This is a genomic window from Mesorhizobium sp. WSM4816 (genome assembly GCF_055811535.1).
Map to the genome: position 1 here is coordinate 56,414 of NZ_JBVVQR010000004.1, position 115,343 is coordinate 171,756.

Annotated in this window: 89 protein-coding genes, 1 tRNA gene, 3 pseudogenes and 1 riboswitch (2 of these 94 running past the window's edge); of the genes and pseudogenes, 51 read left to right on the forward strand and 42 right to left on the reverse strand. The window is 60.8% G+C overall.

The genetic code is table 11. The features are described 5' to 3' along the window. Positions 1-928, reverse strand: partial view of a zinc-dependent alcohol dehydrogenase gene (locus AC0L3H_RS06565; RefSeq protein WP_473584900.1) — the 5' portion only. The gene continues 248 nt to the left of window position 1, outside the view; 928 of the gene's 1,176 nt are visible here — the first part of the coding sequence; the start codon lies at positions 926-928; its stop codon lies off the left edge, out of view. A gap of 389 nt (positions 929-1,317) precedes the next feature. On the opposite strand from AC0L3H_RS06565, the gene AC0L3H_RS06570 reads away from it, so the two are divergent. Then, entirely contained in the window at positions 1,318-1,530 is a 213-nt protein-coding gene (locus tag AC0L3H_RS06570) for a hypothetical protein (protein WP_473584901.1), read from the forward strand. A 555-nt stretch (positions 1,531-2,085) separates the two neighbouring features. Beyond that, positions 2,086-5,490, forward strand: coding sequence for a DEAD/DEAH box helicase (locus AC0L3H_RS06575; protein WP_473584902.1), 3,405 nt, complete (start codon positions 2,086-2,088; stop codon positions 5,488-5,490). A 305-nt stretch (positions 5,491-5,795) separates the two neighbouring features. Here the strand turns inward: AC0L3H_RS06575 and AC0L3H_RS06580 are convergent, their stop codons facing one another. After that, positions 5,796-6,119 carry a hypothetical protein gene (locus AC0L3H_RS06580; RefSeq protein WP_473584903.1) on the reverse strand — a complete coding sequence of 108 codons (324 nt, stop codon included), beginning with the start codon at positions 6,117-6,119 and terminating at the stop codon, positions 5,796-5,798. On the opposite strand from AC0L3H_RS06580, the gene AC0L3H_RS06585 reads away from it, so the two are divergent. Further along, positions 6,118-6,873, forward strand: a complete 756-nt coding sequence (locus AC0L3H_RS06585) for a hypothetical protein (protein WP_473584904.1) — start codon at positions 6,118-6,120, stop codon at positions 6,871-6,873. The genes AC0L3H_RS06580 and AC0L3H_RS06585 overlap by 2 nt on opposite strands. An 805-nt stretch (positions 6,874-7,678) precedes the next feature. On the opposite strand, the pseudogene AC0L3H_RS06590 reads toward AC0L3H_RS06585, so the two are convergent. Both AC0L3H_RS06590 and AC0L3H_RS06595 read right to left on the reverse strand, forming a co-directional pair. After that, positions 7,679-7,816 (reverse strand): annotated as a pseudogene (locus tag AC0L3H_RS06590) (phenazine biosynthesis protein PhzF); the annotation flags it as partial. Between the two features lie 152 nt (positions 7,817-7,968). After that, positions 7,969-8,214, reverse strand: a pseudogene (locus tag AC0L3H_RS06595) (Tn3 family transposase); the annotation flags it as partial. A gap of 931 nt (positions 8,215-9,145) precedes the next feature. Between AC0L3H_RS06595 and AC0L3H_RS06600 the strand changes: the two are divergent. Continuing rightward, positions 9,146-9,526, forward strand: a complete 381-nt coding sequence (locus AC0L3H_RS06600; protein ID WP_473584905.1) for a hypothetical protein — start codon at positions 9,146-9,148, stop codon at positions 9,524-9,526. A gap of 382 nt (positions 9,527-9,908) precedes the next feature. Here AC0L3H_RS06600 and AC0L3H_RS06605 read toward each other — a convergent pair whose 3' ends face one another. Next, positions 9,909-10,724, reverse strand: coding sequence for a hypothetical protein (locus AC0L3H_RS06605; RefSeq protein ID WP_473584906.1), 816 nt, complete (start codon positions 10,722-10,724; stop codon positions 9,909-9,911). 629 nt (positions 10,725-11,353) lie between these two features. Here AC0L3H_RS06605 and AC0L3H_RS06610 point away from each other — a divergent pair. The 10 genes from AC0L3H_RS06610 (at position 11,354) to AC0L3H_RS06655 (ending at position 26,793) form a co-directional block, all read left to right on the forward strand. Continuing rightward, positions 11,354-12,418, forward strand: coding sequence for a sulfotransferase family protein (locus tag AC0L3H_RS06610; protein ID WP_473584907.1), 1,065 nt, complete (start codon positions 11,354-11,356; stop codon positions 12,416-12,418). Positions 12,419-12,506: 88 nt separating this feature from the next. Continuing rightward, positions 12,507-13,877 (forward strand): condensation domain-containing protein, encoded by a 1,371-nt coding sequence (locus AC0L3H_RS06615; protein ID WP_473584908.1) that lies wholly within the window; start codon positions 12,507-12,509, stop codon positions 13,875-13,877. Continuing rightward, the gene (locus AC0L3H_RS06620; RefSeq protein WP_473584909.1) at positions 13,870-15,354 is read left to right on the forward strand and encodes a GMC oxidoreductase; all 1,485 of its coding nucleotides are present in this window, start codon (positions 13,870-13,872) and stop codon (positions 15,352-15,354) included. The genes AC0L3H_RS06615 and AC0L3H_RS06620 overlap by 8 nt, the downstream gene beginning before the upstream one ends. A 15-nt stretch (positions 15,355-15,369) precedes the next feature. After that, positions 15,370-16,617 (forward strand): aminotransferase class III-fold pyridoxal phosphate-dependent enzyme, encoded by a 1,248-nt coding sequence (locus AC0L3H_RS06625; RefSeq protein WP_473584910.1) that lies wholly within the window; start codon positions 15,370-15,372, stop codon positions 16,615-16,617. After that, entirely contained in the window at positions 16,587-17,276 is a 690-nt protein-coding gene (locus tag AC0L3H_RS06630; RefSeq protein ID WP_473584911.1) for an HAD-IA family hydrolase, read from the forward strand. The genes AC0L3H_RS06625 and AC0L3H_RS06630 overlap by 31 nt, the downstream gene beginning before the upstream one ends. 33 nt (positions 17,277-17,309) lie before the next feature. Further along, entirely contained in the window at positions 17,310-18,749 is a 1,440-nt protein-coding gene (locus AC0L3H_RS06635; protein WP_473584912.1) for a glycosyltransferase, read from the forward strand. A gap of 668 nt (positions 18,750-19,417) precedes the next feature. Then, on the forward strand, positions 19,418-21,559 hold the full coding sequence (gene zorA, locus AC0L3H_RS06640) for an anti-phage ZorAB system protein ZorA (RefSeq protein WP_473584913.1): 2,142 nt from the start codon (positions 19,418-19,420) through the stop codon (positions 21,557-21,559). Positions 21,560-21,572: 13 nt separating this feature from the next. Next, positions 21,573-22,436, forward strand: coding sequence for an OmpA/MotB family protein (locus AC0L3H_RS06645; RefSeq protein ID WP_473584914.1), 864 nt, complete (start codon positions 21,573-21,575; stop codon positions 22,434-22,436). Continuing rightward, positions 22,426-23,844 (forward strand): EH signature domain-containing protein, encoded by a 1,419-nt coding sequence (locus tag AC0L3H_RS06650; protein WP_473584915.1) that lies wholly within the window; start codon positions 22,426-22,428, stop codon positions 23,842-23,844. The genes AC0L3H_RS06645 and AC0L3H_RS06650 overlap by 11 nt, the downstream gene beginning before the upstream one ends. Further along, positions 23,845-26,793, forward strand: a complete 2,949-nt coding sequence (locus AC0L3H_RS06655) for a DEAD/DEAH box helicase (protein ID WP_473584916.1) — start codon at positions 23,845-23,847, stop codon at positions 26,791-26,793. Here the strand turns inward: AC0L3H_RS06655 and AC0L3H_RS06660 are convergent. The 3 genes from AC0L3H_RS06660 to AC0L3H_RS06670 all read right to left on the reverse strand — a co-directional run bounded on the left by AC0L3H_RS06660 (position 26,790) and on the right by AC0L3H_RS06670 (position 35,114). Then, positions 26,790-28,613 carry a 3'-5' exonuclease gene (locus AC0L3H_RS06660; protein ID WP_473584917.1) on the reverse strand — a complete coding sequence of 608 codons (1,824 nt, stop codon included), beginning with the start codon at positions 28,611-28,613 and terminating at the stop codon, positions 26,790-26,792. The genes AC0L3H_RS06655 and AC0L3H_RS06660 overlap by 4 nt on opposite strands. Positions 28,614-29,175: 562 nt before the next feature. Beyond that, positions 29,176-32,505 (reverse strand): UvrD-helicase domain-containing protein, encoded by a 3,330-nt coding sequence (locus AC0L3H_RS06665; protein WP_473584918.1) that lies wholly within the window; start codon positions 32,503-32,505, stop codon positions 29,176-29,178. After that, positions 32,502-35,114, reverse strand: a complete 2,613-nt coding sequence (locus AC0L3H_RS06670; protein WP_473584919.1) for a PD-(D/E)XK nuclease family protein — start codon at positions 35,112-35,114, stop codon at positions 32,502-32,504. The genes AC0L3H_RS06665 and AC0L3H_RS06670 overlap by 4 nt, the downstream gene beginning before the upstream one ends. A 341-nt stretch (positions 35,115-35,455) precedes the next feature. Here AC0L3H_RS06670 and AC0L3H_RS06675 point away from each other — a divergent pair, with 341 nt between their 5' ends. The 10 genes from AC0L3H_RS06675 (at position 35,456) to AC0L3H_RS06720 (ending at position 48,944) form a co-directional block, all read left to right on the forward strand. Then, entirely contained in the window at positions 35,456-36,475 is a 1,020-nt protein-coding gene (locus tag AC0L3H_RS06675) for a hypothetical protein (protein ID WP_473584920.1), read from the forward strand. A 1-nt stretch (position 36,476) separates the two neighbouring features. Beyond that, positions 36,477-36,887 carry a hypothetical protein gene (locus AC0L3H_RS06680; RefSeq protein ID WP_473584921.1) on the forward strand — a complete coding sequence of 137 codons (411 nt, stop codon included), beginning with the start codon at positions 36,477-36,479 and terminating at the stop codon, positions 36,885-36,887. Between the two features lie 18 nt (positions 36,888-36,905). Continuing rightward, positions 36,906-38,390 carry a DEAD/DEAH box helicase gene (locus AC0L3H_RS06685; protein WP_473584922.1) on the forward strand — a complete coding sequence of 495 codons (1,485 nt, stop codon included), beginning with the start codon at positions 36,906-36,908 and terminating at the stop codon, positions 38,388-38,390. After that, the gene (locus AC0L3H_RS06690; RefSeq protein WP_473584923.1) at positions 38,387-39,406 is read left to right on the forward strand and encodes a hypothetical protein; all 1,020 of its coding nucleotides are present in this window, start codon (positions 38,387-38,389) and stop codon (positions 39,404-39,406) included. Before AC0L3H_RS06685 ends, AC0L3H_RS06690 begins: the two co-directional genes overlap by 4 nt. A gap of 47 nt (positions 39,407-39,453) precedes the next feature. Then, positions 39,454-40,548, forward strand: coding sequence for a DGQHR domain-containing protein (locus tag AC0L3H_RS06695; RefSeq protein ID WP_473584924.1), 1,095 nt, complete (start codon positions 39,454-39,456; stop codon positions 40,546-40,548). Further along, positions 40,541-42,175, forward strand: a complete 1,635-nt coding sequence (locus AC0L3H_RS06700; protein ID WP_473584925.1) for a radical SAM protein — start codon at positions 40,541-40,543, stop codon at positions 42,173-42,175. The genes AC0L3H_RS06695 and AC0L3H_RS06700 overlap by 8 nt, the downstream gene beginning before the upstream one ends. Next, a complete protein-coding gene (locus AC0L3H_RS06705; protein WP_473584926.1) occupies positions 42,172-43,752 on the forward strand; it encodes an ATP-binding protein in 1,581 nt (526 codons plus the stop codon). The genes AC0L3H_RS06700 and AC0L3H_RS06705 overlap by 4 nt, the downstream gene beginning before the upstream one ends. Positions 43,753-43,938: 186 nt before the next feature. Then, on the forward strand, positions 43,939-45,318 hold the full coding sequence (locus AC0L3H_RS06710) for a hypothetical protein (protein WP_473584927.1): 1,380 nt from the start codon (positions 43,939-43,941) through the stop codon (positions 45,316-45,318). A gap of 234 nt (positions 45,319-45,552) precedes the next feature. Beyond that, positions 45,553-47,340 carry a PIN-like domain-containing protein gene (locus tag AC0L3H_RS06715; RefSeq protein WP_473584928.1) on the forward strand — a complete coding sequence of 596 codons (1,788 nt, stop codon included), beginning with the start codon at positions 45,553-45,555 and terminating at the stop codon, positions 47,338-47,340. Further along, positions 47,337-48,944: an ATP-binding protein gene (locus AC0L3H_RS06720; protein WP_473584929.1), complete on the forward strand. Its 1,608-nt coding sequence runs from the start codon at positions 47,337-47,339 to the stop codon at positions 48,942-48,944. The genes AC0L3H_RS06715 and AC0L3H_RS06720 overlap by 4 nt, the downstream gene beginning before the upstream one ends. Before the next feature lie 145 nt (positions 48,945-49,089). Here the strand turns inward: AC0L3H_RS06720 and AC0L3H_RS06725 are convergent, their stop codons facing one another. From AC0L3H_RS06725 to AC0L3H_RS06745, 5 genes and pseudogenes are all read right to left on the reverse strand, one after another. Next, positions 49,090-49,413, reverse strand: a complete 324-nt coding sequence (locus tag AC0L3H_RS06725; RefSeq protein WP_473584930.1) for a helix-turn-helix domain-containing protein — start codon at positions 49,411-49,413, stop codon at positions 49,090-49,092. Beyond that, on the reverse strand, positions 49,362-49,907 hold the full coding sequence (locus tag AC0L3H_RS06730) for a DUF1612 domain-containing protein (protein ID WP_473584931.1): 546 nt from the start codon (positions 49,905-49,907) through the stop codon (positions 49,362-49,364). The genes AC0L3H_RS06725 and AC0L3H_RS06730 overlap by 52 nt, the downstream gene beginning before the upstream one ends. 685 nt (positions 49,908-50,592) lie before the next feature. Further along, positions 50,593-50,994, reverse strand: coding sequence for a hypothetical protein (locus AC0L3H_RS06735; protein ID WP_473584932.1), 402 nt, complete (start codon positions 50,992-50,994; stop codon positions 50,593-50,595). Further along, the gene (locus AC0L3H_RS06740) at positions 50,991-51,965 is read right to left on the reverse strand and encodes a hypothetical protein (RefSeq protein WP_473584933.1); all 975 of its coding nucleotides are present in this window, start codon (positions 51,963-51,965) and stop codon (positions 50,991-50,993) included. Before AC0L3H_RS06740 ends, AC0L3H_RS06735 begins: the two co-directional genes overlap by 4 nt. Positions 51,966-52,062: 97 nt before the next feature. Then, positions 52,063-52,768: pseudogene (locus AC0L3H_RS06745) on the reverse strand (SOS response-associated peptidase). An 83-nt stretch (positions 52,769-52,851) separates the two neighbouring features. Here AC0L3H_RS06745 and AC0L3H_RS06750 point away from each other — a divergent pair. After that, positions 52,852-53,826: a hypothetical protein gene (locus AC0L3H_RS06750; protein WP_473584934.1), complete on the forward strand. Its 975-nt coding sequence runs from the start codon at positions 52,852-52,854 to the stop codon at positions 53,824-53,826. 196 nt (positions 53,827-54,022) lie between these two features. Here AC0L3H_RS06750 and AC0L3H_RS06755 read toward each other — a convergent pair whose 3' ends face one another. The 3 genes from AC0L3H_RS06755 to AC0L3H_RS06765 form a co-directional block, all read right to left on the reverse strand. Then, entirely contained in the window at positions 54,023-54,649 is a 627-nt protein-coding gene (locus AC0L3H_RS06755) for a hypothetical protein (protein ID WP_473584935.1), read from the reverse strand. 152 nt (positions 54,650-54,801) lie between these two features. Next, on the reverse strand, positions 54,802-55,389 hold the full coding sequence (locus tag AC0L3H_RS06760; protein WP_473584936.1) for a hypothetical protein: 588 nt from the start codon (positions 55,387-55,389) through the stop codon (positions 54,802-54,804). A gap of 844 nt (positions 55,390-56,233) precedes the next feature. Next, a complete protein-coding gene (locus AC0L3H_RS06765) occupies positions 56,234-56,548 on the reverse strand; it encodes a hypothetical protein (RefSeq protein WP_473584937.1) in 315 nt (104 codons plus the stop codon). A 270-nt stretch (positions 56,549-56,818) separates the two neighbouring features. Here AC0L3H_RS06765 and AC0L3H_RS06770 point away from each other — a divergent pair, with 270 nt between their 5' ends. Together AC0L3H_RS06770 and AC0L3H_RS06775 are read left to right on the forward strand one after the other, a co-directional pair. Continuing rightward, positions 56,819-57,259, forward strand: a complete 441-nt coding sequence (locus AC0L3H_RS06770; RefSeq protein ID WP_473584938.1) for a hypothetical protein — start codon at positions 56,819-56,821, stop codon at positions 57,257-57,259. A 776-nt stretch (positions 57,260-58,035) separates the two neighbouring features. Next, positions 58,036-58,380, forward strand: coding sequence for a hypothetical protein (locus AC0L3H_RS06775; RefSeq protein WP_036263803.1), 345 nt, complete (start codon positions 58,036-58,038; stop codon positions 58,378-58,380). A 10-nt stretch (positions 58,381-58,390) separates the two neighbouring features. Here the strand turns inward: AC0L3H_RS06775 and ggt are convergent, their stop codons facing one another. The 3 genes from ggt to AC0L3H_RS06790 all read right to left on the reverse strand — a co-directional run bounded on the left by ggt (position 58,391) and on the right by AC0L3H_RS06790 (position 64,062). Further along, complete coding sequence (ggt, locus tag AC0L3H_RS06780) at positions 58,391-60,124, reverse strand: gamma-glutamyltransferase (protein WP_473584939.1); 1,734 nt, start codon at positions 60,122-60,124, stop codon at positions 58,391-58,393. Positions 60,125-60,488: 364 nt separating this feature from the next. Continuing rightward, a complete protein-coding gene (gene rhaI / locus AC0L3H_RS06785) occupies positions 60,489-61,781 on the reverse strand; it encodes an L-rhamnose catabolism isomerase (protein ID WP_473584940.1) in 1,293 nt (430 codons plus the stop codon). 178 nt (positions 61,782-61,959) lie between these two features. Further along, positions 61,960-64,062, reverse strand: coding sequence for a bifunctional rhamnulose-1-phosphate aldolase/short-chain dehydrogenase (locus AC0L3H_RS06790; protein ID WP_473584941.1), 2,103 nt, complete (start codon positions 64,060-64,062; stop codon positions 61,960-61,962). 213 nt (positions 64,063-64,275) lie between these two features. Between AC0L3H_RS06790 and AC0L3H_RS06795 the strand changes: the two genes are divergently transcribed. The 7 genes from AC0L3H_RS06795 to AC0L3H_RS06825 all read left to right on the forward strand — a co-directional run bounded on the left by AC0L3H_RS06795 (position 64,276) and on the right by AC0L3H_RS06825 (position 71,411). After that, positions 64,276-65,085, forward strand: coding sequence for a DeoR/GlpR family DNA-binding transcription regulator (locus tag AC0L3H_RS06795; RefSeq protein ID WP_128247541.1), 810 nt, complete (start codon positions 64,276-64,278; stop codon positions 65,083-65,085). 48 nt (positions 65,086-65,133) lie between these two features. Further along, positions 65,134-66,129 carry a rhamnose ABC transporter substrate-binding protein gene (rhaS, locus tag AC0L3H_RS06800; protein WP_473584942.1) on the forward strand — a complete coding sequence of 332 codons (996 nt, stop codon included), beginning with the start codon at positions 65,134-65,136 and terminating at the stop codon, positions 66,127-66,129. A gap of 84 nt (positions 66,130-66,213) precedes the next feature. Next, the gene (locus AC0L3H_RS06805; protein WP_473490458.1) at positions 66,214-67,755 is read left to right on the forward strand and encodes a sugar ABC transporter ATP-binding protein; all 1,542 of its coding nucleotides are present in this window, start codon (positions 66,214-66,216) and stop codon (positions 67,753-67,755) included. Then, positions 67,752-68,729 (forward strand): ABC transporter permease, encoded by a 978-nt coding sequence (locus tag AC0L3H_RS06810; protein WP_473584943.1) that lies wholly within the window; start codon positions 67,752-67,754, stop codon positions 68,727-68,729. The genes AC0L3H_RS06805 and AC0L3H_RS06810 overlap by 4 nt, the downstream gene beginning before the upstream one ends. Beyond that, positions 68,726-69,727 (forward strand): ABC transporter permease, encoded by a 1,002-nt coding sequence (locus AC0L3H_RS06815; RefSeq protein ID WP_473584944.1) that lies wholly within the window; start codon positions 68,726-68,728, stop codon positions 69,725-69,727. Before AC0L3H_RS06810 ends, AC0L3H_RS06815 begins: the two co-directional genes overlap by 4 nt. Next, positions 69,727-70,044, forward strand: coding sequence for an L-rhamnose mutarotase (gene rhaM / locus AC0L3H_RS06820; RefSeq protein WP_473584945.1), 318 nt, complete (start codon positions 69,727-69,729; stop codon positions 70,042-70,044). The genes AC0L3H_RS06815 and rhaM overlap by 1 nt, the downstream gene beginning before the upstream one ends. After that, the gene (locus AC0L3H_RS06825) at positions 70,041-71,411 is read left to right on the forward strand and encodes an FGGY-family carbohydrate kinase (RefSeq protein ID WP_473584946.1); all 1,371 of its coding nucleotides are present in this window, start codon (positions 70,041-70,043) and stop codon (positions 71,409-71,411) included. Before rhaM ends, AC0L3H_RS06825 begins: the two co-directional genes overlap by 4 nt. Here the strand turns inward: AC0L3H_RS06825 and AC0L3H_RS06830 are convergent, their stop codons facing one another. The 4 genes from AC0L3H_RS06830 to galE all read right to left on the reverse strand — a co-directional run bounded on the left by AC0L3H_RS06830 (position 71,412) and on the right by galE (position 75,670). Then, positions 71,412-72,065, reverse strand: a complete 654-nt coding sequence (locus tag AC0L3H_RS06830) for an arginase family protein (protein WP_473584947.1) — start codon at positions 72,063-72,065, stop codon at positions 71,412-71,414. Continuing rightward, positions 72,062-73,237 (reverse strand): alanine/ornithine racemase family PLP-dependent enzyme, encoded by a 1,176-nt coding sequence (locus AC0L3H_RS06835; RefSeq protein ID WP_473584948.1) that lies wholly within the window; start codon positions 73,235-73,237, stop codon positions 72,062-72,064. The genes AC0L3H_RS06830 and AC0L3H_RS06835 overlap by 4 nt, the downstream gene beginning before the upstream one ends. A gap of 74 nt (positions 73,238-73,311) precedes the next feature. Next, entirely contained in the window at positions 73,312-74,562 is a 1,251-nt protein-coding gene (locus AC0L3H_RS06840) for a D-amino acid dehydrogenase (RefSeq protein ID WP_473584949.1), read from the reverse strand. Between the two features lie 112 nt (positions 74,563-74,674). Further along, positions 74,675-75,670, reverse strand: a complete 996-nt coding sequence (gene galE, locus AC0L3H_RS06845) for a UDP-glucose 4-epimerase GalE (protein ID WP_287236274.1) — start codon at positions 75,668-75,670, stop codon at positions 74,675-74,677. Positions 75,671-75,951: 281 nt separating this feature from the next. Here galE and hemA point away from each other — a divergent pair, with 281 nt between their 5' ends. Next, on the forward strand, positions 75,952-77,229 hold the full coding sequence (gene hemA / locus AC0L3H_RS06850) for a 5-aminolevulinate synthase (RefSeq protein WP_077376755.1): 1,278 nt from the start codon (positions 75,952-75,954) through the stop codon (positions 77,227-77,229). A 137-nt stretch (positions 77,230-77,366) separates the two neighbouring features. Here hemA and AC0L3H_RS06855 read toward each other — a convergent pair whose 3' ends face one another. Both AC0L3H_RS06855 and mscL read right to left on the reverse strand, forming a co-directional pair. Beyond that, positions 77,367-78,533, reverse strand: coding sequence for a pyridoxal phosphate-dependent aminotransferase (locus tag AC0L3H_RS06855; protein WP_128185244.1), 1,167 nt, complete (start codon positions 78,531-78,533; stop codon positions 77,367-77,369). Between the two features lie 112 nt (positions 78,534-78,645). After that, entirely contained in the window at positions 78,646-79,068 is a 423-nt protein-coding gene (gene mscL, locus AC0L3H_RS06860) for a large conductance mechanosensitive channel protein MscL (protein ID WP_473584950.1), read from the reverse strand. 247 nt (positions 79,069-79,315) lie between these two features. Here mscL and AC0L3H_RS06865 point away from each other — a divergent pair, with 247 nt between their 5' ends. After that, positions 79,316-82,804 (forward strand): hybrid sensor histidine kinase/response regulator, encoded by a 3,489-nt coding sequence (locus tag AC0L3H_RS06865; RefSeq protein WP_473585053.1) that lies wholly within the window; start codon positions 79,316-79,318, stop codon positions 82,802-82,804. A gap of 9 nt (positions 82,805-82,813) precedes the next feature. Here AC0L3H_RS06865 and AC0L3H_RS06870 read toward each other — a convergent pair whose 3' ends face one another. Both AC0L3H_RS06870 and AC0L3H_RS06875 read right to left on the reverse strand, forming a co-directional pair. After that, positions 82,814-83,473 carry a response regulator transcription factor gene (locus AC0L3H_RS06870; RefSeq protein WP_287221996.1) on the reverse strand — a complete coding sequence of 220 codons (660 nt, stop codon included), beginning with the start codon at positions 83,471-83,473 and terminating at the stop codon, positions 82,814-82,816. 125 nt (positions 83,474-83,598) lie between these two features. Further along, the gene (locus tag AC0L3H_RS06875; RefSeq protein WP_091600237.1) at positions 83,599-84,036 is read right to left on the reverse strand and encodes a hypothetical protein; all 438 of its coding nucleotides are present in this window, start codon (positions 84,034-84,036) and stop codon (positions 83,599-83,601) included. A gap of 173 nt (positions 84,037-84,209) precedes the next feature. Between AC0L3H_RS06875 and AC0L3H_RS06880 the strand changes: the two genes are divergently transcribed. From AC0L3H_RS06880 to AC0L3H_RS06890, 3 genes are read left to right on the forward strand one after another with little or no spacing between them, the layout of a single operon-like run. Further along, positions 84,210-84,560: a DUF952 domain-containing protein gene (locus AC0L3H_RS06880; protein WP_473584951.1), complete on the forward strand. Its 351-nt coding sequence runs from the start codon at positions 84,210-84,212 to the stop codon at positions 84,558-84,560. Next, positions 84,557-85,633, forward strand: coding sequence for a quinone-dependent dihydroorotate dehydrogenase (locus tag AC0L3H_RS06885; RefSeq protein WP_473584952.1), 1,077 nt, complete (start codon positions 84,557-84,559; stop codon positions 85,631-85,633). Before AC0L3H_RS06880 ends, AC0L3H_RS06885 begins: the two co-directional genes overlap by 4 nt. Before the next feature lie 31 nt (positions 85,634-85,664). Next, a complete protein-coding gene (locus AC0L3H_RS06890; protein ID WP_473584953.1) occupies positions 85,665-86,567 on the forward strand; it encodes a histone deacetylase family protein in 903 nt (300 codons plus the stop codon). Between the two features lie 69 nt (positions 86,568-86,636). Here AC0L3H_RS06890 and AC0L3H_RS06895 read toward each other — a convergent pair whose 3' ends face one another. Continuing rightward, the gene (locus AC0L3H_RS06895) at positions 86,637-86,900 is read right to left on the reverse strand and encodes a DUF6460 domain-containing protein (protein ID WP_473584954.1); all 264 of its coding nucleotides are present in this window, start codon (positions 86,898-86,900) and stop codon (positions 86,637-86,639) included. A 265-nt stretch (positions 86,901-87,165) separates the two neighbouring features. Here AC0L3H_RS06895 and AC0L3H_RS06900 point away from each other — a divergent pair, with 265 nt between their 5' ends. The 4 genes from AC0L3H_RS06900 to AC0L3H_RS06915 all read left to right on the forward strand — a co-directional run bounded on the left by AC0L3H_RS06900 (position 87,166) and on the right by AC0L3H_RS06915 (position 90,501). Then, on the forward strand, positions 87,166-89,037 hold the full coding sequence (locus tag AC0L3H_RS06900) for an acyltransferase family protein (protein WP_473584955.1): 1,872 nt from the start codon (positions 87,166-87,168) through the stop codon (positions 89,035-89,037). A gap of 89 nt (positions 89,038-89,126) precedes the next feature. Next, positions 89,127-89,200: transfer RNA gene (locus tag AC0L3H_RS06905), tRNA-Gly, on the forward strand. Positions 89,201-89,372: 172 nt separating this feature from the next. Further along, positions 89,373-89,621 carry a DUF3606 domain-containing protein gene (locus AC0L3H_RS06910; protein WP_473490470.1) on the forward strand — a complete coding sequence of 83 codons (249 nt, stop codon included), beginning with the start codon at positions 89,373-89,375 and terminating at the stop codon, positions 89,619-89,621. A 181-nt stretch (positions 89,622-89,802) separates the two neighbouring features. Continuing rightward, on the forward strand, positions 89,803-90,501 hold the full coding sequence (locus AC0L3H_RS06915; RefSeq protein ID WP_091600261.1) for a Crp/Fnr family transcriptional regulator: 699 nt from the start codon (positions 89,803-89,805) through the stop codon (positions 90,499-90,501). 655 nt (positions 90,502-91,156) lie between these two features. Here the strand turns inward: AC0L3H_RS06915 and AC0L3H_RS06920 are convergent. Together AC0L3H_RS06920 and AC0L3H_RS06925 are read right to left on the reverse strand one after the other, a co-directional pair. Beyond that, positions 91,157-92,161, reverse strand: a complete 1,005-nt coding sequence (locus AC0L3H_RS06920) for a L,D-transpeptidase family protein (protein ID WP_473584956.1) — start codon at positions 92,159-92,161, stop codon at positions 91,157-91,159. A gap of 157 nt (positions 92,162-92,318) precedes the next feature. Further along, on the reverse strand, positions 92,319-93,308 hold the full coding sequence (locus AC0L3H_RS06925; RefSeq protein WP_473585054.1) for a LysR family transcriptional regulator: 990 nt from the start codon (positions 93,306-93,308) through the stop codon (positions 92,319-92,321). Positions 93,309-93,643: 335 nt separating this feature from the next. On the opposite strand from AC0L3H_RS06925, the gene chvE reads away from it, so the two are divergent. The 4 genes from chvE to araD1 all read left to right on the forward strand — a co-directional run bounded on the left by chvE (position 93,644) and on the right by araD1 (position 98,911). Continuing rightward, the gene (gene chvE / locus AC0L3H_RS06930) at positions 93,644-94,708 is read left to right on the forward strand and encodes a multiple monosaccharide ABC transporter substrate-binding protein (protein ID WP_473490473.1); all 1,065 of its coding nucleotides are present in this window, start codon (positions 93,644-93,646) and stop codon (positions 94,706-94,708) included. A 99-nt stretch (positions 94,709-94,807) separates the two neighbouring features. Then, positions 94,808-96,340, forward strand: a complete 1,533-nt coding sequence (mmsA, locus tag AC0L3H_RS06935; protein ID WP_473584957.1) for a multiple monosaccharide ABC transporter ATP-binding protein — start codon at positions 94,808-94,810, stop codon at positions 96,338-96,340. After that, the gene (gene mmsB / locus AC0L3H_RS06940; RefSeq protein ID WP_128169181.1) at positions 96,337-97,629 is read left to right on the forward strand and encodes a multiple monosaccharide ABC transporter permease; all 1,293 of its coding nucleotides are present in this window, start codon (positions 96,337-96,339) and stop codon (positions 97,627-97,629) included. Before mmsA ends, mmsB begins: the two co-directional genes overlap by 4 nt. 289 nt (positions 97,630-97,918) lie before the next feature. Beyond that, positions 97,919-98,911, forward strand: coding sequence for an AraD1 family protein (araD1, locus tag AC0L3H_RS06945; RefSeq protein ID WP_023802192.1), 993 nt, complete (start codon positions 97,919-97,921; stop codon positions 98,909-98,911). Positions 98,912-99,233: 322 nt separating this feature from the next. Here the strand turns inward: araD1 and AC0L3H_RS06950 are convergent, their stop codons facing one another. Both AC0L3H_RS06950 and AC0L3H_RS06955 read right to left on the reverse strand, forming a co-directional pair. After that, complete coding sequence (locus tag AC0L3H_RS06950; protein ID WP_023802191.1) at positions 99,234-100,007, reverse strand: ABC transporter substrate-binding protein; 774 nt, start codon at positions 100,005-100,007, stop codon at positions 99,234-99,236. A 93-nt stretch (positions 100,008-100,100) separates the two neighbouring features. Continuing rightward, a complete protein-coding gene (locus AC0L3H_RS06955; protein ID WP_473584958.1) occupies positions 100,101-101,195 on the reverse strand; it encodes a 2'-deoxycytidine 5'-triphosphate deaminase in 1,095 nt (364 codons plus the stop codon). A gap of 124 nt (positions 101,196-101,319) precedes the next feature. After that, positions 101,320-101,397, forward strand: a riboswitch (SAM riboswitch). A gap of 73 nt (positions 101,398-101,470) precedes the next feature. Between AC0L3H_RS06955 and AC0L3H_RS06960 the strand changes: the two genes are divergently transcribed. After that, positions 101,471-102,661 (forward strand): O-succinylhomoserine sulfhydrylase, encoded by a 1,191-nt coding sequence (locus AC0L3H_RS06960; protein WP_128177929.1) that lies wholly within the window; start codon positions 101,471-101,473, stop codon positions 102,659-102,661. A gap of 46 nt (positions 102,662-102,707) precedes the next feature. On the opposite strand, the gene AC0L3H_RS06965 is transcribed toward AC0L3H_RS06960, so the two are convergent. Continuing rightward, positions 102,708-103,862, reverse strand: coding sequence for a ceramide glucosyltransferase (locus tag AC0L3H_RS06965; protein ID WP_473490673.1), 1,155 nt, complete (start codon positions 103,860-103,862; stop codon positions 102,708-102,710). Between the two features lie 257 nt (positions 103,863-104,119). On the opposite strand from AC0L3H_RS06965, the gene apaG reads away from it, so the two are divergent. Beyond that, entirely contained in the window at positions 104,120-104,512 is a 393-nt protein-coding gene (gene apaG / locus AC0L3H_RS06970; RefSeq protein ID WP_473584959.1) for a Co2+/Mg2+ efflux protein ApaG, read from the forward strand. A gap of 80 nt (positions 104,513-104,592) precedes the next feature. Here the strand turns inward: apaG and AC0L3H_RS06975 are convergent, their stop codons facing one another. The 3 genes from AC0L3H_RS06975 to AC0L3H_RS06985 form a co-directional block, all read right to left on the reverse strand. Next, positions 104,593-105,603 carry an Hsp33 family molecular chaperone gene (locus AC0L3H_RS06975; RefSeq protein WP_167366584.1) on the reverse strand — a complete coding sequence of 337 codons (1,011 nt, stop codon included), beginning with the start codon at positions 105,601-105,603 and terminating at the stop codon, positions 104,593-104,595. 162 nt (positions 105,604-105,765) lie between these two features. Further along, positions 105,766-106,677: an ornithine carbamoyltransferase gene (argF, locus tag AC0L3H_RS06980; protein WP_473490477.1), complete on the reverse strand. Its 912-nt coding sequence runs from the start codon at positions 106,675-106,677 to the stop codon at positions 105,766-105,768. Positions 106,678-106,693: 16 nt separating this feature from the next. Then, entirely contained in the window at positions 106,694-107,893 is a 1,200-nt protein-coding gene (locus AC0L3H_RS06985; protein WP_287345646.1) for an aspartate aminotransferase family protein, read from the reverse strand. A gap of 355 nt (positions 107,894-108,248) precedes the next feature. On the opposite strand from AC0L3H_RS06985, the gene AC0L3H_RS06990 reads away from it, so the two are divergent. Continuing rightward, on the forward strand, positions 108,249-108,767 hold the full coding sequence (locus AC0L3H_RS06990) for a GcrA family cell cycle regulator (RefSeq protein ID WP_027155176.1): 519 nt from the start codon (positions 108,249-108,251) through the stop codon (positions 108,765-108,767). A 144-nt stretch (positions 108,768-108,911) separates the two neighbouring features. On the opposite strand, the gene AC0L3H_RS06995 is transcribed toward AC0L3H_RS06990, so the two are convergent. From AC0L3H_RS06995 to AC0L3H_RS07005, 3 genes are all read right to left on the reverse strand, one after another. Next, positions 108,912-109,919, reverse strand: coding sequence for a magnesium and cobalt transport protein CorA (locus tag AC0L3H_RS06995; protein WP_023802182.1), 1,008 nt, complete (start codon positions 109,917-109,919; stop codon positions 108,912-108,914). Between the two features lie 91 nt (positions 109,920-110,010). Further along, positions 110,011-110,736, reverse strand: coding sequence for a phosphate signaling complex protein PhoU (gene phoU, locus AC0L3H_RS07000; protein ID WP_023802181.1), 726 nt, complete (start codon positions 110,734-110,736; stop codon positions 110,011-110,013). A gap of 202 nt (positions 110,737-110,938) precedes the next feature. Next, complete coding sequence (locus AC0L3H_RS07005) at positions 110,939-112,210, reverse strand: sensor histidine kinase (RefSeq protein ID WP_473490478.1); 1,272 nt, start codon at positions 112,208-112,210, stop codon at positions 110,939-110,941. A 193-nt stretch (positions 112,211-112,403) separates the two neighbouring features. On the opposite strand from AC0L3H_RS07005, the gene ppk2 reads away from it, so the two are divergent. Continuing rightward, complete coding sequence (gene ppk2 / locus AC0L3H_RS07010) at positions 112,404-113,312, forward strand: polyphosphate kinase 2 (protein WP_473584960.1); 909 nt, start codon at positions 112,404-112,406, stop codon at positions 113,310-113,312. 70 nt (positions 113,313-113,382) lie between these two features. Here ppk2 and AC0L3H_RS07015 read toward each other — a convergent pair whose 3' ends face one another. From AC0L3H_RS07015 to AC0L3H_RS07025, 3 genes are all read right to left on the reverse strand, one after another. Further along, positions 113,383-114,129, reverse strand: a complete 747-nt coding sequence (locus tag AC0L3H_RS07015) for an enoyl-CoA hydratase-related protein (protein WP_084646899.1) — start codon at positions 114,127-114,129, stop codon at positions 113,383-113,385. Between the two features lie 15 nt (positions 114,130-114,144). Beyond that, positions 114,145-114,783 carry an acyl-homoserine-lactone synthase gene (locus AC0L3H_RS07020; protein WP_027155170.1) on the reverse strand — a complete coding sequence of 213 codons (639 nt, stop codon included), beginning with the start codon at positions 114,781-114,783 and terminating at the stop codon, positions 114,145-114,147. A 97-nt stretch (positions 114,784-114,880) separates the two neighbouring features. After that, on the reverse strand, positions 114,881-115,343 hold the 3' portion of the coding sequence (locus tag AC0L3H_RS07025) for a helix-turn-helix transcriptional regulator (RefSeq protein ID WP_023802176.1). It continues 272 nt past the right edge of the window; only the last 463 of its 735 coding nucleotides appear in the window; the start codon falls outside the window, past its right edge; it ends in the stop codon at positions 114,881-114,883.

Sequence of the window (115,343 nt, forward strand, 5' to 3'; positions counted from 1 at the left end):
CGATTGAGATGACGCCGGCTGGCCTGCAGACATAAATCATTTCACGCAGCACGTGGGGCCGATCATTTTCCATCAGCATCATCTGCTTCGCGCGGTCATAAACGGTGTCTGGTTGACGAAAGGACACGTGACTTTCCATCCCGATCGCGTCGATGCATTTGTCTGGCCCTTTGCTGCCTGTAAGCTCGTTCAGCCTTTCAACAACGCCCTCCTCCAGGAAGTTGATGGTGACCGCGCCGCCTGCTCCGGCCATGGATAGGCGTTCGGGCAGGCAATCTATGGCCACGACCTGGGTGGCACCGAGAAGAATGGCGCTGCGGATTGCCATCTGCCCCACCGGGCCACAGCCCCAAACCGCTACGGTATCGGACGGTTCGATCTCGCACTGAACAGCAGCCTGCCAGCCAGTTGGCAATATGTCGCCAAGGAAAAGGACCTGCTCATCGGAGAGCCCGACCGGTACCTTGATGTGCGTTGCATCGGCAAATGGCACGCGAACATACTCGGCTTGACCGCCCGGGTAACCGCCGGTCAGATGGGTATACCCAAACAGCCCGGCCGTCGTGTGACCGAACGCCTTGTCGGCGATATTCTTGTTGCGGTTGGTTCGTTCGCAGACCGAAAAGTTCTTGCGCTTGCACTGGTCACATTCCCCGCAAATGATGGTGAAGGGGACGACAATGCGGTCTCCCTTCCTAAGCGCGCTGTTTACCCCGGATCCAACTTCCACCACCTCACCCATCATTTCGTGGCCCATAATGTCGCCGGGCAGAATTGCCGGAATGAGGTTGTGATAGAGATGCAGGTCCGAGCCGCAGATCGCGCAGCTCGTCACCTTGACAATGGCGTCGCGCGGGTCCTCGATTTCGGGGTCGGTAACCTCGTCGCAACGTATGTCTTCTTTTCCATGCCAAACCAGCGCTCGCATGCGTAATCTCCCGTAGGCCCGGTTCGCGGCGTCTGAGAGCGATCTCGGCCGCTTTCCTTGAGGCTGCGAATTAGCTTGCCGAGGTCCAACCCCCAGGCAGCATCCATGTTCCCGCCTGCGTTAAAAAACTTAAGCCCGGCTTTTGAAGCAGGGGGAGATGGCGGTGTCGGGTCGTCGGTGGGCGCCCTGCCGGACATAGCCCAAGAACGTCAAAGAAGCGTCCGACAGTTCCCGGCTCAGCCGTGGGCGGCGGTGCATGGCGGCAAGTTTTTCTTTAAACAACCTATGGCCTTCGCGACCATTGGGACGACATCTTTAAATTCCGCCGCACCACCATTGTCCAGCTCGCGCCTGTGGAAGTCGATCTCGGCCACAGTGGTGCCATGGCCATGACGAAGGACCACAGCTTTGATTGGGACACTCCAGTCGACAAGGTCGGGGACGACTTCCGCCCCAATCTCGACCGTGTATCCGACAACGCCCCCCCGGGCGATTTCTTCGTTCATCGCGGCGGCCTGCGTCCGGCTGCGGACAACGAACTCGACGATCTCGGCTCCCAGCGCAAGCACATCGTCCTGTCGCGGCTGATCGGCGGGCGCTGATCTGGGCTTCGCTGTGGGTTCCGACAAGCGCAAGTTCGGGCGATGGGGCGATAGAGTGATAGAGTGATAGAGTGTAGGCGCAAGCCCTTGGGTCTATCGAGGGCGAAGGCTTCCAGACGTCCCGATCCGGGGCGAAGACTCGATGCGGATGCATGTCGCCAATGTTAGCGCCAACCTGTCTGATTGCTGATTTTGTGCCGGGATGCTTGGAGTCTAGCACGCCGACCGTGCGGGTGAGTTAGCAACCGTCTAATGATCGATGAGGCTGAGAACTTGCGGTCCATCTGATACCGAGTCATTTGGCCAAGCAATTGCAATACCGACCACAGATGCCTTAGCTGCTATCGACCAGCCGCTGCCTTCGCGGCTTGCTCAGGAAACCTCGCAATGCAACGGCATTGCTAGACAGTGCGGCACTCTATTCTCATGGCGCACGATCCGATCACACGCTGGGCAAGGCAACGGATTGCTGCTTTGCGACGTTGCTGAAAGCCGAACGTCGGTAACGCCGGGCGCGTCGCGGCCGTTTTTACCCCAGGATCGGGAAGGTGAGACGTGGATAGAGAGACCTCCAATGCCGAAAAGGCTGAGCAGCTCGAGCAATTTGATGGCGCGTCTGCGAAGCAGTGCGAACTTGCAACAGGAGAAGAAGCCGACACACCGCCAGCTGCCGCGGTAGCTGCGGCATTGATCAGCGCTATGGAAACCACTGAAAATAGGGACATGCTCCATATCGCGAGTTCCGAACGCAGTGCCGCTGACATCACACAGGCATTGCGCCACTTCCTCCCAAAAGCTGACATCCTGTGTTTGCCGCCGTGGGATTGCCTGCCATTCGACAGGGTATGGCCCACTCGCGCCACTATGGGGCAGCGGGTCAGCGTTGTTCATGCTGTTGCGGCCGCTCCGAAAGGACCCCGCATCACGGTTACTTCGGTCGAATCTGCCCTGCAGCGGGTACCGCCTCCCTCGGCAATCGGCCAGGGTTTCGCGACCCTGCAGATCGGACAGGAGGTGGACCCGAGGGCACTTCGTGTATTGGCTGAGAGAACTGGCTATGTTGTCGACGATCGGGTGGACGAACCAGGCGAGATGGCCGTCCGCAGCGATCTTATCGACGTTTTTCCTGCTGACCGTGACCGCCCTATTCGTGTTGTACTGGGCGCTGGCGGCGCCATCTCCGAACTTAAGACATATGACCCAATCACTCAACGAAGCGAGCGATCGCTGCATAGAGTCGTAATTGGCCCGGCGTCCGAGCTCATGTTGGAACCCGGCAACGAGTTCGACCCTGCAGCGATGCGCACGATCCCGATGGAGGAACGTCTAGTCTCGCTCTACTCCGATTTGCCGGCGCTCTTCGACGTAGCATCAACAGCTACCATCTGCTTCCTGGATGGATTGGAAGAAATCTCGCTCGCTCGCGTCTTGGACCTCATTGAGGAGGCGTGGCGCGGCAGGCGGCAAGTATCCGCGATGGGGCGGCCCGCGGCGAAACAATTTTATTTGTCGCGTGAGGAATGGGAAGACTCGCTACGGGATCGCCAGTGCTTGCGTCTTACGATCCCGGTTGGCCGAATTCCCAAATTCTTCCACCTGCCGCGAGCCGGGCACGAATTCGCCGAGTTCGCTCAGGCGCGCGCAAGCTCGGGGTTTAGTGTGGTGGTCACGGGCGAAGCTTCGGAACTGCGCCGAGCAGAGCGGCTGCTCGACCGTAAGTTCGGTCGCAAGATGGACCCGGTCGCCGATTGGCCGCAAATCCTCTCTGTCGAAAGAGGCTCTCTTCTCAAGGCGGAATTCGATCTCGCGGAGGGCTTTGTCGACGGGCCATCCCGAATTGCAGTCGTTGCAGCAGCGGACATATTCGGCCCGTCATCGACTGCAAACGCGGGCTCCGGTAACGGCATAGCCGAACCCGAACTGCGGCTCGGCGATCTGGTTGTCCATGAAGACCATGGCGTGGGCGTCCTTGCCGCGATCGAACAAATTGAAGTGGCTGGCCTGCAACAGGATGTCGTGAAGCTTGAATATCATGGTGGCGCTTCCTTGCTGGTTCCAGTGGAGGAGTTTGGCCGTATATGGCGCTATGGATCCGAACCAGATGCGATAGCCTTGGACCGACTAGATGGTGAAGGCTGGAAGAAGCGGCGCCAGTCTGTAGTCCGCGAGATCGAGAAGGTCGCCAAGCGGCTGGTCGCCATTGCGAAGGCCAGGTCCAGCCAGTCCGCCGAATTGATCAAGCCGCCGCGTGCCGACCTTGCTCGCTTCGCGGCGCGATTCCCTTACCCCGCGACCCCCGACCAAGCTGCGGCAATCCGAGCCGTGATGGATGACCTGTCCTCGGGCAAAACGATGAACCGGCTGGTCTGCGGGGACGTCGGCTTTGGAAAGACCGAGGTGGCGCTTCGGGCGTGTGCTGCGGCCGCGTTTTGTGGCAAGCAGGTTGCTATTGTTGCGCCCACCACGGTGCTCGCGCGTCAGCACTACGAGACGTTCCGCCGGCGTTTCGCAGGGTTCAACATCCAAGTTGCTCACCTATCCAGGGTGGTCGGATCGACAGAGACAAGGAAAGTGAAGGACGGTCTGAGAAGCGGCAACATTGCGGTCGTCGTCGGGACCCATGCTGTTGCGGCCAAAGGGGTGGCCTTTAGCGATCTCGGGCTGCTCGTAATCGACGAAGAGCATCGGTTCGGGGCCAAGCTGAAGCAATCACTGCGAGGGTTGGCGCCATGCCTCCACACTCTGACCATGAGCGCTACGCCGATACCCCGCACGCTTCAATTGACGATGGCGGGCGTGCAGGAAGTAAGCGTCCTGAACACACCACCTGCCAAGCGGCGTCCGGTTCGCACCATCTTGGCTCCTTTCGATGCCGGTTCGGCCAAGGCTGCTCTATTGCGCGAATACCGCCGCGGAGGACAAAGCTTCTTTGTCGTACCACGCATAGAGGACATCGAGACTGTCGTTGAACAACTGGGCAGGCTGGTTCCGCAGCTCTCGGTGAAGATCGCGCATGGCGAAATGAAAGGGCGTGAGCTGGACGAGATAGTTGTCCGGTTCGCCGCAGGCGAAGGCGACATTTTGTTGGCCACTGACATCATCGAAAGCGGACTTGATATACCGCGGGCAAACACCATTCTCGTTTGGCGGGCCGACCGTTTCGGACTTGCACAACTCCACCAGCTTCGGGGTCGTGTAGGCAGAGGAAGGGTGCAAGGCATTGCACTTCTCTTGACCGAGCCCGGCAGGGAATTGGCTGAAACCACAAGGTCCCGACTTTCGGCTCTTGTAGCTCTCGACCGGCTTGGCTCTGGCCTGGCCATCAGCCAAAGGGACCTAGACCTACGCGGCGCCGGCGATCTTTTCGGCGAAGAACAGGCGGGCCACGTCAAGCTCATCGGCGTCGGGCTCTATCATAGACTGCTCGAGCGTGCCTCATCGATTGCGCGAGGCGAGCCCGGCTCTGACATGCAACTTCCGGACATCAACTTGCAGGCCGGAGGGTCATTCCCAGAAAGCTATGTGCGGGAGCCAGCCATACGCCTCAGCCTGTATTCGCGACTGTTCCGCATGATCACGCATTCGGATCTCAATGCATTTGCCGACGAAGTGGAGGATCGCTTTGGAGCCATGCCGAGCGAAGTGGCTACCCTGCTGGAGGTAAGCCGACTGCGCATGGATGCGGCGGCGTTGGGCTTGAGGCAGGTCGACATAGGACCCGAAGCGATTGCGATCACCTTCCGCACAAAGCCCTCCGCCTCAGTCCGGCAGAATCTTATCGGGCTGGAGGGATTCGAATTTCGACGAGGCCGCTTGATCTGCAGGCCGTCAACCAAACCAGGCATCGCAAAACTCGAGGTTCTACGAAGCGTGATCGGTTCTATTCGCTCTGCACACCCGGCACGTGAGCTAAACGCCAGACCGATTGCTGGTCAAAGCACAACCAGCAATGGCCCCTAGCGGCCAAGGCTGCAAGAAGATTAGTTTGCCGGATTCGGTTGAAGTCCACGACGAGACCATCGCCGACCTCACGATCGGCGTCGACGTTCTCAAGCTCCCGGTCTGAAGTTGAAGGCAAGGCATGCTCGCACGTTGGTGCCAAATGCGTGTCCACACAGGGTCGAGTTTCCCCGTCGACTGCTTTCCCGGGGCAGGCATTCAGCGCAGCCTACCACACCCACAGCCACGTCAACCACGGTGATGTCTCTATCAGCCGGTCAGCGGACCTCGTTGCAGCACGGTTTTCAATTGCTTTGCAGCGGCTGTTAAAGCGTCGCGGTCAGCGGCCTGGCTCCGGAGACATCGGTTACCGTTGAAGGCATGGTGATGACCGGCATCGCGTCGCGTATCGTGCCCACAGCCTGGAATATCTGCTGTCCTAGCTGGAGAAAGGCCAGGGAGTTGGCGTTGAGCCGCTGAACGAGTGCGATTGAAGCAACAAATTGGCCGGTGGTGAAAAAACCGGCCACGAGCCGTTCAAGCTGTTGCGTCTCGATGGCATCTCCCATGATGGTGCGCATTGCGTCCGCCTCGCTGTCTTCGGCCGCAAACAGGTTGACCACGTGGATGTTGCTGTAGAGGTCGGTCATGGCGCCGACGACGAGGCTGCGCGCGCGGGCAGAGTGGCGGGACCGCACGGCAAAATATGGCACTGCCGCAACCGCAACTGTGACGTTCGCCACGATCCAAAAAAAGACCGGAAGCGCCAGCGGCCAGGACAGCGTGGCAAGCAGCGAAAGCGAACCGAGGCACGAGAAAATACGGTATGCTGGAAGACGCGACGACGATCTGCTGCTGCACGGCGGCGGCGAGTTGCGAAATGCGCGACGCCACCTGGCCGGCGAAGAGATCGTGGAAGAATGCAAGGTCCTGACGTTCGACCGCCTTGTAGCCATGCCATTGCATAGCCGCGGGCATGCATACGGACACTGCCTGGGAACCCAATGTCTTGGCGATGAACATCAGCAGCGGTTGCACGGGGAACATCAGCAGGCCGAGGAACGTGAGCATAGGCCAAGCTTCCTCAAGGAAAACCGCCGCACCGTTCGTGCTCACCCCGTCCACAATGATATACATGCCCCAGATCACCGCGAGGTTGATTCCCTCGACCGCCATCATGAAGACGGCGATGGCCGCCAAGGCGCCACGGAACATGCGTGCGAAATGCAGAAGCAGCGCAAACGGACCTGTTGCCGGCAAAGGCGCGTAGGGGATATCCAGCGGGCGGATAAGCGTCTCAAAGGGACGATAGATGAAATGCAAAGGCGACATGGCGGGTCAAACCGGCTGATCAGAAGAATGGGTGCGGCGCATCGGAGGAGTGCGAGAGCCCTCGCCCCCTGAACTGCCAAGCGCACGTTCCTCGTCCACACACAATGCGTTCCTGGCGCGCTTCGAGCGGACCACGCAAGGCTGAGGGGCGCACTTGAATGTACATGCGCGCTGCCACGTTCGAGAGCTGCATAGGGTGGCCCTCGTAGTGCTGGTGGACGGCTTGGCTGAAGGAGGCGCGATCTACGAGGAGGCGCCGCGGCTGGCTATAGCGGTCCAGCTCCCCAGGTGTGGCTGGGTTCATCGTCCTGTTCTGGCCGTCTCATTGCGGGCATCGAGCACGCTCCTGGTTGATTTCTCGGTCCTCCACGACGCCCTGCCGACGTCTCACTTACGAGATCAAAGCAATTTGCGTGCCGGATTTGCGCTCCGTTTCGTTCCACCGCTTGCTCGCCAGCCGGTGCCTGGCTGTAACGGCCAGCGGGTGGGGCTCCGACATTCTTGTTCAGTTTCGGACACAAAAAGGTCGCTATAGACACGCTCGGGAAGGCCGAATGGAACCTCGAGCATGTAATCGTCGCACCCGAGCCGAATTTCATCCTCACCGGCTCCCGACCAGGGCGCTTGCTGAAAAGAGCGCTTGCTGCGCCAGCCATGGGTTCGCGGTAACCGCCGCAACCTTTTTACTTCTGATATCGACCTGCTGGTTCACGGAGGAAGCCGATCCCGCGCGTCGCGCGATCGAGCGACTACCGATCATCTGCAGGGAAGGGACATTCCCTCAGACCTGATCTTTGCATCGGACACTACTCCATGACGGCGTTTAGGAGCCGGGGTCGCCAGGCTGTCGCTGAAGATCGACCACGTTGCGAAAGAGCGGCAGTTTCGCCAGATCGAACTCGTCGAAGGTCGGGCCGTCGTGCTTGCTCACCGCGCAACGCACCGGTCCGATATTCTCCTCCAGCACGAAGATGCCGGTCGCCTCGCCAGGGAGTTCAGCACCACTGCAAGCGGAATTCCGGTTTATAAAATTAAAAGGGATTCATGACCTTCACACTGATGCGATTCAGTTAAAATGGAGAATCCGAGCTACGCCATTTCTCGCAATAAACTGCCAAACCTGACCGAACGACTGCGTTCTCACTGTTAACTGCCAAGCGACACTTCGTGGATTTCGCGCCGGAAGGCTTCCGAGCCGAGATAGCGGTGAGAAAAATGGTCTTGATTGCCTTGCGAGTTGGGCCAGCGCCTTGTAGCTCGGGCGCTGCACGCTCGCCCGCGCAAAGCGGCGCAGGATCGATTCCGCATCGGCCGTGCGGTGCTGCAGGGCCGCCGCATATTTGATCAACTCGTCATACTGCTGCTCGAGAGGTTCCAGTCGATCGCCCGTGTCAGGATCGGCAGAAGGTTCGGGAGCTCGCGCGCCATTTTGGTGTCGGGCACCCCGCACTTCATCGGCAAGAGAACGGGCGACGGTTCCGGCCACGGTCGCCAACCATCTGGTGGCGCACCGCGACGGTCCGGCTCTTATGCTACGGCGAACTGGGGAGCACATGCGCCCTCTGCCATGACGCACGCATCCAGAAGGAAGAGGTGAGAGGTTACGCGAACGGGTGTGATGGAGTGGGAGGCGCATCGCGTCCGACCATCCGTGGAATCGGCAGCCTTGATTAACGTCTGCGACGTCTGACCAAGGCCATCCATGGCGGAGTGCTCTCGCTGAGGTTAAAGGCAGCCTCTTCGGCCTCGTACCGGGTCAGCCCGGTGAGCGGCCGACCGTATCTCTCGGCGGGAAGCCCTGTCAGGCTATCGATCACACACCACAGTCCTGATTCCGACGGCAGAATCTTGTAGCGCCTCATCGAGCCCCTCGCTTGCTAGAAGCACAGAGAACTCCCGCCTGACCGCAAAGTTCCGCAGTGCAGCATCAAAATGTTGCGACGCACTATGAGGGATGCAGTTCATATGACGGGCGGGGTCCTTTTGGCGCGCTGCCCGCCTGCCGGGTGCTGGTCTCCGGCCCGGCCGGCCTTGATAGGGCAGCTCGGGGCTTCGACGTCTCACGCAGCTCGGCGTTCCTGGACGAGTGGCGCCGCCATCTCGTGTATGCGCATTTGGACAAACCCTCCTGGCGATATCGCAAAGATGCTGGTGATGTGTCAGATAGATTACCTGCCCCACTTTCGCCATGTCGGCGAATAGCCGGAAGGCTTCCACGGCACGGAAGTCGTCGAACGTCTCCATGATGTCGTCGGTGATGAAGGGAACGGGAGTTCGAGATTGGGCGAACTCGTGGTAGCCGGGCAACCCTGAGCGCGAGATAGGAGTTGGGAGCGCGTCTCCTTTGACATTCCTGAGCCAGCTTGGAACTCCCATCAGCCCCGATGCCGATAAGGACTTCGGTGTCCTTGTCGGGCTGGGTCGCCAGACCACGATAGGCGCCCCGGCTGATCACCTGAAAAGCTGTCGAGGCGCGAAGCATCATCGAACTGCGATGCCTGTCGCGATAGAGGCGCAAGGCCTGCTCGGCTGCGACGATGCCGGCCCTGAGGCGGAAGTAGCTGAACGCCTTATCCTCGGTTTCCAGGAGAACCGTGCGCCTTTGCTCATCAAGAGCAGCTACGGCACTATCGCCATCGACGGCTTCCACCTCGTCGGACGCTTTGCTGTATGCCGTAAACAACTCTCGTACGCGCCGATCCTGATCCTCGAACCGGGGCCCTGAGTTCTACCTGCTCGGCCTCCAGCGCCGGCCGATCCGCGGCGTCAAGCATCGCTGCGACATCGCCCATGTCCTGGATTGATAGCGCCTCTCGGATTTCATGTTCGATGGTATTGCAACGCCGTCGCAAATCTCTCCTTTGCTCGATCATGCGCAGCTTTTTTCTACGTCCTGCAAGAAAGATACACCGAACAGCTGCGTCATTTCAGATTTGCGTCGCTCGCAAATCGCGATTTCCGCCTCCAGGTCCCGGATTTTGAGACTCTGATCCTAGAGAGCAAGCTGCTTGGCTTCGTGGCACATCGGTCGCCCTCAAGACTCTTGCAGGAGGTGTCCCTTAGAGCTGGTGCGAAAACGATCCGGTTGTCCACCGGGCGGATGGGAATCAGCGCGACACGGCTTCCAAGGCAGCGACCAAGTTTGCATGGATCCAACGCGCTTTCTCGTCGGCGGTCATGAAGCCGTCGAAGTACGAGGCATAGACGCAGAAGCTCAGGTCGATCATGTCGTTGCGCATCCTGTCCATCCGCTTGACAGGTTGGCTGCCGCTTCTGATCCAAAAAAGCAGGTGAATGACCAGGCCAAGCGCATATCGAAAGAGATAGGTTCGAGCGACGCGACTGTCTCCGAGGTTTTTCCATGGCAGGCGATAGGCATGTGCAAGGGTCTCCCATATTTGCATGGCAGCACCGTAAATGGTTTCCATCATCGCGGCCGGATATCGGCTGCTCGTCCTGATGATGCGGACTTCGGCCTTGGTGAACATCTGCGCTTCCATCTCAGGTAGAGATGCCGCTATTTCGACCGCGCCTTCGATCAGCTCTGGAAGCAGGCCGTTAGCAAAGTTCCAATGACCGTGCAGTTGCTCCAAGATGGCTGCGTCATCAATTGCCGGGCTTCTGATCATGGTGACCATCTCACGAATGATGTCGGCCGTTGCCTTGAACTGCATGCGCTCACGCACGTCCGGTTCCGTCGGGTCGAGGCGGACTATCTCGCCGTTGACCCGTAGCAGGATCAGTTGATCAGGGAAGTCGCCTACGATGGACAGGCCACGCTTGATGGCTTCCAGCGACTGTTGTTTGTAAATCTCGACCCAGGCGTAGTCGGCGAGCACCGCGAGGTTCTGCGGGCTCGCCTGAAGATAGGATCGCAATTCCTGCGATTGCAGCATGCTGCTGTCGATGACCAGAGATGGCAAATCGATCCCCCGCTGTCGCACAAATTTGCAACCTTCCTTGCATCAGTCAGACTCGGGCACCAGCTACAACGTGCTCGACGCAGTTTGCTGGCCAGCGCATCAAGCTCCTAATGACTGAGATGAGGCGGCGCTGTCCCAAGAATTGCGGCAGAACCCCCGGAGGGAAAGCTGCATTATGCGCCATTCAGGCACGTTCGGCGTCGTCCGATATCCGACAATGTCGGGTACGCAACGTAACAGAAACTGACCAATCAGATGTTTTTAAATGCTTTCTGCTTTGGCACGGTACATGCAAGGCCTATCCGCAAAACGAGTACGGACTGAGGAGAAATCTCCCATGGCAACGACTGGCGAAGGTTCCACCACCGATCTTACCCGCTTCAGAAAACGCTACCAAGATTATCGCTCAGGACGTCCCTCGATTCCATCGAAAAAGTACTCCGGAAAGATTCCCGTTTGGATATCGTGAGTGTGGATGCGATCGACGAAATGAAACCTGGGCATGAGATCTCGTGCGCGGGCTGTCTATCGGCGTTATCGGAACCCTGGTCGACATACAAAACTGTTAGAGTGGATGCTCCTCCCGACGACATCGCTATGGGCCAACGTATCTTCCAGGTCGCCGAATCATGACCTCTTCCAGGGAGCTCAAAAAGCCAACCGAGGTCTCTAACCCTGTCCTGCTCGGCGGCGAGAACCGCTCCGGCACCACTCTCCTCAGCGTCCTGCTCGACTCGCACCCCGACCTGGTCGTCGGCCCGGAGATCGATTTCACCGAACCCATTAACCTCGGCCCGCATATCCTCGCGGTGTGCGACCTGATGGACCTCCGCGACTCGCGGCTCGCCGGCACGACGAAGGACACTGTTGACCCTGAGTGGTACGACGGCGGGCACTTCGTTGTGCAGTGCGAGCGTTTCGGTCTCGACCGCGATAGTCTACGGAGCCTGGTGACCAGCCTGATGGCCAAGCGCGGTACCGATCTGTCCACCTTGGAGGACCGCTGCCTGCTCATCAACTCCATCGGCGAATTCCGGCGTGAACAGACGGGAGCCCGACGATGGGGCCTGAAGCTTCAGCGGAAGATCCAGGACATCGGCGCGTACGCCGCGATCTGGCCACAAGCTCACTTCATCCACATCATCCGCGACGGCCGCGACCTGACTGCCTCCCACTTCAAGAACGTCCCCGACTGGGGCTACCGGACTGTCGCGGAAGCAGCGCGCGGCTGGCTGGAGGTCGTCACCCGACCCCGCCGGGCTGCGCCCGACGGCCGCTATCTGGAAGTGCGGTATGAGGATCTGGTCACACGCCCCCGCGACACTGTCGAGCGGATGCTAGACCACCTCGGCTTGCCATGGGACGAGGTGGTTCTGCACCACGCGGAGCACGAGCACGCGTTGTTCGACAACCCCTGGGGCCATCCCGCAGCGGAGGCCGCGGCTAAGCCGCTATATACCGGGCGTAACGGACGCTACCTGCAGGACCTCACGCCCGGGGAGATCGAGGAATTCGAGCGGATCGCCGGGAAGGAATTGGAACACCTAGGCTACGACCTGTCGATGCTGGATCCGGGAGCGCAGGGTGACGCCGTCGGCACACGAAGCGCTCCGCAGACGCCTGCCCCGCAGCTTCTACCTGTTTCTCGCGGGCCCTCCTCGCCCGCACCCATCGTTTCCGCTCCTCGCAGATAAGGCGCGACATATCATGAAGTTCACTGACATACCATCACTCGGTCTGTCTCCGGGCAGTCTCACCGTCTGGCGGGCTTACGCTACGCTCATGTCCGACAGCACCTGGGCAGCCGACCTACGGCGGGCGTCTCACGTGCAGGAAGCACACATCACATACCAACTCGAGGCGGCCGGTGGGGGTCCCCTGCCACCGTCCTGGCTGGGCTGCGCCTTCGATCTGCCCGCCGAACTCGATGCGGACGCCTTCGCCACTGCGCTACGCGGCTGGACAAACCGCCACGAAACCCTGCGCAGTCAACTCACTCTGTCCCCTCGCTCCACACCGGGCGGCCGTCTGCAACGCATGACGCTACCGGCCGGAGCCGTGAGTATCCACCCCAGTGCGGCGCGGGACTTCACCGACGGCCGGAAGCTGGCGCGGTATCTGGAGGAACTGTTTGACAGCGAAACCGGCCCCCTCGGCTGGCCCGGATATATTTGTGCCACCATCAGCCGCCCAGAAGCGACCACCGTCTGTCTCGCCGCCGACCACACCCTGACGGACGGTTACTCCGTTCTCCTAACCGCTTATGAGATCCACACTCTGTACGCCGCAGGACTCGCCGCCGCCAACGGCAAGCCCGCCCCACTTTCCCTTCGCCCCCCGGCCAGTTACATCGATTTCGCGGAGGCGGAACGGACCGCCGCCGACGCGCTGACAGCGGACCACGTATCCATCGTCCAATGGCGGCAGTTCCTCACCGAAGCCGGCGGCCGCCTGCCGGAGTTCCCTGTACCGGTTAGCGACGTAAGCGGCAGCCCCGCCGCCCAGCCAGGGGGGTACACCGAGCTTCTCGAGGCATCCACCGCGCACGCCTTCGATCGAGTCTGCCGCGCGGCCGGGGGCGACTCCTTTTCCGGACTGCTCGCCTGCCTGGCCAAGGTCGGCCACGAAATCACCGGCTCGGGCGAATTCCGTACCATGGCCCCCTTCCATACCCGGACGGGTCCCTCGCAGTCCTCCATCGGCTGGTACGTAGGTATGGGCCCCATCAGCTTCCCTTTAAGCGCAACCGACTCCTTCGCTGAGGCGGTGCAATCCGCGGTCTCCGGCCTCGACGGAGTGAAGGACCTGGCCCAAGTACCCATACCCCGAGTTGAGGAGCTCCTCGGCCGACCCCTCCGCGATCCCTTCATGGTTTCGTACAGTGACCTTCGTCGCACCCCCGGTGCCCGCGACTGGAACACTTGGCGGATTGTCATCCTCCGCGGCCGCAGCACCCACCCGAACGACGTGTACCTCTGGATCATGCGGACCTACGACGGCCTCTTCGTCAACTACCGTCACCCTGCCACTGGCCCGGCAGGCATCGCGGTCCCCCACTACGTGGCCCGTATAAAGCACCTCCTGGCCTCCATCGCGAGCACCGCCCGCTGGCCGCCACCGCACACCCCAAAGGAGACTATTGCCCGTGACTGACATCAGACACATTGCAGCGGGCTCGTGTAATTACACAAACTTCGATGCGGTTATCGTCGGCTCCGGGCCATCTGGATCGATCGTCGCCCGAACACTTGCGGAAAAGGGCTGCCATGTGGCCGTCCTGGAATATGGAGGCCTGGTTTCCCCTGGCGCCATGCTCGGGCCTAATCAAGCGGCCTACGCCAAGGCACTCACTTCCAACGGCCCCGCCGATGGTAACCCTTGGACAGCGTGCTGCGTCGGCGGCGGGATGCGGTTCTACAACGCGATTACGTTCAGATACCGACAAGCAGATCTGTCAGCCTCCCAGTATCTTACGACTGACATGGAGATTGATTGGCCCATCACTCTCCAGGATCTTGAACCCTACTATTCGGAGATCGAGCATCTCCTGGAGATCAGTGGCGCGAACGGGTTTCCATCGTATCCAGCCAGTCCGCGTGGGTTGATGTTATCCAATGCAATGCAGGAACTCAGCGTAAGATCAAAGAGCATCCCCCTGGCAATCAGGCCGCCAGGGACCAACAAGGGATGCATCAATTGTTCGGCTTGCGATGAACTGGTGTGCCCTACGGATGCGAGAGCATCAGTGCTTGCAAGAAGCATTTTGGATGACTCCGCCCTGCCAGGAATGATCTCGGTTCTATACGGCTGTTTCGTCAACCGGATCGAAATGCGGAACGACGGTCGGGCTGAAGCCCTTGAGTGCTATGTGCCGCTCTCATCGGAACTGATCCGGATCCCAGTTGAAAGGGTCATCGTCTGCGCAAACGCGATACAATCAGCGGCATTGATGCTTCGGTCGAAGTGTGGGCATGCACCGAAGGGAATAGGAAACGAATCCGGCCTCGTTGGGCGGGGCCTCTCATTCAAGATTAACGGCTACTCCGTCGGCTATATGGAACCGGCCGACCGCGGCTCCGGTGCATTTGCTCCGCACTGGGGACCGCATGCGACGGTTTATACCGATGAGTTCTACGAGCATAACGACGTGCCAAGCAGATTTGGCGGCCTCATTTATGAAGCAAATTTGGCCTCGCCGGGTGAGAACGTTGGTCTCGTGCGCCTGCACTACATAGCCGGAGAAGAGCCATGGTCACACAATCGCATCATGCTTGACGAGGCCGTTGACCAGTACGGCATCCCTTACATCCGATTCCAATACCGAAACTCGGAAAATGATCGTGCGCGATTGAATTTTCTCGCCGACCGCGCGGATGACATTCTGCGCCACCTTGGCGCATTCCGCATCGAGCGAGAGCCATCTTTCCATGGAAAAGGCAGCTGCCACCTGCACGGCACGATGCACGCCGGCTGTGATCCTAGGACCTCGGTCGTAGACAGCGGCGGCCGGGTCCATGGGTTCACCAACATCCATGTCATGGATGGCTCAGTTATGAATTTCGCAGGGAACAGCAATCCGACACACACAATCATGGCCAACGCCAGACGAATGGCCATGTCACTCAAGTAAAAGGGTGCAATTTAGATGCTCGATCCTGGAGATATCGGACATTTGGCTGAATGGGAGCGTGACGCGCGGTCTTCCATCATATTCCGCTCCGCCAATGGCGCGGTTGCGGAGGATGTCAGCGGCAAGATCTATCTGGATATGACGTCCTGCAGTGGGGCTTCACCCTTGGGCAGCAATGACCCGGTGTTCAGGGCCAGGCTTGCGCAGGCGATGGAGCAAGAAACCGATATTCTGCCGTCGCCGGTGAGTGTGCAACGCCAGAGACTCGCCGGGAAAATCTCGGAAATGTTCCCGAACAATTCCAGAGTGTTCTTTCTGAGGACCGGGTCTTGTGCAACGGAAGCGGCGGTTCGAATCGCCCGGCACCGAACTGGCCGACCGGTCATCCTGACGGCGGGTTTCCACGGATGGCACGACATCTTTCAACAGCACCCCTGGTCGGACAATCCGCCGGCCAAGGATCAGCACATCCAGGATTTCCAATATGACCTCGATATCCTGGAGCAGCAGCTGATCGGGCAAGAGGGGAAAGTCGCGGGCGTTTTCGTCACGCCTGAGCCTTCGGTCTTTCCTCCGGAATTGCTCCAGGAAATCTCCAGGATGACAAGCCTGCATGGAGTATTGCTGATCGTTGATGAGGTTCTATGCGGACTTCGTTACGCCGAGGGTGGCTACTGCCGAAAACACGGTGTGAAGGCCGACCTCATCACATTGGCCAAGGGGATCGCACAAGGCATTGGCCTTTCCGCAGTCGTCGGCACCGCCGATGCCATGGTGGGAGCCGACAGGGCCTATCTGGGCAATACCTATCTGCGCGAGAACCGGGCCTTTGTGGCCGGCAACTTGACACAGGAAATCTTTGAAGAAGCAGAAATTGCGGCTCGCATGGCCGAGAGCGGCTTAGCGCTCAAGAGGCAGTTCCAGACCTCGTTCGAGCGTAGCGAAATACCTGCGCGCGTGCTCGGAAGCGATACCATGTTCAGAATCATTCTGCCCTCGCAAAAGCATGGAATGGTCTTCGCTCAGAGATGTCTGCAGCACGGTATCTACGCCGGCTACCCAGGGACATACATGAGCAATGCGTCCATGGACGGTGCATTTTTCGCAGCTTTGCAGCCGGCACTGGAGCGAGCACTCGCAGACTACCGCAAGGACGAGGACATGACTGCACAGGTCACTGACGCATCCATGGTCGAATACTGCGCGGAGGCGTTCCACACCACAGAGAGAGCATGTCTCTCCAACAAGCATCATTGGGCCTGATACGGGGAGAAGATCAAACGAAAACCGCAACCGTCAATGTTCAGCTCGAAGATTATGATCACGTAGCCTTCGATCTGGACGGAACCCTTGTAGATTCGAAGGCTGTGGTCGAAAGCGCACTCCGTCGATGGGCACGGGAGGAACGGATCTCTCCGGATTACGCAATGCGGATGTCGGCCGCCCGCCGGGACGTCGACCTGGTGGCGGCGATTACGCCCGGTCTCTCGCCAGAACGCGAAGCAGCTCGCATTGCGGATTATGAGATCCAAGCGATGCGACTGTTGCAACCGATCCAGGGCGCAGCAGAGTTCTATAGCTCGATCCCCGCCGAACGGAGATCTATTGTCACCTCTTCGGCAAGGGTTTCGGCCCTTGCCCGCCTCGAGGCGGCTGGACTCTCCTGCCCGAGGATCATGATTGCAGCCGAGGACGTCAGTCAGGGAAAGCCGCATCCGCAACCCTATCAAACGCTGTTGCGAATGCTGCGCATCACTCCCAAAAGATGCTTGGTTTTCGAGGATTCCCGCACCGGAATTGAAGCGGCGATCGCTGCAGGCTGCGACTGCGTAGGTGTCGGCCCCACTGCAAGGGGTCACCCTGACATCAGGGGCTGGATAGAGAACTTTTGCGAGGCTTCCTTTCTAACCGGGCCGCGCTGAACCTGCTTCCCAGACTGAAAGGAGGGTCACGAAATGAAAGTATCAACGAAACCCCGCACACCACTATTTGATGAGGTGCTGGTAGAAGGCTCGGTACTCGAGCATTACGAAGCGGAGCGAAATGACTATGACGAGCTTCTCGATGTACTATTTCGTTCGTCCAGCGCAATTCGTGACAAGATTGGCAGCCGTTGTATTTGGCACATAAATTCCACCGCGTTCGGCGGCGGGGTGGCCGAAATGCTTCCACACCACATATGCCTCCTTCGGGAACTTGGTTTTGATGCGCGTTGGCTCATTTTTAAACCGAAGGAAGAGCAATTTTTTCAGTTCACCAAAGGACTTCACAATTGTCTTCACGACGCCACCGTGGCAGGCTTGAATGATCTGCTGCCACATTATCTTGAGGCATCGAAGCAAGGCGCCGCGCAGTTGGAAAGGATCATCAGACCTGATGGCTTTCTGGTTATTCATGATCCGCAGCCACTTGGTGCAGCTGCGAAGTTCCTGGAATCTCACCCGCACCCGGCTATCTGGCGATGCCACATCGGCTATCCAAAGCGCACCTCGACTGTCGACGAAATCTGGGGGTTTCTCGGGGAATACCTCCGTCAATTCCAGCGCATTGTCCTGAGCGCCAAGGAATATGCCTTTGATACCGGTCTCCCCATAGATATCATCCAGCCATCGATCAGCCCATTCTCAAGCAAGAACCGTAACTATGAAGGGCCAGCAGGCCAGACGCTGGAGAATTCGGTTTCGTTCAATAGCCAAGAATTCGAGCCCATCCCATCCCTTGAGGACATTCTCGGCTCGCGGTATTTCCTGCATGTATCCAGGTGGGATGGACTGAAAGGTATTGACCGGATCATTGCCGCTTTCGATCGCTTTGTGAAAATGGCGCTCGACGAGGCGTACGATATACGCCTGGTGATCGCGGGACCGGATCCTTTGGATGTTGCCGACGATCCTGAAGGACGCGAGTATTTCGAGAAATGCGTCGTATCATGCTCTCAATTACCCAGGGAAGTGCGGCGGCGCGTGTATCTGGCCTGTATCTCGATGAAGGACCACGACGCAAATGCCGAAATTGTCGGCCGGCTGCAACAGAACGCCCATGGAGTATTTGCGCTCTCTCGCGAAGAGGGCTTCGGCCTGACAGCAACAGAGGCTCTGTTCCGAGGCAAACCCATCGTAGTGTCGTCCGCTTTTGGTCTGAAAAGGCAGGTCGTAAATGGACTGAATGGCGTTGTCCTCGACGAGCCGGACATCGAGGACAAAGCTGCAGAAATGATGCATCACCTTGCGACCGGTTATAGTGATTTCGAGGAGATGGCCAGAACCGCGCGCGAAAACTGCCTGCGCTCGAGTACGCAAATCTCGCAAATTCCAAAGTGGTATGACTCGATTCAATCGGCTCTATCCAGTTTTGAGGTGCAATACCGGGAACCGTTCAAACCAACGGTCATCTGAGCCAGGCGGCGGACGTCTCCGCGCCGAGGCCCCGGCGCCTCCGGGTTAGCGATGAGCGCATCATCCTCCCAACTGTCCCAGAGCTTTGTTGTCACTTGGCACTTAATTTAGAGGCAGCTTCGGGTCCCGGCCTGCCGTTGGGCGGCCGCGAAGGGAGGCGACCCCAGCACAGGTCGCCGTTGAGCTCCGCACTGCATCTTATGCGACTTTGACCTGTAGCAGCTAAGTTAAGATGTCCGGATCTGGCAATGCACGACTGTCGCTCCTCCTTGTGCGTTGCCAATCTCTCGCCTTCGACAGCACGGGAGATTGGCAGGTTGGGATCGGTTGTGGCCGAGCGACCGCTTCCTCGCACTCAGCGGAACTAGATGCGCGCGACGAGGTCTTGGGAGGTTTCCCGCATCCCTGTCGATGTGGCATCCAGGCTTACAGCTTATTACAGTATGTTCTGTGATATAGATGTCGCGCGGCCGGATCAGGCCGCCCACCTCGAACGACCTCTAAGAACGCGGCAAATAAGGCCAATTCTTAGGATAACACCCCTCGGAACCAAGTACATGGTCCCACAACCGGCCCGCTCCAGGTGTCGACATTAAGTTCGCCCCTGCGATTGCGTTAGACTAATACATCTGTAACTATTGGGCTGCGGCTTGGGGGTGTTCCAGTTCATGTACAGGATCTTTTGGTCATCTGCGTTTCGCTTCGCAGCCTTCTGGGCTATCGCGGTTGGGGTTGTCTACGTCGCCTCGTTGTGGCTGCCTTGGTTCGACCTGACACTGATCTCCACAGCATTTGAAGGCATTGCAAAGGGCATCGCGGCCGGCAATGACGAGATGGCTATTGCGACTGCGCGGGATCACGACTTCATCTATTCGCTCGCATTGCTCATTTTCTTTACTGGCGCGGGCCTGCTTGTCGCATTCTTCGTCATGCATACCCTCGCGGTCACCGTCTCGCTTTTGCGAGTGCGGCGGCTGCTGAGCAGCCGTGACAGCGCCGTTCGTTTTGCGCGTGACTATGAGGTCGAGATTCTACCTCGGTTGCTTCGCCATCGTTTGATCGGCGCCGCGTGGAAGGAGTTCGACGAAACGCTTCTGAAAGGCAAAGTTGAAGCTGGCGGTCCTATTCAAAATACGATCCGGCCACAAAGTTTCATCAACTACGGATTGGTCCGAGAAAAACTGCCCGGCTTGAAAGTGATCGGCAGCGTCTCCGGCTATTTCGTCGGCGTTGGCCTGTTGCTCACATTCATCGGGATCGTGTTGGCCCTCCACGAGGCCGCGAAAGGGGCGAGCAGCAACGATATCAACGTGATGAAGAATGCGATGTTCAATCTTCTGAGCGTTGCCTCATTCAAGTTCGCGACATCGATCGCGGGGCTTTTTACGTCGATCGTGTTTGCGCTCGGCTCAAGATTTCTGATCATCGGGGTAGAGGGGGCGCTGGCCAAATTCTGCGAGGTCGTCGAGCACCAGTTGCAATACACGGCTCCACAGTCGATCACCGCCGAAATGAACGAGGTCGGCAAGGAGCAACGAGATCAGTTGAAAGAGATCAACAGCGACCGCTACTTCAGCAAGCTCGCTGACGCGGTGGGTCCGCTGTTAGAAGGCGCAATGTCGCGTGCGATGACGCCGGTGAGCGCCAATATCGCCTCCGCGGTGGAGCAGCTGAAGTCGACCAGCCAAACCGGGCTCGCCGACATGACAAAAGACTTTGCGGCTGCGCTGCACGGCAATGCAGGTGCAGAGATGAAGGGGTTGCAGGAGGCGCTTCACGAAATCCAGGTCTCGCTCGTCGAGACGCACAAGGGATTGCGGGGCGGCGGCGAGGATTTTTCACGTCGACTTTCGGAGGCGGCCGAGAATCTCAATCGCCTTGTTGGAGAGGCGGGCGCCCGACTGGAAGGGAGCGCGGAACAGAGCCGGGCGGGCTTGGCCGATGTGGTCGCTGCATTCAAGCAAACGATGGACGCCGCCAACGCGCGTGTCGAAGCTGAACTCGGCAATGCGGCCGCCGGTGCGTCCGGCAAGGTGGAAGAGGCAATGGGCCGAGTGCTCGAGCGTCTGGAAAGCCAGGTCGGGTCGCTCATGAAGGGGCTGGGTGACTTCCAGGCCAGCACCGCTGACGGCGTCGAGCAAACGCGGGCGAAATTGCGCGAGACCCAGGACGGTATCGTTGCTTCGATGGCATCCGCGTCGTCGGAAGCGGCTGAAGCTCTCAAGGCCGGCATGGCGGATGCCTTCGGCCGCATTGCTTCTGAAATCGACCGCTTCCAGGCCGCGATGGGTCGAGGCGAGATCGCACTTTCCAATCAAGCGAGCGCAATTGGTGATGCAGCAGGTCAGACGCGAGCGGTGGCGGACGCGTTTGCCGAAACTGCGCAACACGTGCGCATAGCGGCGTCACCGCTGGTTCAGTCGGCCGATCGCATCGCACAGGCTACCAGTGAGATGAACGCGGCCGTGACGCGCACTGTGTCCAGCATGGAAGCCGCGAATTCAGCATCCGGTGTACTCTCGCAAACGCTCGCCGGGCAGATCGAACGGTTGACCGAGCTCTGGCAGGGATATCGCGCGCAGTTCGACAAGGTCGACCAGGATCTGGCGAAGGCGATTGCTGCGCTTTCCGACGCCACAACCGCGCAGTCAGAGCGGCTGGCAGGGTTTACGCGCGAGACCGACAAAAACCTTGGCGATGCGGTTTCGCGATTGGGGAAATTCGTATCCGACATCAGCGAGAGCACGACGGACCTAAGCGACAGCGTCGAAAAGCTCGTGGCCAATGTGCGCCCGATGGCCGCGGAGTGACAGGTGAGCGCCGATGAGTGACTTGAGTTTTCATCAGGCGGAAACTCACGCCGAGGAGGACGAGAACTATTTCATCTCGATGACCGACATGATGGTCGGCATCCTTTTCATCTTCATCATCTTGCTGATGGTGTTTGCACTCAATTTCAGGCAGCAGACGGAGACATCAGAAGATCATATCAGGAAGTTGGAGGCCGCCGCCGACGCCGCTCGATCGGTGACTGCAAAGCTCGAAGAAATCCAGAAGGACGTGCGCTCTGAGATTGATTCGATCAGTGCCACCGACCGTGTGCGGACCGCCTTGTTGGAGGAAATCCAGAGCAAGCTGAGGGAGCAAGGGCTGATCGTCACCATTGATCCAGTGAGCGGCGTCGTCAGGTTGGGTAACAATGCGATCAACTTTCCGCGCAGCAGCGCGGCATTGGACGCGACGGCATCGGAACGTGTTGTAATTTTGGCCAAAGTCCTTGCCGAGGTGCTGCCGAAGTATACCAGAATCGGTACAGAACTGCCGGCGCATCTTGAGACGGTGTTTGTAGAAGGACATACCGACAGTACAGGTGGCGACCCAAACAACTGGCCCCTGTCGACGGAAAGGGCCGTGAATACGTTTCGAGGTCTCACTGAGGCGGAGCCCCAGCTTAGAACGCTTATGAACCTTGCGGGTACGGAAGTGCTGTCGGTGGCTGGCTATTCCTCGACGCGGCCGATACGGGAATTCAGCGAAGAGGACGGGAGGCAGCGCAGAATCGACTTGCGCTTCGTCATGGACGCCAACAATCTTGACCGGCTACGTGACGTGCTTGAACTGACCGACACCATGCAGGACCAGATTCAGTTCCTGCAAAAGTCCCTGGACGACGTCGGTGTCCACTAACTTCAAGCTCGCATGCCTGGCGGCAGAGGCGGTTGGGAATCTGCCGCTTGCCCGGCTGCCTGAAGTCCCAACGACAGCCAAAGTATTTCAATCGCTCCAGGCATTGCCGGAGACCATACGCACACCAAGCGCCGTTGACCTGAACGTCATGGCGCGAGAAATCGCTGTTCGGCTCGCGTCCGGTGAGGAACTGTCGCGAAAACAGCTGCGAGAGGCGCCTTGGTGCCTGTGGAAAACGCGGCCGGCGCTGGCCGAGGATGCTGGACTTCTGGAGCGGCTGCTTCGCATCATCTCTGATGCCACGAGCGCGCGTCCATTCCGGACATTGGCCACCGCCTTCATGTCCGCCTACGGCGAGCAGCAGGCTGGGCGTGGTGCGGTAGCCGCTGTGCTCTCCAGCCTGGCGCGGAAGTGGAAAGGGGTTTGGGGATTTCTCCACAACGCCTATTCCATTTTCGATCTCGCAGATGGCCCACGACGGCTGGCGCTGGAGGTGCATGCCAGCAATCGCTCTCCGGCCGAAATCCTGAGCGAGGCCGGCCTTGGCGCGATGAACGCGGAAGGCGATTTCACAAAGGCTGTGGTTAATGCCCTCTTGATCGAGCTGGCCGAAGGCGCCGAACGAAGCCATCTGGTCAGGCTCGAAAAGGTCAAGCGATTCGCGCTTAAGGCCGATGGGCTTCCACTCTTCGAGGGCCAGAGATACCAGATCGTCGACGCTCTGTTGCGACCATTCGCGGACCGGTCTCCAGATGAGTCGACACAGGACGAGTATCTTCGCGTAATCGTGAAGGCCTTCGGTGATCCTCGGCTCGCACAGGGCAACTGGGTCGGACTACCGCATAAGGAAATTGTAACAGGCTGGCTGACCCGGCAGTCGCTGCGGCAATTCTTGGATGTGGTCGATGACACAACAATCGATCGGGATGCCAAGCGAATGTGGAAGTATCGCAGAGCTTTCTGGGAAGGCGTGTACGAATTTTATCGTCGCAACGGGTTCTCAGTTGAGGCTTGGGTGGCATTTGGGCCGAACGGCAAACGAGTGGCTCGCAACGCCTTCAAGAATGCAGAATTCGCTACGCTTCACACGGATGGGAAGAATGTTTATAGCGATCACGCCGTTCTCCTCTTTCGCGTGGGTGATTGCCTCGTTGCGGACTGGAACCATAACGGCAAATGCCACGTCTGGACCTCGGCGGGGCAACACGGCGCACCTAAGCTCTATGAACGCCAATACGGCTCAAACGACGTCCAGATTTACACTGGTCAGGGCCACCATGAGACTACAAAGGAACTCAGTTGGGGGCACGGGGGCTCCGAGAACCACTCGTGGCAGCGAAAGATAGCTGGAAGGTTAGGTTCGATCACCGGGATGCGCATTCCCGAATCGGCCTACAGGCTACAATAAATGTCCTTTGAGTTCGTTTGCGAGTCCGGCCCTGCCGAAAGCACGATAACGCTCGCAGAGCGACGCCTCTTGGGTAGACGGCTCGTCCCGGTTGATCGCTGGGGCGAAGCACCACAGGAGCTGCAATCCACGGTCCGGCAATTGGCTGCTCTGATCGATACAGGGTTGGCGGCGACGGATGGAATCTCACTGACGATACCCAACGAGGGGATGCTAGCATTGCCGGTCGCTGTGCTGATGCGCGCGGGACTACCTGAAGTCGCCGGCGTCGTGGTCCGCCTCGAATTGTCTGGCAGAGTGGAGTCGCCCGATGGTCATATCAGGATCCTCTGGGAGGACCCTCTATCTCGGCGACTCAACCCGAGGATTGAGGGCTTTATAATAGAGACTGCCAACGGTCGAGGGCGTCTGACTGGGTCAACCTATAGTCTGCTAAGGGCAGTCGACGCCTACAACAAGACCATTGGGCAGATCGATCGCATTCCGCATTGGCGCCCAGTGCAGGAATTGCTGGGAAACCTGACAGATGGGAGGGTGCAGGCTGACCGGCTTCTAACGAGCCTCCGTATTCATCAGGCGGGCGCGTTCGGCCTTGATGTACGCGAGGCTGTCGGGGGTCCGACTTTCGACCCACTCCTGATGGGCGTGAGCAAGCGCCGAAGCCTGCTGGATGACACTCCTGAGTCGGCGCAGGACAATTTGGAGGACGTTGACGCAGACCTTCGCGATAGCGAGAAGGATGCGCTCCTCAAGCCGCAGGACCATCTGGCGTTTGCAAAAGCCTTTCGCGCTGACAACCTGCCGACCAGGCCGGCCTATCCTCTTGGTCGCAACACATATCTCGTCCTGGAGCCCGACCTTCGGGAAGCGCTTGACGTCGTTAAGCGTATGAGGACCGCCAACGAAGCGGAGCGGCGCGATTTTCTGAAGAATCCGCGGACCTACCTCTGCAGCGCACTCCCAGAACTTGGCGAGATGGCCGGCACTATTTTTGTCGAGACCCACCAGTATTCGGAGCGGGTCCGGGGCTTGGGGCTATGGGAGAAACCCAAGCTGACATGGCTGGCGCGAAAAAGCAGCGGATGGCTGCCGGAGGGATTTGTGATCCGCATCGGCGAGACGTCTGTGGAGGTAGACGAGCAGGGAATTGACGACCTTGCGCTGGCGGCGGAACGAGCTTCAGAAGGCGACGCTTCGATGGTTTCGTTTCGCGGCGTGGACTATCCTAGGCCCGATGTGGAAACTGCGCTTGACGGCCTGCGCCGGCAATTCGACAAGGACAGCGCGCCATACGAAGCCGAGCCGGGCGATCGTCCTTCGGAGAACCCCGAAGACGATCATCAGGTGCTGCTGATTGATGATCATATCGAAGAGGCGAAGGACGCCCGCACACAGCAGCGCCGGATGGATCTGCCGCTGGTTTTTCCGTCCGATATGGTCTCCACCGCGCCGAAGGAGCATCAACAGCGTGGCTTCCAATGGCTCGTCAAGGCGTGGGCTGAAGGTTTCCCCGGTGTCCTGCTGGCCGATGATATGGGCCTCGGAAAAACGCTGCAGGCGCTTTCGTTCCTGACCTGGTTCAGGGCAAACCGCGCAGCAATCGCGGGATCGGTGCGGGACATTGCAGGTCCGATCCTTATCGTCGCCCCGACAGCCCTTCTTCGGAACTGGAGGAAGGAGGCGGACACGCATCTGATCGGCGATGCCCTCGGTGACTGCATCGAGGCATTTGGCTCCCGTCTAAAATTCTTAAAAAGACCAGCGGAACCTGATTGGACGCCTGAGGATGCACTCGACGTCCACACTCTGCGATCAGCCGATTGGATACTCACAACCTACGAGACGCTCGCTACATATCATCGGGCGTTCGCGCGCATTCCCTATTCGATCGTCATCTTCGACGAGATGCAGAAGATCAAAGCGCCCGACACAATCAACACCCATTCCGCCAAAACACTGAACGCCAATTTCGTTGTCGGGCTCACAGGTACGCCGATTGAGAATCGTATCGAAGACCTCTGGTGCATCATGGATCGTGTTTCGCCTGGCTACCTGGGTGGCCTGAAGGCTTTCTCGAAGACATATGGCGGCGAAGATACCGACGCTCTCAAAGACCTAAAGCAGAAGCTGGACCAATGGGTGGGAAAGCGACCTCCAGTAATGCTTCGTCGCATGAAGGCCGACCATCTGCCGGGCCTTCCCGACAGGGCCTTCGACCATCAGCCTTCCGAAATGCCGCGTCCGCAAGCCGAGGCATATGAAGCGGTCGTTCGTGCGGCGCAACAACAACGCGGCAATAAGAATGACATGCTGAAGACCATCCACGATCTGCGGGGCATATCGCTGCATCCGAACGGTGGCGGCGACATTGACGTCACACATCCTGTCGCCCGACGGGAATGGATCGAAGCATCGGCGCGGGTGACAAAGACCATGGAGATCCTCCGGCGAATTCAAGCGAACAACGAGAAGGCGCTGGTCTTCATCGAAGATCGTGCCGTGCAGGCGACGTTTGCGGCCGTCGTGGCCGAAGAATTCAACATGCCGTCGATACCCCCGATCATCAATGGAAGCCTCGACGGCGACAAGCGTCAGGCCGTTGTGGACCGGTTCCAAGCTTCAAAGCCAGGCTTCGGCCTGCTCATTTTGTCACCCAAGGCCGCTGGAATCGGGTTGACGATAACTGCGGCCAATCATGTCATCCATCTAAGCAGGTGGTGGAATCCAGCGGTGGAAGACCAGTGCAACGATCGGGCCTTCCGCATTGGCCAAGAGAAAGCCGTGACTGTACACCTGCCGATTGCGCGACATCCTGTGTTCGGTGACAGCTCCTTCGATGTCAAACTCAACGCATTACTGGAGCGGAAGCGCGCTCTGTCGCGCGACATGCTAGTGCCGCCGGTATGGGACGCCGATATCGACGACCTGTTCTCGGCCACTGTCGGCTAACTGTCCCGTCCTGCGAAGTCCTCGATAAACACGGACCCGGGCGCGATCGCCGAAATGACCAGTCGATCTCGTGCTCGGGTCGCAGCCACGTAGAACAACTGCCGTTCCGTGGCGATGACCTCGTCTAGCTCGAAATCGTCAGCCACGTCCGCCACCCGCTCTTCCAGAGGAAGAACGTTCTCGTCGCATGCCATCAACACCACGAGACGAAACTCCAGTCCCTTTGCCAGGTGCATCATTCCGACCAATGCGCTTGTGTCATCTTCATTGCGTTGATCAATGAAGGTCCGCATAGGAAGCCCCGCAACGCGCGCGGCCGACCGGGCTCGATCAAGCTGTTCTTCCGAGCGAACGAACAGACCAATTTCACTTGGCCTGAACCCGTCTGCCAACGCCGATTTCAAGAATTTTCCGATAGCCGCGATCTCCGTGGCTTCGTCTTTTTCGATCAAGACGATCGGTTCTGGTCCTTCGAAGACCGAGATCGTCCCGGCCCGCATGTCTTCGTTTCCGTCGACGTCGCGGACCTTGCCGGGCAGCAGGCGATCCGCAGCGCGGCGGATCTGATGCGAGGTGCGGTAGTTTACCTTCAGTGTCGCGGAGCGTCCGCGCACGTCGACACCGAGGCCTTTCCAGGAGAAGGGCTGCTGAAAGATGCGCTGGCCCAGATCACCGGCAAAGAAAAGTGCATCCGGCTTGTCCGGTGCAATGGCTGCAAGGAAACGAAGCTCGGCAACACCGAGGTCCTGCGCCTCATCCACGACGATGTGGCTGAAAGGCTTATTCTGTTGCCCGCCGAAATGCTCCGTCGTCGCCGCGAACACTCCGGCCTTCGTCATCAAGCCGCTGGCCGCAAGCCGCTGCCGCATCGGGCCGAACACGGTCCAGAGACGTTCGCGCTGCTTTGGGCCAAGCCTGTTCTTGCGGCCCATTCGGGGCACGGAAGCATATGCTTCCGCGTCGGAGATCTGCCAGGCATCGATGACGTGTGTCCACTCCGAATCGAGAAACTGCGGAGTGACTTCATGGACGCCGGCTTCGCCGGCCGCTTTCGCCAGCATGGACCGGACCACCTCCGCACCTGCCAGGCGAGGCTCCCTTCCGGTCGCCAGCGCCAGCAACTCCCTCGCGATTTCGTCGAACGAGGCGATCGCGACCCGTGGCGGCAATGTCGAGCCTTCGCCACAGAGCAGCCGCAGCTTGGCCGAAAGATTGCGCGCCAGCGGATCGGAAAAAGTGGTGAGCAGAACCTTGGCCTCAGGGTTCTCGCGCAGAATGCGGACAACCCGGTGCAGCGCGACCACGGTCTTGCCGGTGCCGGCGGAACCCGCGACCCGCGCCGGCCCGGAATAGTTGCGCTCGACGACACCACGCTGGCTCGGGTGGAGAAAGACGGCCCAACGTTCGAAAGGTGCATCCAGCGCCGCCTTGAGCTCCTCCAGACCGTCGAGCACACGGAAGCGGCGCAGCGTGTCGGGATGCGCAAGCGGATCGGCGACCGGCTCTGCGGCCTGAGTAAGCACGCCGGTCGCGGCGTAGTTCAGCAGGCCTTCCGCCGCCTCCTGCGGAAGGTATGATGCGAGAGCGTAGAACCGATCCTCGTCCGCGGCGCGCACGTCGGCCAGCCAATCGGAGGGCACGCCAATCGAAAGCAGCTCATCGTCGCTCAAACGGTTGAACAGCAACGGCGGCGCCCCCTTGCCTGGTGCCTCCGGCGGCAGCACCGCATGAGCTGCCGGACGTGGCACGACGATCTCGGTGACGAGCTCGCGCACCTCGCGAATCTGGATCGCACCCGTTGTCGGATGCGCGTCGATCACCTTTCGCTCAGCCCATTTGTAGGCGGCGTCGTGGTGGGCAACATGCATGAGCATCAGGCTGCCGCCTGTCCTATGGACGATGATCCGCACGTCGCGATTGACACGCACTGACCAGAAATTGGGATCGCGCGACTTGTCGATACGATGCATCTGCAGGCCAGGCCGATCCGGCTCGGTCAACAGCTCGTAGGCCGTCAGGCGTGCCTGCTTCTGCTCCTCGTTGGTAAGGCGAGCGAGCGCGGATTGGAATTCGGCGGAGAGAATGGTGGTCATGGTTGCCTTTGCGAAGGAGCCGCGATCTCACACTGATATCGCTCACGAGGCAAGCCGGCGGGCACCTTCGCTTCGCCGAAAATACACTACTGGCCCAGTCCGCTATCTCCGCCTTGGTTTTCACGCGATCTGGAGCCCCTTCACTGAACGCGTCGACCAGCGGAATAGGTTCAACTGCGGCCACGAACACTCCGGACAACGACAGAGCTGGTTGGCCGGGAATGTCGGCCTAGAGAAGCAATCGAGCCGGGAGGTCTGCCATTGCGTAAAATCCGTGAATTTGAAGACGTCACGCGTTCCAATCGGCGCGGCCACCACGCTCCACCCACCGCACCGTGCCAGGGGTCATATAGACCAACGCGCCGCGGCTCGCGCCGGTTGTTCTCAAGTAGTCCTCGAGTTGGCCCGCGTGAATTCCCATGTCCTCCTCCGACGGCGTGATATCACTTTTCCAATCAAGAACGACCGAGGCGCGGCCATCGTCCATAGCGACAGCGTCGATCCGGCCGGCAAGCGCTGTGGGCTCACTCGCATCGGCGAGCAGAGCGTAGATCGGCCATTCTGGAACGAGACGCGGTCGCAGGGCGGCGATCTGCGGGAGATGCAGAGTTCGCCAAGCGGTCGAGGCGATTTCCCCGACTTCGGGAAGACCGGCCTCGTCTTCGCGATCGACCACCAGCTCTGCAATAAGCTCCCGGGCGCGACTGGCGAACCCGTCAAGGTCTTCAGCAAGTTCGCCGGTCAGGACCTCCTCCATGAGCTTGTGCAGGACAAGGCCCCGGACACGTCCTGCGCCGATCGGCAGTTCCGTCTCCGGAGCGTCGCCGGAGTCCATCGCGATCGCCTCGATAATAGGAACGCGATCGGGATCCTGGTTGCTCGGCCGAAGCCACGTGAGCGGGACGGCGGCAGCGGCGATGGCTGCGCGCTCTGTCTCGAAGATGTCCCGCGTCTGTCCGTTTGGCAGATCGGCCGCGGCAAGACGCGGTGCCCGATCGAAATGCGATAGGTCTAGCAGCGGGAGGTCATGGTGCGCCAGGTCGACGATCCGCGCCCAGGACCTTTGCTCCGCCTGCGGCAGCTCCGGGACTACGAGGAGCTCCCGAGCGCGAGTGCATACGACATACCAAAGGCGCTCGCGTTCACGGGCAAGGCTTTCATCATCGGACGCGAGCGCCAGCAGAAGATCGGGCGGGACGACGTCGCCGATGACCCAGTGCAGCGTGTTATCGGACGCGCGATGCACGAACGGCTCGCGCGAGCGGAGCAAGGTGGCGGTGTTGACCGGAATCACCACCGGCCATTCCAGCCCCTTCGCGCTGTGGATGGTGATGATCTCGATGGCGTCGCCTTCGGCATCAACCCGGCCCTCGTTGGACGGAACCCCCTGACTCCAATCCCTGGTGATGTCACGGACGAAGCGCTTGAGACCGGTGACGCCATAAGGCCGCGCCCGTTCGAGAAAGGCTTCTACGTTCGCAGCCGCGCGGGCGCTGCGGTCACCTTCGCGCGCGGCAAGAATCGGTCGAACGGCCAGTTGCTCGGCTGCTTCGGCGAGCAGCAGCGCTGGTGTCGTCGCTCTCGATTTCCATCTCAGGTCTTGCAGGATCGAAAGTGTCCGACGCGCAATCGGATGCGTGACGTCGCTCAGCTCGGTCAACAACGAGAATCGCGGAACCGAGTGCAGACGATCGGGATTTTGGGGCAAGGCCGCGGTGATATCGAGAAGCTCTTCCTCGGTCAGCCCGACAAGCGGGCCTCGCAACAGCGCGCCGAAAGCCAGAGTGTCGCCGGCGTCGGCGAGCACGCGAGCCAGGGCGAGCATATCCTGCACCTCCTGACGTCGGAACAGGCCCTTGCCCGCCTGGGAAGCGATTGGCAGGCCGCGTTGTTCCAGCGCGCGTTCATAGCGCCAGAGTTCGGTGCCTGTCGGCGCAAGCAGGGCTATGCCGCCGGGACGGAGCGGAGCCATCGCGCCGTCTTCGTCGCGAACGTGCAGATTGCCGATGAGCCGCATGCAGAGTTCAGCGACGGCTTCTGCCTCGGCATCGCGGATGTGCTCTGACCGCGAATTGGGCGGCACGTCGACGGTGATCCTGGCCGCACACGGAAGGTCATGGGTGGGGGGATCGATGGTCGCCGTGAGCGCCACATAGCCAGGTTGCCCGACGCCAGAAAGTGGCGTCTCGAAACAGCGGTTGACATGGGTAAGGATGTCCGGTCGGGAGCGGAAATTTGCGGTGATCTGGATGATGTTGTCCGGCCACCGCCGTTCGATTGCGGCACGCGCCTGCGCATAAGATCCGACATCGGCGCCGCGGAACCGGTAAATGGCCTGTTTCGGATCGCCGACCATGAAGAGCGCCCCGGGCCTCAAGACGCTTTCCTGCCACTGCGGCGCGCGGTCTTCAGCCGCGATCAGGAACAGGATTTCGGACTGAATGGGATCGGTGTCTTGGAACTCGTCGACGAAGATATGCCGGTAGTGGGTTCCGAGAGCGCGCCGCACGGCATCATTATCGCGGACCAGGGTCCGCGCCCGCTCCAGAAGATCGTCGAAATCGAGGACGGCCGCGGCGCGCTTGAAGGCGGCGTAGTCATCAAGCACCTCGTCGAGTTCGGCGGAGAGGCTTGCGACAAGTGCCGTGGCGATGCGGCCGAGCACCACTCGGTAGCAGTGGTCGACCCGGTCGAAGTGTTGGCCGCATTCCTCGTTGAGCTGGCTGCCCAGATCCTTCCCGGCGGCCTTTTCCCAGGCCGATTTCCGTCTTGGCCTGATTAGATCGAACGTGTTCTTCCGCATGCAGGAAAGTCGAATCGGATGGGCGAGCGCCCAGAGCCGGGAAAAATCGGGCGGCGTCTCAAAGCTGCCGGCGTAAAAGTTTGCCAGCGTCTCGAGCTCGCCCACCAACTCGAGCGTTTTGGGCTCGACGGGTTGAGCGACTATCCAGCGCCGGAAATCCGCGACCGCTTCGACCAGGTCGATGTCCGGGCGGCCGGTGAGGTCGGCAGGCAGCGCCTGCGCATCACGATGCTTGAGACGAAAGCGCGCCAGTTCCTGAAGGGTGGAGACAACGCGGCGGGGGTCTTGGCGCGACAAGACTGCGATCGGATTGTTTGGGCGCTCCGGACTGTTGAGTCGCCGTCTGAGCCATTGCTCGAATATGGAGTCAAACGCAGCGGTGGCCTGGACCGCATCGAGCATCTGCGCGCCTGGATCAATATCAGCCTCGACCGCGTAGCTTGAGATGATGGTCTGGCAGAATGCGTGGATCGTTGCGGTCGTAAGTTCGTCGAGTTTGGCAGCGGCGGCTGACATTGCGTGCCGCTGAGCCGCGTCGAGGCCATTGGGCAGGGCTTCCCGCAATGGGGCCGGCACGCGTTCGGCCAGAAGTTCGTTGACGTAGCGATGGACGCGCACCGACAGCTCGCTGGCCGCCAGCTCAGTAAAAGTGATGGCCGCGATCTGACCGGGTCGGACGCCGCGCGCAAGCAGCATTGTCACGCGCCCCGCCATCAGGGCGGTCTTGCCGGTGCCAGCCGCCGCTTCGACGAGCAATGTCGAGTCAAGATCGGTCAGTGCCCGCCGGCGCGCGGACCTGTCTGCCAGTTGGATCATCGGCAACTCCAGACGCGCGCAAAATCGTCGAAGGCGCGGCTCAGCGCCGACTGTTTGATCTGAAAGTACGCTGTCGACGATGCCGGAAGCGCCAGCCGGAAGTCGTTCCAGTTCTCGCGCGCGTCCGGGCCGGGTAAGGCCCTGCCCTGCCGCAAAAGGACGCCGGCCGCCGTCACATGGTCTGCGATTTCCGCGATGGCCTGATCGACGTCGGGCAAATTGTAGACCCGAGGCTCGCCGCCGCCGAGGTAGATGAGGCGGGCGACGACGCGCGGATTGTCCGGCAGGAGTTGGCGCGCCGCCAGCGCATAGATGACCCGCTGGAGCTCGGCGCCGCCCCCGAGCACGATCTGATCGGCCCTCTTTGGCTCTGCACCCGTCTTGTAATCGGAGACGCGAACGGCGTTTCCTGTGGCGGTGATATCGAGCCGGTCGATGCTGCCCTTGACCCGAACCCTGGTTCCGGTGATTTCAACCGGCGCGGTCGGATCCCAAGGAAGATCGCCCGTCGTTGCAACTGCCTCGTCGGCACGGCCGAACGCCAGCTCGGTCCAGCTCCGGGTGCCCGGCTGAAACGTCTCATCAAGCGTCAAGGCTTTGAGCGCCAGTTGGGCAGCAGCGTCCACGGTGTGCCGCCACAGCAGCAACGGCGGCACGGATCGCTTTAGCGGCCACTCTGCACTGACCGTCGTCGCCGCCTCTGTCAGAGCGGCCTCGATCTCGTGCCGTGCGGCGCGGGAATAGCCCGGCCTTGGCTCGAGCGTATCGACAGTCCGCTTGAGGAGCTCATGCACGAGATCGCCATAGGCACGCGCATCGAGTGTCAGCGGCTGATCGTCTTCTGCCACCGACCGCCAGCCCAATGCATAGCGCCACACGAAGGCGAGCGGATAGCGGAGCATGAGACGCAGCGATGTCGCGGACTGAATCGCATCGATGGCGCGTGCGATGACTGGATGATCGGCCCTCGTCCGTCCATCATGGGCGGTGATCGCAGGATTTCGCCAGTCGCGCCAGCACGCGTCAGCCGCCGCCAGCGCCGGCGAGTTCGCGGCCTCATCCGGTCGGGCGAGCAGACGGTCGGCCTCGCTGAACGCGTGGTTCGGGATTCGTGCCCGCTTAAGCCCTTGAACACGGGCTCCTTGCGGCACGAGCGGACTGGCCGCGAGGAGGCCGCCCTGGGCGTTCCGGCGGCTTCTCGACAGGATACAGCCACCGGATGCCTCAGCAGTGATTACCTGGAACGCACGTCGGTCCTGCGCGGTGACAGGATCGGGATCGAGTATGCTACGGGACAAAACATGGCTTGGGATCAGCGGATCTTCCGCAGCGCGGCGCGGCCATGAGCGTGTGGTCATTCCAAGCAGACGAACCCATTGGCGAGGTGCCGCGGCGAGATGACTCGCCGGGCACCACACGGCACAGGCGCCAGGATCGCGGCCGTCGGGCAAGCGAAGCTCCTGCAATGAGAATTTCAGCGCCTCGGCAGGCGCCCGCCGCAGTGCCTCACTCCAAAGCACGCGAGCGGAGGTTCCCAGCAACATAGTGCCAGCCTGCTCGGCCGCGGCCGGGCCGTTGGCCAGCATTTCGAGAACGGTCGTCAGCATCGGCCTCGGATCAATGCCGTCAGATCGAACACGGCTCGCCTCGTCCAACGCCCGAAGCCATTGATCGAGTTCGAAGAGCGCGGCACCGGGTTGCACTCCAAGCGACCAATTCAGCGGCAAGTCTTGCAAGGCGCCTCTTCGGCCTGCGGCGTGACTGAAGAGCCGGTGCAGGCGATCTTGGCTGAGGCCGTTCAGCAGAACGTCGGCAAGTGCTCCGCAGGCCTGGCCTTCGCGCGAAGCAAGGCCCGGCACCCCGTGCGAGAAATGCAGCGGCAGATCGGCGTCCGCTGCCAGGGCGAGAAAGTGCTCGTCCCATTCCCCGGTTGAGGTGGCGCAAATCGCAATTTCTTCGGGTCTCGCCCGACCGGATGCGATGAGCTCGCGCATCCAGCGTAGCGCTTCCAGCACTTCAGCAGCGGGATTGGCGCAGGACACCATCTCCATGGCGACAGCTGTTGAGGGCTGGTCAATAGTGATCTCGCCCGGGAACCAGCTGACGTCCGTGGCGCCGGGACTGTGCCAGGAGAGAGGCACCGTCTGATTTAGAGCCTGAAGCAGAGGGTGCCAGACCGGGGCGACGCTGACGACGCGGTCAACCTCCACTGACCCTAGCACGGCCGCAGCATGGCCGAGGCGCTTTAGCGCGGCGTTGCGAAGGTCACGTGTCGTCAGCACGCCTCTGGGTAGGTTTGCGCGGACGCGCTGCTCGATCTCGGCAATATCCGCCAGTCGGGCGCTGCGATCGTCGCTTATCGACAGCGAAAGGTCGGCCTGCCAGATTTTGGCGAGCGTCTTTGCGACGGCACGAATCATACCTGGGAGCTGCCGGATACTTTCTAACTCGGAAAACCCTCCGGCTTCGAGTGCAGCCCGGATGGCTGGATCAAGGTCCTCGGATCGGGCGGGTTGCGTAAAGCCGCCGGCCAAGCGGGCAGCCAATTGCGGCATAGTGAGGATTTGCACGCCGGTTTCGCCGCGGCGCGCAGCCGCGATCCGGCGCATCCGGAAGGCGAGAGGGCCGTCGACGACGACAGTCCGGCGTTTCATAGACTGTCCCGAAGTTGCATATCGGCGGCTAAATCTCAGCTCGTTGTTTGTTCCAAGATATGACTACAACCGAAGGACAACAGCCAGCGGCATATTTGGTGAATGGTAGGCAGGCTACTTGATCTGCACTTCACTGCCGTCGCTCTCCCTCCCGATGGGGCGGCACATTGTTTTTCTTCAACTGGTGAGCAGCAGATGAGTCCCTTGGGCGTGAGCTTTCCCTTACGATACATAGACCCGCAACCATTGCCTGTATAGGATAGCTTAGTTAGAGAACGCTTCGGGGGGGAGCGCACATGACAAATTCTGGAAGTCACCAGCTCGTATCGGTCGAAGACATTGAGCTCGACCGCTCCAATCCACGCATTCGCAAGTTCCTGGAAATGTACGGCGATCAGCCGACGCCAGAGCAGATTTTCTTGGCCCTGGGTGCTGGAACCGACGACGACGGCGGCGCGTCAACGAGCACGACATTCGAGAAGCTCAAGCAATCGATTCTCACGAACGGTGGCATCATCCAGCCGATCATCCTGAATCAGCGCTCCGACGGCTCGCTCGTTTGCGTCGAGGGCAACACTCGTGTCGCCCTGTACAAGAGTTTTCTCCAGGACGGCGTGAAAGGCCAGTGGACCAAAATTCCCGCGCTCGTCCACGACCAGATTGATGAGATCGCCGTCCACGCAATCAGGCTGCAAGTCCACCTCGTCGGGCCGCGGCCGTGGGATCCTTATTCCAAGGCCAAGTATCTTTATGAACTCCGGACACAGGTTCACTTGCCGTTTGCCACTATCGTTGATTTTTGCGGCGGGCGGCAATCCGAAGTGACGGAGCACATCAACGCGTACACGGACATGGAGAAGTACTACCGACCGCTCGTCAACGATGACGGCAGTTTCGATACCACCCGCTTCAGCGGCTTCGTCGAACTCCAGAAAACTGGCGTGAAACAAGCCATCTCGGCGGCCGGTTACGATCTGAGTGACTTCGCAGGGTGGATACATGAAAACAAGCTCTTTCCGTTGCAGAAGGTCCGCGTACTGCCGCGAATCTTGCGCAATCAAAAAGCCCGCGAGATTTTTCTGAAACATGGTGCTCGCCAAGCCGAGGCTGTCCTCGAGAAGCCTGACCTAAACAAGACGCTCCTGGAGGCGGACCTCGGGCAGCTCGCGCGAGCACTCATTACCAAAATTGCTGCACTGCCCTGGGCCGATAGCCAAAGGCTGAAGGGTGATCCCAACGGCGAGGCATCGCGGGCCCTGGTCGAGGCAGAGGCTGAGCTGTCGCAGCTCGTCGTGTCATTAGGATTGAATACCTGAAATGGCAGAGTCTGCCACGCATGCGCGTTTGGTCCGGGCGATCCTCAGCTACCTCGAACTTGAATTTGGTCCAATCGGCGACCTCAGTGTCCGCGATGACTCGGTGTCGCCACTACGCTGCGAACGCCCGCCTCGCGTAGGGGGCTTCGTTCCAGACGTCTACGCGACCGACGTGCCAACCACCATCACCATCATTGGCGAGGCCAAGACCATTAGTGACCTGGAAAGGGAACGTTCGCGCGCACAGATAGGTGCCTTCCTGGCCCACCTTGCTCACATGCAAAACGGCGTTTTCGTGCTCAGTGTTCCTTTGGTTGCCGGGGCCACTGCTCGACGCATGGTCGCGTCCGCTCAACATTCACTTCCCCGTTCGGCGACGAGGATTGTCATCCTCGACGGCATGATTGGCTGAGTAGAAGAGGCCGGCCCAGTGGTGCTGATTGTTCAACGTGCTCCAAACCTCACTGCAAAGCTTGCGGCTTTCCCTCACCAGGTAGAAGCGCTTGAGGCCATTAAGGATTTTGAGTATGCGGCCATCTTTCACGAGCAGGGGCTCGGAAAGACCAAAATTGGCCTCGACCTCGTGCTCTCGTGGCTTAAGCGCGACGAGGTCGACTCGGTGCTGATCGTGACGAAGAAAGGCCTCGTCGAAAATTGGCGCAGCGAGATTGCTGCACATAGCCACGTAACGCCGCGCGTTCTTGGGCAGGACCGCAGCGCAAACTTTTACGCCTTCAATAGTCCAGCGCGTATCTATCTGACTCACTACGAGGCTGTTCAGTCGGAGCGACGGCGCTTATCACTATTCCAGAAAACTCGGCGTGTGGCAGTGCTGCTCGACGAGGCGCACAAAATCAAGAACCCCGAATCTGGAGTTGCCAAGGCTCTCCTGGACCTGGCCCCAGGTTTCTCGCGTCGGGTTATCATGACGGGCACGCCGATCGCCAACAGGCCCTACGACCTTTGGGCGCAGATTCGCTTTCTCGATGGGGGTCATGCGCTCGGCGATGAATTTGCCCCTTTCCGTCGCTCTCTCGACCTGTCCAATGACTTTGGTCACGATGCAAAAGGGGCAGCTCAGTTCGCAGACGCGCTCGAAGCAGTGTTCTCGAAGATAAAATCGTTTTCCATCCGCGAAACCAAAAAAACCGCTGGCCTTGCGCTTCCAGAAAAGCACATCGAAAATATCATCGTCGACTTAGAGCCTAGGCAGGCCGAAATCTACGCTCAGTTTCGGGAAGAACTCGCCGCAATCGTCGTGCGCGGTGGCCGGGCAATTCTTGACGACGCGGAGGGACTTCTTAAGCGTCTGTTGCGCCTCGTGCAGGTCGCCTCCAACCCGGCAATGGTTGATCAGTCCTATCACGCCGTGCCGGGCAAATTGCCTGCCCTAGAGAACCTCCTGTATGAGGCCTTCGATGCTGGCGAAAAGGCGATCGTATGGACGTCATTTATCGAGAATGCGGAGACCCTCGCGAGACACCTGGAGCACGCGGGAGCTACGCACGTGCATGGCGGGCTAACAATGCCGGTGCGCGAGGCCGCGCTCGCCGCGTTCAAGACTGATCCCGACTGCCGTGTGCTGGTTGCGACCCCGGGCGCTGCAAAGGAAGGCCTGACACTCACCGTTGCCAATCATGCGATTTTCTACGACCGCTCATTCAGCCTCGACGATTACCTGCAAGCGCAGGACCGCATCCACCGCATCTCACAGGACCGGCCCTGTTATGTGCGGAACCTCGTCGCCCGCCAGACAGTCGACGAATGGGTCGATGCCCTCCTCGCCGCCAAACATCTCGCCGCCCAACTCGGTGAGGGCGACATCACTCGAGCTGACTACGATCAACGCGCCGACTACGCCTTCGGCGAAATGGTGCGCGACGTGCTGCACCTCAACGGGGAGGATGGGCGATGAACGCTGCGCGGGCAAAGGTAGCAGCTTCGGATCGGGGCGAGACGCTGCTGATTCGCGGTGTGGAGGTGCCGGTCACCACCACAACAATCGAGCAGTCGCGTCTCAGCTTCTTCGTCGAAAATCCGCGAGTCTACTCGATCCTGCGCGCGGACGGAGTCGAACCGAGCCAAGCTGAGATTGAGCGGAAGCTGCTCGATATGGACCACGTGAAGGCGCTGATCCAGGACATCAAGCGAGACGGAGGGCTGACCGATCCCATAGTAGTGCGGGCCGGAAGCCTGGAGGTTCTAGAGGGCAACAGTCGGCTCGCGGCGTACCGAGCTTTAGGTCGACTGAATCCGATCAAGTGGGCACGCATGAAATGCCGAGTTCTGCCTCAGGATATCGACGAGAGCCTGATCTTCGCATTGCTCGGCCAGTATCACATCAAAGGCAAGAAGGATTGGGCACCGTTCGAGCAGGCTGGTTTCCTCTATCGACGTTCGAAGGCGCATGACATAGAATCGGACCAATTAGCGCTTGAGATCGGGCTTTCGAAACGCAAAATCGAGCACCTCATCACAACTTACCAATTCATGCTCGATCACGGCGAAGCAGATACCGCTCGGTGGAGCTATTATGACGAGTACTTGAAATCCTCAACCATCAAAAAGGTAAGACTGAAGGTAAGTGGGTTTGACGGTCTCATCGTCACGAAGATCAAATCCGGGGAGATAGCACGTGCGGTCGATGTCCGCGATCGCCTTCCGGTCATCTGCGACGCGCCGAAAGCGCTGCAGAAGTTCGTCAGTAGATCCTACGGTTTTGAGGATGCCCATGAGCATGCCGTCGAGGCTGGCGCAGACAGCGCTCCCTACAGAAGGCTCGCGAAGTTCCGCCAGTGGCTTGCCAAGCCGGAGGTGGAGGCTGCGCTCGGGCGGGCTCAAGGCGAGACGCGCAAGAAGATTGTCTTCGAGATCGACAAGCTAGCAGGCCGCGTGGAGGCTATCCGCGGCAAACTGCGGTCCAGGACCTGAGCAGAATCCGGCAGCCAAAGTAGTCACGGGCGAAATACGAATGCGCCTTGACCTGCAGTGTCACGCTTGCCAAAGTGCAGTCTCAGACTGCACTTTCTTGCGGAGTGATCAACCTGTCGGAACCGATCGTCATCACCTGCCTTCGTGGGCGCTCTGCCCATCGGCCGGTTCTGCTGGGCTTCGCCCCGGCCGATCTCCTATATCGGCTAAGCTTCCCGGACATTCTGGACGAGGATAGCGGTCGCGGGTACCAGCGTCCTTTCAACGAGCGGCATAGCCAGGATTTTCGGCGGTACATCAAGGAACCAAACAGCTCGACGATTCCTCTGACGCTGAACCTACGACCCTCGACTAAAAAAGACTGGACACTGGTCGAACAGCCAGGTGGCGGCGTGCGACTCGAAATCGCCGCGAACGCCGACAAGATCATGGCCCAAGTCGATTGCCAGCATCGCCTTGGGCACCTGAGCGATCTGCCGATTCCGTTGCCATTCATGTGCTTTATCGGCCTCTCGGAGCGAGAGGAGATGGAGATCTTCAGCGTCATCAACGGAAAGGCTAAGGGGCTCAGCACTAGTCTACTGGACTATCACGCGGCGCAGCTCGCTGAAGAGCTTGCAGAAGAGCGACCGGAATTGTTCATCGCACTGCAGCTCAACAGCACGGAGGGCTCACCATGGCAGCGACGACTCAACCTCGGCGGTAAGACGACGGCAGGCCTCAAGCGGATCGTGTCACTGCGCATGATGCAGCAGGCAATCCATGAATTTTTGAAAGCGACGCAGATCCTCTACTCGCAATCAACTGATGATACCGTCCGGGTTGTACTCGATTTCTGGCAAGCAGTAGTGATGGCATTGCCCAAGGAATGGGCCGATGCCCGTCATCACATGCTCACAAAGGGGATCGGTGTATACGCCTTGATGCGAATCGCCGCTGACATCTTCATAGAGTGTCGCGACAGCGGGCGGATTTGCGACAAGCGGGCATTCACCACTGCCTTGACCGACTTCGTCGGTGGGATCGACTGGTCAACCACGGGTCCACTCAAGGGTTTCGGCGGACAGGGCGGCGTTAAGGCCGCCGTCGAATTCATCCGTGATGCCCGCAAACGCGCTCGATACAAGGTGGTAAATGGCTAACAAGAACATCCTTCTGATCGAGCCCGGCTACAAGAATAAGTACCCGCCGCTCGGTCTGATGAAAATTGCCCAATATCACGGTCCGCGCGGCAAGCGGGATCGCGTCCGTTTCATCAAGGGTGAGGATCGCTCAGTTCTCGCCCATGCCTGGGACCGGATCTACATCACCACGCTGTTTTCTTTTGAGTATCCAAAGATCGCGCAAACGATCGACTTCGCGCTGGAAGTGGCGAACGGTCACGCCGACAAGATTTTTGTCGGCGGCATCGCCGCCTCGCTAATGCACGGAAGGTTTCTGGGAGAACGCCGCTGGCATGGCATACGGTTCATCAAGGGACTTTTGTCAGATCCGCCTGCCGTAGCGCTCGGGTTGGATGAGTTCTCCGAAGAGCTCTACGCCGATGACCATCAGGGGCGACCAATCGAGGATCTCGTTCCGGACTACGACATCCTTTCACAGGTCGACTACAAATATCCAGTCCACGACGCATATTTCGCCTACACGTCACGTGGCTGCATTCGAAAATGCCATTTCTGCGGCGTGCCAAAGCTGGAGGGCGCTCAGCGAGACACTGAGTCTCTGACTTCACTCGTCCGCGCGATTGACGAGCACTACGGTCCCAAAAAGGACTTGCTCTTGATGGACAACAACGTGGTGGCGTCCCCGCGTTTCAAGGACATCATTGCAGAGATCCGCGATCTCGGATTCACTCCGGGTGCAAAACTTCAGCGCGAAGGCATGCGCGTCCCCGTGCAGCGTCGAGTAGACTTCAACCAAGGCGTTGACGCACGCATCCTGTGCAAGGATCCGATGTTCCTGCGCGAGCTGGCGACGATCTGCCTCAAACCGCTGCGCATCGCGTTCGATCATCTCGGGGTTAGGAAGCCCTATGAGCAGGCAGTCCGCTACGCGGCCGAGTTCGGCCTAACCGAGCTTTCGAACTACATGCTTTACAACTTCCATGATGGGCCGGCTGACCTTTTCGAACGGATGCGTTTGAACGTAGCGCTTAACGAGGAGCTGGGTGTCCGAATCTGGTCATTTCCGATGCGCTACCAGCCGACCGACCGGCCAAACCGCGGCCACATTGGCGAAAAATGGTCACGCTACCAGCTCCGCTCTATGCAAATCATCTTGCAGGCGACACACGGCATCGTGAGCGGCGAGCCGACGTTTTTCAAACGGGCTTTTGGCGATACGTACGAAGAATATCAACGCATTCTCCTTATGCCGCACGATTTCATTTTCAATCGGGATTGGTCCGAGCGGTTTGACCCCGAGGAGCGGCTGGGCGAGTTTCGAGCGGAATTCGCCGCCCTCGACTCATACGAGCGGGCTGAACTCATAGAACTTCTGTCGTCTTGCGATCCCCGTGAGTTCGCTCTCCTCGCCGAACGAGCGACGACAACGGCATTGAAGCGGGTGCTTCGCTTCTACATCCCGCTGCCGAAGGAGGAGCTTTTTGCTATCTGGGCTAAGCAGAAGGAGCTGACCCGCGGCGAGACGACGGCCGATATGGGGCTCGCCGAGGACGAACGGGTCGAAGACGCCGGGCTCGAATATGAAGAGGAACCACCTCAGCCGCCGAACACACAGGCGAAGGCTCGAGAAAGGATCCCTGCATGACCACCATAAGTACAGCGAAGGTGAATCGCCGAAGTGAGAACGAGCTGAGTTTGGGCGAAGATAAGGTGACGATGGACGATATCGTGATCGGAAACGACGTGCTCGAACTGGTATCGAGCGCGATGTACGTCGATCCTATGACGGTCTACCGCGAGTATGTACAGAACGCCGCTGATGCCGTGGAACTCGCCCGACAGCAGGGCGCCTTGCGCAACGACGAGCCTGGGCGCGTCGATATCGCAATCGACCCTGCCACCCGAACCGTCCGGATCACTGACAATGGCAGCGGTGTCGCCTGGCCGGAATTCGCGCGTAAGCTGACAGCCCTTGGTGGGAGCGCGAAGCGGGGCACACCCGCGCGCGGCTTCCGTGGCGTAGGGCGCCTAGCCGGCCTCGGCTACGTGCAGGAACTTGTGTTCCGCTCTCGTGTCGCCGGAGAAGCGTTGGTATCTGAGTTGCGATGGGATTGTCGGCAACTGAAAGCGGCGCTCCGCAGCGCCGAAGCCGATAGCAGTGTCGCTGATCTTATTCAGAGCGTCGTCAGCTTGGGACGGGTTCAAGCTGGCGAATACCCGACCCGCTTCTTCGAGGTCGAGCTTAAGGGTGTTGTTCGCCTGCGAAGCGACCGTCTCATGAGCCCTACGGTGATCGCTGAGTATCTAGGCCAGGTGGCACCAGTACCCTTCGCGCCAGAATTCACGTTTGGCGAGAAGATTACCGCCGCGCTCCAAGGCTTAGTTAATCTGGGTGAGCTCGAAATACGTATCGACGGTATCGACGATCCTGTTTATCGACCACACCGGGACCGGTTCGTTCTCGACGAAAAGCAGAGCATCACCTTCGAGGGCCTAGAGGTGACCGAAGTCCCAGGCATCGACGGTGAGGTGGCAGCAGTCGCCTGGGTGCTGCATCACGACTACGAGGGTGCGATCCCCACCGGAATGCTAGTCAAGGGTCTGCGTCTTCGATCAGGAAATGTGCAGGTCGGCGATCATGCGCTCCTTGAAGAACTCTACCCCGAGCCACGGTTCAACGCGTGGTCCGTGGGCGAAGTGCATGTGATTGACAGGAGGATCGTGCCGAACGGTCGACGCGACCATTTCGAGCAAAACGCGCACTATCATAACCTGCTCAATCATCTGACTCCAACTGCTCGCAACATTGCCCGGCGGTGTCGCACAAGCTCGATCCGGCGCAAATGGCTGCGTGAGTTCGAACTTCACAGGGAGGCGGCGGCCGAGTCGATCGGCGTCATAGCGCAAGGCAGCGTCGGACGCTCCGAGCGACAGCGTCTGGCTCTATCCGTGGAACAGGCTGTGCTCAAGATGAGCAAGATATCCGGAATGGATCTGTTCGTCTCGGAAGGGATGGAGGCGGCGCAGGCTGTCATCGCGGAGCTGAAAATCGAGCTCGGCCGTGTAATGAACGACGAGGTCGAAATCTCTTCGCCTCTGATGCGCCTTCCCGAACCGCAACGAAGAACATATGAAGAATTTTTTGAACTTGTATATCAGTGCTCGGCAAACCGCGTCGCGGCGAAAGCCTTGATCGATAGGATTCTCATGCGGCTTACATGAGGAGTGTCGCCGGGGAGTGATAGGATCCAAGTACACGCTAGGCGGTCTCGTCGTGAGCCTGAAGGCGCCGAGTTCGTGGTTGCCCAGTTTGAAACGGCCAGCGCTCAAGCGGCGGTTGGGCCCTCAATTTGGCCAGATTCTCTCAGGGCAAACGAGTGATCGAGCGATAATATTTGTGGGGGATGAGTGGCAGAAAATCGTTTCAAGAACCGCTTGGCCGAAAGTCTCTCTGGACCGCGTGTATACTCGACAGATTTCCACCCAAGGAGTCTCGAAGGCGAGCGTACCGCAGAACATGACGCCCTGACGATCAGAAGTCTCAAGGTCAAGCTCCTCACGAAAGGAGTGGTCACAATCAACGGTGGCCACCTGTTGCATCCTGCAGCGATATCTCTCCTGCGACAGCATGAGGCGCTTCTTACGCAAGAACTGGTTCTGCCCGCCATCCGTGAAGACAAAGGTAGTTTCGAGGCCTATGTGCCTGACTATGAGGAATACTACCGGCAATGGGGCTGGTCGGAAAAGGAAATTGCCGCAGCGGTAGACTTTGTTGACCAAAGGGTGACTACGATACTCCCTTGGCGCGTCGAGCAGGCTCAGGATCAATACAGGGCGCGCTTAATCAATGGCCTCGAGGCACCAAAGGCTGCAGTAAGGAAAAGCCTAATCGGCCAAGGGTACAAGGATGCGAGCCTCGAGCAATTGGTCGACAGCATCAGCAAGGCCGACTTGTCTGAGGATAAAGCCATAGACCACCTCTTGGCCGCCCAGCCCTTGAATGTTCGGCCGATCCTCTCAAAATTTGCCAATGCTTGCTATCACGTCGTCGGAACGAACGTCGTGAACTGTGAGACGGGCTTGGATATCTCAGCCTTGGCGTATCACAAGCTGGGGGACATTTCAGGTGCAGAAGTCTATGAGCAACAAGATCTGCTGTCGGACACAAACATATTTTTGCGATGTTGCTTCGAAATTGCCATGCAGGCGATAAACGAGAGGGCTTTCCCAGCTACCGTCATCGACTCTATTCCCATCGACACGATCGCCAAAATCCGACTCAAACTGCAGGAGCAAGGCTTTCAGGATGCATACGATGAGGTACTTCGCACCTTCACGGACCGCATAGGGGGCTCGTCTGATCTCTCGACTCTGGAAGAGTGGGACCCGGAGCGGACCGTCGGACTGGTTAATGCCCTAGGCGGCCAGTTTCGCACATATTTCGAGGAAGAGGTGCCTGGATACCGAAAGGCGATCCAAGAGCGCCGCGAGGAGGCGGCAATCAAAGCCGGGGCGGAAACAGTGAAGGCAATTGGCGGCTTGCTTCCCGGAGTAGGGACTTTGATATCCATTGTGGATCTTGGCGCAGCGGGGTTGGGCGCTGCGACTGCGGCAAGTGACGCAATCAGTTATCGCGATCACGCAGTAGCCGATTCGGCTGCCCATAGAGAGCGTGACAAAAAGGTTGAAAAGGCACTTGAGGTTCTCAATCCATCAAACCACGCCAAAATTCTAACGGCGCTTCGTCAGTTGCGGGAGATATCTGCGGAGCTACAACGCCCCAATTAGGCATGCCGAGCTGCGAGTGTTGCTGACGAAATTTTATCATAGGCCGATAACGCTGAACGATCATTGTGGCCACACACGGTGTTTTTCCACAGGGGGAAGGGGGAGAATGCGTATTTACGTCGACACTTTCGAGGTCGCTTCGGAGGCGGCGGTTCTCAGTCGGTTTGAGACCGAAGATAGCGTTGCACGGATGTTCGCGGACGCTGCCGCTGACTCATCGAGACGAATTTAGGAATGCTGTTCCCCGATGTCAGCCCGTCCCGAGAGGAGGTGTTCGCGGCCTTGGCCGACGCTCTTGTGGGCGAGAGGACTCGCATTTATCTGGACGCCAGTCTGCTGATCCATACATACGAAATTAGCCTGGCCGCGCGCGACGAGTTGTTCGACGCCTTGGACGGATTCGGCGACCGCGTTAGGGTACCCATCTGGGCTGCGCGCGAGACATGGGATTTCATGCGCGGACGCATCTCGCGTCGGCCGCTCGAGGGGCCAGCAAGCCGCCTGCGCAAGGACTTGGATCGCTTTCGCGCAGAAGCGTTGCGGTACGTCGACGACGATACGGTCAACGACTTGAGCAAGGAAGATTATCAGAACCAGCTTGACGCCGCGCTCAAAGCGGTTCGCGACCTTTCGAACCGCGTGGCGAATTACGAACCCAAAGCGGATGTCACTACCGCGCGATTGATGCCGTTCATTGAGGAACGCCGGCTTAACTCGGACCTTATCCCAATTCTGGAGATGGTCGGTAAGACGGCCCAAGTCCGGGCAACCCATAACGTTCCCCCTGGATTCGGCGACAATCCGGGCACGGTTGAGGGCGAGCCAAGTGAGGACCGCCCCGTTTCTAAGCCCAAGGGCAAGCAGAAGAACCCAAATGGCGATCTCATCATATGGCTGGAGGCTCTTGCCGACTGCAGGATGACGGAAGCGGATCAACTAGTGGTCATCACTCGCGACACAAATAAGGGGGACTGGACTTATAAACCCGACAAAATAAAGGACGAGCAAGGCCGACCGCAACCAAACGCCGGGTTGGTGACGTTACCTTCACCGCTCCTAGTTCTTGAGGCGCTCCGTGACTGTCCAAAACTGAGCGGAGTGCACATCGTTTCACTGGAGATGCTAGCGCACGTTCTACAGCGGAATCTACGCATTCAGGTGCCAAGCTTAGCGGCGGCACTGCAATCGCAGGCTAGGGAGTCTGCCCCACATACGATTACCGCCGCTGAAAGCGAGATTCCGGCGAAAGCCGAAATAGAGGTCGCGGCCGAGCCGACCTTCGACTCTGCGGACATGATCTACGACTACCCCCAAAGTGACGATATCGACGGATTGTTGCAAACCCTAAGTTTGGAAGGCTGGGACGTGCAGAACGAGGCTGTCCGACAGATGGAGCCCCTACTGCGACGCGCCAACCGCGACCAGCTCGTGCAGATTGGTCGGGGACTAGTCGGAGCCGCCAATGACGGTGCCCTTGAACCCATTGAGTTGCTGGAACGGGTCTTCACTGACAGTGCTTTTAGCATCCCAATCCGCTCAAACATGCTCATCGGCATTCTGGCGGAGATCTTCGTGGCCGAGTACGGCGATCCGAAGAAGCCCATCGCACAGCCTGGGCTAATCGCGCTGATCTACGCACACGAGAATGACAAGGAACTTGCCGGTGCCTATGCATCGGTGCTCAGCCGGCTGGAACCCCAGCGCCGCACGTACCTTGGCCTGCCAACAGACCATGCTGATCCCATACCGCTGGAGGTCATTCTGGAGGGAAAGCGGCTGCGTGCCATGCAGGCCTTCGGAACATCGCTCCTCGAGGAAGATGCGCCGCCTTCGCGAGCTCTTCGCAGGTCCGGGCATGAGACCACGATAAGCACGGCCGATCTGATGGCGGAAATCTCGCGGGAGTTTGTGGTGCCCGCTTCGGTCCTGAGACCAGACATTATTCTGACTTCCCAACTGCAGATCCCCGAAAACATGGGCTATGTGCAATGGGGGCCTAACACCGGGGCTAACCTGCGATGAAAGCACAAAAAAAGGCCCTACCAGTCGCTCCTGAGGCGGATCCGATTCAGGTTGGCTCCTACTTTCTGGAGACGCTGACGACGGGAATGTACGAAAACCCGTTCCACTGCATACGCGAGTACGTGCAGAACGGCTATGATGCTATCAACGACGCAGTTCGTTTAGGGGTCCTGAGGCACGGCGAAGGGCGAGTGCTAATTAGCATCGGCGGCACGGCAAGGAACACCTCGCTTTCAGTGCGTGACAACGGTATCGGCATCCCGGCAACACGGGCCTACACAACGCTGGTATCTCTCGGATGGAGTTATAAGATACCCACTCAGCATGCCGGTTTTCGCGGCATAGGCCGTCTAGCCGGCATCGCCTACTGTACGACCCTGCGGTTCAAAACCAAACATAAGGGTGAAGATCAGGGCACCATCGTGGAGTACGATTGTGGACGCATCCGGGGCTTCCTCAAGCCAGGGGCGGAGCCGCAGGATGTTCGAAATGTCGTCCGCTCGTCGGTGAAGCACCGGCCATTCGATGAGGCATCTGACGAGCACTACACCGAAGTAGAAATGGTTGGGTTGACCAGCCTTGGATTGGAGTTTGTCGACGTCGACAAGCTGCATCCGTACCTTCGACAGGTCTGTCCAGTCGATTACGCCGACAGTTTCGATTACGCAGACCGAGTCCGCGCACTAGCGGCGGGCTATGGTGATACAATTGGGATTATCGACGTGGAAACGCGGCTAAAGCGCGAACGGGTTCCAATCCATAAGCCCTACAAGAACAGCGCAGCTGTCGGCGGTACGAAAAAGGCCAGCACGTCGACCCTTCATGACATCGAAACCTTCACCTCAAAGGAACTCGGTTGGTACGGCTGGATAGGCAAGTCGAATTTCGCCGGCGAAATCACAGATGACACCGTCGCGGGCGTGCGCTTCCGAATGAAGAATATCCAAATCGGTGACTCACTACTCATCGAGGAATTGGCCGAAGAGCTTACTACATCAGGGACCGAACGCAGACTCCAGCGGTGGGCTGTAGGCGAAGTTTTCATAACAAACACACAGGTCGTTCCGAACGCTCGCCGCGACGGCTTCGAAGACAATCAGGCATGGCGAGAAATCCGCAAAGACATCAAGCAGAAGGTGGCCAAGCGGGTTGTAAGACTGATCCGCTCGGCCTCAGATGCACGTTCGATCCTAAAGAAGGCCGCAGGCGCCTGTTCGGAACTTTCGCTCGCGATCAGCAGACAGAACGTCACGTCAGCTGAAAAGTCGAGGATCGAAGGTCTCGTTAGGCGGCAGATTGACATCTTGGGCTCTGACAAGGTGTTGACCGGCGCTGATCCAAAGGAGGTCAGCAGCCTTTTGTCAAAGTTCAAGGAGCTTCAGGAACAACTCGTCAAGGTACGTGCGGATCCGCCGCCGCCATCACCGCCAACACCGCCGCCTCAGGATGGCAAGGGGAATTTCAGCGCCGGCGGTGGCGAACCGCAAGGCGAACAGGAGGAACCCAGAATTTTGGACGTGGTGCTCGAAGTTCTCATCGAGGAGCTAGGCGAGGAGGAGGCTGAACGCCTGATCACGCTGATTGAAGTACGTTTAGCAGGCTAGCCAACGTACTGGCTGTAGTTGTGCACGTCATCAAACCGCAACACGCCACAATCGTCTGGCCAGCCCGTGTCGACACTGCCCAGAATGAGAGCCTCAGCGGTCGCAACGGATGCTGCGGACAGTACCGCCCGAGTCCCGGACATAACTATGCACCCCGTGCGATGCGGTATGACCAGCCCCATTCAGGCGCCAGATCCGAAAACCCGAGCTGGCCGCAGCACGGCCGAGATCGGTGGCGAGACAAGTACCGCCGCACGGACAGGAATATTAGAATCCCCCACGCCCGGTAGCGCCCCCTGCCGGTCACCTCGCGGATGCCGAGCTCGGCGACGAGGCCGAGCGCGGCGCGCTGGCTGATTTTCAGCTCGGCCGCGATCAATCCCGCCGACACTGCCGGCCTCGCCAGCGCCAGCTCGATCAGCGCCGGCAGGCTCGCGTTTTTTCGCCGGTTCCTGAGCCGGCGCTCCATCTGGCTTTTGGCCAGCTCAGCCGGTCGAGTTCCTTGAGTCCGGCCGACGCGGCTTCAGCAAGTGCGTCGAGGACGGCCAGCAGCCGAGTGGTTTTTTGCGCCCGCCGCCGTTCCCGCGGAACGACGCGCAGCCCGGCATGGAGGCAAAACAGATGGGAGCCGAGCTTGCCGCGCTGCCTGAGCAGTGCCGCGATCAGCAGCGGCCCGAGCCAATGCTGGTGCTGCAGCGGTTCGATGTCCTGCCACGCCTCCCAGGCGATCGCCGCTTGCATCACGGCCGGCATGTTTTCGCCGCGGAGCCGGTCGACCACGGCGAGCCAGTTGGTCAGCCGCAGGTCCTCGTCCCAGTCGAGGTCGCGGATCAGCGGCCCGAGGCTATTCGGCAAGGCCTCCCGGGCTGTCGGCCCGTGCCCTACTGTACCGACGTCCGAGCTGTCCGCCGCGCGCGGCGCCACATTTTCGCCGGCCAGCAGCCGGCTGGAGCGCGCCAGCACCGCGTTCGATCTCTGCCAGCTCTTCGCTCAGCGCGTCCGCCAGGTCGGTGTCTTCGGAAAGGCTTTCGTCGGCCTCCTCGTCCGCCCCACCGGCCGCCGTCGCGGCATCGGGTTCGGAGGCGGCCCGTCCCGAACTCGCCCCGTTGCGCCGCCCTGATCTTCGCGGCCGCGCAATGCCAAAATGCCAACGTGAGAAAGCGGCCAGTCCGGTGGGTGGAAAAGAATGCGGCGACGGGCGCGCAACACGGCGTGGGCCCGGGTGAGCTCGTAGGTCGCGCCTGCCCTTGATGCCGGTTGCGGGATTGTTCGTTCGATCTCGTCTCACGTTAATCGCCACCTTGCAAATCTGAGGACGGCCCGGCGAAAGATCGGAGGCTGTCCGCCGGGCCTAACCAGCTGGCAATTGGGTCGTTCGCCGGCTGGCGAATTATAAGCCAATTTCATGCATAATTGCTAATTTAGTAAAATGATCATGATCCGTTCCCCTAGCCGCTAGATTGCACGGACTTAGCGTCAACTCGGTGCGTAAGCGAGTGAGTGCCGGCGCTGGCCGGCTGGAGTTCATTCCTCCGATGATGCCGACCTTGGTGGCCAAGCCGCCCCAAGGAGACGGATGGACTCATGGGGTAAAATTCGACGACTACCGCTCTCTCTAACGCTCCATGCTGGAGTGAACACAAAAATGTCAATAGTGAATTGACTCCGCGAGGAATGAGTTCCTCTTTTTTGGCCATGCCCGATACTGGTGGAAGACGAAAGCGCGGGAGCGCATGGAGGGCTCAGCAATGCCCATGAGGTTGGTCAACTCGTGCTCGTCCGTTGCGGGCTGTGTAACGTCAAACGCTGGTATCAGCCGAGCGACCTCCGGGAAATCTTCGGGGATATCGAGGCCGAGTTGGTGGGGGGCAAAATGAGTTGCGTACGGTGCGGCAAGAACGAGTTTATCAATGCCGAGATACAAAGCCCATCGGCGCGAGAACGGCAGGGCATTAGGGTTAGACGGCTTGCCGAAATAAGGACGGTGCGACGCGTGGTCTGGAGGGATCAGGAGTGAGAGGCTTTCGACCTGCAAGGGAAAGAAAGTCAATGATCAAATGGCGTCCATGAAATGAGGTTGTCGCTCCTCCTTACCCCAGCGATCTCATCCAGCATGTCTATAAGCTGATCTGTCTTCTGTTTGTGTTCAAGGAACTGCCGCTTGCGGAATGCCTCGGTGAGAACCGGGGGCTTGCCGACAAAGAATAGCCTGTCTTGAGAATAAATCTGCGTGATATCGTTGATCCAATTTACGATCCACGGAGCCGCGCTAAAGGATGCACAATTCGGTGTTGAGCGCATAAAGCGCGGGGTGCAGAGGTAAACGCATAGGTGCGGCGTTAGAGGCACCAGCGCTCGGCCGTCTACTCTGTTGGCAAGCAATCCGCTGGTCAGCCAGTCAAGATGCCCATCGCCAAATATAAACGGCTTGAATGGTGAGTTAATTAGAACAAAATATTGATTGGATAAAAGCCCAGTGTCACAAAGTTTCTTTGCGATGCTGTAAGTCTGTTTCATATTGCCTTTTCCAACGTCTTCGTTGGGTGGCAATCCGACGAGCTCAGGGTAGCTTTCAAATCGAAATCTGCTGCCTGGGCTGCGGATTAGAAGGGAAAAGAGCACTAGCAGAAGACCGCGATGAACGTCTTCACCAAGGTCGTAGAAGCGGCACATGTCGCGCAGATTTCGATTACGCTTGAACAGCAAGGGGATCATCTTAACGAATTCACTCGGATTTCTTCCAAGTGGCTTTAAGGACAGCAGTTTTTCTACAACGTTGGGTGCCACGTCATCGGCACTCTGAAACTCGCCCTCAAAATTTGTCTCCCAAACGCTTCCCTTGAATGCAGTATGTCCGTGCGCCTTCTTTGCAATTTGACGATTTTTTGCCCGCTTCTTGCCAACTCTACCATCAGGCTCAATCCACCATACATCCCCGTTCTTGTCCGCCCAATATTTTTGAAGCCCAACCGGCCACCAGTGATGTTCACGAGATTTGGAGGAGGATGATCCAGCGGCCATTTTTTGCGATCTCAACGTACCCGGTCAGCCGATCCTAGACTACGGCTCTTCGTCAGTCTCGGGCACGGCTCACCTGAAGCCCTTCTGCGATCTTTGGCTAGAACAACGAACCTTGTCGATGGCGCTGCCGGAACCTTGATCTGCGTGGCGGGCTTCTCGACAATCACGAGGGCGTCATCCGGTGCGGTGCGCTGTAGCCGCTTTGCCTCCGACCACGGCGCATTGAGCCACGTTTCCGTTTCCTCTTGCGTGGTCAGTATCACCGGCATGGCCTTCTCGTGGATCGGCGCAATGAGGGCGTTGGGTTTGGTCGTCATGAAGCCATAGACCTCATGGTCGCCAGGGCCTTCCTTGACCTTGCGCACCCCATGCCAGCGGGTCCAGAGGCCAGCGAAGAAGAACAGGGGGCGGTTCTCGTTAAGGGCGAACCAGAAGTTCCGCTGAATGCCGCCCGTCTCGGGGTCCTTATCGCCCGGCTTTGGGCTGGGCTCCGCGAAACTTGTCACCGGGACCACGCAACGGTGCTCAATGCCAACATATTGTTGCCAGTGGCCATATTGCGGATTGCGGATGTTAGTGGTGCCAGAGTCCGCGTTTCCCCTTACGCCCTCCAGCGGCGTCGGCTCCCCCAGCGTGTATTGGCAAGCTCGCGTTCACCGTCTGGCGCATTGCGCACCACCGGGCCGAACTGGTTGGGATAGATGTCTAGGGAACGGCTCAAGATTGCCCAAGGTGTCCCGCAAAGCGCGGGTCCACTGGCGGATCGCCTCTTGCGAGGTGGTGATGTTGTAGAGGTTACACATGCGGTGATAATGCAACTGAAAGATACAAAGCGCTAGGGCTCCCTAGCCCAGGGCTCAACGGGTCTGGCCGGTGGGAAAGAACGATGTTCGGACTTAAAGCGATCTGGAGATTTTTGCGCCGAATAATCGACGAGATCGGCAGCTTTATTGGCGATCCAATTCATCGAAGCCAAAGTATTGAACGATGGTCTTCTTATTTTGTCTGGTCAATTTTGTCCAATATTGGCCGATCTCGTGCGATGAAGTTAACTATATTGATACCGCTGATCGGAACTTTCCTATTGTTTAATGAAACCACGATACAGATATTTCGATTCGACTCGGAATTCCTAGGTGATATCGGAATTAACATCGAAGAGTCACGGCATGCGCATATCTTCACTATGGACAGTTTGTACTTTCTTTATTTCGGCCTATGTTCTCTGGGGGTGGGATCATTCATATTCAGCGTATGGTGTCCGGCAGAAATCAAGAATGAGCCTTACATCAGCAATTACATCTCCAACATCAATCTCCGAGAGAACAGCGTTGTAGCTAAGTCAAATCTTCAATTTGTCCTCGACGCCTATTTTAGGAACGATCGAAATGTTCAAGAAGATAACTCGCCGGCTAATCCAGAATATCCGAATTTAATTGAGATAGATTTGTACAATCTGGTACTGGAAATGTTTAACGCGCTTCCTGATCAGCAAGAAGAGGAGCCAGATCCCGGGGAAAAGGAAGCCGACTCCGACTATAGAGTCGAACCAGAGACCGACGAAAGCAGTTACGACAGCTTTATGTCATCGATGTATCTTGGATCGGGGTACCCCGACATCCATCAAATTGCATTTAATGTTTGGAGTAGCCCGAAGGCCATCTGGGCTTTTACCATTCCATTCAAAGATCTGTCTCCGGCGTATGCGAAGGACATAGCCTATGTAATGTTTAAAACACTCGACTACAGCAAATTCAAGGCTAGAGTATTCGTTACCGTCTTCTACGCCCTTGGATTTTTACTTCTACTCAAACCAACTGCTGAGACTTTCATTCGTCTCGCGTGGAATGCGATCCTATAGCCCCGAACACTGGCACTCCTGTTTACCTACGCTCCGCGTCCGCGTCATTGGCATATGAGTTATTCCCCCTTTCGCAAGCCACCGAAAACATCACCATGCATATCAAACAACCGGAGCATTTTCTCTTTTGCTTCGGCGGCAAGCGCGGAACCAGAACTGGCCAGGCAGGCCATTTGGAATGTGTCCCGCTCCCGCCCTACGAAAAATGATGAGAACCGCGCAACGTCTTGAGGCCTCCTGGTGGGGAAACATAGCAGATCACACCGTCCAGGAAAAACCGGTAAAATGCATGTCTCGCAATTCTAAAGGGGGCGATCTTCGGAAGCTCGTCCTGCCCACAGAAGAATGCAAAATAGACCGGGAACTCGTCGGCGGGACCTGGATCGTTGCGCAGAATCCTTTGGCGAAGGTCCTCCAAACGCCTTGGGCGAACCGAGACAAAATCGAATGCCGCAAGATTGCTAATAGCCGCCCGCCATAAGAGTGAAAGACCAAACAGCCGAACAGAGGTCGAATTTACCCCGGTGACGGTGTGGACGGTTCCGGGAACAAAGGCGTCGACTAGCTCTCCGGGATCGAGCGGATTGCGGCGCTTGCTATAGGTGAAACCCTTCTCGATGAAACATTTCGCGGCTACATCGTCCAGCTTTGCTGTGATTGCCTCCCCGGCGTCGGTCATGATCCCCGTGTCGTACCAGCCGCTGTATGCCTTCTTGGGTCTGCCCTTTCCCTCCCATTCCTGGAAAGGCGCGTCAGAAGCTCGCTTCATGAAGGCGTTGGGAATGATGTGAGATTTCGCCAACGGCCCGATTGTGCCAGTCAATAGACACGTCCCAATGGCCCTCTGCCCGGCCTTACCCATCTGTGTGAAATCGCTTTCCTAATTACTGGAAGGGCCACCCCGACGACCCCAAAAGAAGCTTGGCCCATGACCTGCTTGGCTCTCTTCGCCTTGAGCCTGCTACCATGATTCCGTCATGCATTGGCAGCGCCGGAACGCCCTCCTCCATGAGGGTGCGTAATGCGGCCACCAGGATGCGGCTCTCGGTGAACATAAGCCTGATGCCAATCCCCGGTGCAAAACATGGGGGCGATAGCTGGATGGCGCTCCTCCAAGGCAGCGCTAAACCGCTCGGCGTTCCACTCCTTGCCAATGATCTCCCGGACCTCGCTAGGCAGCCGACGCATAGCCCCACTACGGCAGAGCAGCGCTGAGAGGCCCATCTTTGCAGCCGTTCTCGGAAGCCCCTCAATGCCCCCGTATAGGTCGCCATGAGGCATCGCAGCGCCCACCTCTAGATAAGCCAATTGCGGGAACATGGCGGTGAAGTCCAGGTCCGCCACCTCCCCGCCATTGATCCAGAGGAGATGCCGCTCGGCCTTTGGGAGGGTCATCCAGAAGCCGCCATAAAGCCGCCCGTGTTGGTCGAACGTGTGGGGTGCATCTGGGTTGCTGATCTGGAAGCGGCGGGTGAGGAAGACGGGCAGCGACGGCGGGCTGCCAGCCAACTTGATATCGGCCTCGTTGAGGAGACCATTAATCGCCTGCATGTCGGCCCGCATCGCTCTCGTGTCGGGAGTATCGGCGTAGTCCAGGAGGAGTTTACTGCGGCCCCTCCCGGTGGAGGCTTTGAGGATGATGGTCTCGGCCCCGCCACTCGGCCTTCTCTTTGCGCGACACCGGCAGCTATTCCCAGCCGGTTGAACGCACTGGGGCTACCGACCGGCTGGTACGTCCAGACGCCTTCGTCATGCCTGATGGTGATCTCCCGGAGAACGTCATAGCCTGCGAAGGGTTTGCCGGTTGACGTCTCACCCCCTCGCCGCATAGCGCCCCGGATATGACCAGAAGGGCCAATGTACTCCGCATGAGCCTGAACGAAGACTTCCGCGCCGGCTGGCACCACGGCCAATAGGCGTCTGATGCCCAGGCCAAGCATCGGAACTCCCGTAGTGGTGTGCCCGGCGCCCCACAGGACACCCTCCTTGCCACGCCTCGCCCAGACGACGCCGTAGGTGCGCAATGGGAAACTTCCTGCCGCAGTAACCTTGGTCTGGGGCTCGTGCCAGGCGGCGACTGCTGCGGACATTGCATACGGGGAGTTGAGTTCTCCGGGGGAGAACCCGTACTTTGCAGCTGTCATGTCGGTGATTCCTCACGGATTGCGTTGGGGGTTGCCGGGGCTCATTGTTGCGCCTGCCCACCGCCCAGAACGTCGAGCAATGCCTTTGCTCCAGGTTGCCCATCCGCCCTCGCCTTTCTGTTCGCTGTGATGGTCCCCCGAGCTTCCCTCTGCCGCGCCCCGATTATGGGTTGCAGCTCAGCGTTCTCCTGGAGGAACTTCTTCTTGGCGGCCTCGCGGTAGCGCTGGACGATCTCCCCGAGCTTGTTGAGGCGGGTGTACGACTACACCAGCCAGACCCCGTCCAGATCAAGTTCAATGATGCCGAGTATCGCTTTGCGATGGACCACCTTCAGGCCGACGAGATCGGCAAGCAGCGGACCTGCGATTAGCTCACGCACCATGCAATGCGATCGAGAGGTGGACCAAACTCGAATAGCGACAGCATGGGCTTTTGAGTGGGACGCGATGGCATTGAGCGAATAGAGCGATAAACCGGGAACCGAACCAATCCACAGAAATATTTTGTTGGTATTTTTGTTGGCTAGTCCTGTTATAGCGTGAGTCCTAACCAGTTGGAAACAGAGGGAGTTTTCCATCGTTTGGATTCCGCCTCTGGGCACCATTTTTCCAAGGCAATTCAGCAAGTTGCGCACGCCCGCTTGGCTGAAATCGGTTGGGGGAATTCAGGTCGCCGTGTTGCGGCAGGTTGCGAAGCGGTTCTCGGCGACCTCCAATCATTTTTCCCGCGCCCGACAGGGCCGGCACTGGCGAAACTGTTTGCTCGCATTGGGCGAATGACGGATTTGATTTGCTTGGTGATCCCCTATCCTTAGGGCAAACTGCCCGCTGGGGCTCCAGGAGGCGAAATGAGAGCACGCGCAGCAACGGTTGGAGATCTGGAAAGTGTTTTCCGTGATCTGTCCAAGCGGATATCGGACGAGTACGTCGCGGCCGGCAAGGACAGCAAGATCGCCTACGACAATCTGATGATGAACTTGAAGGAAGGCCGTGCTCATGCGCTCGTGCAGGGCGAAAAAACCGTAGCGCTCATCGCCTGGCACGAGAATAGCGACGCTGCCGATACGCTGTTCGCCGCGCAGGAAGATTTCTTCAGCGCCGCGACCATTCGCTTCTGCAAGCAGCACATTCGCCATATCCAGGCGCTTGCCGGCAACCTCCCTATTCACTCGCGCAGCTGGCTGCAGAGACCGGACGTCGCAAAATGGTTCCGGATAATCGGCTATGTCGAGCGGGGCCAGGAGAATGGCGCCCATCTGTTCGAACTGCCGCCGGCTCCCGCCGCCTGACAAATCTCGGCGGGCTGCGAAACGCTGCCGCAACCGGTAGCCACGTTCGGGGCCGATGCTCTAGCCAAAAAGGCCCGCCGCTCCATTTGCGAAGCGGCGAGGCTCGATATTCGGGAACGACTTCCGGGCCGTTGCCCCGGCATTGCTTACTGTGCAATTCAGGTGCCAGACGGGTTGACCGATAATGGGACACCGCACCGGGAAAGCGCGAACCATCTTCCGCGATCACACCACTGCCATACCGCGCCATTCCTTGCTATGTTTGCTCGCGGCGGACCTGATTTCCGCTTGGCCGGCGCCCATCAGGCAATCTACCCCAACGCCCCCCCAAAGTGGCGCCGGCCACTCTTCACCACCAACCCAATCTTCGCCGCCGGCCCAATCTTCGCCACCGGCAACTTCACGCGCGGTCAGGCCGAAGCCAGGACAGCGGTTCTGCTCCAGAGCGGCGGCCTTTCATGTCAAAACGCCCTGACTGGCGATTCCAGTGCGACAGATCGCCTGGAGCGGCAGCACGATCCGACGTGAAGCGCGTCGCGTTTGACCGGCGACGCGCTTCACGTTGTTGTTTTTTTGCATGTCGTTACCGCAAAACCGCTGCACACCCTCGGGTCAGGCCCGAGGGCATGCTTGTGCGCGACATGGATTAAATCCAAAAAGACGGTAGCAAGCCGCGGCCAGAAAGTGTTGAAGACCGTGCCGATGGCATTGAACGTATCGCGATCCGGTTGCACTCGGCAAGGCTTGATGATTTGTTGCCGCTTCAAGGAGAATGAATGATGCACGAGCCTGCCGGTCAAGACGAATATGGGTCGGCCAGCCCCTTCGACCCGGACGACCTGACGACGTTGAACGTGATGGGTCCGGGTGTGGCCAGCAACGATTTCGAGAAATACGCGGTCGCCGTGATCATCGTGTTCGGCGCCCTCATCATTGGCGGCTTGATGGCCGCAAACCTTGCCCTGGGACACCGCAACGGCTTCCTGTACGCGCTTGGCGGCGCCACCGCGGCGTGGATATCGGGAAATGCGCTGCTGCTCGATCGGCCGCGTATCTATGCCTTGTTCGTCGGCATCGCGGCGGTGATGCTGATTGCGTCCACCATCACGCTGGTCATCTGACCGAAAGAAATTAATATCCGATCGCCTCGCCGGACGCGGCGCGGCTGTCGATGGCGCCATTGTAGCGGGCGCCGCCGCCCTTTTCGATCTCGGCCAGGCTCTTGCCGCCGACCAGGATACCGGCCGCCTGACCCCAGGTCGCATCGGTGACGTCGAGGCGGTAGCCCATCCCGGCAAGCAGTTTTTCGGTATCGGGCGACAGGCCGAACGGTTCGACATAGACCGTGTCGGGCAGCCATTGGTGATGAATGCGCGGCGCGTCGATCGCCTCCTGGATGTTCATGCCGTGATCGACGACATTGACGATCGCTGCCAGCGTGATGGTGATGATGCGCGATCCGCCGGGGCTGCCGATAACCATGAACGGCTTGCCGTCCTTGGCGACGATGGTCGGGCTCATCGACGACAGCGGCGTCTTCCTCGGGGCGATCGCATTCGCCTCGCCCTGGACGAGGCCGTAGAGATTGGGCACGCCCGGTTTCTGGGTGAAATCGTCCATCTCGTTGTTGAGCAGGATGCCGGTGCCGTCGGCGACGACGGCGGCGCCGAACGAGCCGTTCAGCGTATAGGTCACCGCGACGGCGTTGCCGTCATTGTCGACGATCGAATAATGCGTCGTCTCCTGGCTCTCGCCAAAACCCTTCGGCATCAGATCCTGCGACACGCCGGCCCGGAACGGATCGATCTTTTCGCGGATTTCCTTCGCATAGTTCTTGTCGAGCAGCTTTTCGACCGGATTGTCGACGAAGTCGGGATCGCCGAGCGCCGAATTGCGGTCGACATAGGCGTGACGCATCGCCTCGACCATGACTTTGATGGTTTCGGCAGAACCCGCGCCGAGATAGGACAGCGGGTAGAATTCCAGCACGTTGAGTATCTCGCAAATGATGACGCCGCCCGAGCTCGGCGGCGGCGAGGAGGTGATCTCATAGCCGCGGTAATTGCAGGTCACCGGCTCGAGCTCGCGGACCGCGTAGGTCTCGAAATCCGCCTTGGCCAGAATGCCGCCCTTCTGCGCGCTCGCCTTGACGATGCCGTCGGCGATCGGTCCTTTGTAGAAGGCATCACGACCTCGTTCCGAGATGGCCGAGAGCGAGGCGGCGAGATCGGCCTGGACAAGGCGCTCGCCGACGGCATAGGGCTTGCCGTCAGGCTTCAGGAAGATGGCGGCCGCGGCCGGGTCCTTGGCCAGCCGCGCGGCGCCGCCTTCGAGCGAGGCGACATCGCCCTGCTCCAGCACAAAACCATCCCTGGCATAGCGGATGGCCGGCGCCATCAAGTCCTGCCGCGTCAGGGTGCCGTATTTTTCCCGTGCGGTCTCGAAGCCTGCCACCGAGCCCGGCACGCCGACAGCGAGATAGCCGTCGAGGCTGGCGCCTTTCACCGGCTTGCCGTCCTTGTCAAGATACATGGTTTTCGTCGAGGCGAGCGGCGCGCGCTCGCGGAAATCGAGGAACGTCGAGCGGCCGTCCTTGAAGCGGATGGTCATGAAGCCGCCACCGCCGATATTGCCGGCGCTTGGATAGACCACAGCCAGTGCGTAGCCGACGGCGACTGCGGCATCGACGGCGTTGCCGCCCTTCTTCAGCACCTCGACGCCGACTTCAGACGCCAGATGCTGGGCGGTCACCACCATGCCATGCTCGCCCTTCGCCGGCTGCGGCGAGGCGGCCAATGCGGCCGCCAGCGGCGCAAAGGTCAAGGTGAGGGAAAGACTGAGTGCGATTAGGGTGCGGCGGTGCATGGCCGTTCTCCGGGGCGTGGGATGCGCCTAGAAAAGCCGTTTGGAGCGGTTGAGTCTACTGACAATAAAGAAGATTTCGGCGGGCTTGCACGCCTGCGCCGGTTCGGTTCGTAACCACCGTTGCGATCTTCGGCTGATGTAACGGCATGGATCCTAGGGTCTCCGCGACGTCGCTTCGCTCCTGCTCCGCCCTAGGATGACGAAGGCGTGTTGGCTGGTAGCTAATCGCAGATGGCGGAGATTTGGCAGTTGCGTCGCAGCGTAGGTAGGCTGATGACAAGCGAAGGCTTTCGAAATTAGCCGACGCCTCTCTCGCATCGCGCCGCAACCCGCCTCAGGCGGGTTTTTTTGTTTCAGGCCGACATCAAACAATCCCACCGCCGCCGCCGGCAACCGCCGGCCGTTCCGCCGCGACCTTGGCTCGGTAGCCGGCGGCGCGATAGGTGGCGACCGGATCGATGGCGCCGCCCGTGTTCAGCCGCGCCATGGCGAGGATCGGCTCGACGTCGGTGCGATAGGCGGCTTTCAGCGTCTGCGTCGCCATCAGCGCGTCGTTGGCATCCTGATAGCCTTCCAGCGCCTGGCGATCGACCAGCAGCGCCTGCGCATAGGCGCGCTGCACCTCGACCGCCGACAGCATCAGGCTTTCGATCGGGTCGGTGACATTGTGGCTCTGGTCGAGCATGTGAGCCGGATCAAAACCTTCGGCACCGGCAAGCTCGGCATCGACCAGTTCGTTGAAGACGAGGAACAGCCGGTAGGGATCGATCGAGCCGGCGTCGAGATCGTCGTCGCCATATTTCGAATCGTTGAAATGGAAGCCGCCGAGTTTCTTGAACTGGATCAGCCGCGACACGATCATCTCGATGTTGACGTTGGGCGCATGATGGCCGAGGTCGACCAGGCAAAAGGCCTTGTCGCCGAGCTCTTTGGCGATGATGTAGTTGGTGCCCCAATCCTGCACGACCGTCGAATAGAAGGCCGGCTCGTACATTTTGTGCTCGGTGAATAGCTTCCAGTCGTCCGGCAGCTTGGCGTAGATCTCCTTCATTGCGTCGAGATAGCGCTCGAACGCCTTTGCGAATTTGACCTGGCCGGGGAAATTCGAGCCGTCGCCGATCCACACCGTCAGTGCCTTTGAGCCGAGCGTCTTGCCGATCTCGATGCATTCGAGATTGTGCTCGACTGCCTGCCGGCGGGTGCCGGCGTCGGCATGCGACAGCGAGCCGAATTTGTAGGACAGTTTTTGATCACTGGCGTCGGAGAAGGTATTGGAGTTCATGGCGTCGAAGCCGAGGCCGAAGCGCGAGGCCGCCTGTTTCAGCCGGTTCGGGTCGGCCGTGTCCCACGGAATGTGCAGCGAGACGGTGGGTGTCGCCTGCGTCAACTGCCGGATGACGGCGCAGTCCTCGATCTTGTCGAAGATATCGCGCGGCTCGCCGGCGCCGGGAAAGCGGGCAAAGCGGGTGCCACCGGTGCCGACGCCCCAGGACGGGATCGCCACGGCGAATTTTTCGACCTTGTCGCGGATGGCGTCGACGGCGATGCCGCGGCGATCAAGGCGTTCGCCGAGCGCATCGTAATCGCGCTTGAGCTCGGCCGCGCGCGCGAGATTGTCCCTGTCGACGATGTCGGCTGAGATGATGGTTTCGGACATGGTGCTTCCTCCCAAATGCGTTCGGTTGGCGCTGCCCCTCATCCGCCTGCCGGCACCTTCTCCCCGTATAGCGACGGGGAGAAGGACAAGCGTGTCCGGCATTGGCGACCCCCTCTCCCCGTCGTTCACGGGGAGAGGGTAAGGGTGAGGGGCAGCGCCACCCTCAAAAAATGATCGCCTAGCGCGTAAAACTCTGGGCGTTGCCGGCATCGACATTGACGATATTGCCGGTCGACTTGGCCGACATGTCGGAGGCGAAGAAATAGATCGCCTCGGCGATGTCTTCGGGGAACACCGAACGCTTCAGCATCGAGCGTGAGCGGTAGTGTTCCTCAAGGTCGTCAGTCGACATCTTGTAGGCGGCGGCGCGCTGTTCCTTCCACTCGCCGGTCCAGATCTTCGAGCCGCGCAGCACGGCGTCGGGATTGACGACATTGACCCTGATCTGGGCCTCCGCGCCTTCCAGCGCCAGGCAGCGCGCCAGATGGATTTCGGCGGCCTTGGCCGTGCAATAGGCGGCGGCATTGGGCGATGCGGCAAGCCCGTTCTTGGAGGCGACGAAGACGACATTGCCGCCGATCTTCTGCGCCCGAAACAGCCGGAATGCTTCGCGCGATGCGAGGAAATAGCCGGTCGACAAGATGTCCATGTTCTTGTTCCATAGCGCCAGCGTCGTCTCCTCGATCGGCGCCGAGGTTGCCAGGCCGGCATTCGACACCAGGATGTCGATGCCGCCGAACTCGACAGCCGTCTCGGCGAAACCGGCGATCACCTGGTCCTCCGACGTGACGTCGATCACCACCGGCCGCACGAAATCCTTGCCATGGGCCCTGGCCAATTCGTCATTGGCGCTGGCAAGGGCGGTCTCGTCGATGTCGGCCAGCACGACGCAGGCGCCCTCGCGCAGCAGCCGGTTGGCCGTCGCCCGGCCGATGCCGCCGGCGCCGCCGGTGACCAGCGCGATCTGGCCGGCAAGCGCTTTCGGCTTTGGCAGGCGCTGCAGCTTCGCCTCTTCGAGCAGCCAGTATTCGATGTCGAAGGCTTCCTGCTCGGGCAGGCCGACATAGGTCGACACTGTCGAGGCACCGCGCATGACATTGATGGCATTGACGTAGAATTCGCCCGAAATGCGCGCCGTCGCCTTGTCGCCGGCGAAGGTGAACATGCCGACGCCGGGCATCAGATAGACCACGGCGTTCGGATCACGCACCGGCGGCGAATCCGCATGCTTGCACCTGTCATAATAGGCCTGGTAGCCAACGCGATACTCGGCCACATCGTCGGCGAGACGGGCGATGACGGCGTCGACATCGGGATTTTTGGGATCGAATTCGATGACCAGCGGCCGGATCTTGGTGCGCAGGAAATGATCCGGGCAGGAGGTGCCGAGCGCCGCCAGCGGGCGCAAATCCTTCGAATTGACGAATTCGAGCACGGCCGGCGAATCGTCGAAATGGCCGAGCTTGTGGCTTTTCTCCGAGATCAGGCCGCGGATCCTCGGCATCAGCCTTGCCGCCACGGCACGACGCGCCGGCGCGTCGAGCGATTTGACGACTTCGCCGCCGAAGATCGGCTTGCCTTCAGACTTGCGCTCGAACCAGTCGATCGCCTGGTTGATCACCGAGATCGTCGTCTCGTAGCATTCCTTTGGAGTGTCGCCCCAGGTGAACAGGCCATGGCTTGCCAGCACAACGCCCTTGGCCTCAGGGTTTTCGGAGCAGAATTTTTCCAGCCACAGGCCGAGCTCGAAGCCCGGACGCTTCCATGGCAGCCAGCCGATCGCGTCACCGAAGATCTCCCTGGTCAGCGCCTGCGAATCCTTGGCGGCGGCAATCGCGATGATGGCGTCGGGATGCATGTGGTCGACATGCGGCTTCGGCACGAAGGCGTGCAGCGGCGTGTCGATCGAGGCCGCGCGTGGGTTAAGATTGAAGGTGCAATGGGGCAGATAGGCGACCATCTCGTCCTCATGCTCGAGGCCGCGATAGAGACCCTTCAGCGCGCGCAACTTGTCCATGTAGAGGGTGGCGAAACCGTCTGTTTTAATCGAGGCGCTGTCGCCGCCGGATCCCTTCACCCACAGCACTTCCACGCTTTCGCCGGTGAGCGGATCCTTTTGCCAGATCTTGGAAGAGGTGTTGCCGCCGCCATAGTTGGTGACGCGCTTGTCGGAGCCAAGAACATTCGAGCCGTAGACGAGACGTTCCGGCTCGCTCATTCCCAGGGCTGTCGCCTCATCCCAAAGATTGGCGAGGCGCGTGCCGGAGCGCTTGTCAAGCATAGGTAATCCTCCCGTGACGTGAGACGCGCAAACGGTGCGGTCAATTGCGACCGCATAGCGGGTCAGCTTCGGTCGAATGTCCACGGAAGCAGCGGCATTGTCAATCACAAACGATCAAGATTGATCATATTGCACTGCACAATGGAATTATATGATCGGAAATGATTGACACTGCGCGTTTTGGGTGCCTAGATGCTGAAGCAGGGAGGAACCATGCACGAGAAAGAGCGCCACAGGATCATTTTGTCCGCCGTCCAGGAAAAGCCTGTGGTGACGGTGCAGGAGATGGTCGACCTGACGGATTCATCCGAGGCGACGATCCGGCGCGACATCGCCGCACTGCATGTGCAAAAGCGCCTGCGCCGGGTGCGTGGCGGCGCCGAGGCGATCACCCCGCCGCAATTCATCGGCCTTGCCGGCCGGCCTTTTTCCGTCAACGAGACGATCAACGCTGCGCAGAAGCGGGCGATCGCGCGGGACGCCGTAGAACTGTGCAAGGACGGCGAGCCGATCATCATCAATGGCGGCACCACCACCTTCCAGATGGTGCATTTCCTGACCGGTCGCCGCATGCCGATCTTCACCAACTCCTTCCCGATCGCCGAGCACCTGCTCAAGCACTCCAAGAACACGGTGATGCTGTCGGGCGGCACCATCTACCGCGAGCAGAACATCATCCTGTCGCCCTTCGACAATGACGTGACGCGCAATTTCTATGCGCGCCGCATGTTCATGGGGGCGCAAGGGCTCGGGCCACTCGGCCTGATGGAAGGCGATCCGCTGCTGATCCAGGCCGAGCAGAAACTGATCGATCAGGCCGACGAACTGGTGGTGCTGGTCGACTCGTCAAAATTCCGCAAACGCTCGAGCCTGATCCTGTGCGGCCTGTCGCGCATTGCCACGGTCATCACCGACGACGGCATCGAGGATCGCGAGGCCAAGATGTTGGAGGCCGCCGGTGTGACGCTGGTCGTCGCCCGCACAACGCTAGGCAACAAGGAAGAATCTTCGCTGCAGGCCTGAGACGACCGCAGCGGTGATGGAATGCAACGCTCAAGGGAGGATATTCGAATGAGCTTCTTGAAGAAATTGATGGTCACGGCGGCGTTGTCGGCCGCCATGTTCGTGAATGCGGCCTATGCCGAGAACGTCAAGATCGCGCTGGTTGTGAAGTCGCTCGGCAACGGCTTCTTCGATGCCGCCAACAAGGGCGCCGAAGAGGCGGCCAAGGAACTCGGAGATGTCGACATCATCTACACCGGCCCGACAAAGGCGACCGCCGAAGCGCAGATCGAGGTGATCAATTCGCTGATCGCCCAAAAAGTCGACGCGATCGCCATTTCGGCCAATGACGCCGACGCGCTGGTGCCGGCGCTGAAGAAGGCGATGGATCGCGGCATCACCGTCATCTCGTGGGATTCCGGCGTCGCTCCGGAAGGCCGCCAGCTCCACCTCAACCCGTCGGACACCAACCTGATCGGCGAGACCATCATCAAGCTTGCCGCCGACTATCTGCCGGAAGGCGGCGATGTCGCCATCCTGTCGGCTTCGTCGACCGCGACCAACCAGAACGCCTGGATCGAAGCGGCCAAAAAGGTGCTGCCGGAGAAATTCCCCAAGATCAATCTCGTCGCTACCGTCTATGGCGACGACGACTCGGCCAAGAGCACGGACGAGGCCAAGGGCCTGCTGAAATCCTATCCGAACCTCAAGGCAATGATCGCACCGACCACCGTCGGCGTCGTCGCCGCCGCCCAGGTGGTGACCGACCAAGGCCTGATCGGCAAGGTCAACGTCACCGGCCTGGCGCTGCCGTCGGAGTTCAAGAAGTTCATCGACAACGGCGCCAGCCAGGCGGTTGCGCTGTGGAACCCGATCGATCTCGGCTACTCGGCCGTCTACCTCGCCCATGATCTGGCGGTGAAGAAGGAAGAAGCCAAGCCGGGTGCGACGCTGTCGATCGGCCGCGTCGGCAAAGTCACCCTCGACGACACCAACTCGGCCGCGATGGCTCCGCCCTTCAAGTTCGACAAGTCGAACATCGAAGAGTTCTCCAAGATCTATTGATCCTGGAGCGCTTCAAGCCGGCGCGGCGGGGCTCAGGTTCCGCCGCGCCTTCAAACGAACCTTGCTTCAGGGCTTGATACGACCATGGACACGACAGCCCAACTCGACCCGACCACCGAGCAGCCTTTGGCTGCGGCTCCGCGCCTGACCCTGGCCGGCATCTCGAAGAGTTTTCCCGGCGTGCGCGCGCTGCACGACGTCAGCCTGTCGCTCTACCCCGGCCAGGTAACCGCGCTGATCGGCGAGAACGGCGCCGGCAAGTCGACGCTGGTCAAGATCATGACAGGCATCTACCAGCCTGACACAGGCACGATCAGTATCGATGGCCAGGCCGTCACCTTGCCCAGCGCGCATGCCGCCTTCGGGCACGGCATCACCGCCATCCACCAGGAAACCGTGCTGTTCGACGACCTGACGGTGGCCGAAAACATCTTTCTCGGCCATGCGCCGCGATCGCGCTTCGGCACCATCGACTGGCGCACCATGCGCAAGAATGCCCGTGAAGTACTGAACACCATGGGCGCCGGCCACATCGACGCCGATGCGCGGCTGAAGGATCTCGGCATCGCCAACAAGCACCTCGTCGCGGTCGCCCGCGCCATGTCGATCGATGCCCAGATCGTTATCATGGACGAGCCGACCGCAGCGCTGTCGCTGAAGGAGATCGAGGAGCTGTTTTTGCTGGTCGAGTTCCTGAAGAGCGAAGGCAAGGCGATCCTGTTCATCAGCCACAAGTTCGACGAAATCTACCGCATCGCCGACCGTTATACGGTGTTCCGCGACGGTGAGATGGTCGGCGAAGGCCTGATCAGGGATGCCGGCCAGAGCCAGATCGTGCGCATGATGGTCGGCCGCGCCGTCGATCACATCTTTCCGCAGCGCAAGGCCGAGATCGGCGCGCCGGTGCTTGCCGTCTCCGGCCTGTCGCATCCGACCGAGTTCGACGACATCGGCTTCGAGCTGCACAGGGGCGAAATCCTCGGCTTCTACGGCCTTGTCGGCGCCGGCCGCAGCGAGGTGATGCAGGCGATATCAGGCATCACCCGCACCAGCAGCGGCACCATCACGCTGGAAGGCAACTCGATCGCCCCGAAATCGGCGGCGGATTCGATCGATGCCGGTATCGTCTACGTGCCGGAAGAACGCGGCAAGCAAGGCGTGGTGATCGGCCTGCCTATCTTCCAGAATATCTCGCTGCCCTCGCTCAAACGAACGTCCAAGTCAGGTGTGTTGCAACTGGCGGAAGAGTTCGCGCTGGCCCGTGCCTACACCGAGCGGCTCGACCTGCGCGCCGCCTCGCTCAGCCAGGATGTCGGCACGCTGTCGGGTGGCAACCAGCAGAAGATCGTCATCGCCAAATGGCTGGCGACCGCGCCCAAGGTGATCATCCTCGACGAGCCTACCAAAGGCATCGACATCGGCTCGAAGGCCGCCGTGCACGGCTTCATGGCCGAGCTGGTCGCTCAAGGGTTGTCGGTGATCATGGTGTCGTCCGAACTGCCCGAGATCCTTGGCATGTCCGACCGGGTCGTGGTCATGCGCGAGGGCCGCATCGCCTCGATCTATGACAACAAGAAGCTCGACGCCGAGACGCTGGTCAAGACGGCAGCAGGGATCGCAGCATGAAGGCTTTTCTGAAGTATCGCGAAGTCTGGCTGCTCGCGGCAATCGTCGTGCTGATCGGGCTGATCTCGATGCGCTTTCCGGGTTTTGCCAATCCGGCCAATCTGCGCCAGGTGTTCAACGACACCTCGATCCTGATGATCCTGGCGCTGGGGCAGATGGTGGTGATCCTGACCCGCTCGATCGACCTGTCGATGGCGTCCAACCTGTGCTTCACCGGCATGGTGGTGGCGATGCTGAACGCAGCGCATCCGGCAATCCCGATCCCGCTGCTGATCGTCATCGCACTTCTGGTCGGCCTGGTGCTCGGCGCGATCAACGGCCTGCTGGTATGGCGGCTGAACATGCCCTCGATCGTGGTGACGCTCGGCACGCTCACCATCTATCGCGGCGCCACCTTCGTCATTTCAGGCGGCGCCTGGGTCAATGCCGATCAGATGAGCCCTGATTTCATCGGCCTGCAGCGCGCGGCCTTTCTCGGCATTCCAGTGCTGTCGTGGATCGCCATACTGGTCATCGCCTTGTTCTTCCTGTTGATGACGCGCACCGCGCTCGGCCGCTCGATCTATGCCATCGGCGTCAATCCGACAGCATCGATCTACGCCGGCATCGATGTCGGCCGCACCAAGTTCATTGTCTTCTGCATCTCGGGGATGGCCGCCGGTCTGTGCGGCTATCTCTGGATCTCGCGCTATGTCATCGCCTCGGTCGAGGTCGCCAATGGCTACGAGCTCAACATCATCGCCGCCTGCGTCATCGGCGGCATCTCGATCGCCGGCGGCATCGGCTCGGTGGGCGGAGCGGTGCTCGGCGCGCTGTTCCTCGGCATCATCTCCAACGCGCTGCCGGTCATCAACATCTCGCCGTTCTGGCAGATGGCGATTTCGGGCAGCGCCATCATCCTGGCCGTGGTGCTCAACGCGCGCGGCGAACGCCGGCAAGGCCGCATTATTCTCAAGAAGGCGGAAGCGGCATGACCGACACCCCAGCCCCGCGCCACATTCCCGACCGGCTCGACGCGCCGCTCAACTCGGCGATCTTCTCGTGGGAGGCGCTGCTGGTCGCGGTGGCGGTCGCCATCTTTGCCGTCAACAGCTTCGCCTCGCCCTATTTCCTCGACGCGTGGTCGCTGTCGGACCTGACCTTCAACTTCACCGAGAAGGCGCTGATCGCGCTCGCCATGGCGCTGCTGATCATTTCCGGAGAGATCGACCTGTCGGTCGCCGCCATCATTGCACTGGCCTCGACGATGATGGGCATGGCGGTGCAGGCCGGCGCCGGCACGCCGGTGCTGGTGGCGATCGGCATCCTGGTCGGGCTCGGCTGCGGCGCCTTCAACGGGCTGCTCGTCACCAGGCTCGGCCTGCCGTCGATCGTCGTCACCATCGGCACGATGAGCCTGTTTCGCGGCATCGCCTTCATCGTCCTCGGCGACCAGGCCTACAAAGGCTATCCCTCCGGCTTCGCCTTCTTCGGCCAGGGCTATGTCTGGTGGGTGGTGTCGTTCGAGCTGACGCTGTTCCTCGTCGCGGCGGTCATCTACTGGTTCCTTCTGCACCGGACCAGCTTCGGCCGCCGCGTCTTCGCCATCGGCAACAACCCGGTCGCGGCACAGTTTTCCGGCGTGCGCGTCGGCCGCATCAAGTTCATCCTGTTCTGCCTGACCGGGCTGATGGCGGGCATCGCCTCGGTGCTGATCACCTCGCGGCTCGGCTCGACCCGGCCATCGATCGCGCAAGGCTATGAATTGGAAGTCATCACCATGGTGGTGCTGGGTGGCGTCAGCATCCTGGGCGGCGCCGGCAGCATTTTGGGCGTGGTGCTCGCCGCCTTCATCATGGGGCTGGTGACTTTCGGCCTGGGGCTGCTCAATGTGCCGGGCATCGTCATGTCGATCTTCATCGGCCTGCTGCTGATCATCGTCATCGCGCTGCCGATCGTCTGGCGGCGGGTGCGGCGGGAGCGTTTTACCTGATGGCCGAAAAATACGCGTTCAAGATGAAGCTCTATCCGGGGATGAAGGCCGAATACAAAAGGCGCCATGACGACATCTGGCCGTCGCTGGTCGCACTGCTGAAACAGGCCGGCGTTTCCGACTATTCGATCCATCTCGACGATGAGACCAACATACTGTTCGGCGTGCTGTGGCGGCGTGACGGCCACGGCATGGACGACCTGCCAAAGCACAAGGTGATGCAGCGCTGGTGGGCTGAAATGGCCAACATCATGGAGACCAGACCTGATAACGAGCCGGTGGCGGTGCCGCTGGAAACAATGTTCCATATGGAATGACCCGCCACGTCGCCGTCATCGATATCGGCAAGACCAACGCCAAGGTGGCGCTGGTCGATCTCGCCGATCTGCGCGAAGTTGCGCTGCGCCGCATGGCGAACGCGCCTGTCCTTGACGGTCCCTACCCGCACCACGATGTCGAGCTTCTGTGGTCGTTCATCCTCGACAACCTCGCCGAGATCAATCGCGAACAGCGCATCGACGCGATATCGATCACCACCCATGGCGCGACGGGCGTGCTGGTGGACACTGCCGGCGAACTGGTGCTGCCGGTGCTCGACTATGAATTTGCCGGGCCCGACACCCTTGCCGAGGACTATGACACGAACCGTCCGGCCTTCGCCGAGACGGGCACGCCGCGCCTGCCGGTCGGCCTCAATCTCGGCGCGCAGCTGTTCTGGCAGCAGAAGCGCTTCCCGGCGGAGTTCGCGAAGGCCGCCGCGATGCTGATGTACCCGCAATACTGGGCCTTGCGCCTGACCGGCGTCGCCGCCAATGAAGTGACCTCGCTTGGCTGCCACACCGATCTGTGGAACCCGTGGAAGGCCGATTTTTCGTCGCTGGTCGACAAGATGCAATGGCGCCATCTGATGGCGCCGGTGCGGCCGGCGAAAGATCGCCTTGGCCCGATCCTGCCCGCGCTTGCGATACGGACCGGGCTTGATCCGCAAACGCCGGTGTTTTGCGGCTTGCACGATTCCAACGCCTCGCTGCTGCCGCATCTCCTGTCCGATACGCCGCCGTTCTCGGTCGTCTCGACCGGCACCTGGGTGGTGTCGATGGCTGTCGGCGGCAACAAGGTCACGCTCGACCCGGCCCGCGACACGCTGGTCAACGTCAACGCGCTCGGTGATCCAGTGCCCTCGGCACGCTTCATGGGCGGCCGTGAGTTTTCGCTGCTGACGGAAGGCCAATCGGATGACTGGACCGAAGCGGACATAGCCACAGTGCTCGCGCGGAAGACGTCCCTGCTGCCTTCGACCCAACAGGGTTCGGGGCCGTTCCCGCACCACAGAGCAGCATGGCTCGACGCCGACGGCATCAACGGCGGCCAGCGCTTTGCCGCCATCTCTTTCTACCTGGCGCTGATGACCGCGACCTGCCTCGACCTGATCGACGCCGGCGGCCCGACGACCGTCGAGGGGCCGTTCGCCCGCAACCGGCTTTTCACGCGCATGCTCGCTGCAGCCACCGCACGTGCCGTCATCGCGTCGGAGGCCGCAACCGGCACCAGCATCGGCGCCGCCCTGTTGGCGTCGGACCAAGGAACGGTACAAGGCCCCGGCGAAAGGTTCGAACCGCCGGTCGACCCGGCCTGGGCGGATTATGCACGTTCATGGCGCGCGGCGGTCGACGCACAGGGCTGATCACAAAATCCGCTTGCCAAACGCCGACATGACGAAATTGACCGTTTCCGCCGCCAATCGCGGTTCCAGACCTGATGTCAGGCCGGAAACGTCCATCGACAACAGCCCGCCGGACAACGCGATCGCCTCCATGGCCTGATGCGTTTCGCGCACCGTAATGCCGCCGGAGCCTGCCGCCCAGCCGGCGAATTCGGTCACCTCAGGCGAATAGCTGACATGAAAGCCTTGCGTGCCGGAGGAGGCGATGCGGATCGCCTCGTGCATCACGTCGCGCATGCCCATGGCGTCGATGTCGGTCATGGTGAAGGCGCAGACGCGCGAATCCTTCAGCACCCGGGCCTCGGCCGGATCTGCATGGCGCAAACCGACAATGCCGACGTTTTCCGGCGACAGTTGTGGCTGCAGCGCGCCGGGCTTGTGATCGAGGCCGAGCGCCCGCGCCAGCACCGAAGCTTCCGGCAGGTCGATGCCGTCTTCGTCCTCGGGCATCAGCGCGGCGATGGAATCGATCCAGATCAGGCCAAACGAGTGCGTCGCCCGCGCGGTCGCCGTCAGCGCCTTGTGGGCGATGCGCCGATCGCTGCCGGCGGTGAGCCGGACCAGGCCGGACGGCGGCCGCTCGATATCGGCCAGTTCGACGACATCGAAATTCATCGCCTCCAGCCGGGCGCCGGTCGCCTCCTGGCCAGGATGCCGGCCGCCGCCGGTTCGGCAGATATCGACACCATCTTGCGGCCGGAGAAATCCTCGACATCGTGCATTGGCGCCTTTTCGACATATTCCGAGGTCATTGCCAGCAGCATGGCGCCATAGCTCATGCGGAAGGCGACACGATCGCCGACGGCGGGTGGCGGCTCGGCATCGGTCACGTCGAGAAGCAGATGGTCGCTGGAGGCGCCGAGCACCCGCACGCCCTTGGCAATCGGCGTCAAACCTTCGATCAAGACATCCTCGCGGCCGATATTGGCGATGGCGCGCAACCGGTCGCCATCGTCGGCAAACACCGGCTGGTTGCCGAAAGCGTCGTAGCCGGATTGGCCGATCGGCCGCGACGGCTTCAGCTTGACCTCGATGATGTCGCTGGTCAGCCGGCAGGCATCGGGTTCGAGTTCGGCCCACGGCGTGTCGCGGAAGGTTTCGACGCCACCCTGCAGGATCGCCTCGCCAACCCGCAGATTGTTGATGCCGGCGGGCAGCCTGCCTTCGAGCAGCAGCGTCAGCGACGATGACGCGCCGCCCGAGATCCAGTCGAGCCTTGCGCCGGACAGGCGCTCGGTCTTGTAGGCATGGGCGACGAGCTGTCCGAGATTTTCCTGCGTCGGCATGATGGCGCCGAAGCAGCCGAGATTGGTGCCGATGCCGGCGATGCGCACGCCGCCGAGCGCCAGTATCTGCTCGACCGTCGGGATGAGGTCGTTCGGCCAGATGCCTTCCCTGAGATCGCCAAGATCGATCATCAGCATGATGTCGTGGACGCGGCCCATGCGCTCGGCGATGCGCGATATTTCGCAGATGGTGGCGAGTTCGGATTGCAGGCTGATGTCGACAGTGCGCACCACCTCCTCGATGCGCGCCATCGGCGGACTGCGCAGCAGCATGATCGGGGCATTGATGCCGCTGTCACGCAGCCGGCGGATGTTTTCGAACCGCGATTCGGCGATGCCGGCGACGCCGCCGCGCAGCATGGCACGCGCCACCTGCGGCATGCCGCAAGTGCCCTTGGTGACGCCGAAGACCTTGATGCCGGACAGGGCGCAGCGGTCGACTATGTTGCGCGCGTTGCGCTCGATGCGGCCAAGATCGATGGCGACTTGCGGTCCCGACATTTTTCTACTCAGAATTTGTGCACGGTATTAGACGCATTTATCTTCCCGGTGCCGACACGACGATTAATTCTCCCTCAATTGACGTAGACCAGTCCTTGCGGGTCGATCTCCGGCTTGCGGCCGGCGACCATATCGGCAAGGAATTTTCCGGAGCCGCAGGCCATGGTCCAGCCGACATGGCCGTGACCGGTATCGAGGTAGAGATTGCTGTAGCGCGCCCGGCCGATGACCGGCACCGAGTTCGGCATCATCGGCCGCAAGCCGGCCCAGAGCTCGGCCTTGTTCTCGTCGAAGGCGCCTGGGAAAAGCTCCTTGCCGGTCCTGAACATGGCGGCGAAATCGCTCGGCTTGTGGCTGCGATCGAAGCCGGTGAACTCGGCGGTCGAAGCAAGCCGCAGCCGGTTGCCGAGCCTGGAATAGCCGATAAGCTGATCCTCGTCGGCGCCGCCCATGGTCGGCCCTTTGCCCTCGTCCTCCAGCGGCACGGTCGCGGTGTAGCCCTTGACCGGATAGACAGGCAGGTCGATGCCGTAGCGGCGGCCGAGCAGGCCACTCTCCGGCCCCATCGAGATGACCACGGCGTCGGCTGTTATCGGGCCGGCCGAGGTCATCACCGCGCGCACCCGATCGCCTTCGATGTCGAGGCCTTCGACCGTCGTGCCGTAGAGGAACTGGACGCCGAGTTTCTCGGCGGCATAGGCAGCGAGGTTTCGGGTGAATTGGCTGGAGTCGCCGGTCTGGTCGATCGGCGAATAGACGCCGCCGGCTATTCTGTCCCTGGCGCCGGCAAGGCCGGGCTCGATCTCGACCAGCCGCTCGCGGCCGACGATCTCGATCGGCAGACCGTGCTCGGCGAGATAGCGGTAATTGTCGGTGCCGGTATCAAAACTCTGCTGCGAGCGGAAGAAATAGAGAATGCCCTTCTTGCGCTCGTCATAGTGAGTGCCGGTGTCGGCCGAGATGGCGTTGATGCAGTCGCGCGAATAAAGCGCCAGGCGCAGCTTGATGTCGGTGTTGGCGCGCAGTCGCGCATGCGTGCATTGGCGCAGGAAGCGCAGACTCCAGGCGAAGAAATAAGGATCGAAGCGCAGCCGCACCTTGATGCCGAGATCGTGGTTGTAGAGCGCGCGCAAAAACGTCTTCAGCGCAGCGGGCGAGGCCCAGGCGGTGGCGTCGCCGGGTGACACCAGACCGGCATTCGATTGGCTGGTGCCGCGCGCCGCCATCGGATGGCGATCGATCACGGTCACCTCGTGGCCGTCGCTCGCCAGATAATAGGCCGCCGCCGTGCCGACGACGCCAGCGCCAAGGACCAATATCTTCATGCCGCCCCCAAGGATCAGATACGGCCGAAACGCCTCCACGTTTCAGCCGCGCAGCTCCTTCAATAGCGCTTCTACGCTCGACCTACGAGCCCACGGAGAAAAAACCGGGACTTCAGCTCCGCGCCGAATTCTTGCCGGTCAGGATACGCTCCCAGGCCAGCGCGTCGGCGACGATCTGGTCGAGGTCGTCGCGTTGCGGGGTCCAGCCGAGCTCGCGGCGCGCCAGCTCCGAATTGGCGACCACCGCCGCCGCGTCGCCCGCACGGCGCTCGCCGATCCGCACGTCGAAATCATGGCCAAAGACGCGGCGCACGCTGTCGATAACTTCGAGCACCGAATAGCCGTGGCTGTAGCCGCAATTGGCGACGAGGCTTGGTCCCCCGGCGCGCAGCCGTTCCAGCGCCAGCCGATGCGCCGCCGCCAGATCGCTGACATGGATGTAGTCGCGCATGCAAGTGCCGTCGGGCGTCGGATAGTCGGTGCCGAACACCTCCATGAAGGGCCGCTTGCCGAGCGCCGTCTCGCAGGCGACCTTGATCAGATGCGTGGCGCCCGGCGTCGACTGGCCGGTGCGGCCCCTCGGATCGGCGCCGGCGACGTTGAAGTAGCGCAACGCCGTATAGCGCAAGCCGTGGGCGATTGCGGCGTCGCGCAGCATCCATTCGCTCATCAGCTTGGACAGGCCATAGGGCGATTCCGGTGCAAGGCGCGCATCCTCGCGCACCGGCTCCAGCCCGGCGCCGCCATAGACGGCGGCGGTCGAGGAAAAGATGAAATTGGGCACGCCTTCGCGCACCGCGGTCTCGATCAGCGTGCGCGTCTTGCAGGTGTTGTTCTCGTAATAGCCGAGCGGGTCGGCGACCGATTCGGGAACCACGATGGAGCCGGCAAAATGGATGATCGCATCGACATGATTGTCGCGGATGACCCCGCCGACCAGCTCCTTGTCGGCGACATCGCCGACGACAAGCTTTGCCTCCGGCGCCACCGCCCATTCGAAGCCGGTCGAAAGCCGGTCGAGGACGACAACGCTCTCGCCCGCGTCCAGCAGTTCCCAGACCATATGGCTGCCGATATAGCCGGCGCCGCCTGTCACCAAAACCGTCATCCGTGTCCTCGCTGCTCAAGATTTGTCGGAAGCTGTCTCAACACCCGCCTTACTGGAAAGTCTGCCGCCAGGCCATTAGTCCATGTCCACCAGTGCCTGCGGTAACCAGTCTCATCGGCGCATGGCATCGTCCTGAAACAAAATTGATCCACATCAAGGGAATAGGCCATGATCCGTGGCCGTTAGGAACAGGCTTGGGGCGTGGCATTTTGACCAAAAAGGCCAAGTAGACGGCGAATAGGGCAATGATTATGATCCCACGGAAAAATTGGGAAGCCGAAATGAACTATCAGCGGTTCTTCGAAGACGCGATCGACCAGCTCCACGCCGAGCGCCGCTATCGCATCTTCGCCGACCTCGAGCGCATCGTGGGGAACTTCCCACGCGCCATCTGGCGCGCCAACGGCCGCGCCCAGGAAATCACCGTCTGGTGCTCCAACGACTATCTCGGCATGGGCCAGCATCCCGACGTCATCGCCGCGATGCAGAACGCCGCCGGCAAGATGGGATCCGGCGCCGGTGGCACCCGCAACATCTCCGGCACCAGCAATCCGCTGGTCGAGCTCGAACTGGAACTGGCCGACCTGCACGACAAGGAAGCCGCGCTCGTCTTTACCTCCGGCTTCGTCTCCAACGAAGCTTCGATCTCGACCATTGCCCGGCTGCTGCCCAACTGCCTGATCGTCTCGGACGAGTTGAACCACGCCTCGATGATCGAGGGCGTGCGGCGTTCGGGCGCCGAGAAGAAGATCTTCCGCCACAACGACGTTGCGCATCTCGAAAGCCTACTGCAGGCGGCGGGCCGCGAGCGCGCCAAGTTGATCGTCTTCGAGAGCGTCTATTCGATGGATGGCGATATCGCGCCGATCAAACAGATCGTCGAACTTGCCGAGCGCTACAACGCCATGACCTATATCGACGAGGTGCATGCCGTCGGCATGTACGGACCGCGCGGCGGCGGCATCACCGAGCGCGAAGGGCTGGCCGACCGTATCGACATCATCGAAGGCACGCTGGCCAAGGCGTTCGGCACGCTCGGCGGCTATATCACCGGCACAAGTGCGGTGATCGATGCCGTGCGTTCCTATGCGCCGGGCTTCATCTTCACCACGGCGCTGCCGCCGGCCATTGCCGCCGCGGCGACCACGTCCATCCGCCATCTCAAGCGCTCACAGGCCGAACGCGCCGCGCAGCAGCGCCAGGCGACGCGGACGAAGCAGGTTCTTACTGCCGCGGGCCTGCCGGTGATGGACTCCGCTACCCACATCGTGCCGCTGCTCGTCGGCGATCCCGAACTGTGCAAGATGGCCAGCGACCGCCTGCTCGGCGTCCACGGCATCTACATCCAGCCGATCAACTACCCGACCGTGCCGCGCGGCACCGAACGGCTGCGCATCACCCCGACGCCATTCCATTCGGATCAGCTGATCGCGGCGCTTCAGGACGCGCTGGTCGAGACCTGGGATGCCTTGGGCATCTCTTACGGTTCTGCGGGCCGGCCGGCGGTGAGGGAAAGCGACCGCGTCATTCCGCTGCTGGTGCCGAAGTCCGGCGGCTGAGCTTCCGCTACCTTCGTCTTCCTAGGACGTAGCAAGGAGCGAAGCGACGCGGCGCAGACCCTAAGATCCATGCCGTTACGTTGGCCAAGGAGTGCAACGGTTCGCAGCTGTCCGGCTTGGCGCGGACCTCAACAACCTCACACACTTTTCATCCACTTCGCCAGCCGGTGCGCGGCCTCCTCGAGCTGGTCGAGGCGGCGGTGGAAGCATAGCCTGAGGAAGGCTTCGCCGCCGGGACCGAATGCGGTTCCGGGCGCCAGGCCGACATTGGCGCGGTCGACGATGTCGAAGGCGGCGGCGCGTGAATCGGTGATGCCGTCGACTGCGAAGAACAGATAGAACGCGCCCTGCGGCACGGTAAAGCGTGCCCTGCCGGTCGCAGCCAGGATGCCGCAGACCAGGTCACGCGCCGCCCTCGCCCGCTCCACCTGCTCGACGATGAAGGCGTCGCCTTCGTCGAGGGCGACGACCGCGCCGCGCTGCATGAACTGGGCAACGCCGGAGGTCGAATACTGGACCAGGTTCTCGAACACCTGCTGCAGGCAGGGATGGACCTTGATCCAGCCGACCCGCCAGCCGGTCATCGACCAGTTCTTGGAAAAACTGTTGACGAACAGGATGCGATCCTCGTCGGCCATGATGTCGATGAAGGACGGCGCGCGGCTGTCGCCGTAGTGGAACAGCGAATAGATCTCGTCGGCGATGATCCACAGCCCCCGTTCGCGGGCAAGGTCGAGGATCGCCTGCAGCGTCTGCCTGTCGGCGGTCCAACCGGTCGGGTTGGACGGTGTGTTGACGAACAGCGCCTTTGTCCTTGGCGTGATCGCCGCCTCGATCTTGCCGATGTCGCAGGACCAGCCATTGCCGGACTGGTCGAGCGTGACTGCGACCGGGACGGCGCCCGCCACGCCGGCGGCTGCGGCGAAGTTCGGCCAGGCCGGCGACAGATAGACGACCTCGTCGCCATTGCCGGCGACAGCGTCGAGCGCCAGCTGGATGGCATGCATGCCAGAGCCGGTGACGATGAATTCTTGCTCGGCGAAGCTCTTGCCGAAATGCCTGATGTAATAGCGGGCGAGCGCCTGGCGCAGTTCGGGGATGCCTTTCTGCCAGGTATAAAAGGTTTCGCCGCCGGCCAGCGCCCGGGCAGCGGCATCGGTGATGAAGGCGGGCGTCGGCAGGTCGCCCTCGCCGGCCCAGAGCGGGATCATGCCGTCGCGGTCGCGGCCGCGGTTCATGACGGCGACAATGCCGCTTTCGGGCGCGGCCCGGGCCTCGGCGCGCAAATTCTCGATCAGGGTCATGGATGGATCCGTTTTTCGCCTTCCGGACAGCTAGCGTGTTTTGCGACAGGCGAAAATAGAAAACCCCCGCCGAAATCGACCGGGGTTTTGGTCCAGAGATCTTGCCCCTGCGCTATTTCCTAGCGAGGAGATCGCGAATTTCGGTGAGCAGCGCGACATCGGCCGGCGGAGCGGCAGCAGGCGCAACGGGCTTCTCACGCTCCAGCCGCCTGCGCAGATCGTTCACCGCTTTGACCATCAGGAAGATGATGAAGGCGAGGATGATGAAGTTCAGCGCCACGGTGATGAAACTGCCATAGGCGAAGACTGCGCCCTGCCTCTTGGCTTCCGCCAGCGATGTGGCGTTGACCGCTGAGGACAAGGGCAGGAAATAATTGTTGAAGTCGAGTCCGCCGAAAATCGCCCCGATTATCGGCATGATGATGTCGTTGACTAGGGATTCGACGATCTTGCCGAAGGCGGCGCCGATGATGACGCCGACGGCCAGGTCCATGACATTGCCCCTGGAAATGAATTCCTGGAATTCTTTCAGCATCCGACCCTCCTTGCCCTGACGGGCCAGGCCGCCGCCTCTGCCCGCTTCGTTCGGCCCCGCTTCGTTCCCCCCACTGGCACAATAGCAAAAACCTGCGGTTGCAGCATCGGCAAAAGACCGGTTCCGGCCAAAATTTCCCGAACCCGCAGCCATCCTGCGCCGAAAGCCGCGATGGACTTGATCGCCAAGCTGTGATTGCGTCTCAGCAGGCCGGATGCAAAAACCGGCAAGGGAGGATTTTTGGGCCGTGCAGGGCTGGTTCATCGTCATCATCGCGATCGCCTATGTGACGTTGCTGTTCGTCATCGCCAGCCTCGGCGACCAACGCTCGACGACATCCGGGCCTGACCGGGCCCGGCCCTTCATCTATGCGCTCAGCCTGGCGATCTACTGCACTTCCTGGACCTTCTTCGGCTCGGTCGGCCTTTCCTCCGAGCGCGGCCTCGAATTCCTCGGCATCTATATCGGCCCGGTGCTGGTGTTCGTGTTCGGCTTTCCGCTGCTTCGGCGCATCGTCAGGCTGGCCAAGACAGAGAAGATCACTTCGATCGCCGACTTCCTCGGCGCCCGCTACGGCAAGAGTTTTGCCGTGGCAGCGATCGCCACGCTGATCGCGACGATCGGCGCGGTGCCTTACATGGCACTGCAGTTGAAGGCGATTTCCGGCTCGGTCAGCCTAATGGTCGAGCATTATACCGGCTCGCCGCCTTCGTTCGATCCATTCGTCAGCGACATCTCGCTGGTCGTCGCCATGCTGCTTGCGCTGTTTGCGGTGCTGTTCGGCACGCGCCACGCCGACGCCACCGAACACCAGGACGGGCTGGTGCTGGCGGTAGCGGTCGAAACTGTGGTCAAGCTCGCCGCCTTCCTGGCGATCGGCCTGATGGTGACCTTCCTGATCTTCGGCGGCCCGGGCGATATGGTCGACAAGCTCGCCGAGAATTCGCAAGTTCAGCAAGCGATGGGCTACAGCACCTCGCTCGCAACCTGGCTGGTGCTGACGTGTTTGAGCGGTTTCGCCATCATCATGCTGCCGCGCCAGTTCTATGTCACCATCGTCGAGAACCGCAGCGAGGCCGAACTGCGCACCGCGACATGGGTGTTTCCGCTCTATCTGGTGGCGATCAACCTTTTCGTGCTGCCGATCGCGCTCGCCGGCCTGGCGCTGGTCGGCACCAGGACCAGCAGCGACCTCTATGTCCTGTCGCTGCCGCTGCTCAGCGGTCACGATGTGTTGGCCATGGCGGCGTTCATCGGCGGCCTGTCGGCGGCGACCGCGATGGTGATCGTCGAAAGCGTCGCGCTGTCGATCATGATCTCCAACGATCTCGTCATTCCACTGTTTGTGCGTCGCCTGCTCAAGACCACGACATCCGAGAACGAGGACTGGTCAGCGCTCATCCTCAACGTGCGACGGGCGGCGATCTTCATCATGCTGTTCGTCGCCTTCCTCTATTATCGCGAGAGCACCAACAGCGCGCGGCTCTCCTCGATCGGCCTGATGTCGTTCGCCGCGATCGCGCAGTTCGCGCCGGCCTTGATCGGCGGACTGATCTGGCGCGGCGCCAACGGCAGGGGGGCGGCGCTCGGCATGGTCGCCGGCATCGTCGTCTGGAGCTATACGCTGCTGCTTCCTTCGCTCGCCGCGTCCGATACCGGCATCGTCGTCCACGGCCTGTTCGGTTTCGAAGCGTTGCGGCCGCAAGCACTGTTTGGCACCGTCGCCGAGCCGCTGAACCACGGTGTCCTGTGGAGCCTGTCGGTCAACACGCTGTTCTTCGTGCTCGGCTCGCTGTCGCGCGCGTCGGTGCCGCTGGAGCGCATCCAGGCGTCGATTTTCGTGCCGCGCGAGGCGAGCCCGATGCCGAGCCTGCGCCGCTTCCGCACCACCGTCACCGTCAACGACCTCAAGGACACCATCGCGCGCTATCTTGGCGTCGAACGCACTGAACGGTCGTTTCAGTCGTTCGAAAAGAGCAACGGCGCTTCGCTGCACGGCAACGAGCAGGCCAGCATGGACGTCATCCGTTTCTCCGAGCAGCTTCTGGCAAGTGCCGTCGGCTCCTCTTCGGCGCGGCTCATCCTGTCGCTGCTGCTGCGCCGCAATGATCGAGAGGCGAAGGACGCCTTTCGCCTGCTCGACGACGCCACCGAAGCGCTGCAGCACAACCGCGACCTGCTGCAGATCGCGCTCGACCAGATGGAACAGGGCATCACCGTCTTCGACAGGGATTTCCGGTTGATCTGCTGGAACCGCCAATATCGGGCGCTGTTCGACCTGCCCGACGAGATGGGCCAGGTCGGCGTCTCGCTCGACCGCATCCTGCGCCACCTTGCCGAGCGCGGCGACATTCCGGCCGACCAGCGGGTGGCGATGCTCAACCGCCTCACCAGCTTCGTCAGCCCCTGGCAGATGGAGCTGAAGACCAGCGGCCGCATCCTGGAATTGCGCTCCAACCCGATGCCGGATGGCGGCATCGTTGCCACTTATGCCGACATTTCCGGCCGCGTTGAGCAGGATCTGGCGCTGAAGCGCGCCAATGAAACGCTCGAACAGCGCGTCAAGAACCGCACCGTCGAATTGACCCGCGTCAACGAGGAGCTGGCACAGGCGCAGATGCTGGCGGAGGAGGCCAATCTCGGCAAGACCCGCTTCCTCGCTGCCGCCGGCCATGACATCCTGCAACCGCTGAACGCTGCTCGTCTCTATTGCTCGTCGCTGATCGAAAAGGCCGGCAAGGGACCTGCGGGCAAGGCCGCGATCAACATCGAATCCTCGCTGGAATCGGTCGAGACCATTCTCGGCGCAGTCCTCGACATTTCCCGTCTCGACGCCGGCGCGATGAAACCGGACGACACGGCCTTCAGCCTGGACGGACTGCTGCGCCAGATCGGCAACGACTTTCAGCCGCTTGCCGCCGAGAAGAAACTCAGCCTGACGATCATGCCATCGTCGCTCAGCGTGACGACTGACCGCAATCTGTTGCGCCGCCTGATCCAGAACCTCGTATCCAATGCCATCAAATACACCCGCCATGGCCGCATCCTGGTCGGCGTGCGGCGGCGCGGCGAACTGGCCGAGATACAGGTGATCGACACCGGCATCGGCATTGCCGCCGACAAGCTGAACACGGTCTTTCACGAATTCACCCGGCTCGATGAGGGTGCCCGCGAAGCCGAAGGCCTGGGGCTCGGCCTTTCGATCGTCGACCGCATCGCTCGCGTCTTGCGCCTCGAACTCCAGATATTTTCAAGCCCGAGCAAGGGCACACGCTTTTCCGTCGTCCTGCCGGTCGCGGCAGTGCAGGAGCCGCGGCGCGAGATCGAGGCCAAGGCGCCGGTCCGCACGGCTGCTTCGCTTGCCGGGCTCCGCGTGCTCTGCATCGACAACGACGCCCGCATCCTCGACGGCATGCGGCTGCTGCTCGAAGGCTGGGGCTGCAGCGTCGACACGTTTGCCGGCTCGGGGGACCTCGAGGGGTCCGGCATGCGTCGACCCGACATCGTGCTTGCCGACTATCATCTCGACGGCGAGACCGGCCTTGACGCGATCGCCAAACTGCGCGCTATCCATGGCCATGACGTGCCGGCGGTGCTGGTCACCGCCGACCGCTCGAGCGAGGTGCGCGCCAGCGCCGGCAGGCTCGACGTACCGGTGATCAACAAGCCGCTCAAACCAGCGGTGCTGCGCTCGATGATGGCGAGGGTCAGACCGCTGGCGTCGGCAGCCGAGTAGCGCCGGAGGTCAGCCGGCCGCCGCCAGCGGGTCGCTGCCGATCTTGGACAGCAGGATCACCGCCTGGGTGCGGCTGTCGACGCCAAGCTTCTGCAGAATGGCCGAGACATGCGCCTTGATCGTCGCTTCGGAGACACCGAGCTCGTAGGCGATCTGCTTGTTGAGCAGACCTTCGGCCAGCATGCCGAGCACGCGCGTCTGCTGCGGCGTCAGCGTCTGCAGCCGCTTGATCAGATCGGATATCTCGGGATCGCGCTCGACGCCGAGATCGATGCCGGTGGGCGCAGCGATGTCGCCGGCAAGCACCGACTGCACAGCGCTGCGGATCTCCTCCATGCTGGCCGATTTGGAGATGAAACCCGAAGCGCCGAGGTCGAGCGCGCGCCGGATGGTCACCGGATCGTCATGCGCCGACACCACCACCAGCGGCACCGTCGGATGGATGCCGCGCAGCGAGATCAGGCCGGAAAGGCCGCTCGCGCCCGGCATCGACAGGTCGAGCAGCACCAGATCGACGTCCTCATTGGCCACGACCAGCGCCTTGGCGCTTTCGAAATCGCCGGCCTCATGAATGCCGGCGACGTCGCCGATGCCGGCAAGCGCCTCTCTCAGCGCGCCGCGAAAAAGCGGATGATCGTCAGCGACGACGAAAGTATAGCCCGACGGCACATGGCCCTCCCCGAATCCCATTGGTGATTGTCTGCTTCTTACGGGATCAGTCGAACGATTATGCGGCGATATCAGCCGTTTTCAAGCGGCAAGCCGGTGCGCCGGGCTTCCCCGGTGAACGGTGCTCAGGTTTTTTGCGAATTGGGCTTGAGGCCATCCTCGCCGCTGTCCTTTTCCATGTCCTTGACGATGCCCATGAAGCCGCGCAGGAAGCGCTCCATGTAGCTCATCGTCTTGTTGAAATCCTCCTCGCTGGGCAATGTCGACTCAAAGCGGGCGGCAAGCGAGTTCTCGAGCTTGACGACGCGCTGGTCGAGCGCCTTCACCGAATTTTGCAGCCGGTCGATCTCGTCCTGGAAGGCGGCGCGTTCATCGGCCGCCATCTTGCAGACGAGCTGGCCGGAACGCTCCTCACAGATCGACATCGCACCGGTCTGCGTGTCCATGCGGACATAGCCGGTGGCCGACTTTTCCAACCGGTAGCGGTCGGCTTCCTCGGAAAAGGCTGATGCCGCGACGAGCGAGACGAGGGCTGCAGGGATCAAGACGTGCTGCGGACGCATATTGTTTGTCCTCCATAGGCCAGTAAGCATAATCTTATCGCATGTTTGCGCCGGAAATGGGGAAGAACCCTGGCCTTTACCTTGACGCAGGTTCCTGTCGGAAAACCGTGTGACACTTTTCCGGAACCTGCTTGCCTCTTCCCCGTACGATTGGTTCGGACTATAGCGCAACCATGTCTCAGCTTATCTACAAGATAGTGCCTGAACCGCTGTGGCGCGAGGCCGAAAGAAATCGCCGCTTCACCGGCGCGCCGATCGATGTCGCCGACGGCTTCATTCATTTTTCCACCGCCGGCCAGGCTAGGGAAACCGCGGCAAAACACTTTGCCGGCCGGACCGGGCTGCTGCTGGTCGCCGTCGATGGCGCCAGACTGGGTGATGCGCTGAAATACGAGGTCTCGCGCGGTGGTGCGCTGTTCCCGCATCTTTACGGCCCGCTCGACCTCAACGTCGTCGTCTGGGTGCAATCATTGCCGCTCGGCACCGATGGCCTGCACCAATTCCCGACGCTGGAGGCCGAATGAGCGTGCTCGACCGGCTCGGCCAGAGGTTCCTGTTCGCATTCGATCCAGAAGCAGCCCACGGCCTGTCGATCGCGGCGCTGAAATGCGGGCTGCCGACAGGCGGGAGAACCGTGCGCGACGACAGGCTGAAAGTCAGCGTCTGCGGCATCGATTTCCCCAATCCGCTCGGCATGGCCGCCGGCTACGACAAGAACGCCGAGGTTCCCGATGCGCTGCTTGGCCTTGGCTTCGGCTTTGCCGAGGTCGGCACGATCACGCCGCTGCCGCAGGCCGGCAACCCGAAGCCGCGCATTTTCCGGCTGACATCAGACGACGCGGTGATCAACCGGCTGGGCTTCAACAACGAGGGTCACGCGGCCGCCGAACAACGGCTTGCCGCCCGCAAGGGCCGCGCCGGCATCGTCGGCGTCAATATCGGCGCCAACAAGGACAGCACAGACCGCGTCGGTGACTATGAACGCGGCGTTGCCAGGTTTGCGTCCTACGCCAGCTATCTGACGGTCAACATCTCCTCGCCGAACACGCCGGGCCTGCGCAACATGCAGGCGCGTGAACAGCTTGGCGAGTTGCTGTCGCGCGTCGTGGCCGCACGTGCGGCAGCGGCCGCGCAGCCGGCCATCTTTCTGAAGATCGCGCCGGATCTGGTCGAGGCCGAACTGGAGGACATCGCCGCCGAGGTCACCGAGAAAGCAATAGACGGCGTCATCGTCTCCAACACCACCATCGCGCGGCCGCGGCTGCGCAGCGCCGGCCTTGCCGGCGAGACCGGCGGGCTTTCGGGAAAACCGCTGTTCGAGCGCTCGACCATCGTGCTGGCAAAGATGCGCAAACTGCTTGGCCCGGACCCCGCCATCATCGGCGTCGGCGGCGTCGATTCCGCGGAGACCGCACTCGAAAAGATCCGCGCCGGCGCCGATCTCGTCCAGCTCTACACCGGCATGATCTATGCCGGGCCGGCACTGCCGGGCCGCATTGTTGCGGGTATGGTCCGGTTCGCCGACATGCAACGGCTCAAATCACTGCGCGAGTTGCGCGATACCAGCCTCGACCGATGGGCATCCAAGCCGCTCTAACCCGAAGTCGCTCTAAAAGCACCTGCCGCTCATGCCCCTGCAGATCGTTCATCATCCCGACTACGACGCCGGTTTTGCCGTCAACCATCGTTTTCCGATGAGCAAATACAAGCTGCTGATGGAAGCCTTGGGCGCGCGCGGACTGGCCGGCCACGCCGCGCTCAACATGCCCGAGCCGGCCCCGGCATCATGGCTGAAGCTTGCCCATGCCGCCGGCTATGTCGACCAGGTGCTGGCCTGCGAAGTGCCAGAAAAAATCGAGCGCGAGATCGGCTTTCCGGTAGGCCCGCGCGTCTCGCTCAGGGCGCAACTCGCAACGGGTGGCACCGTGCTGGCGGCGCGGCTGGCGTTGCTGAACGGTATTGGCTGCAATACCGCCGGCGGCAGCCATCATGCGCGGCGCGCGCAAGGCGCCGGCTTCTGCACCTTCAACGATGTTGCGGTGGCTTCACTGGTGCTGCTTGCCGAAGCAGCCGCCGGCAATATCCTGATCGTCGATCTCGACGTGCATCAGGGTGACGGCACGGCCGACATTTTGGGCGCTGAACGGCGCGTTTTCACCTTTTCCATGCATGGCGATCGTAACTATCCGACGCGCAAGATCGCTTCCGACCTCGATATCGCCCTGCCCGACGGCATCGGCGATGCGGCCTATCTCGAAAGGTTGGGCGGCATCCTGCCGGAACTCACCGCCAGGGCGCGCTGGGACATTGTTTTCTACAATGCCGGGATCGACGTTCATGCCGAGGACCGGCTCGGCAGGTTGTCGCTGTCGAACGACGGGCTGCGTGCGCGCGACGACATGGTGATCCGTCATTTCCGCGCGCTCGGCATCCCGGTCTGCGGCGTTATCGGCGGCGGCTATTCGACTGACGTGGCGGCTTTGGCCGCGCGCCACGCCATCCTGTTCGAAACGGCCTCGGGCTTCGCCTAACCGCCTTACGGTTTTGGCCTCGAATCCGGCTTCCGTTATCGCACGCTAACCTTCGGTTCGGCGTCTGCTCTATTTCCGGTAGTTGGCGATCCTGAGCAGGATGAAGGCTGGAATGACGATCGCCGCGCCGAGAAGGATGTAGCCGAGGAAACGGTCAATAGCGCGGAAGCCCAGGTTCCAGAGATCGACGAAGACATTGCGGATGCCGTAGAGCACATCCATCGGCGACCAGCCGAAAGCGTTCATGATAAGGCCGACGAGGAACGACAGCACCAGCAGCTTCAGGAGCACCCGGAGCGGCGTGTCGCCGAGAAAGCGCGTCAGTGCGGACAAGGCGTGTCTCCAGATTTCGGTTGCCCCGATTCGGGCACAACTCCAGAAATACGCACTTGGCCGCCCGGCATCAAGGCGATCGCTCAGTTGCTACTCAGTTGCTCTGGGCGGCGCTTTGCCGAATTGTGCTCTTGACACTTATGTTGCAGTGCAGCAAAATTGGGCGACAGAGGGTAACCAGTTGATATCGACCTGCCAGACTCATCGCCCGGTGATGGACGGACTGCGCCGCCTCACCGTGACTTGCGAACACAGGGCTTCTTGAATGAAGTACAGGCGCGATATCGATGGTCTTCGGGCCGTTGCGGTACTGCCGGTCGTACTCTTCCATTTCGGCATCTCGGCAATTCCAGGCGGCTTTACCGGCGTCGATATCTTCTTCGTCATATCTGGTTACCTGATCACCGGAAGCCTGCTGGACGACCTTGAACGCGGCCAGTTTTCGATCGTCAGCTTCTACTGGCGCCGCGCCCGGCGCATCCTGCCGGCGCTGATCTTTGTCACGCTTCTCACCTGTATTGCGGCCCTGTTCATTCTTCTACCGTCGGATCTGCATGAATTCAGTCTCAGCGTCATAGCGGCTTCGACTTTCTGGTCGAACATCTATTTCTGGAAAACGTCAAATTACTTCTCGATCGATGCCGAGCTCCGACCGCTGTTGCATACGTGGTCGCTTTCGGTCGAGGAGCAGTACTATATCTTTGCCCCGATCCTGATGTTCCTGATCTATCGCTATTTTGGCAAACGCTGGCTGGCGATACTCCTGCCGATCATCCTCGGCAGCTTCGTGCTGGCGGTCATGGCGACGTGGCTGGCGCCAAACGCGGGATTCTACCTGCTGCCGACACGGATCTGGGAGCTCATGCTGGGCGCCGTGCTCATGCTGAAACGCCCCCCGCCCCTGAGCAGCCGGTTTCTTATGGAACTGCTCGGGTTGGCCGGATTTGGCCTTCTTGCCATCGGGTTCTTCACGATTTCGGAAAGCGATCCGTTCCCGGGCTACAACGCCTTGTATCCTTGCGTCGGAACGGTCCTGCTTATCTATGTCGGCCAAAACAGCCCCTCGACGATCATTACCCGCCTGCTCGAAGTCCGACCGCTGGTCTGGATCGGCCTCATCTCCTATTCGCTGTATCTTGTCCACTGGCCGATCAATGCGTTTGCGCACTATCTCTCACTGGAAGAATTCGACCCCTCGATGACCGTTGCGTTGACGGTAGCAAGCTTCGCGCTGGCTGCGTTTTCCTGGAAATACGTCGAGCAGCCGTTTCGGCAGAAAAGGAGCTTCACCGCCCCAGCGCCCATCTTCGCCTTTTCAGCGGGCGCAATCGCTGTTCTTTGCCTTGGCGGGGCGGCCGGGGCGCTCGGCAACGGCTTTCCGCAACGCTTTCCAGATTATGTCCAACAGCGGATTCCTGTCGGGGACTGGGGCAATGGCACCTGTTTCAACGAGGGCGGCAGCCGGATCGAAAACTGGAATATCGAGGATTGCACGCGCACACGCGGCTTCCCTACAACCGTTTTGTTGTGGGGTGACTCGTTCGCCGCCCACTATGTTCCAGGCCTGGACGCCAACATAAATCAACTCCGGGCCAATATCGTGGAATACACCTACGCGGGCTGTCCCCCGATTCTGTCCTACTTCTCCTATGGACGCCCGGATTGCATGCGGTTCAATCAGCAAGCCCTGAAGATTGTCCAGGACGCTGGCATCAAGACGGTCGTGCTCAGCGGTCGGTGGACCGATTATGAGGCCAGAAGTTTCGACGGTCTCCAGCAAACGATCGATACGCTTCGTGGCCTGGGTGTGCGCGTTTTTGTCATCGGCCAGTCCCCGCAGTTCATAACCGATGTTCGGAAAATCGCGTTCTTCGCAAAGCGCGAAAATCTCGATGATACATCGTGGCCAATGGCCATGGATCCCGACATCAACAACCGTGTGCGCGCATTTACCAAAGGCGCCACCTTCATCGATCCGCTGAATTTCCTCTGCAGCGCCGGACGCTGCTCCTACGCAGACGCAGGCCAGTTCCTCTATTTCGACTACGGCCATTTTTCTACCGTCGGGGCCACGCTGGCAATTTCGAAATACTGGCCGGCCTTTGCCTCAGACGATGCCGTTGCCACGACGGAATAACAGTCTGGCGGCTGGCAAGGCATGAGCGCACACGAGTGCACGCATAACGATTGCCCGAATGCCGGCTTGCGTGGTAACGAGGCTGCTGCGCGGGTATGATGTAATGGTAGCCTGTCAGCTTCCCAAGCTGAACGCGCGGGTTCGATTCCCGCTACCCGCTCCAGCTTACCCAGTCGGGCCGGCCGGCGCCGCACCTCACAGGACCACATCATCAGGTCCAGGTGAGCGGCCTATATCAGCTGAACAGAACATAACGTGATTCTAATAAGAGGCGGCAACAAAAGATGCCGATCCGCGTTGCGTTTGATCTGAAGGCCAGCCAGGGAGGAACCAAAATGGCCGACGACAAGGGCAATAGAGGTTCTGGCGACGGAAACCGCGTCGCGCGCGACCAAGACTATGAATTCCGCTATTTCGCTACCAAGTTCGGCCTCTCAATACCGCAGATCCGCGAGCTTTTTGGCAAGCACGGCAATGATCGCGAGACCCTTTATCGGGAGGCTCGGAAGCTCGGAAACGCCGTGACCACACAAGAACGGATCTCGAACGACGACCGAACTTTTCACAACCAGAGCCGCCCATGACCGGCAAGCGACATAGCGAAGAAGTCAAACATGAGAGCGACCTTTTCTATCTGTGTCCGACAGGCGGCCAAGTCGTAGATGCTCGGGACCTGCGGCATGTCAATTGGCACGAGCCGCTGGAACTCGATGCCTGATCTGCTCAAAAGGCACCGCGATGTTCGGCAAAGACCTCCTGGTTCAGATGCTCGACCGCCGCGACACCCTGCCGCCAGACGAGATCGCGCTCATTGAGGCTCTTCCGGTTCGGCCGGTAACTTTCGGACCCGATGAGGAGATCGTCAGGGAGGGATCCCGCCCCACCGAAAGCTGCCTTGTCGCGAATGGGTTCGCAGTTCGAAACCAGGCTATTCGGGAAGGAAAGCGTCAAATAACGGCAATTCACGTGCCGGGTGACTTCGTCGATCTGCATAGTTTACTGCTAAAAGTGATGGATCACAGCGTGAGCGCGCTGGGTTCGTGCGATGTAGTTTTCATTCGACACAAAGACCTGCTTACAGCAATGGGTGGAAGTCCACATCTCACCCGGATGCTCTGGCTTTCGACGACTATCGACGCCTCGATCCAAAGGACTTGGATAACCTGCCTCGGGCGTCGCTCCGCCAAACAGCATCTCGCACATATAATTTGCGAGTTGTATGTCCGATTAGAGATAGTCGGATTGGCCTCTGACCAGAAGTTCGCTATTCCACTGACGCAAGCGGAAATGGGGGACGTGCTTGGTCTATCTGTAGTTCACGTGAATCGGACACTGCAGGAGCTTCGAGCGAAGGACCTGGTTATCTGGAAAGACCGGAGGATTGTTATCCTTGATTTCCAGCGATTGGCCTTACTGGCCGACTTTGATACGACTTACCTAAATCTCTTCCATGAGCCACGGTGACCGCCCTCGGCCAAGACGCGTCGGCGCACTGATGCGGCATCAAGATTTCTCGTCAAATAAACAATGTGAATGAGCCCTCGCTCCGGATCGATTACGGCTGGGTTCAATTGGCACAGTTGACGTCAAAGAAGGATTGCACATGCGTGAGCTCGAAAATCTCATCGAACAGTATGTAAATAGTCGGAGGCGGCGCCATAGTTTCATATCGACGGGGCTCGCCGTTAAGGCGCTCAAACAGACCGTACCGGCATGTTCGGTCTCAGATTCCGACCTGGCGAACATGATTGCCAATCGTGCAATAGACTACAACCTTCCGGTGAGCTTTGACCTTAATGAGAGCTAGGCGTGGCGCGTCATTATGCAGTCCGACCATGAGCCTTCCGAGGCCTACGAAACGGTCAAGGAAGAGGCCGACCGGCAAGGCTCGGGTGGAGATGCAGGCACCCTAGCAGGCAAGGTCGGCAAAGTTGTGGAATCGACCGCAAACAAAACTGAGGAAGCCATTCGCGATCGTTTGCCGGGGTCGTCGGACGGGTCTTCAGCCACCTCGTAGCTCGCCACCGGCCTGAAGGCCAGGTCCATAGGACGTCATCCGGCATCGTCTCCGGCGCGCGCCCGGGCCTTGCGAGAGCAGGTGGCGGGCCAGTCCGCTTTGCTAGGGGGCAAGCTCGTCGACGGCGCCGGCGGTCTCGTCCTTGAACTCGACCTTCGTGCCCGGCTGCACCATGGGGCCGAGATCTTCGACATCCCAATTGGTCAATCGGATGCAGCCATGCGAGAAGGTTGTGCCGATCTTGCCAGGTTCGGGCGAGCCGTGGATGCCGTAGCTTTCGATGGAGAGATCGATCCACACCGATCCCACGGGATTGTTCGGCCCGGCGGCGATGGTGAAGGGACGCTTGGTCTTGACTCCCTTGAAGGCAAAATCCGGATCGTAGTGATAGGTCGGATTGCGCACCACGCGCTTGACCTGCGCCGTGCCGCTTGGCGCCGGCTTTTCATCGCTGCCGATCGAGGCGGGGTAGACTGCGAGCCATTTGCCGGAAGCATCGAGCACGCGCACCAGGCGAGCGCCCTTGTCGACCTCGATGCCGGCTACGCCGGCGGGAGGATCGCCGCGGCCAACATCAGGCACGATCAAGGTCTTGCCGGGCTTCCTGAAGCCGGCGCCCGGATTGAGCATCCTGAGCAACTTTTCGCTGACATGGAAGCGCTCCGCCAGCTTCTCCAACGCGTTGCGATAGGCGAGCCGCCGCAGACGGGCCATCCTCTCCATGCGAGCCGGAATACGCCTGGTGAAAGGTCCGCGCAAATCCTTGCGCGTCACCTCATGGGTGACCAGCACCGGGTCGGCGGAGGTCGCCGTGAGCTTGCGCCAGGTCTCCGCAGTGAGCTTGCCATCGGATCGGAGTCCGTTCGCCTGCTGAAAGGCGGCGAGTGCCTTGGCGAAGTTCTCTGAGAGGCGACCGTCGATCAGCCCCGGCGAGAAGCGGGCGCGATCCAAAAGAATCTGCGCCTTGAGCACCGTCGGATCGACCTCCTTCGGTTCGCCGGCGGTGAATTGGGCCTGATTGACGGTCGCCAGGTCCAGCGTGGCCGAACGCGCCCCGCCGCACGCGACGGCAAGCATCGCGGCGAAGACGAGGAGAAGCCTGATCATCGATAGCTCCCTGGGCCCTGCACAGGAGCCCGCTTCTATGACGCGGCACGGCCCGGTGTGGTTCCTTCGCTCGAGCGATATTCTGATTGAAGCGACCCGGGATTGAAGCGACATGGCCGAAGAGTGGATTGGCAATGGATCGCTTGACTTAACGCCGTCAGCCCACCTCGCGCAAAATGAAGTCGTGCAGCATCTTGGCCGCCGGCGAAAGCACGCGATTTTTTACGGTGATCAGACTGTATGGCCTGACCTCGATGTCGAATTCGGTCTGGACGACGTCGATGGCGCCGGCCAGCCCCTCGGGGTTCTGGATGAACTTCGCCACCTGGATCGACACCGGCGCGATGGCGTCCGACTGCGCGACCATGACCAGGGTGAGCAGCAGCGAGCTGGTGTTGAGGATGCGGTCCGGCAGCGCGATGTTGCGGTTCAGGAAATTGCTCTCCATCGCCTGGCGCAGCGGCGAGCCGCCCGACTGGAAAACCCAGTCATAGGCGGCGGTCTCCTCCAGCCGCACCGCCTTGCCCTTGGCCAGCGGGTGGCCGCGGCGCACGATGAGGCAGGCTTTCTCGACGCCGATGACGCGGGCCTCGAACAGCCGCGGATTGAGGTCCTCGGGGATGCGCGCGATGATGAAATCGTGACGTGTGGCGATCAGTTCGCGCGCCAGCACATTGGAGGTCTCGACCTGCATGGTGATCTCGATACGCGGATAGATGCGCCGGATCTCGCGGATCGCCGGCACGGCGAGCTCGATTGCAGGGGCCGTCACCGCGCCCAGGAACACCGAGCCGCCCTTGCCCGCCTTGAGCTCGGATATCTCGCGGTCGACCTCGCGCATCTCGAGCAGGATCGAACGTGCGCGCCTCGCCAACGACTTGCCATAGGGCGTCAGCGTGATGCCGCGTGGCAGCCTCTCGCACAGCTTGACGTCGAGCACCGCCTCCATCTCGGCGATCATGCGAGAGGCGGCGGGCTGGGAGATGTTCATGACCTGGGCTGCCGCGCTGACCCGGCCATGGTCGTCGAGGGCTGCGATCATGCGCATGTGGCGCAGACTGAGGCCGCTGCGCAGCAAGGTCTCACTCCTGCCGGGACGTTGCCCATAACCATCCGAAAGTCCGCCAGAATCCCGTAGCGCCGCCATGATCTCCGTTTGCTCCTCGCTGGTGACCGGCCGGCAATCCCGGCCCGATCTTTTGGCCACTTTCAATTCTTTTGGCCACTTTCAGTATACCAGTTTGGGTATAGCAACTACCAAAGATCGCATTTGACAGTTATGGCAAAGCGCCACACCTTTGCGCGTCCTGAAACCTGACCGTCGCCAGCGAGAAAAATCGCATCGACCGGAACCAGAGTCTCAGGGCCGATTGGGAGGATACCGGAGATCGATTTGGCGGCAGCGGCGCGTTTTGGCGCTCCTGCACGATCGCGCGGCCCACGAAACCCAGGGTGCGCGTCCATCAACCAGGGAGAGTTAATGTGAAGATCATCAAGACACTGGCCGCCGTCGCGGCCCTTAGCATCGCGGCCATGACGGTCCCGGCGCAGTCAGGCGAAGGCCTCATCGGCGTGCTGATGCCGACCAAGACCTCGCAGCGCTGGATCAACGACGGCGACGCCGTCAAGTCCCAGCTCGAGGCTCTGGGCTACACTGTCGACCTGCAATATGCGCAGGACGATATCCCCAATCAGCTCAGCCAGCTCGAAAACGAAATCACCAAGGGCCCAAAGGCACTGATCATCGCCTCGATCGACGGCACCACCTTGTCGGACGCGCTGCAGAAGGCGGCTGACGCCGGCGTCGTCGTCGTCGCCTATGACCGGCTGATCAAGAAAACCCCGAATGTCGACTACTACACCACGTTCGACAATTTCGGCGTCGGCGTCATCCAGGCGAAATCGCTGCTCAAGGGCCTCGGCTATCCCGAGAACAAGGGTCCGTTCAACGTCGAACTGTTCGGCGGCTCGCCTGACGACAACAACGCCTTCTTCTTCTACGACGGCGCCATGTCCGTTCTTCAGCCGCTGATCGACGACAAGACCCTCGTCGTGAAGTCCGGCCAGATGGGCATGGACAAGGTCGGCACGCTCCGCTGGCTGGCAGCCACCGCCCAGGCCCGCATGGACAATCTGCTCTCCGCCCACTACTCGGATGGCAGCCGCGTCGATGGCGTGCTCTCGCCATATGACGGCCTGTCGCGCGGTATCATCGCCTCACTGCGCGCCGTTGGTTACGGCACGGCCGATCAGCCATGGCCAATCGTCACCGGTCAGGACGCCGAAACCGCTTCGGTCAAGGCGATCATCGCCGGCGAGCAGTACTCGACCGTGTTCAAGGACACCCGCGAACTCGCCAAGGCGACGGTCGAGCTCGTCGACAAGGTGCTCTCGGGCGGCAAGCCGGAAGGCCTCGACACCAAGACCTACAACAACGACGTCAAGGTCGTCCCCTCGATCCTGCTGACGCCGCATGATGTCGACAAGTCGAACTACCAGGAACTGGTGGTCGATTCCGGCTACATCAAGGCCGAAGAACTGAAGTAACCGCAGACGTAAAACCCGGGGTCCTGCGCAACGCAGGGCCCCGCTTCGTCAGTGAACGACCCCGGTATGTTTCCGGACCTCGCAGGAGTGGTATTGCCGATGGCCCAGACGATTTTGGAGATGCGTGACATCACCAAGACGTTTCCCGGCGTCAAGGCGCTTTCGAATGTCAACCTCAGCGTCGAGGAAGGCGAGATCCACGCCGTTGTCGGCGAGAACGGCGCCGGCAAGTCGACACTGATGAAGGTGCTGTCGGGCGTCTATCCAGCCGGCACCTATGATGGCGAAATCGTCTATCGCGGCGATGAGTGCCATTTCAAAGGCATCCACGACAGCGAGCGCCGCGGCATCGTCATCATCCACCAGGAACTCGCGCTGGTGCCGATGCTGTCGATCGCCGAAAACATCTTCCTCGGCAACGAACACGCCAGCTACGGCATCATCGACTGGAACGCCAACGAGACGCGCACCAGCGCTCTGCTCAAGAAGGTGGGCCTCAAGGAAGACCCCAAGACGCTGATCACCAATATCGGCGTCGGCAAACAGCAACTGGTCGAGATCGCCAAAGCGCTCAGCAAGGAAGTGCAGTTGCTGATCCTCGACGAGCCGACGGCGAGCCTGTCCGAAAAGGACAGCCAGGCGCTGCTCGACCTGCTGCTCGAATTCAAGCGGCAGGGCATCACCTCGATCCTGATCTCGCACAAGCTCAACGAAATCAACCGGGTCGCCGACAAGGTCACGATCATCCGCGACGGGCGGACGATCGAGACGCTGGCCAAGAAGGACATCTCGGAAGACCGCATCATCACCTCGATGGTCGGCCGCTCGCTGGACGACCGCTATCCGTCGCGCGAGCCTGACATCGGTGAGGTCGTGCTCCAGGTGAAGAACTGGTCGGTCTATCATCCGATCCATGCCGAGCGGCAAGTGATCAAGGGTATCGATATCGACGCCCGCAAGGGTGAGGTGGTGGGCATCGCCGGGCTGATGGGCGCCGGACGCACCGAATTCGCGATGAGCCTGTTCGGCCGCTCCTACGGCCGCGGCATCACCGGCGAGGTGCTGCTTAAGGGCAAGCCCATCGATGTCTCCTCTGTCAGCAAGGCAGTCGAACACGGCATTGCTTACGTCACCGAAGACCGCAAGACCTACGGTCTCAATCTGATCGATCATATCAAGCACAACATCACGCTGGCCAATCTTCCCGGCGTGTCGCGCCACAGCGTGATCGACGACATGCGCGAGCTCGCCGTCGCCAACGACTACAAGGCCAAGACCAACATCCGCTCGTCCAGCGTTTATCAGATGACCGGCAATCTTTCAGGCGGCAATCAGCAGAAGGTGGTGCTGTCGAAATGGCTGTTCGCCAATCCGGAGGTGCTGATCCTCGACGAGCCGACGCGCGGCATCGACGTTGGCGCCAAGTATGAAATCTACACGATCATCGCGCGGCTCGCCTCGGAGGGTAAGGCGATCATCGTCATCTCGTCCGAGATGCCCGAACTGCTCGGCATCACCGACCGTATCTATGTCATGAACGAAGGACGTATCGTCGGCGAAATGGCGGCGAGTGATGCCAGCCAGGAAAAGATCATGCGCGCCATCGTTCGCGGAGAAGGAAAAGCATCATGAGCACCGAAAGCGGTCCCGTCCCGAAAAGTGGCGTCGCCGAAGATGTGCAGCAAGGGCCGCGCATTGCTGTCTCGGCGCTGGTCACCAACCTGCGCGAATACGGCCTGATCCTGGCGCTTATCGCCATCATGGTGTTCTTCCAGTACACGACGTCCGGAACGCTGTTCAAACCGGTGAACTTGAGCAACCTGGTGCAGCAGAACAGCTTCATCATCGTGATGGCGCTGGGCATGCTGCTGGTCATCGTCTCCGGCCATATCGATCTCAGCGTCGGTTCCGTCGCCGGTTTCATCGGCGCGCTGGCGGCGATGATGATGGTCATCTGGCCTCTCGGCCCTTTCAGCAATCCGCTGGTGGTGTCGATCATCTGCCTGATCGTCGGTGGTGCCATCGGCGCGGCACAAGGCTACTGGATTGCCTATCACCGAATACCGAGCTTCATCGTCACGCTGGCGGGGATGCTGATCTTCCGCGGCATCTGCCAGGCGCTGCTGGGTGGGGGGTCTTCCGTGGGGCCGCTTCCGGTCGGCTTCAAGGCGCTCAGTTCCGGCTTCATTCCCGACGTGATCGGCTCATTGACGCTGATACCGCCGGTGGTGAACGCCGCCGGCAAGACAATCGTCGGCAGCGGCCTGACGCTGCACATGACGACGATCGTGCTCGGCATCGTCGCCGTGGTCGCCTATGCTTATTTCGGGCTCAGGGCACGGCGCAGCCGCGAGCGGCATGGCTACGAAGCCGAGCCCTTCTCGCTGTTCGTCGTCAAGACCTTGGTGACCAGCGCCCTGGCGCTGTTTCTGGTCTACCAATTCGCCACCTACAGGGGCCTGCCAATCGTTCTCGTGGTGATGGGCGTGCTGATTGCGCTGTTCGTTTTCGTCACCAAACGCATGACGGTCGGCCGTCGCATCTACGCAATGGGCGGCAATGCCAAGGCGGCGCAGCTATCGGGTATCAAGACCGAGCGGCTGACCCTGATGGTGTTCATCAATATGGGCGTGCTCTCGGCGCTCGGCGGGCTGATTATTGCGGCGCGCCTTGGCCAGGCGGTGCCGGCGGCCGGCCTCGGCAGCGAGCTCGACGTCATCGCCGCTGTGTTCATCGGCGGCGCTTCGGCGATGGGCGGCGTTGGTCAGGTGGTTGGTGCGGTGGTCGGCGGTTTCATCATGGGCGTCATGAACAACGGCATGTCGATCATGGGCGTCAATGTCGATTGGCAGCAGGTGGTCAAAGGCCTGGTGCTGCTCGGCGCCGTGGTCTTCGACGTCTACAACAAAAACAAGGCTTGAGGGCGAGGGAACTCATGCATGTCGCCAGACGTGTGCAGCGTGTTGGGACAACGGTATGCATGAAAGCAAGGATTAAAGCGGGCCCGTTTTCAAACGCGGCGCGCTTTTAGGAGGCACGGGTCACATCGCGGCGCTGCCGGGCGACGCAAGGAAGTCCCCCCAGGGGACCGGGCCCGCGAGCGCAATCCGGACGAAGAATTTCACCCGTGGCGCGGACACCGTCCGAGCTGCGCCAGGAACAGCTTGCAAGACCGGCAGGCCGGCCAAGGCAATTGAGAGAGGGTACGTCATGCTGATTTCCCAGATCCTCGACGAGGCGGAGACCATCCGCGTCGTCGCCCGCAACGGCGGCAAGACCAGAATCATCAACGGCGCCCGCAGCGTCTATTCGCTGGCGATGGAGGCCGCGCGCACCGGCACCGGGCTTGTCGCCCTCATCGAGCGCAAGGGTTTTGGCGAAGCGGTCGACCTCGATGCCGCCTACAAGAAGGGGCGGCTGTTGTCGCCGATCAACCATCCCGACCCGGCGCATCTCCACCTCACCGGCACCGGGCTGACACATCTCGGCTCCGCCGCGACCCGCGATTCCATGCACAAGAAGCTCAGCAGCGACGGCGAGGAGCAGCTCACCGATTCCATGAAGATGTTCCGCATGGGGCTGGAGGGCGGCAAGCCGGCCAAGGGCCAGACCGGCGTGCAGCCGGAATGGTTCTACAAGGGCAACGGCACCATGGCAGTGGCGCCCGGTGCGGCACTTCTGTCGCCCGCCTTCGCCGAGGACGCCGGCGAGGAGCCGGAAGTCGCCGGCATCTATGTCATCGGCGACGACGGCGTCCCGTTCCGCGTCGGCTTCACGCTGTCAAACGAGTTTTCCGATCACGTCACCGAGCGTGTGAACTATCTTTTCCTCGCGCATTCCAAGCTGCGCAACGCTTCGTTCGGGCCGGAGATCCTGATCGGCGAGCTGCCGTCCGACGTCAGGGGTTCCTCCCGCATCCTCCGCGACGGCCAGCTGCTGTGGGAAAAACCGTTCCTGTCGGGCGAGGCGAACATGTCGCACACCATCGCCAATCTCGAACATCACCACTTCAAGTATTCGGCCTTCCGCCAGCCGGGCGACGTGCATGTGCACATGTTCGGCACCGCGACACTGTCCTTCGCCGACGGCGTCAGGACCGAGGCCGGCGACGTCTTCGAGATCGAGGCCAAGGATTTCGGCCTGCCGCTGCGCAACCCGCTTGAAATCGAGCAGCCGGTGAAGGTGGCGGTGAAGGCGCTTTAGGCGCCAACCTTCTCCTTCTCCCCTTGTGGGAGAAGGTGGATCGGCGCGCAGTGCCGAGACGGATGAGACACATCGCCCGGCGCCGGGCGCCATCGTAGATGAAAGGTGCGCGGGCCGCTTTCTCTGGTATATCGGTTTTAAAATCGAGCCCTGGCCCAAGTCGCTATCCGATTGAAATGAAACAGAGTTTGAAGTTACTTTCATGGCAGGGGTGCTGGAAGGAATGAGACGTTGGTGTCCCCGGAACACCCTCATCCGACCGAGCTTCGCTCGGCCACCTTCTCCCACAAGGGGAGAAGGAAGAACGCGCAGCTTCGACCTCTCAATAAATATCGAAGTCGAAATATTTGGCCTGGATCTTCTTGTAGGTGCCGTCTGCGACGATCGCGTCGATCGCGGCGTTGAGCTTTTCGCGCAGCGCATTGTCTTCCTGGCGCACGGCGATACCGGCTTCGGTCTCCGTGCCCTTGACGTCGCCGACCATCTTGCAGCAGTCGTCGCTCGACTTCTTCATCCAGTCCATCAGCACGAATTTGTCTGAAAGGACGGCATCGAGACGGCCGTTCATCAGGTCGGCGACCGCCTCCTCCTGGGTTGGATAGAGCTTCGCCTCGGCGCCGGCCTTGCCATAGACATCCTGGGCATAGTCGGCCTGGGTGGTCGAAGCCTGGGCGCCGACCGTCTTGCCGGCGAGTGCCGCCGGTTCGGTCGAGGCAATATCGCTGTCCTTCAAGGCCACCAGCGAAAGCGGCGTCGTATAGTATTTATTGGTGAAGGAGACCTGCTTCTTGCGCTCCTCGGTAATGCTCATGGACGCGATGATGGCGTCGAATTTTTTGGCCTGGAGCGCCGGGATCATGCCGTCCCAGTCCTGCGTGACAAGTTCGCATTCGACCTTCATCTGAGCGCAAAGCGCATTGGTGATGTCGATGTCGAAGCCGACGAGCTTGCCATCCGCGGTGATGGTGTTGAACGGCGGATAGGCGCCTTCAGTGGCGATCTTCAACTTTTCCTGTGCTTGCGCCGACAGCGACCCGACTGACATCGCCAGCATGACGGCTGTTGCTGCCGATGCGATCCATCTTGAAATCTGCATTTTTTGTTCCCCTTGTTCCAACCGTATTGACGGCTAAGACAGCCAAGCACGACCCGTAAGGTCAGGCAAGCATGGTCTGATCATAGCGGGCGATCAGCGCGCGGCGCGAAAATGCTTGGACAGTTTCAGGCCCTGCGCCTGATAGTTCGAGCCGAGATCTGTGCCGTAGAGCGCCTGCGGCCGCTTCAGCATGTGCTCGTAGACCAGCCGTCCGACGATCTGGCCGTGGTCGAGGATGAACGGCACTTCGTGGCTGCGCACTTCGAGCACGGCCCGGCTGCCGGTGCCGCCCGAGGCCGAATGGCCGAAACCCGGATCGAAGAAACCGGCATAGTGGACGCGGAATTCGCCGACCAGCGGATCGAAGGGCGTCATCTCGGCGGCATAGAGCGGCGGCACATGCACCGCTTCCTGGCTGACGAGGATATAAAATTCGTCCGGATCGAGCACCAGTTCGCCGGCGCCGCTCTTGTAGAGCGGGTCCCAGAAATCGACGACATCCTGCGCGGCGCGCTTGTCGACATCGACCAGGCCGGTGTGGTGCTTGCCGCGGTAGCCGACCAGCCCGTCCTTGTCGCCATCGAGGTCGATCGACAGTGCGATGCCGCCGCCGGAAATGTTCGGCGGCTCGGTGGCGACGAGCGTCTCGGCACGGTGCAATTCGTGCAGCTCGCTTTCCGACAAAAGCGCATTGCCGGTGCGGAACCGTATCTGCGACAGCCGCGAGCCGGCGCGGACGATGATCGGAAAGGTGCGCGGGCTGACTTCGAGATAGAGCGGGCCGTTGTAGCCGGCAGCGATCTTGTCGAACTCGTGGCCGCGATCGGTCATCACCCGGGTGAAGATGTCGAGCCGCCCGGTCGAGCTTTTTGGGTTGGCCGAGGCGGAAATGTTTGCCGGAAGCGCCAGGCTCTCGAGCAGCGGCACGATATAGACGCAGCCCGTCTCCAGCACCGCACCATCGGTGAGATTGATTTCGTGCAGCTTCAGGCGGTCGAGTTTTTCAGCAACCCTGTGGTTGGGGCCGGGCAGGAAGGAGGCGCGCACCCGCCAGGCCTTGTCGCCAAGCCTGAGGTCCAGGCTGGCCGGCTGGACCTGGTCGGCGTCGAGCGCGCGCGGCGACTTCAGCGCGCCCGACTGGTACAGCGCGGAAATATCCTGATCCGGAAGAATGCCTGTCTGCCGCAAAGCTGGCTCCGCTCGAAGGCCGGGCGTGGTCTCGTCTTGTCGCAGGTTCTTGCCGTGGAACCCGCTGGTACAAACCTCTTAATCATGCCGGCAATTGACGCAAGCGCGGTGCAGGTCTAAAGGATCGTTATCCCGTGGTGATTTGGCCGGTCGGCTTGCAGCCACGTTAAACAAGTCGCTAAAGGACCGTCGGGCCGAAAGGCCGTACGACCGGTTGCGACTTTCGCGGCCGGTTTTTTTGTGTTTGGACCATTTTTTGTGTTTGGAACAAGGTGATGACGAGCAAAACGCGCAACTGGAAGCCTCAGACCGCCCTCGTGCATGCAGGAACGCTGCGTTCCGGCTTCGGCGAAACCTCCGAGGCGATGTATCTCACGCAAGGCTATGTCTACGACACGGCGCAGGCGGCGGAAGCCCGCTTCAAGGGCGAGGAACCGGGCTTCATCTATTCGCGCTATGCCAATCCGACGGTCGACATGTTCGAGAAGCGCATGTGTGCGCTGGAAGGTGCCGAAGATGCCCGCGCCACCGCATCCGGCATGGCGGCGGTGACGGCGGCGTTGCTGTGCAGTGCCCGGGCCGGCGACCACATCGTGGCGGCGCGCGCGCTGTTCGGCTCCTGTCGCTGGGTGGTCGAGACGCTGGCGCCGAAATACGGCATCGAGGCGACGCTGGTCGACGGCACCGACATCGCCAATTGGGAAAAGGCGGTCAGGCCCAACACCAAGTTGTTCTTCCTTGAAAGCCCGACCAATCCAACGCTGGAGGTCGTCGACATCGCAGCTGTGGCCTCGCTTGCCGATTCGATCGGCGCGCGGCTGATCGTCGACAACGTTTTTGCCACGCCCTTGCAGCAGAAGCCGTTGCAACTCGGCGCCCATATCGTCGTGTATTCGGCGACCAAGCACATCGACGGTCAGGGGCGCTGCCTCGGCGGCATCATCCTGTCGGACAAGAAGTGGATCGACGAGAATTTGCACGACTACTTCCGCCACACCGGTCCCAGCCTCTCGCCCTTCAATGCCTGGACGCTGCTGAAGGGCTTGGAGACGCTGCCGCTGCGCGTGCGCCAGCAGACGGAAAGTGCCGGCCGGATCGCGGACTTCCTCGCCGAGCGATCGGAAATTGTCCGCGTCATCTATCCCGGCCGCGCCGATCACCCGCAGGCGGCGATCGTCAAGAAGCAGATGTCGGGCGGCTCGACGCTGATCTGCCTCGACGTCAAGGGAGGCAAGCAGGCGGCCTTCGCCTTCCAGAACGCGCTCGATGTCGTGCTGATCTCCAACAATCTCGGTGACGCCAAGAGCCTGATCACCCATCCGGCGACGACGACACACAAGAATCTGAGCGACGAGGCGCGGGCCGAACTTGGCATCGGGCCAGGCACGCTCAGGCTGTCCGTCGGACTGGAGGACACTGACGACCTGCTCGAAGACATCGAGCAGGCCTTGAAAGCCGCCAGGTAGGGATACGCGCCGAACTGCTGCGCTCTGATCTGCAAAGCAGGCGGGGTCAGGCGCCCGACGGCGTCTCTTCCAATTCCGCAACGGCGCTGGTTTGGATGGTCATCGTGTTGCCGCGCCAGTCGACGGCACCGCTGAGCCAGCCGCGCACCCAGATGGCGGGAAGCATCACGTCCCGCGCAACCATCGCCGGCATCATGCGCAGCGACAGGTGCCAGCCCTTGGCCGAGGCGAGAGCGCATTCCGGCAGATAGGCGACTATCAGCACGGCGATGGCGGTAGCCGGCAGGCTGAAACCGGCGCCTGCTGCCGCAACCAGCGCAAGCACCAGCGGCGGCGCCGCTCCGATCAGGATCTCGGGCGCGAAAAACAGTGGGAAGGTGACGCGACGGAGGCGTGCCCAGCGGGCCTGGCGCGACCAGATTTCGCCAAATGTGCGCAAGCCGAGCGGCTGTTCGAAGGGCGCGGCAACGAGATTGACGCGCAGTCCGAGCCCGTTGACCAGCTTGGTCGCGGCGGCATCCTCGGCAATCTCGGCGGCAAGCGCACGGATGCCGCCATTGGCGTCGAGCAATGGCTTGTTCCACAGCATGCTCTTGCCCTGGGCGAAACCGAGGCCGAGCGCCTCGCCGGTATATTGCCAGCGCGCCTGCAGCGTGTTGAGGAAAGCGCATTCGACCTCCGCCCAGAACCCGTCCGGCCGCGAGGCGATCGGCGTCGAGCAGACGAGGCCGGTGTCCTGCCGCCATGCCGTCATCAGATGCTGGACATAGTCCCTCGGCATCAGGACGTTGGAATCGGCAAGGATGACCCAGTGGTGGCGCGCGGCCTCCCAGGCCTTCACGCAATTGTTGAGTTTCGGATTGCCGCTGATGCGGTCGTCGCCGACCAGCAGCCGGGCCGGCACGGCCGGAAAGCGGGCTATCGCATCGGTGATCGGCCCGACCACCGGGTCGTCGGCATGGGCGACGCAGAAAATGAGCTCATAGTGCGGCCAATCGAGCGAGAAGGCGCGCTCGAGCGTCTCCTCGGTAAACGGCTCGACGCCGCGCGACGGCACGACGATCGACACCGGCGGCGCCTCGACGGCTGGCGGCGTGATCCTGCCAGGCCGCTTCAGCTTCAACGAAGCGAGCAGGATGCTGGCGAGATTGACAACAAGCAGAGCTATGGAAAGCAAGGCGGCTGTGACTGTCAATTCCATCAATATCTGGTCGCTCCAGAAAAAACCGGCCGCATGAAGCCGTTTTCAACAGTTCGACAGAATGCTGAGTCGCCCGGCCCTGCACACCATCCCCGGCCCTGCACACCATCATTGTCACGTGTCACTTAAATGACATTGTTGTTCGGCACCTGCGCTTAACAAATTCGGGCAACGATGGCAGACACCGAGGGGACGCACCCCGTTGACCGAACTGCGGAGAGGGTCGAATGTTCCGTCTGCATAGTGTGGAGTGATTTATGTACAGCGCCGTCACGCGCGACATCGAAGTGCAGGTCAGGCCGTTCTATCTGGAAGATCGCTCCGACCCGCCGGAGAACCGCTATGTCTGGGGCTACCAGGTGACCATCGACAACCAGTCGGATGAATTCGTGCAGCTTCTGTCGCGCTATTGGCAGATCACCGACGGCACCGGCCGGGTCGAAGAGGTGCGCGGCGCCGGCGTTGTCGGCGACCAGCCTGAACTCAATCCCGGCGATAGTTATCAGTATACGTCTGGCTGCCCACTCTCGACGCCATCCGGCATCATGGTCGGCCACTACACGATGCGCAATAAGCGGGGTGAGACGTTCGACGTCGCCATCCCCGCCTTTTCGCTCGACCTGCCGGGCACGCGGCGGACGGTGAACTGAGGCTCACTTGGGCTTCTCGCCCCAGGGCGAGGGGCGAGAAACCAAGCTCTGCGAAGGCACCGAGGCAGCACTGACGCCGGCTATTGAGCCGCAGCAAATTCCGCCGGGTCGAAGTCATATTGCTTCGAGCAGAATTCGCAGGCGACGTGAATGCCGCCATCCTCGGTGCTGTCCCTGATCTCGTCGGCGGAGAAGCCTCCAAGAATGCCGCGGATCTTCTCCCTGGAGCATGAGCACTGGTCGGCTACCGGCACGCCGCCGAAGACGCGCACGCCGTGCTCGTGGAACAGCCGGTAAAGCAACCGCTCGGCGCCGATCGTCGGGTCGATCAGTTCCGTCGGCTCGATGGTGCCAAGCAACGCCAGCAGTTCCTGCCAGGAATTGTCGGCCGGATCATGGATCTCCTCGCGCGGATCGCCGTCGCCACCCGGAAGGTCGGGCACGCGCATGCGCTCCGCCGATTGCGGCAGGAACTGTGCCAGGATGCCACCGGCGCGCCATTGCTCGCGGGCACCGCCGATGCCGGGCGTCAACAGCTTGGCCACCGAAAGCCTGAGATCGGTCGGGATCTGCTCCGACTGCCGGAAATAGGTGCGGGCGGCCTCCTCCAGCGTCTCGCCGTCGAGTTGGACGATGCCCTGATAGCGCTGCGTGTGGGCGCCCTGGTCGATAGTCAGCGCCAGCACACCGCTGCCGAGCAGCGTCCGCTGCGAGGTCTCGCCGGCAGAAATCAGTGCCTCCAGCCGGTCGGCGTCGAAGCGGGCATAGGCGCGCAGCGCATGCGGCGTGGAAAAATCCGCCACCAGCATGTCGACCGGCCCGTCGGTGCGGGTCTGCAGGATAAACTTGCCTTCGAACTTGAGCGAGGTGCCGAGCAGCACCGTCAGCACGCAGGCTTCCGCCAGCAGGCGGGCGACCGGCTCGGGATAGTCATGACGGCTGAGGATCGCGTCGAGCATCGGCCCGAGCTGGACGGTGCGGCCGCGCACGTCGAGCGGGCCGACCTCGAAGGGCACGACATGATCGTCGCCGGCGTAGCCGAATTCGCCGAGTTTGGGTTGATGTTCAGCCAATTGACGGGTTTCCAACATGACAAAGCTCCGGGGCGCGGCGATGCCGCCCTCCGGGGCGCATGCGTCGAAACGCGCTCGATTTGCGTGATGCGCCTGAGATAGGCATCACGCACTCCCGGATCAAGGCGGCCGGGATCAAGGCGGCCCGGATCACGGTGACCAGGATCACAGCAGCCCGGATCAAGCGCCGAGGCACCAGGCCAAAACCGCCTTCTGGGCGTGGAGCCGGTTCTCGGCCTCGTCGAACACCACCGAATGCGGGCCGTCGATGACTTCGTCGGTGACCTCCTCGCCGCGATGCGCCGGCAGGCAGTGCATGAACAACGCGTCGGGCTTTGCCTTCGCCATCAGTGCCGCATTGACCTGATAGGGTGAGAAGACATTGTGGCCGCGAGCACGGTGCTCCTGGCCCATCGACACCCAGCAATCGGTAACGACACAGTCGGCCTCGTGGACGGCCTCCTCGGGCGAGCGGGTGAAGTTCAACTTGCCGCCATGCGCCCTCGACCAGTCGACATGCTTCTGCGCCGGCTCGCTGCCTTCCGGCACGGCCACGTTGAGGTTGAAGCGGAACCGCGCCGAGGCCTCCAGCAGCGAATGCAGCACGTTGTTGCCGTCGCCGGTCCAGGCGATGGTCTTGCCGGCGACCGGGCCGCGATGCTCCTCGAAGGTCATGATGTCGGCCATCAGCTGGCAGGGATGGGTGTCGTCGGTCAACCCGTTGATGACGGGGACGGTCGCGTTCTCGGTCAGCTCCAGCAGCCGGTCATGCGACGTGGTGCGGATCATGATCGCATCGACATAGCGCGACAGCACCTTGGCCGTGTCGGCGATGGTTTCGGAGCGGCCGAGCTGCATCTCGGCGCCGGTCAGCATGATGGTCTCGCCGCCGAGCTGGCGCATGCCGACGTCGAAGGACACGCGCGTGCGCGTCGACGGCTTGTCGAAGATCATCGCCAGCACCTTGCCTTCAAGCGGTTTTGTCCACTCGCCAGCCTTGAGCCTTGCCTTTCGCACGACGGCATCGTCCAGCATAAGGCGCAGATCGCCCTCGGAAACGGCGGAAAGATCGGTGAAATGGCGAAGGCTCATGTGGGTCTTCCGACTGTTATTTCGCCGCAGCCGCGGCGATGGCGTCCGACAGGCCCCGGGCGCCGGCGCGGATGCGGTCGAGCGCCGCATGGATCTCGGCGTCGGTGACGGTGAGCGGCGGCAGCAGGCGAAGAACGTTGTCGCCGGCCGGAACCGCCAGCAGATGCTGGTCGCGCAACGCCATGTTCACCTTGGTGTTGGGCGCGGCGCATTTCAGGCCAAGCATCAGGCCGCTGCCTCTGATGTCTTCAATGACATCGGGAAATTCGTCGGCGACACCCGCCAGCCCCTGCTTCAGCAGCAACGCCTTGCGCTGCACATCCTCCAGAAAACCGTCTGCCAGTACGACGTCGAGCACGGCGTTGCCGACCGCCATCGCCAGCGGATTGCCGCCGAAAGTCGTGCCGTGCACGCCGGCGGTCATGCCGACAGCGGCCTCGTCGGTGGCGAGGCAGGCGCCCACCGGGAAGCCGCCGCCGATGCCCTTGGCGACCGCCATGATGTCGGGCGTGACGCCAGCCCATTCATGCGCGAACAGTTTTCCGGTGCGGCCGATGCCGCACTGGACCTCGTCGAAGATCAGCAACAGATCATGCTGTTCGCAGAGCTGCCTCAGCCGCTTCAGCGACTGCGTCGGCACCGGGCGGATACCGCCCTCGCCCTGCACCGGCTCGATCAGGATCGCGGCGGTCTCTGATGTGATCGCCTTTTCGGCGGCGTCGATGTCGTCGAAGCCGACCTGGTCGAAACCTTCGACCTTGGGGCCGAAACCTTCCAGGTATTTATACTGGCCGCCGGCGGCGATGGTCGCCAGCGTGCGGCCATGAAAGGCGCCTTCGAAGGTGATAATGCGAAAGCGCTCGGGATGGCCCTTGACGAAATGGTAGCGCCGCGCCGTCTTGATGGCGCATTCCAGCGCCTCGGCGCCGGAATTGGTGAAGAACACCTTGTCGGCGAAGGTGGCGTCGGCCAGCCGCTCGCCCAGACGGCTCTGCCCCGGAATCTCGTACAGGTTGGAGACATGCCAGAGCTTGGCCGCCTGTTCGGTGAGTGCCGAGACCAGATGCGGATGGCTGTGGCCCAGCGAATTCACGGCAACGCCGCCGCCAAAATCGAGATACCGCTCGCCCTTGTCGGTGACCAGCCAAGTGCCTTCCCCATGGTCGAAGGCCAGGGGAGCGCGGGTAAAGGTCTCGAAAAGCGCCGAACCGCTCATTATATGCGTCTCCGGAACCGGAAAATCAAAAAGCCGCCAAAGCGGCGGCCTGTGCGGCTTATCGTGTTTTTCGGCCATGAAGTCAACGAAAACGTCGCGCAAGGACGCGCGGCAAGCTTTCCAGCGAGACGCCGGCTCATCAGCGACCGGGCAAGTTGGGGAAAACCGAAAAAACCGATTCGTGTTGGCCCTCGGACTCTTGTCACCGAGTCAGCGCATAAGGTACTTATAGGTCGAGAAATAACTAGATTTCGTGCGGCGGACCTAATCACCCGATATATGTGGTGTCTGCCCGGCGGAAGCCGGATCGTGGAAGGATTCCGATCGCCGCACATTTTAGCAGGAGCGCGGTCTCATGAATTGGACTGACGAGCGGGTCGAACTTCTTAGAAAATTGTGGTCGGAGGGGCTGAGCGCCAGCCAGATCGCCGCCCAGCTTGGGGGTGTCAGCCGCAATGCCGTCATCGGCAAGGTGCATCGGCTGAAACTGTCGGGCCGCGGACGCGCGACTGCCACGCCGGCACGCCAGAAGAAGAGCGTGCAGGGATCGACCGTGCAGAAATCGGTGTCGCGGGCCGCGAGCACTGCGCGGCATATCACCACGTCGATCGGCGCGACCGCGCTGCAGGCGCAATTCGACGCCGTACCGGTGACGCGTCATTATGTCCGTCCGGTCGAGAACGTAGTCGTGCCGATCTCGCGGCATCTGCAGCTCGTCGAATTGACGGAGCGGACATGCAAATGGCCGAATGGCGATCCGCTTTCGGAGGAGTTCCATTTCTGCGGCAACGACGCGGCCGAAACCGGACCCTATTGCAAGTATCACGCCCGTGTTGCGTTTCAGCCCGCTTCGGAGCGGCGGCGCAGTAGGTAGGGGAGTAAGGGGAGTAAGGCAGTATATATGGGGTGAACTGCAAAAGACTGCGCTCGTGAGGCGCCATCTTTCCTTACTGCCCTACTGCCCTACTGCCCTACTGCCCTACTGCCCTACTGCCCTACTGCCCTACTGCCCTACTCTTCACAGCCAGCCGCTCTTGCGGAAGCGCCAGTAGAGAACCGAGCAGACCAAAATAATCGCTCCCAGAACGACCGGGTAGCCATATTCCATCCTAAGTTCCGGCATGTCGTTGAAGTTCATGCCGTAGATACCTGCGAGCGCCGTCGGCACCGCCAGGATTGCAGCCCATGAGGCGAGCTTCTTGGTGATCGCCGTTTCCTGGCTCTGGCCAACCAGGAGGCTCGCCTCGAAGGCAAATGCGAGCACCTCCCGCAAGCTGTCGATCTTCTCCTGGACGGTGCGGATGTGGTCGGTGACGTCGCGGAACAGCGGGTGCATGGCCGCATGGATCTGCGGCAGGTCGGCGCTGGTCAACCGGCGGCAGACTTCCACCAGCGGCAGCGCGGCGTTGCGCAGGCGCAAGAGATCGCGGCGCAGCATATAGAGCCGCTCTATGTCGGAGCCGGTCATCGGCTTCAGCAGAACCCTGTCCTCGATCGCCTCGACCTCGTCCTCGATCTGCTCGAGCACCGGCATGTAGTTGTCCACGATGAAATCGAGAATGGCATAGAGGACGAAATCCTCGCCTTTGGCTAGCGAATGCGGGCAGCTTTCCCAATGCTGGCGAACGGCGGCATAAGAAGTCGACGGACCGTGCCTGACGCTGACGATGTAGCCGGCGCCGACGAACAGATGCGTCTCGCCGAAGGTGACGCGCCTGTCGATCAGTTGAGCCGTGCGGGCAACGATGAACAACGCATCGCCATATTGCTCGATCTTCGGCCGCTGATGCGGATGCTCGGCGTCCTCGATCGCCAGATCGTGCAGGTGGAATTGCGCCTGGACACGAAGCAACAGGTCGCGGTCCGGCTCCAGCAGGCCGATCCAGACGACATGACCAGGCTTCTTGGCCCATTCGCCGGCTTCCTCGATCGGAATGTCGGCGACACGCCGGCCGGCGGTATAGACGCTGGAAGCGACGATGGCCGATGTCGGCGGGGCCGGCGTCAGGTTCCGAACGGTTTCCATCGCTACCTCCTGGAGGCATGGCCTCGGGTCAGGATCAGGAACGTTCGGTAAAGCTTAGCCTAAATCAGCAAGGGGTTCGAGAGGCAGCCGTTCACTTCGCCGGTAGCGTTGCGGGAAGCACAATCTTGTCTGTCTTGTCACCTTTCGGCCGCTCGGCCGGCATCTGGTCGCCGGTGACGATGTAGTAGATCGTCTCGGCGATATTGGTGGCGTGGTCGCCGATCCGCTCGATGTTCTTGGCGCAGAACAGCAGGTGCGTGCAGGGCGTGATGTTGCGCGGGTCTTCCATCATGTAGGTCAGCAACTCGCGAAACAGCGAGGTGTACACGGCGTCGATCTGATCGTCGCGGTCACGCACGAAGCCGATCTTTTCCACCGAGCGCGACGCATAGACGTCGAGCACTTCCTTGAGCTGCGTCAACGCCAGGTCGGCTAAGGCCTCGATGCCGCGGAACAGGCTGGTCGGCTGGCGCCCTTCTATGACGGCAACCACGCGCTTGGCGACATTCTTGCCGAGGTCGCCGACCCGCTCGAGATCCGCCGAGATGCGAATCGCGCCGACGATCTCGCGCAAATCCGTCGCCATCGGCTGGCGCTTGGCAATGATGATGATCGCCTTGTCGTCGATCTCGCGCTGCCCCTGGTCCAGAACGGCATCGTCGCGGATGACCTTCTGGGCAAGGCCAGGGTCGGCGTTGACCAGAGCGGCAATCGCCTGTTCGACCATGCGTTCGGCATGCCCGCCCATCGCGGCAATGCGCTTCGACAGATATTTCAGCTCCTCGTCATAGGCGCTGACGATGTGCACGGACTGCATGGAGATGCCTTCCCGGGTCTTCTGGTCCGAGTCGTTCCTCGAATCCCCGCTGATACGCTAGCCGGATGACAGAAAAAAGAAAGCGTTAGAGCGACGTGCGTCCACTAGGCCACAGAATAGGCTCTAAAGTCCTGTATCCACGCATCCGGCGGTCCTAAAGTCTTCCGGTACTCGGGCCGGCCCGTTCTTAGATAGTGAGGTGTCAGTGCGCCGGCAAATGCACCGTGAAAGCTGCGCCGTTGCCGACCTCCGACTTGATCGACAGTCTGGCGTTGTGGCGCGTCAGGATATGCTTGACGATGGACAGGCCAAGGCCGGTGCCCTTCTGGGTCCGGCTGTTTTCGACATCGACGCGGTAGAAACGTTCGGTGATGCGCGGGATGTGCTCCTCGGGAATGCCGGGGCCGAAGTCCCGGATGGTGACGTCGATGCCCGGTTCGGGACCGTCATCGCTGTGGGCAATCGTCACCACGACACGTCCACCCGACTGTCCGTATTTGCAGGCGTTTTCCAGCAGATTTTCGAAAACCTGGAAAAGTTCATCGCGATCCCCCGGCACATTGAGTGGTCCTTTCGCGAAATCCCGCTCGATGGCAACGCCGTTTTCCCGGGCAAGCGGACCCAGCGAATCGATGACGCTGTCGAGGGTCTGGCGGAGATCGACCTCGGTTCCCGGCTTCAGATAGGGTTTCATCTCCAGCCGCGACAGCGACAGCAGGTCGTCGATCAGGCGCGCCATGCGGCCGGTCTGGTTGTGCATGATCTGCAGGAACTGCTCGCGCGCCGCCGGGTCGTTGCGGGCCGGGCCGCGCAGCGTCTCGATGAAACCGGAAATCGAGGCGAGCGGAGTTCGCAGCTCATGGCTGGCATTGGCGATGAAGTCGGCCCGCATCCGGTCGATGCGGCGCGCCTCGCTCTGGTCCTTGAAGACCAGCACATAGAGGTCGGTGCCGTGGCCGACCGAAGATGCACTCACGCGATAGGCCCGTTCGACCGGCAGCTTTTCGGTATATTCGACGACGTCCGAAGCGGCGGCGCCCGACAGGATACTGTCCAGCAAGGCCTGCATCTCGGGCGCGCGGAATTTTAGCGACAGCGACATGCCCGGTGCGATGCCGCCGAAGGCGGCGAAGGCGGCGGCGTTGGCATGGACAATTGTCGCGGTGCGATCGAAGATGATCAGCGGATCGGCAACGGCGGCCGCCAGATATTCTCCCGACAGCTGTTGTAGCCCGCCTGCCTCGATCGCCGCGGCATCCTCCGCGGACTGGCGCGCTACGCCGGCAGGCAGCATCGCGGCGGCGAGCAGCAGCACAGCACATGCCAGCAGCACAACATGGAAGGACATGTCTGCGAAACCATAGACCGTCAAGATCGCGACGATGCCGGTCGCTAGCAGCCAGCGGCTGTTCCACAACCGGGTGGCGACGGCTTGCGCCGTGGTTCGCTGTTCTGCGCCGCCCATATCAGCCATTGTCAGCTACTGTCAGCCATTCGCGCGCACTGTGCCTCCGTCCCACCCCGACCGGCAGGTTGGAAACTTCCCGCTGACCGGCGCTATCACTAAATCTGCTGCATCGTTCCTTTCGAAAATCGATTCCGATTTTCGGGCCGATGCAGTAAGGCTCCCAATAGCATGAGTCCGGAAGCTGGAAAGGTTCGTCTCGATGAAAAACCCCAAGGAAGATGCTGCCGCGCCTGTTCCAGGTCCGCAAAAGATCCGGATCAACGGCAAGGAGTTCGAGTTCGACATCGAGGATCCCAAGCTTCCGGACTGGATCGAGGACAACAAGCTGACCGCCGGCGGCTACCCCTACGACAAGAAAATAAAAAGCGACGAGTATGACGAGACGCTCGAGCGGCTGCAGATCGAGTTGGTCAAGGCACAGGCATGGCTGCAATCGACGGGCAAGCGGGTGATGTCGCTGTTCGAAGGACGCGATGCTGCCGGCAAGGGCGGCACAATCTTCGCGCTGCGCCAGTACATGAACCCCAGGACAGCGCGCAACGTGGCGCTGACCAAGCCTAGCCCAACCGAAATCGGGCAATGGTATTTCCAGCGCTATGTCGCGCACTTTCCGACATCCGGCGAGTTCGTCACCTTCGACCGCTCCTGGTACAATCGCGCCGGCGTCGAGCCGGTTATGGGCTTCTGCACGCCGGAGCAGCATCAGAAATTCCTGGACGAGACGCCGTATTTTGAACGGATGATCTGCAACGAGGGCATCCATTTCTTTAAATTCTGGCTGAACATCGGTCGGGAAACACAGCTCGAGCGGTTTCACGATCGCCGCTGGAGTCCTTTGAAGAACTGGAAATTCTCGCCGATCGATATTGCCGGCATCGCCAAATGGGACGATTACACCAAGGCGCGCGATCTTATGTTCGAACGCACGCATAAGGAATTCGCGCCCTGGATCATCATACAGGCCAACGACAAGCGGCGCGCGCGACTTGCCATCATCCGGCGCATCCTGTTGTCGCTTCCCTATGACGGCCGCGATCTCGACGCCATCGGCAAGGAAGACAAGAAGATCATCGGGGAAGGGCCGTCGTTCCTGGGAAGACAGGCCTGAAGCGCTGCCGCGCGCCCCAAGGACGCGCGGCACGATTCCGGATATTCCTGTCATTCTGCCGAATGACGTCTCATGCCGCCAGCCGGGCAATCCGCTGCAGCCGCCGCAGTGTGGTATCGTCCTGCAAAGCCTGCTGAAACAGCGAAATCTCCTGGTCGATGCGATCGCAGAGTGCGCCTGTGTCGCCCTTGAGCAGGTCGCGCGTCTGCAGCAGTGCGGCGACCGGCTTCTTGGCGAGTTGCCTGGCTCTGCCAAGTGCGGCTTCCTCGACGTCGCCCACCACGATCTCCGTGACCAGGCCAAGCATCCTGGCGTCTGCGGCACTGAGCGTGTCGCCCAGGCAGAAGAAGCGGAAAGCGCCGGCATAACCGAGTTTTTGCGGCGCCAGGATGCTGGTCGCCGCGTCCGGCACGAGGCCGAAATCGACGAACGGCACCCGGAACGTGCTTTCGTCAGATGCGATCACCATGTCGCAGTGGAACAGGATGGTGCAGCCGACACCGACGGCGTCGCCGTCGACACAGGCAAGGACCGGTTTGGGGAACGTCGCCAAGGTGCGGAACATGTCGGTGACGGCAGCGATCAACCGTTGATGCTTGGTGGCGTCGAGGAACTCGGAGAAATCGCCGCCGAGGCAGAAGCAGCCGGCGAGGCCGCGCAGCACCACGACGCGCACATCATCGTCGATTGCAGCTTCGTGGAAGATCCTGGCCAGGCTTTCATAGGCTCGCCCGTCCAGCACCGGCCGGCCGTCATCCGACGACACCGTGACGATCAGCGAATGATTGCGGAACTCTGTTTGCGGGTGGATGTTCATGGCTGTCTCCAATTCTCACGAGGCCTGCCTCATTCCGAGCCTGTCGGGATATCCCCTGGCCAGAACCGGCGCGAAATGACTGCGACGCGACCGCACCACCTCAAGCGTGTGCTCGTTGAAGGTGAGCAGTGTGGCGACGACCTGCTGGTTGCCATAGGTGCGCTGGTAGCCAAGCGGTTTCGCCAGGAAGTGCAACTGCAGCGCCCGCAGGACCCACATCGGTTCGAACTCGATGATCACCTGGTTGACATTCCGCTTCAGCCCCCACTCGACGAAGCCGGCAATGAGCTCGGTGCCGACCGTCGAGACGCCGCGCTTGCCGTCACGAAAGCCCGGCGCGACCGCATAGCGGGTCAGTTCCCACACGTTCGGCCCGGATGGCGGCGTGCCTTCAAAGAGGTCCGCCAGCACCTCGGTCAGAAGATGCGCACGCGTTGTCGGCAACATCCGCTGATAACCGGCGAGCTCGCCATTGCGGATGACGAGTTGGTGCACCGCCTCGTCATGATCGAACTGATCGATCTCAAGGCCGTCGGGGCGCTGCAGATCGGTCCACCCCATCTCCTCGACGAAAATCTTGTAGCGTAAGCGATGAACAGCCTCCCAAAGGTCGGGACGTTCCATAAGTTCCTGTGTTGTAAGGGAAAAAAGCATCTGCCGTCTCCTAGGTTCAATAGGAAGATACGGCCGGGCTGTCCCGAGGAAATTACGCGATCACGTAGGCAAGAATTTCTAGGCCGGCACGGCCGAGCTAGCTAATATAGCCGCGCCTTATCGCTTCCGCGACCGCCTGCACCCGGTTGACGGCACCGAGTTTGCTTTTGGCGTTAAGAAGGTGTTTCTCTGATGTGTGTTCCGAAATGCCGAGAATCTGTGAAATCTCCCATTCGGACTTGCCGACGGCGGCCCATTGCATGCATTCGCGCTCACGCGGCGTCAGTTCGACGTGGTGGTCGAGGGTCTTGGCCGCCATCGTGTGGATCTGCATGGCGCGGCCAATCGCATAGGTCGCCACCAGCGACACCAGCCCAAAATCGGCGCCCGACAATTCGACGGCCTCGCCGCCCAGCGACACCATGACGATCTGGCCATCGAGCGTGATCAGCGGGAAGGCCAATCCGTCGCGCAGCTTGAATTCGCCGGCGTCGCCCATCACTTCGCCGCTGCTCTTGTCGATGCGGATGCTCTGGGACGCTTCCCGCCACTGGAACGGC

Bases quoted from the DNA above. Each gene is read 5' to 3' on its own strand.
- AC0L3H_RS06570 (WP_473584901.1), top strand. From the start codon at position 1,318: ATGACGAAGGACCACAGCTTTGATTGGGACACTCCAGTCGACAAGGTC.
- AC0L3H_RS06585 (WP_473584904.1), top strand. From the start codon at position 6,118: ATGGCGCCGACGACGAGGCTGCGCGCGCGGGCAGAGTGGCGGGACCGC.
- AC0L3H_RS06580 (WP_473584903.1), bottom strand. From the start codon at position 6,119: ATGACCGACCTCTACAGCAACATCCACGTGGTCAACCTGTTTGCGGCC.
- AC0L3H_RS06610 (WP_473584907.1), top strand. From the start codon at position 11,354: ATGACCTCTTCCAGGGAGCTCAAAAAGCCAACCGAGGTCTCTAACCCT.
- AC0L3H_RS06615 (WP_473584908.1), top strand. From the start codon at position 12,507: ATGTCCGACAGCACCTGGGCAGCCGACCTACGGCGGGCGTCTCACGTG.
- AC0L3H_RS06625 (WP_473584910.1), top strand. From the start codon at position 15,370: ATGCTCGATCCTGGAGATATCGGACATTTGGCTGAATGGGAGCGTGAC.
- AC0L3H_RS06630 (WP_473584911.1), top strand. From the start codon at position 16,587: ATGTCTCTCCAACAAGCATCATTGGGCCTGATACGGGGAGAAGATCAA.
- AC0L3H_RS06635 (WP_473584912.1), top strand. From the start codon at position 17,310: ATGAAAGTATCAACGAAACCCCGCACACCACTATTTGATGAGGTGCTG.
- zorA (WP_473584913.1), top strand. From the start codon at position 19,418: ATGTACAGGATCTTTTGGTCATCTGCGTTTCGCTTCGCAGCCTTCTGG.
- AC0L3H_RS06645 (WP_473584914.1), top strand. From the start codon at position 21,573: ATGAGTGACTTGAGTTTTCATCAGGCGGAAACTCACGCCGAGGAGGAC.
- AC0L3H_RS06655 (WP_473584916.1), top strand. From the start codon at position 23,845: ATGTCCTTTGAGTTCGTTTGCGAGTCCGGCCCTGCCGAAAGCACGATA.
- AC0L3H_RS06665 (WP_473584918.1), bottom strand. From the start codon at position 32,505: ATGATCCAACTGGCAGACAGGTCCGCGCGCCGGCGGGCACTGACCGAT.
- AC0L3H_RS06670 (WP_473584919.1), bottom strand. From the start codon at position 35,114: ATGCGCCGGATCGCGGCTGCGCGCCGCGGCGAAACCGGCGTGCAAATC.
- AC0L3H_RS06675 (WP_473584920.1), top strand. From the start codon at position 35,456: ATGACAAATTCTGGAAGTCACCAGCTCGTATCGGTCGAAGACATTGAG.
- AC0L3H_RS06680 (WP_473584921.1), top strand. From the start codon at position 36,477: ATGGCAGAGTCTGCCACGCATGCGCGTTTGGTCCGGGCGATCCTCAGC.
- AC0L3H_RS06690 (WP_473584923.1), top strand. From the start codon at position 38,387: ATGAACGCTGCGCGGGCAAAGGTAGCAGCTTCGGATCGGGGCGAGACG.
- AC0L3H_RS06700 (WP_473584925.1), top strand. From the start codon at position 40,541: ATGGCTAACAAGAACATCCTTCTGATCGAGCCCGGCTACAAGAATAAG.
- AC0L3H_RS06705 (WP_473584926.1), top strand. From the start codon at position 42,172: ATGACCACCATAAGTACAGCGAAGGTGAATCGCCGAAGTGAGAACGAG.
- AC0L3H_RS06715 (WP_473584928.1), top strand. From the start codon at position 45,553: ATGCTGTTCCCCGATGTCAGCCCGTCCCGAGAGGAGGTGTTCGCGGCC.
- AC0L3H_RS06720 (WP_473584929.1), top strand. From the start codon at position 47,337: ATGAAAGCACAAAAAAAGGCCCTACCAGTCGCTCCTGAGGCGGATCCG.
- AC0L3H_RS06725 (WP_473584930.1), bottom strand. From the start codon at position 49,413: ATGGAGCGCCGGCTCAGGAACCGGCGAAAAAACGCGAGCCTGCCGGCG.
- AC0L3H_RS06740 (WP_473584933.1), bottom strand. From the start codon at position 51,965: ATGGCCGCTGGATCATCCTCCTCCAAATCTCGTGAACATCACTGGTGG.
- AC0L3H_RS06750 (WP_473584934.1), top strand. From the start codon at position 52,852: ATGTTCGGACTTAAAGCGATCTGGAGATTTTTGCGCCGAATAATCGAC.
- AC0L3H_RS06760 (WP_473584936.1), bottom strand. From the start codon at position 55,389: ATGCGGGCCGACATGCAGGCGATTAATGGTCTCCTCAACGAGGCCGAT.
- AC0L3H_RS06765 (WP_473584937.1), bottom strand. From the start codon at position 56,548: ATGGAAAACTCCCTCTGTTTCCAACTGGTTAGGACTCACGCTATAACA.
- AC0L3H_RS06770 (WP_473584938.1), top strand. From the start codon at position 56,819: ATGAGAGCACGCGCAGCAACGGTTGGAGATCTGGAAAGTGTTTTCCGT.
- AC0L3H_RS06775 (WP_036263803.1), top strand. From the start codon at position 58,036: ATGATGCACGAGCCTGCCGGTCAAGACGAATATGGGTCGGCCAGCCCC.
- ggt (WP_473584939.1), bottom strand. From the start codon at position 60,124: ATGCACCGCCGCACCCTAATCGCACTCAGTCTTTCCCTCACCTTGACC.
- rhaI (WP_473584940.1), bottom strand. From the start codon at position 61,781: ATGTCCGAAACCATCATCTCAGCCGACATCGTCGACAGGGACAATCTC.
- AC0L3H_RS06790 (WP_473584941.1), bottom strand. From the start codon at position 64,062: ATGCTTGACAAGCGCTCCGGCACGCGCCTCGCCAATCTTTGGGATGAG.
- AC0L3H_RS06795 (WP_128247541.1), top strand. From the start codon at position 64,276: ATGCACGAGAAAGAGCGCCACAGGATCATTTTGTCCGCCGTCCAGGAA.
- rhaS (WP_473584942.1), top strand. From the start codon at position 65,134: ATGAGCTTCTTGAAGAAATTGATGGTCACGGCGGCGTTGTCGGCCGCC.
- AC0L3H_RS06805 (WP_473490458.1), top strand. From the start codon at position 66,214: ATGGACACGACAGCCCAACTCGACCCGACCACCGAGCAGCCTTTGGCT.
- AC0L3H_RS06810 (WP_473584943.1), top strand. From the start codon at position 67,752: ATGAAGGCTTTTCTGAAGTATCGCGAAGTCTGGCTGCTCGCGGCAATC.
- AC0L3H_RS06815 (WP_473584944.1), top strand. From the start codon at position 68,726: ATGACCGACACCCCAGCCCCGCGCCACATTCCCGACCGGCTCGACGCG.
- rhaM (WP_473584945.1), top strand. From the start codon at position 69,727: ATGGCCGAAAAATACGCGTTCAAGATGAAGCTCTATCCGGGGATGAAG.
- AC0L3H_RS06825 (WP_473584946.1), top strand. From the start codon at position 70,041: ATGACCCGCCACGTCGCCGTCATCGATATCGGCAAGACCAACGCCAAG.
- AC0L3H_RS06830 (WP_473584947.1), bottom strand. From the start codon at position 72,065: ATGAATTTCGATGTCGTCGAACTGGCCGATATCGAGCGGCCGCCGTCC.
- AC0L3H_RS06835 (WP_473584948.1), bottom strand. From the start codon at position 73,237: ATGTCGGGACCGCAAGTCGCCATCGATCTTGGCCGCATCGAGCGCAAC.
- AC0L3H_RS06840 (WP_473584949.1), bottom strand. From the start codon at position 74,562: ATGAAGATATTGGTCCTTGGCGCTGGCGTCGTCGGCACGGCGGCGGCC.
- galE (WP_287236274.1), bottom strand. From the start codon at position 75,670: ATGACGGTTTTGGTGACAGGCGGCGCCGGCTATATCGGCAGCCATATG.
- hemA (WP_077376755.1), top strand. From the start codon at position 75,952: ATGAACTATCAGCGGTTCTTCGAAGACGCGATCGACCAGCTCCACGCC.
- AC0L3H_RS06855 (WP_128185244.1), bottom strand. From the start codon at position 78,533: ATGACCCTGATCGAGAATTTGCGCGCCGAGGCCCGGGCCGCGCCCGAA.
- mscL (WP_473584950.1), bottom strand. From the start codon at position 79,068: ATGCTGAAAGAATTCCAGGAATTCATTTCCAGGGGCAATGTCATGGAC.
- AC0L3H_RS06875 (WP_091600237.1), bottom strand. From the start codon at position 84,036: ATGCGTCCGCAGCACGTCTTGATCCCTGCAGCCCTCGTCTCGCTCGTC.
- AC0L3H_RS06880 (WP_473584951.1), top strand. From the start codon at position 84,210: ATGTCTCAGCTTATCTACAAGATAGTGCCTGAACCGCTGTGGCGCGAG.
- AC0L3H_RS06885 (WP_473584952.1), top strand. From the start codon at position 84,557: ATGAGCGTGCTCGACCGGCTCGGCCAGAGGTTCCTGTTCGCATTCGAT.
- AC0L3H_RS06890 (WP_473584953.1), top strand. From the start codon at position 85,665: ATGCCCCTGCAGATCGTTCATCATCCCGACTACGACGCCGGTTTTGCC.
- AC0L3H_RS06900 (WP_473584955.1), top strand. From the start codon at position 87,166: ATGAAGTACAGGCGCGATATCGATGGTCTTCGGGCCGTTGCGGTACTG.
- AC0L3H_RS06910 (WP_473490470.1), top strand. From the start codon at position 89,373: ATGGCCGACGACAAGGGCAATAGAGGTTCTGGCGACGGAAACCGCGTC.
- AC0L3H_RS06915 (WP_091600261.1), top strand. From the start codon at position 89,803: ATGCTCGACCGCCGCGACACCCTGCCGCCAGACGAGATCGCGCTCATT.
- AC0L3H_RS06920 (WP_473584956.1), bottom strand. From the start codon at position 92,161: ATGATCAGGCTTCTCCTCGTCTTCGCCGCGATGCTTGCCGTCGCGTGC.
- AC0L3H_RS06925 (WP_473585054.1), bottom strand. From the start codon at position 93,308: ATGGCGGCGCTACGGGATTCTGGCGGACTTTCGGATGGTTATGGGCAA.
- mmsA (WP_473584957.1), top strand. From the start codon at position 94,808: ATGGCCCAGACGATTTTGGAGATGCGTGACATCACCAAGACGTTTCCC.
- mmsB (WP_128169181.1), top strand. From the start codon at position 96,337: ATGAGCACCGAAAGCGGTCCCGTCCCGAAAAGTGGCGTCGCCGAAGAT.
- araD1 (WP_023802192.1), top strand. From the start codon at position 97,919: ATGCTGATTTCCCAGATCCTCGACGAGGCGGAGACCATCCGCGTCGTC.
- AC0L3H_RS06950 (WP_023802191.1), bottom strand. From the start codon at position 100,007: ATGCAGATTTCAAGATGGATCGCATCGGCAGCAACAGCCGTCATGCTG.
- AC0L3H_RS06960 (WP_128177929.1), top strand. From the start codon at position 101,471: ATGACGAGCAAAACGCGCAACTGGAAGCCTCAGACCGCCCTCGTGCAT.
- AC0L3H_RS06965 (WP_473490673.1), bottom strand. From the start codon at position 103,862: ATGGAATTGACAGTCACAGCCGCCTTGCTTTCCATAGCTCTGCTTGTT.
- apaG (WP_473584959.1), top strand. From the start codon at position 104,120: ATGTACAGCGCCGTCACGCGCGACATCGAAGTGCAGGTCAGGCCGTTC.
- AC0L3H_RS06975 (WP_167366584.1), bottom strand. From the start codon at position 105,603: ATGTTGGAAACCCGTCAATTGGCTGAACATCAACCCAAACTCGGCGAA.
- argF (WP_473490477.1), bottom strand. From the start codon at position 106,677: ATGAGCCTTCGCCATTTCACCGATCTTTCCGCCGTTTCCGAGGGCGAT.
- AC0L3H_RS06985 (WP_287345646.1), bottom strand. From the start codon at position 107,893: ATGAGCGGTTCGGCGCTTTTCGAGACCTTTACCCGCGCTCCCCTGGCC.
- AC0L3H_RS06990 (WP_027155176.1), top strand. From the start codon at position 108,249: ATGAATTGGACTGACGAGCGGGTCGAACTTCTTAGAAAATTGTGGTCG.
- AC0L3H_RS06995 (WP_023802182.1), bottom strand. From the start codon at position 109,919: ATGGAAACCGTTCGGAACCTGACGCCGGCCCCGCCGACATCGGCCATC.
- phoU (WP_023802181.1), bottom strand. From the start codon at position 110,736: ATGCAGTCCGTGCACATCGTCAGCGCCTATGACGAGGAGCTGAAATAT.
- AC0L3H_RS07005 (WP_473490478.1), bottom strand. From the start codon at position 112,210: ATGGCTGATATGGGCGGCGCAGAACAGCGAACCACGGCGCAAGCCGTC.
- ppk2 (WP_473584960.1), top strand. From the start codon at position 112,404: ATGAAAAACCCCAAGGAAGATGCTGCCGCGCCTGTTCCAGGTCCGCAA.
- AC0L3H_RS07015 (WP_084646899.1), bottom strand. From the start codon at position 114,129: ATGAACATCCACCCGCAAACAGAGTTCCGCAATCATTCGCTGATCGTC.
- AC0L3H_RS07020 (WP_027155170.1), bottom strand. From the start codon at position 114,783: ATGCTTTTTTCCCTTACAACACAGGAACTTATGGAACGTCCCGACCTT.